Origin of the sequence: Methylocystis sp. IM3 (assembly GCF_038070105.1) — a bacterium.
Lineage (GTDB): Bacteria > Pseudomonadota > Alphaproteobacteria > Rhizobiales > Beijerinckiaceae > Methylocystis.
In genome coordinates this window covers 642,454-755,918 of the sequence record NZ_JBBPBZ010000002.1, presented here as the reverse complement: position 1 = coordinate 755,918, position 113,465 = coordinate 642,454, and the positions used below count along the sequence as shown (strand labels likewise).

Below are 113,465 nucleotides of genomic sequence, written 5' to 3'. Positions count from 1 at the left end.
TCTTCGTAAAATCTGCGGCGTTCTTGTCAAAGATCAAGCGAGGCGGACAGGGCCGGTTCACGCCCGCGCCTCGGCGCGGTAAATTGGGGCGAACGCCCGTTCCAAAGGAAAGCGCCATGCGCCTCTTGCTCGCCGCCCTGCTGCTGGCCGCCGCGCCCGCAGCCGCGGCCGACGTCAACGATTATCCCACTTCCGCCCGCGCCGATTATGTCTTCGGCTGCATGAAAGCCAATGGCGACACGCGGCTGTCGCTCGAGCAATGCTCCTGCTCCATCGACGTCATCGCGAGCATCGTGCCTTATGACAGCTATGTCTCGGCCGAAACGGTGGCGAGCGTCAACCAGCAGGCGGGACAGATCGGCTCCCTCATGCGCAACACCGGCGCCGCGCGCGACCTGCTCGAATCGCTCCGCCGCGCCCAGGCCGAGGCGCAGGTGCGCTGCTTCTAGCAGGCTCTCCGACGTCGCCAACGCCATGCCTGTGCTATAGGGCGAGGACGCTCAAGAGCGAGGCGATTCTATCGGCGGCGAGGCAGACATGCTCATTCTCATTCTTGGTATCGCGATTTTCGTCGGCGTTCATGTCTTTTCGACCCTGCGCGGCCCGCGCGCGGCGCTGGTCGAAAAATATGGCGCCAGCGCCTACAAGACCGCCTATTCCGCGGTCGCCGGACTCGGCCTCGCGCTCATCGTCTGGGGCTTCTCGCGCTATCGCGCCGAGGGCCTCATTCCCGTGTGGGATCCCCCGCACTGGATGCGGCATGTCGCCATGCCGCTCGTATGGGTCGCCTTCGTCGCCCTGGCGAGCCGACGGGCGCCGGCGTCGCGGATCAGGGGCTGGCTGCGTCATCCCACGCTCGTCGCGCTCAAGAGCTGGGCCTTGGGACATCTCCTCGTCAATGGCGATCTCGGCGGCATGCTGCTCTTCGGCTCGCTGCTGGGCTTTGGCGTCTATGACCGCATCGCCGTCAAGCGGCGGGGCGATCTCGGCGCGCCGCGCCTCGACGCTTTCACGAAAGGCGACGCCATCGCGCTCGGCGCCGGCACGGCGCTCTACGCGCTGATCCTCATCCTGCACCCCTATCTCTTTGGCGTGCCGGTCCTCGGCGGCTGATCAGATCAGCTTCAGCAGCAGGCCCGCGCCGACGCTCAGGGCGAGCGCGGGCGCGAGGCCGAAGCGTAGCAGGGCGCCGGCGGCGAGCGAGAGCGCCAGCGCCGCCGGATCGAGCGTGGCGGGGTCCGGCAGTTGCGCGGGCAGGAGGCCGAGCCGCCAATGGCCCCCAAACAGGAAATGCGTCGCGAACCAGAGCGCCAGATTGGCGATGACCCCGACAACCGCCGCGGCGATCGCCGAGAGCGCCCCGGCGAGGGCGGCGTTCCCGCGCAGCCGCTCGACGAAGGGCGCGCCGGCGAAAATCCACAGGAAGCAGGGGACGAAAGTCACATAGGTCGCGAGCAGGCCGCCGAGCGCGCCCGCAGCCAGGGGCGACAGCGCGCCAGGCGCGCGGAAGGCCGCCATGAAGCCCACGAATTGCAGCACCATGATGAGTGGACCCGGCGTCGTCTCCGCCATGCCGAGCCCGTCGAGCATTTCCGGCGGCGTCATCCAGTGGAAGCGCTCGACCGCCTGCTGGGCGACATAGGAGAGCGCCGCATAGGCGCCGCCGAAAGTGACCACGGCCATTTTGGAAAAGAAGACGGCGATCCGCGCATAAACGTCCTGCGGTCCGAAGGCGAGGACCAGCGCCGCGACAGGCAGGATCCAGAGCGCGCCGAGAACGGCGGCGGCGGCAAGCGCGCGCCGCGGGTCGGGCTGTTGATCCGGCGCCGTGAGCCCGTCCTCGTCGCTTCCCTCGGCCGCCGCACGGGTCACGGGAGGCAGGCCGAGGCGCTCGCCGAAAAAGCCGACGAGTCCCGCGCCAAGGACGACGAGCGGGAAGGGCGCGTCGAGAAGGAAGAGCGCAAGAAAGGCCGCTGCGGCGATGGCCTTCTGCGAGGATGTCCGCAGGGCTCTGGCGCCCAGCCGCCGGATTGCCGCGAAGACCAGCGCGAGAACGGCGGCCTTGAGGCCAAAGAAGGCGCCGTCGAGCGCCGGCGTCGCGCCATAGGCGGCGTAAACCAGACTCAGCGCCATGATGGCGGCGACGCCCGGCACAATAAAGAGGCCGCCCGCGATCAGCCCGCCGGGCACGCCATGCATCAGCCAGCCGATATAGGTCGCGAGCTGCTGCGCCTCGGGACCGGGAAGCAGCATGCAGAAATTGAGCGCGTGAAGGAATCGGCGCTCCGAGATCCATTTCTCCTCGTCCACCAGCACGCGATGCATGAGCGCGATCTGGCCCGCGGGGCCGCCGAAGCTCAAAAGCGCGATTCGCGCCCAGACTTTCGTCGCGGCGGCGAGGGTGATCCGCGTCGTTTCTCGGGCGATCGAGGGCATGGATAAAGGCGACATAAGGCGTCCCCGGCTGGCAAGGCTGGACGCGATGCTTGGGCGACCCCTGTTGGATGCCTAGCCTTACAGTTGCATTGGCATGTCGCATGAAGGGGAGACCGCGATCTCCCGCCTTCAATGAGCCATGCGAGGCGGCCCGCCGTCAATAGCGCCTAGCCCATGAGCCGAGACAGGGCTTTCGCGCGGCCGATCAGCGGCAGCAGCGCCGCCAGTTCCGGTCCGCTTTCATGGCCCGTCAGCGCGAGACGCAGCGGATGGAAGAGCGCCCTGCCCTTGCGTCCGGTCGCAGTCTTCACGTCGCTGGTCCAGGCGGCCCAGCTCGTTTCGTCCCACGGCTCGGCGGGGAGGAGCTCGGCGGCTTCTTTCAGGAAGGCCCAGTCCTCGCGGACCGGCTCGATCTCGCCCTCGACGACGCGCCACCATTCCAGAATATCGTCGAAGCGCGCGAGATTGCCCCGCGCCGCGCGCCACAGCGGCTCCGCCTTGTGGCCGACGACATCGAGCGCCGCGAGCCTGTCGCGCACGTCGGCGAACTCGAAAAGCGCCAGAGTGCGATGCGTCAGGGTTTCGAGGTCGTCCGGATCGAACCGCGCCGGATTGCGGGAGACATGCGCGATATCGAAGCTTTTGGCCAGCTCGGAGAGCGAGCGCACGGCGTGGACATTGTCGGAGGAGCCGGTGAGCGTCGCCAACGCCGCGACGGCCATGGCCTCATATCCGTCATCTCGCAAGGAGGCGATGGAGAGCGAGCCGGTGCGCTTGGAAAGACCCTCGCCGCCCGCGCCGATCAGCAGATTGTGATGCGCGAAGACGGGCGGCGTCGCCTGCGGGGCGAGCGCCGCATAGAGCTGCAATTGCACGGCCGTGTTGGTCACATGGTCCTCGCCGCGAATGACATGGGTGATCTTCATGTCGATGTCGTCGGCGACGGAGGGCAGTGTGTAGAGGAAAGTCCCATCCTCGCGGATCAGCACCGGATCGGAGAGCGCGGCGCAATCGATATGCGCCGGGCCGCGAATGAGGTCGTTCCATTCGATGGTCCCCGGCTCCAGTCTGAAACGCCAGTGCGGGCGCCGGCCCTCTGCCTCCAGCCTGGCGCGATCGGCTTCCGTGAGCCGCAGCGCGGAGCGGTCATAGACGGGCGGCATGCCGCGCGCCTGCTGCATCTTGCGGCGTTTTTCGAGTTCTTCGGACGACTCGTAACAGGGATAGAGGCGGCCCTCGTCGCGCAGCTTCGCCGCCGCCGCCTCATAGAGGGCCACGCGTCGGGACTGCCGGAAGGCTGCATCCGGCGCGACGCCGAGCCAGGCGAGATCCACCTCGATCGCGACCGCGAATTCCTCGCTCGAGCGGGCCGAATCGGTGTCATCGAACCGCAGTATGAATCGTCCATTGTGCGCTACGGCAAAGAGATAGTTGAAGAGCGCCACCCGCGCGTTGCCAATGTGGATGCGGCCCGTGGGCGATGGCGCGAAACGTACGATCGGAGAGGTCATGAGGAAGCTTCATCAGGAGTTTTCGCAAAGCGAACGTCGCGAAAAGATTCTCGCGCCGCAGCCCTTTTGCCAAGTGCCGGCGTCCTTGTCAGGTGGAATATCGAGCTGGCCGCGTCCCGGCCTCGCGCGCCGTCGCGACCGCCAGACCTGCGCCAGCCGCCGGCTGCGCCGCGACTCCCTTTCCCTCGGCGCCTGATTCGAGTTTCCATGATCCTTGCCTATATCTGCGCCGGCTGGTGCGCCTTCATCCTTGTCATGAACTTTGCGAGCATGTGGTTGATGGGGCGCAAATGTCGCGCCCGGCCGCGGAACATGCCGGCGCCCCCCCATGCGCCGCCTGTCAGCATCGTGCGTCCCCTGCGCGGCCTGGAGCCCTACTCCGAAGAAACCCTCGGCGCGACCTTCGATCTCGATTATCCATCCTATGAGATCATCTTCTGCGTCCAGTCGCCGAGCGATCCGATCATTCCGCTCGTGGAGCGACTGATCGCACAGCATCCGGAGCGCGAGGCGCGGCTACTGGTCGGGGACGATTATATCAGCGCCAACCCCAAGCTCAATAATTGCGTCAAGGGCTGGGACGCGGCGCAGTACGACTACATCATTCTGGCGGACTCGAACGCCCTTCCCCCGAGCGATTATGTGCAGACCATGCTTGCAGCCTTCGAGCCCGACACGGCGATGACCGTGTCGATGCCGATCGGCTCTCGCCCCCAGGGCTTCTGGGCCATGGTCGAATGCGCGATCCTGAATACGTTCCAGGCACGCTGGCAATATGGCGCGGAAGCGATCGGCGCCGGCTTCGCGCAGGGCAAGAACATGATGTGGCGGCGCGAGGTTCTCGATCGCGCGGGCGGCATTCGCGCGCTCGGCGCCGAGATCGCGGAGGACGCGGCCTCGACCAAGGTGATCCGCGCCCAGAACATGAAGGTCAGGCTCGTCGACATGCCCTTCGAGCAGCCGCTCGGCAAGCGCACCGCACAGGAGGTCTATTCGCGCCACGTCCGCTGGGCTCGGCTGCGGCGCGTGACCTTCCCCGCCCATTACGCGCCCGAATTCATGAACGGCAGCTTCGTCGCCATCGTTCTCGGCGCTTACGCCGCACTGCAATTCGGCGGCGACGCCGCCGCCGTCGCCCTGACGGCCGCCGCCATCATGGGTGCGCTGCATGGGGGCGAATTGTGGCTCGCGCGAGTCTGCGGCTTTCCGCTCGACTGGCGCAAGCCTTTCGCCCTCGTCATGCGCGATCTGCTGTTGCCGGTGATGTTCGTCGACGCGCTGCTCTTCGACGATTTCGTCTGGCATGGAAACGAGATGACAGTCCGGGAAGTTGAAGACACGGCGAGCTAGCTTGCGCGCGAGGAACCGGGATGGCATGAAGTCATATGCGTGACGGGACGGCGGCGGCGCGTCGCGAGGGCGCCTCGCCGTGCGGATTGAAATCGGAGCGGAGGCCCCAATGAAGCTCAGAGCGGCGTCTTTGGTCCTCCTCGGCAGCTGGCTTCCCCTCAGCTCGGCGCCGGCTTTGGCGGCGCCCCTGGCCGACATTCGGACAGCCGCCGTGTCGCCGGGAGTCGCAAAAAGCTATCTTCTCTGCGATTCCTGGGGGAATTGCTGGGAGACGGATCCCTACGATAACCCGCCGCATTACAATCACAAAGTCTGGGAGCGCGGTTTGAAGCGCGGCGAGGATTATTCCTTTGGCGAATTGACGACGCCCAACGCACTGCGGGACGCGCTCGCCGGCTCCGGCGGCGACACGCCTTATTGAGCATTGATCAGGCGGCAAACACGGTGGCCGCCCTCACCAGCCGTCACACTGTCGCATCGAGAAAGGTCCAGCGGGCAAAGGTCGCAGCCTGTCCAGCGGGCGCGCCCGCCGAATCCGAGACGTTCCAGATCGTGACGTTGGATATCCGAAAACGCCGGCCCGTCGCGCTTATCCGCACCCCTTCATAGCCGCTCACGAAGCCCCCGCGAGTCGTCTGCTCGAGGAGCCGCTCGCGAGCCTCGCGCAGCATGGGCTCCGCGGTCATTCGGGAGGGCGTGCGCATGAGTTGCGCCGCGCTCATCTCCCACAGCGCCAGCGCCGCTCTATTGCCGTAATTGAGAATCGGATCCGCCTCCGCGCCGTGCGAGACGACGACGAAAGGCGCAGCCAGGAGCCGTTCGGCCTCCGCCTCCGGACCGCCGCCGCGCGCGATCAGCTCGCCTCCTGTCCGCTCGCGGTACGAGGCCAGAAGGGCGGCGGAATGCGCGATCCAGCGGCGCCAGAGATCTTCAGGAAGTTCGGCGCTGAAATTCGACATGATCCCTCATGCGCGCCGCCTCAAGCATCGGGCGACGCCATATGCGCCTTTAGCACTTCATTGGTCGCCGCGTCGACCTCCTCGAGCACGACGTCATAGCCCCAGAGCGTCGTGAGGTGGCGCAGCGCCAGCGCAGCGTCGACAGCCTCGAGTATCTTGCCCGCAAAGACGCGATGATGGAGCACGAGCCGCCTGCTCCCCGAGAGATCGACATCCACCACCTGAATGTCCGGCGTGTGACGACCGACTTCATAATCGCTCGCGAGACTGCGTCGCAGATCATGATAGCCGCGCTCGTTGTGGATCGACTGAACTCTCAGCTTCGGCGCGTCTTCCTGATCGACAATATGGAAGAGCCGCCATTTGCGCATAAGGTGAGGACTCAGGAACTGCGCGATGAAACTATCGTCACGGTAGTTCTCCCACACATCCTTGAGCGCCGCCATCACATCGCCAGTTCCCGCGATCTGCGGAAACCATTGACGATCTTCCTCGGTCGGCTGCCCGACAATGCGCGCAATGTCGCACATCATGTCGAAGCCAAGCGCATAAGGGTTGATTCCACCGTAACTCGGATCATGCGCCGTCGGCTGACGTATGGCGTTGGTATGGGACTGCAGAAATTCCAGGAAGCTTCCGTCGCTGATCTGCCCTTTTTCGTGCAGCCTGCTCATGATCCGGTAATGACAATAGGTGGCGCAACCCTCGTTCATCACCTTTGTCTGCTGTTGCGGATAGAAATATTGCGCGATGAGCCGCACGATCCGCAAAATCTCGCGCTGCCAGGAATGAAGTTTCGGGGCCGCTTTTTCCAGAAAATAGAGCACATTCTCCTGGGGCAGGCGCAGCAGCGCACGCTGGTGATCGACTGTCTTTCGCGCGTTCCCGCCCGAACGCGGAACGGTCCGCCACAAATCGTCGTAGAGCCGTTCGCGTTCCGCCCTGCGCTCACGGTCTCTTCTTTCTTCCTCCGCAAGGCTCATCGGCCGCTTGCGCGGATAACGGTCGACGCCCTGCGCCGACAAAGCGTGCGCCGCATCGAGCAGGCGCTCCACCTCGGCGTCGCCGTATCGTTCTTCACAGGCGGCGATATAGTTTTTGGCGTAAGAAAGATAATCCAGGATTCCGGCGGGGTCGGTCCACTGGCGAAATTGATAGTTGTTCTTGAAAAAATGATTGTGCCCGAAAGCCGCGTGGGCGATCACCAGCGCCTGCATCGTGGCGCTGTTTTCCTCCATCACATAGCTGATGCAAGGATTGGAGTTGATGACGATTTCATAGGCCAGCCCCTGAAGGCCGGCGCGATAGATGCCTTCATATTGCGCAAAGCGCTTGCCAAAAGACCAGTGACGATAGAGCAGAGGCATGCCAGTCGAGGAATAGGCGTCGAGCATTTGCTCCGCCGTGATCACCTCGATCTGGTTGGGAAAGGTGTCGAGCCCGAGCTCCTGCCTGGCAACCACTTCAGCAGCGTCGTGGATTTTTTGTAAGGTCTCGAAGCTCCAGTCTTTTCCTTCGAAAAGCAGCTCTCCGCTCATTTGGCCGTCTCCGCGCTGACGCCCTCGCGGCGTTGGAACAATTCGCGGAAGACAGGATAGATATGATCCCGCCGCGAAACGCGGCGCATCTGGAAATTCCGCGCGCCCGCGGCAAGCGGCGCATAGGCGTTCCACAGCGAACTCCCGCCGATGTAGGAGATGGGCGAGGCCTCGTTCGAGTTGGCGACTTCAAGATAGGCGAAATACTGGCAGCGCGGCAGGAGTTTCTCCTGGAGCAGCATCCGGGTCCGGTCGTTGTCGCTCAGCATGTTGTCGCCGTCAGAGGCCTGCGCCCCGTAGATATTCCAGTTCGCCGGATCGTATCGGTCGGTGATGATGCGATCCATTTCAACGAGCGCCGAAGACACCGTCGTGCCGCCAGTCTCGGTCGAACGGAAAAAGGTCTCTTCGTCCACCTCCTGCGCCTCGTCGGTATGGCGGATGAAAACAATCTCGACCCGCTGATAGCGGCGAGTGAGAAAAACGTGCAGGAGCATGAAAAAGCGCTTGGCGAGATCCTTCATATGTTCGGTCATGGAGCCGGATACGTCCATCAGACAGAACATGACGGCCTGTGCGACGGGCTTTGGAAACCGCTCGAAACGCCGGTAACGCAGATCGACCGGGTCGAGAAAAGGAATGCGGAGGCGGCGCGCGCGCGCCGATTTCAATTCCTGTTCGAGCAAATCGGCGATGTCCTTCTCGGTCGCTCCGGCCGATTCCTGCTCGAGGCGTTCTACGATCTGTTGTTTTGGGCGTCCCATGGCGATGCGTCTAGCAAGCGACATGCGCATCGTCCGGCCCAGCGACAGATTGGCCGGCGTGCCGCTCATCGTATAGCCGGCGCGCCGCGATCCGAGTTTCTGGGCGTCGACGAGCCCGCGCTTCGCGAAATCGGGAAGCTCGAGATCGTCGAGAAAAATGCTCAGGAATTCTTCGCGTGTGAGTACGAAACGGAAGGCGTCTTCCTGCCCGTGGCCTTTGCCGGGCTCCGCTCCGCCGCCGCCGCCTTCGCCTGTTGGACGATCGATGAGATCGCCCTCAACATAGTTGCGGTTCCCAGGCAGGATGAAGTCGCGTCGCTCGCCGGCCATATGGCGAAAGACCGGCTCGCGCGCGCCGTCCGCCGGCACGGTGACTTCCTGCGCATTTTCGAGGTCCTCGATGGCGCGCTCGCGGCTCGCCTCGCGAACCGCGCGCTCCACCGTATCCTTCACGCGGCGCAGGAAGCGTTGCCGATTTGAGAAGCTCTTGCCTCCGGGATTGAGCCGGCGATCGACGATACGCATTTTCCCCTTCGCTATCCTTTTCGCGCGCGTCGCCGCCTCGAGCGTCAGCCTGCCTGCTTCACGCGCATGTACCATTCGACGAGACGGCGGACTTGCCGCTCCGTGTAGCCGCGTGCAACCATGCGGCTGACGAATTCCCCGTGCTTGCTTTCGGTTTCGGTGTCTTTCTTTGTGCCGAAGCTGATAACCGGCAGAAGATCCTCAACCTGCGAAAACATCCGCTTTTCGATCACGTCGCGGATTTTCTCGTAGCTTGCCCAGGAGGGGTTGCGTCCCTTGTTGGAAGCCCGCCAGCGCAGCGCAAACTTCACGACCTCATTGCGGAAGTCTTTCGGATTGGCGATCCCGGCAGGCTTCTCGATCTTGGTCAATTCCTGATTCAGCAGCTCGCGATCGAGCATCTGTCCCGTATCGGGGTCCTTGAAGTCCTGATCCTCGATCCATGCGTCCGCGTAATCGATGTAGCGGTCGAAGAGATTCTGGCCATAGTCCTGGTAGGATTCGAGATAGGCTTTCTGGATCTCTTTGCCGATGAATTCTGCATACCGCGGCGCGAGCTCCGCCTTGATGAACTCTATGTAGCGTTTCTCGGTCTCCGGCGGCAGTTGCTCGCGCCGCAGGGCCTGTTCCAGCACATACATGAGATGGACCGGATCAGCCGCGACTTCGACCGTGTCGTGATTGAATGTCGCAGCGAGCACCTTGAAGGCAAAGCGCGTCGAGAGTCCCGTCATTCCCTCGTCCACGCCCGCAGCCTCGCGATATTCGAGGATGCTTCGCGCACGCGGGTCGACTTCACGCAGACTCTCCCCGTCATAGACGCGCATCTTGGAAAACAAATTCGAGTTTTCATGCGGCGCCAGCCGCGACAGGACGATGAAACGCGCCAGCATCTCGAGTGTGTTTGGCGCGCAGCTCGCATTGGCAAGCTCGGACTCCCGCAAGAGCTTCTCGTAGATCCGCTGCTCTTCGGTTACCCTGAGGCAATAGGGAACCTTGATCACATAGATTCGATCGATGAAGGCTTCATTGTTGCGGTTCGATTTGAAGCTCTGCCACTCCGCTTCGTTGGAATGGGCGAGGACAATGCCCGAGAACGGGATCGCCCCGATGTTCTCGGTGCCGATGTAATTACCCTCCTGCGTCGCCGTCAGCAGGGGATGCAGCATCTTGATCGGAGCCTTGAACATCTCGACGAATTCCAGAAGGCCCTGATTGGCGCGATTGAGGCCGCCTGAATAATTGTAAGCGTCCGGATCGGCCTGCGCATGCGCCTCGAGCTTGCGTATGTCGACCTTGCCGACAAGCGAGGAAATGTCCTGATTGTTCTCGTCGCCTGGCTCCGTCTTGGCGATTGCGATCTGGCGCAGACGTGACGGCGATATCTTGGCGACCTTGAAGCGCGTAATGTCGCCGCCGAACTCGTCGAGGCGCTTGAGGCACCATGGACTCATGACGCTGGTCAGCCTGCGCCGGGGGACGCCGTATTTCTCTTCGAGAATGGGTCCGGCCTCCACGTGGTCGAAAAGGCACAAGGGGCTTTCAAAGACGGGACTGAGTTCATTGCCCGCTTTGAGCACATAAATCGGATTTGCCTCCATCAACGCCTTGAGTCTCTCGGCGAGAGACGATTTGCCGCCGCCGACAGGTCCGAGCAGGTAGAGGATTTGCTTGCGCTCCTCGAGACCCTGCGCCGCATGGCGAAAGAAACTGACAATCCGTTCGATCGTCTCTTCCATCCCGTAAAATTCCGCAAAGGCGGGATAGACCCGGATAGTCCGGTTCATGAAAATACGACCGAGACGCGGGTCTCTCGATGTGTCGACGAGTTCAGGCTCGCCAATGGCGGCGAGGATCCGCTCAGCTGCGCTCGCATAGGTCTTGGGGTCATCACGGCACAGTTCGAGGTAGGTCTCGAGCGACATCTCGCTCGCCTGCCGCTCGCGGTAAAACTGTACGAAGTCAGCGAAGACGTCGGTGTTCGCCATAGGTTAAGGCCTCTCCTCCGAACGCGGCGACGCGCGTCCTGATAAGAGGTACCTGAGCAAGCGCGAACTGATTTCAATATCAGCAGCGATAAGTCACAAGGCCGGCCCACTCTTTCGCCGAGGTCGGAACAAGATTCGAAGATGAGAAAAGGACGGTGGCGGCGCAGGGCGCCGGTCAAGCGCACGCGGCGGACGGCCTTGGCCTGAGCCTCAACCCCGGCCGAAAGCAGGTTCGGCGAGACGCCGAACCTGCGAGGCGAACTACCTCAATGGTGGCAAATGCCTCAATAGTAGTAGCGGCTGCGGCGATAATAGCGGGGCCGCGGGGCGGTGGCGGCGCCAACGAGCGCGCCGCCCGCCGCGCCAATGGCGGCGCCGGCCAGGGTCGGGCCAGCCAAGCCCCCTGACGCCAGCGCGCCGATGCCTGCGCCGCCGAGACCGCCAATGATGCCGCCGCCAAGGGCGCGTTCGCCAGGCGTATAGCACCCATAAAGCGGCAATGCTGCTGTGAGGAGGGCCGCGACGAGAAAAACCTTTTTAACGGGGCGGCAGAGGGCGATGCTTTGCATGGGAGACCTTTGTAACGTCAATGGGGCGCGTCCGGCGGGAGCGCCGCCTTACACGCAACTGCAATGCAAAACAGAGATTTAAGCCCTTAAAATGGCGCGCCCCGGTAAAACGTGTCAGTCCGCCCTCGCCTCCCGCTCCTTTAGAATCTGCAGGAGATAGGCTCCATAACCGCTCTTGGCGAGGCGCGCCGCCGCCTCGCGCATGGCGCCCGCGTCGATCCAGCCTTGCGCAAACGCGATCTCCTCGAGGCAGGCCACGCGCTGCCCCTGTCGTTGTTCGATCGCTTGCACATATTGCGCGGCCTCGAGCAGCGACGCAGGCGTGCCCGTATCGAGCCACGCGAACCCGCGGCCGAGACGTTCGACAGCAAGCGCGCCCGCCTCCAGGTAAATGCGATTGAGGTCGGTAATTTCGAGTTCGCCGCGCGCCGACGGCCTCAGCGACGCCGCATAGTCCGGCGCGCGCCGGTCATAGAAATAAAGCCCTGTCACCGCCCAGTTCGATCTGGGCGCCGCGGGCTTTTCTTCGAGCGAGACCGCCTTTCCGGCGCCGTCGAACTCGACCACGCCATAGCGCTCGGGATCTCGGACATGATAGGCGAAAACAGTCGCGCCCTTCTCCCTGCCCCGCGCCGCTCTCAGCGCGCCGGTAAGCCCGTGGCCATAGAAAATGTTGTCGCCGAGCACGAGCGCCGAATTGTGTCCTTCGACGAAGGGCGCGCCTATGATATAGGCCTGCGCCAGCCCGTCAGGACGCGGTTGTTCGGCGTATGAAAGCGAGATGCCCCATTGGGCGCCCGAGCCGAGCAGGCGTTTGAACGACGGCAGATCCTCTGGCGTCGAGATTACAAGGATCTCTCGCGCCCCGGCGAGCATCAAGGCCGAGAGCGGGTAATACACCATCGGCTTGTCGTAGACCGGCAACAGCTGTTTCGACGCGGCGAGGGTCATGGGATGCAGCCTGGTGCCGGAACCGCCGGCGAGAACAATTCCACGCATATTTTTCCCTCAGCAATGGCCAAACGGCCGCTTGACGTCGAGACTGAGCGACAGCACCCCGTCTTGCAAGCGTGTGGCTATAAGAACCAATGGACTTTCAGCTGTCGAGCCGTCCGGCTCGAGGCTGGGGTCCGGTCGCCGGCGGCGCTCGCGCTCAGGCAAAGGCATCCGCGAGGTCGCACAGTCTTGGCCAATGCTTGTCCTTCTCCGAAAGCACAGGGCCGCTGGGCGGCGTGGGCCAATTTATGGCGAGGGCGGGATCGTCGAAAGCCACCCCGCGATCATGCGGCGCCGAATAGAACGCCGTGACCTTGTAGAGCACTTCCGTATCCGGTTCGAGCGTGACGAAGCCATGAGCAAAGCCCGCGGGGATGAAAAGCTGCCGCCAGTTCGCCGCAGAGAGCTCGACCGCCACATGCTCGCCAAAGGTCGGCGACGACCGCCTGATATCTACGGCGACGTCGAGAATGCGGCCGCGCACCACACGCACCAGCTTGTCCTGGGCGAAGGGCGGCGTCTGGAAATGCAGGCCGCGCAGCGTGCCGACAGGCGCCGAGAGCGAATGATTATCCTGGACGAAAGTGTAATCCAGCCCAGCGGCGCGCCAGTCCGATTGCTTGTAAACCTCGGAAAAGAAGCCTCGGGCGTCGCCATGCTTCCGTGGCGTGACGATCTTGACCGCAGGGATTCCGGTATCTTCGAACTGCATGAGAATATCTCACGTGATGGAGGCGGCTAGCCGATGCGGCCAAGCCTTTCGCCGCGGTATTTGCCCGATCGAATTGCTTGCCACCACGCCGGGTTGTCGAGATACCATTCCACGGTCCGCCGCAGGCCTGTTTCAAACGTCTCTTGAGGACGCCAACCCAACTCACGTTCTATTTTCGTGCAGTCGATCGCGTAGCGAAGGTCGTGGCCTGGGCGATCCTCGACGAAATTGATCAGCTGACGATAGGAGCCGTTCGCGCCGGGACGCAGGTCATCGAGAATATCGCAAATCGTGTGAACGACGTCGATGTTGCGCTTCTCGTTCCGCCCGCCGACATTGTAGGATTCTCCAACGACGCCCTTGCGCGCGACAAGCATCAGGGCGGCCGCGTGATCCTCGACAAAAAGCCAATCGCGCACATTTTCGCCGCGCCCGTAAACGGGAAGCGGCTTGCCTTCGATGGCATTGAGAATCATCAGCGGAATGAGCTTTTCGGGGAAGTGATAGGGACCGTAGTTATTCGAACAGTTTGTGACGATGGTCGGCAGCCCGTAGGTCTCCCGCCAGGCGCGAACAAGATGATCAGATCCGGCTTTCGACGCCGAATAGGGCGAATTCGGGGCGTAGGGCGTATCTTCGTGGAATAGTCCGTCCTCGCCCAGGGAGCCGAAAACCTCATCGGTCGAGATATGCATGAAACGGAACAGGGCGGCCTCGTTTTTCGGAAGCGCTCGCCAATATTCCAACGCGGCGTCGAGCATGGTGAATGTGCCGACGACATTTGTCCGGATGAAGTCCGCCGGTCCGTCGATCGAGCGGTCGACATGGCTTTCCGCCGCAAGATGCATGACGACGCTGGGCTTGAACTCGGCCAAGGCGCGCGCGACTGCGGCCCGGTCGCAGATATCCCCGCGCCGGAATGCGTAGCGGGGATCCTGCGCGATGGGCGCAAGGGAGTCGAGATTGCCGGCGTAGGTCAGCTTATCGAAAACAAGAATATTATCGTCTGACTCCAGTATGAAGCGCCGGGCGACCGCCGATCCGATAAATCCGGCGCCGCCCGTAATCAATATATTCATGCTCTACTTCTCCCGAGGCGCCCCCAAAAGACGAAAAGCCCAAGCTGCGCGCCTGCTACTAGCATTCGCCCCAGAAACAAACAAGCAGGCGGATATTGAGCTTCGCCATTCCCGGCCGGACCGCTTGCTGCGACTTGGGAGCATTCATGCGCAATCGGGAAAGAGGCGGGCGCATTGTTGACGCCTTGCTGGCGCGACGCTAGCTTCTGACGATGCGTCTATTCGGCAGAAGAAACCAAGCTCGCGACCCTGAGACTTGAAAACGCCAACCGACCGCGACGAGGCGCCGACAACCGAGCGCCTCACGCCACGCCACGTGACCGTCGGGAATGTCGTCTTCGGCAATGATCTGCCGCTGGCGCTCATCGCGGGCCCCTGTCAACTCGAGTCGCGGGATCACGCCTTCGAGTGCGCCGCGGCGCTCGTCGAAATGGCTACGGCTGCGGGCGTCAGGCTCGTCTACAAGACATCCTTCGACAAGGCGAACAGGACGTCATTGGCGGGCCAGCGCGGGCTCGGACTGGAGAAGGCGCTCACCATCCTCGCTGATCTCAAGACGCGTTTCAACATTCCGCTTCTGACCGATGTTCACACAGAGGCGCAATGTGCGCCGGCCGCCGAGGTCGTAGATATTCTGCAGGTTCCCGCCTTCCTTTCCCGGCAGACGGATTTGCTGTTGGCTGCCGGCGCGACGGGCGCCGCGGTCAATATCAAGAAGGGCCAGTTCATGGCTCCTTGGGATATTGCAAACGCGGCGGAGAAGGTCGCGAGCGTCGGCAACGATCGCATTCTCCTGACCGAGCGCGGGGTGAGTTTTGGATACAATACGCTCGTCGTCGACATGCGCGGCCTGCCGATCATGGCGCAGACGGGGTGGCCCGTGATTTTCGACGCCACTCATTCCGTGCAGCAGCCCGGCGGCAAGGGAGTCTCGTCGGGTGGCGACAGACGCATGGCGCCGGTTCTCGCCAGAGCGGCGACGGCCGTCGGCGTGGCCGGGATCTATGCCGAAACGCATCCCGACCCGGACCATGCGCCATCAGACGGACCGACGATGTTGCCGCTGCGCGCCATCCCTGAATTCATCGCGACGTTGCTCGCCTTCGACGCGGTGGCCAAGAAGCGCCCCTTGTCGTTTTAAGCGAAGCTGCTGGTCGTCAGCGTCGTTTTGTCAGATGCGTGACGAACCAGTCGCCCGCTTTCGACACCACATCCTCCAACGCGCCGGGCTCTTCGAAGAGATGCGTCGCGCCGGGCACAATCTCCAGGCGCGCCTCGCATGACATGAGAGAAAGCGCCTCACGATTGAGTTCGAGCACGTCGCGGTCGTCGCCGCCGACAAGCAGCAGCGTCGGCGCCCGTACGCGAGCCAAGGCCATGCCGGCGAGGTCGGGACGCCCGCCGCGAGAAACGACGGCCCCTATTTCAGGCTCTTGCGCCGCCGCCGACAAAGCGGCGGCCGCGCCGGTGCTCGCACCGAACAGACCCACTGGAAGGTCCCCGATTTCCGTCTGCGCCGCGCTCCAGCCGATCGCCTCGCGCACGCGCGCGGTGAGGAGGGGAATATCGAAGACATTGCTACGGTCCTGCGCCTCCGCCGGCCGAAGCAGATCGAACAGAAGGCAGGCGAACCCCCGTCCGGCAAGCTCTTCGGCGACGAAAATATTGCGTGGGCTCGAGCGTGACGAGCCGCTTCCATGGGCGAAAATGACCAGGGCCAGAGGATTTCGCGGCAAATAGAGAGCGCCAGGCAGACCATGCGGCCCGACGCGGACGTATCTGTGTTCGACGTCAAAAGACATGTTCGGGCTCCCCCGGACGCACGCTCGGATGAGCCCGCATGTAGGTCGCCGCTCAGGCGCGCCGAGCCGGGACTCGCGCAATTACAGACAGACGCCGAATGCCGCTCAATCCTTCGGCGGATCAAAACGCGTGCAATTCACGGCGTTGATCCGCTCACGGGCGCGCGCCTGATCGCCCGGGCGCTTTGCGAAAGCCCTGATGAGCACAAAGCCGCGCTTGGTCGGCGAGGTGAGGCGCACTTCCTGCGGCGGCGCTTCGTCGCTCATGCCTTGCAAGGCGTCGATCTGCCTTTCGTCGCCCACGACGATATCGATCTTTCCCTTGATGGCGGCGCGGTCCGTAATGGCGTGATAGAGCCGGCCGCCGCCGGAGTGAAAGGAGAAGGCCAGAAAATCATCGCCTTCCGCCGCCGTGGAGACGCGCAGAAGCCCCTTGGACAAATCGTAGACGCAAACGCCCTCCGCAAAGGCCGGGTCCTCGAAGGGCAGCCGCTCTGCGCCCGGCGCCGCAGGCGGAAGCGCGACGAGTTTTTCGGAAGGCGCTTCGGCCACGACTCTCAAGACTCGCGCATAGGCGGTGTTTGGCGCGACCGCGGGCATCAGCAACACCGAGACGAGGTGGACGATGCCGGCGATGAGCAGCGTCGCCGCCGCCCAGGGGAGATAATCGAAAAAGCGATCGGGGAGCGTCAGTCGCACGTGAGTTTCGCAATCTTTGGGAAGCTGCCTGGGTCGGGACGGGCGGCCGTGTCGAGCGGCGTGTCGTAGAGACGCAACAACAGCACGAATTTGCGCGCGTCGCCAGGCGAGAGCCAATTCCCGGCGCGCGCATTGCGGGCGATCGAGATGGCGAAAGAGCCCCCCTCGCGCCTCAATATTTCGGCAGAAGAAAAGCCGTAGCGGCGAGTTGGATTATCGACGAGAGCGCCATTCGGCGTCGCAAGCGACAATGTCCAGAAACGCGCCGCCGGAACCGGATCGGAGACAGAATATTCGCAGGCCCCGTCCAGCGGCGCGCCGTCCGAATCTTCCTCCGCCGTGAACACGAGCCCTTGATCGCGCGCCAGAGGCGCCTCACCCGAGCGCGCCACGACAGCACGCGCGTAAGGATCGACATCGGCGCCGCCGATGCTCGGCCAAGCCGTCCAGGGTCCCGCACGCAGGGCGCCAAAGCCATAACCCGAGTTCAGCGAGATCAGCGTCGCGAGAAGGCCGATGGCGAGCCCGCCGATCATGACGCCTCCCGCGCGGAAATACTTGGCATAAGGGCGGTTCAAGAGAGGAAACCCTTTATTTCGCTGCGCCTATGGTGGGAAAGCCGACGCCATTGCTTTCGGCGATCGTCGCCGGCGCCAGCATGCTCTGCTTGCCGGCGCCATTGGCCCTGGCTTTCTTCTCGATCGATTCCAGCGCCTGCACGGCCCCCTTGGTGAGCGTGGCAGGGCGCTGCGGGCCGCCGAGTTCGAGCGGCTTCACCGCGCCGCCATCGGCGGACGCGACGGCCGGCTTGGCTTCCGGCTTCAGTCCGACGATGGGCTTCAGCGGAATGCCCTGATGCGCGTAAGCCATCACATCGTGCCAGGTCCCCGCCGGCAGCGTGCCGCCCGTCATATTGTTCATCGGCTCGTTGTCGTCGTTTCCGTACCAGACGCAGCCCCCCATGGTTCCCGTATAGCCGCAGAACCAGGCGTCCTTGTAGCCGTTCGTCGTGCCCGTCTTGCCGATCACGTCGATCCCCTCGCCCAGAATGGCGCGCTTGCCGGTTCCCTCCTCGACGACCTTCTTCATCATGGTCGCAAGGTCGACGACCTTCTCGAGCGGCAGAACCTGCTTTTGCGGGGGCGCGTCGCGGTCGTGGCGATAGAGGAGATCGCCCTGCCGGTTGCGGATTTCGACGGCCGCATAGGGAACCGTCCGCTTGCCGCCATTCACGAAGGCGGCATAGGCGGCGGAATGTTCGAGAAGGATCACGTCGCTCTGGCCGACGGGCAGCGAGGGCGTGTCTTCGAGAGGCGTGCTGATGCCGAGCTTGCGGCATGTCTCGATGATCTTGGCGCGGCCCTCGCGCGCATTGCCGTTGCCGATCGCGATGGACAATTGGATCGCGACGGTGTTGAGCGAACGCGCCAGCGCCATGGCGAGCGGCATGGAGCCAGCATAGCCGCCGCTGTAGTTGTGAACGCAATAGTTGCCGATGCAGGTCGGCCTGTCGGTGACGGTTGTCGTCGGCTTGAATTTCCCCGACATCAGCGCGGTGAGATAGACATAGGGCTTGAAGGAAGAGCCGGGCTGGCGGGAGCCGTCGGTCGCGCGGTTGAACTGGCTCGCGCCATAGTCCCGCCCGCCGATGATGGCGCGGAGCGCGCCGTCGGGCTCCATCACGACCATCGCCGACTGCTTGACGTGGAACGAACGGCCCTGCTCGCGCAGGTTCTTCTCGATCACTTCCTCGGCGCGCTTCTGCACATTCGAGTCGAGCGAGGTCCGCACCGTCAGGACGCGGTTGTCGCCCAGCTTGCCCGCCGCCGATAGCTTGCGGATTTCGCCATAGGCGTAATCGAGGAACCAGTCGGGACTGTCCTCGCGCTGGCGGTCCACGGGCGTCGCCGGGCTTCTCTGCGCAGCGAGAATCTGGCTTTCGCTCATGAAGCCCGCATCGACGAGATTGTTCAAAACGTCATTGGCGCGGGCGCGCGCCGCGGGCAGATTGTTGTGCGGGGCGTATTTCGTCGGCGCCTTGAACAGGCCCGCGAGCATGGCCGCCTCGGCGAGCGTGACGTCCTTGACGGATTTCCCGAAGTAGAACTCAGCCGCCGCCTGAATGCCGAAGGCGCCGCCGCCCATGTAGACGCGGTCGAGGTAGAGCTGGAGGATCTCGCGCTTGGTGAGATGATGCTCGAGCCAAAGCGCCAGAAAGGCCTCGTTGATCTTGCGGGTGATCGTGCGCTCGTTCGACAGGAACAGATTTTTGGCAAGCTGCTGCGTGATCGAGGAGCCGCCCTGCACGACGCCCGACGAACGGGCGTTGACCGTCAGCGCGCGCAGCGTGCCAATGACGTCGATGCCGAAATGCTCGTAGAACCGACGATCCTCGGTGGCGAGCACGGCCTTGATGAGATAATCTGGATATTCTTCGAGCGGCACGGCGTCGTCGTGCTTGATGCCGCGCTGGCCGACCTCGTTCCCATAGCGGTCGAGAAAGGTCACCGCGAGATCGGTCCGCTTCAGCCAGTCGCCCTCGGTCGTCATCTGGAAGGCCGAGCCGGCCAGCGCGACCAGGACAATAAGGCCGCCGAGGCCGAGCGTCAGGCCCTCGCAGGCGAGCTCCACCGCCACGCGGGCGAAGCCCGAGACGTGGAACCGCTCCATGAAGGCCGAGTAATTTTCATAAAGCTCGCGCGTGCGGCGGCCGCTGTCGAACATGCTGGAGTCGATGAGCGCATCGGCCGACAGCAGGATGCGCCTGATGCGCTTGATGAAAGGCGATGACCAGAAACGCTCGAACAAGGCTCGTGAACTCCCCGGTCGCCGGGCTCATGGCCCGGACGCACAAGTTTAGCACCTTTTAAACCATCTTGACGACGCCCGGCGACCCGCGCATTGCGGTTATGGTTTCCGTCGGGCGGCGGGACAGCCGTGATGGAAGAAAAATGGCGGAAAAAAAAGGCGAAAGCGGCGCAGCGGCTCCCTTCTGGGAAAAGCCTCTCTCGGAATTGACCCGATCGCAATGGGAAAAGCTCTGCGACGGCTGCGGACGCTGCTGTCTGGTCAAGCTCGAGGACGAGGACACGGGCGCGATCCACCACACGAGCATCGCCTGCAAGATGCTCGACCACGACAGCTGCCTGTGCAGCGACTATGCGAACCGCCGCGACCATGTGCCGGACTGCATCCGCCTTACGCTGAAGAAGCTGCAGGACATCGCCTGGCTGCCGCCCACCTGCGCCTATGTGCTGCGCAATGAAGGAAAGCCCCTGCCCCCCTGGCACCCGCTGATTTCCGGCGATCCCGAAAGCGTCCACCGGGCCGGCGTGTCGGTCCGCGGCAAGGTCGAGGCGAGCGAGGAGGAGGTCGAGGACGAGGACACGCCCGACTTCATCCGCCTCTGGCCGAAACGCTGGCCAAAGAAGGCCCGCTATTAGCCAGCAGGCTGAATTTTTTCCTTATGATGGATTTTATTCCTTGACAGCGCCCCGCTGCCAAGCTAGAGATAAGACATGCTCCACAATTGCGCTTGGGCGGCGGGGCAAGTTCGCCACTGACGAGGCGCGGGCTTCGCGCTCGCCGGCAGTAAGCGCCTCGCCGCACATGAAGCGCCCTCCCCCGGATGGGCGCTCCCACAGAAAAGGCGCGGCTCGCGCCATGGCTCGCCATGCAGAAAAAGACCTCCCCCGCCGCTCGCGCGAAGATCGCGCAGGCGCGACTGCTCTATGACGCAGCCGCGCCGATCTCGGAGATCCTCGATCTCCTCGGCATGAGCGTTGCGCAGTTTCGGCGCTTCAGGGACGAAAACGGCTGGCCGCTGCGCGCCTCCCCCTGTGCGCGGAAGGCCGGGCCGCCCGCCACGCCGGCGCCCGGCCCAGCGGCCGATCCGGGCCGTCTCATCCTGCGGCTCGAGGAAGCGGTCGAGCGCGAATTCGCCCGCGCCGAGACCGCTCTCGAAAAACAGGCGCCGAAAACCCTCGAAGCGAGCGCCCGCACGATCGCGACGCTCGTGAAGGCCCTCGCCGAACTGAAACGCATGCGGCGCGACGCCGATGCGCAAAGGGGCAATGCAACGAGCGACGATGACGACAGAGACGACAGCGCCGATCCGCCCCGAGAATTGGCCGAACTCCGCGCGGAGCTTGCTCGACGCCTTGAGCGCCTGCGCGGCGAAGGGCCGCCTGGATGAGGCGCTCGGGGATTTCAGCCGCCGCGAACTGGCCGCGCTTCTGCGCGACTGGGAATTCGTCGCCCGCAAGGACCAGTGGCCGCCGGACCTCGCGCCGGACGGCGACCCCTGGCGGGTCTGGCTCATTCTCGGGGGGCGCGGAGCCGGCAAGACGCGCGCCGGCGCGGAATGGGTGAAGGCGCTGGCGCTCGGACGCGCGCAATTCGCCGTCCGCCCGGCGGCGCGCATCGCGCTCATCGGCGAAACCGCCGCCGACGTGCGCGACGTGATGATCGAGGGCGTGTCCGGCCTTCTTGCCGTGCACGACAAGCGCGACCGGCCCCGGTGGGAAAGCTCGCGCCGCCGGCTTCTGTGGGACACAGGCGCCGTCGCCCAGGCTTTTTCGGCCGAAGACCCGGAAAGCCTGCGCGGCCCGCAGTTCCACGCCGCCTGGTGCGACGAACTCGCCAAATGGCGCTATGCGAGGGAGACATGGGACATGCTGCAATTCGGCCTGCGTCTCGGCGACTGGCCGCGCCAGCTCGTGACGACGACGCCGCGCCCGACGCCCATTCTCAAGGAATTGCTCGCGCATCCGAAGACCGCCGTGACGCGGGCCCTGACGCGCGAGAACGCCGCCAATCTCGCGCCCTCCTTTCTCGAAAGCGTCGTCGCGCAATATGCCGGCACGCGGCTCGGGCGCCAGGAGCTCGACGGCGAGATCATCGAGGAGCGCCGGGACGCGCTCTGGACCCGCGACATGATGGAGGCCACGCGCGTCGCCGCCGCGCCGGCGTTGTCGCGCATCGTCGTCGCCGTCGATCCGCCGGCGAGCTCGGGCAAGCGCGCCGATAACTGCGGCATCGTCGCCGCTGGCGAGGATGCGGCGGGGCTCGTCTATGTGCTCGGCGATCAGACCCTCGCGGCCGCCCGGCCGGCGCAATGGGCGCAAGCGGCGATCGCGCTCTATCACAGGCTTTCCGCCGACGCGCTCATCGCCGAAGTGAACCAGGGCGGTGAAATGGTGCGCGCCGTACTGAACGAAGCGGACCCCGCCGCGCCCGTGACCATGGTGCGCGCCACGCGCGGCAAATATCTGCGCGCCGCGCCGGTGGCGCAGCTCTATGAGCAGGGCCGGGTCCGACATGTCGGCGCCTTTCCCGCGCTCGAAGACGAAATGTGCGACTTCGGCCTCGACGGCCTCTCTTCCGGCCGCTCGCCCGACCGCCTCGACGCGCTGGTCTGGGCGGTGAGCGCCCTTGCCCTGACGCCCAAGGCGCCCGAGCCGCGCATGCGGCGCATGTAACCCCTTTAGTTTATCGCCGCCCCCCGCCTCTTCCTTTCAGGGCCCATCTCATGACCTCTCTTCTGACGCGCCTCTTCGGCGCGGCGGCGCCTGCGCGCGACGTCAAATCCTCGCGCGCCGCGAAACTCCTCGCCATGCATTCGATCGGCGCCCCGCACTGGACCGCGCGCAACAGCGCGGCTATGACGCGCGAAGGCTATGAACGCAACGCCGTCTGCCATCGCTGCGTGCGCATGGTGGCGGAAGCCGCGGCCTCCGTTCCCTGGCTCATGTATGAGGGCCGAGAGGAGCTCGTCGATCATCCGCTGCTGGCGTTGATCGAACGGCCAAACCCCGCCGACACCAGCGTCTCCTTCATCGAGGCGATCTGCGCCAATCTGCTGCTCTATGGCAACGCCTATATCGAGTCGATCATGCTCGACGGGCAGTTGCGCGAGCTTTACGCGCTGCGTCCCGATCGCATGAGCGTCGAGCCCGGTCGAAACGGCTGGCCCGCCGCCTTTGTCTATCGGGCGCAGGGCGCCGACGCGCGCTACGAGATGCAGGGCGAGGGCGTCGAGCCCATCCTGCATATCAAGCTGTTCAACCCGCTCGACGACTATTACGGCTTCGCGCCGCTCGCCGCCGCGCAGGTCGCTCTCGATACGCACAACGCCGCGAGCTTCTGGAACAAGGCGCTGCTCGACAATTCCGCGCGGCCCTCCGGCGCGCTGGTCTACGCCGGACCCGACAACGCCCATCTGACGGACGAACAGTTCACCCGGCTCAAGCAGGAACTCGAAGAAAATTTCTCCGGCGCCGACAACGCCGGACGCCCGCTGCTGCTCGAAGGGGGCCTCGACTGGAAAGCCTTGTCGCTCTCGCCCAAGGACATGGATTTCGCCGAATCCAAAGCCAGCGCCGCGCGCGAGATCGCCCTCGCCTTCGGCGTGCCGCCGCTGCTCCTGGGACTGCCCGGCGACAACACCTTTGCAAATTACAGCGAGGCCAATCGCGCCTTCTGGCGCCAGACGGTGCTGCCGCTCGTCTCACGTGTGCAGAAGAGTTTTCAGGGCTGGCTGCAACCGGGGTTCGCGCCGTTCCGCTTCGATTACAACGCCGACCGGCTGGAGGCGCTCGCCGCCGAACGCGCCAGCGAATGGGAGCGCGTCGGCGGGGCTGCTTTCCTTACGCTCGACGAGCAGCGCGAGGCCCTGGGCTACGGGCCGGCGCCAAAGGACGCATTTTTCGCAAAAAGGGGCAACGGCTTCGAGGCCCGCTACGCGCCGAGCCAGCCGCGCGCGCCGGCGGGCTCGCCCGAGGGTGGGCAGTGGACGAGTGGCGGGGGTGGAGGCGGGAGTAACAGCGATAAAGAGAGCCCTAGCAGCAGTGATCTGTTACGGCTTGCGGGCGGATTCAAGCCAGAGCAGCTTGATATGACGGTGCAGGATTTTGTTTCGAATTACTGCGTCGGTTCGATAAACAGCGAGCTGCCCGGACAGCTTTTGAGCTCCATGGTCCGAGAAGTCCTTGAACAGGCCAAAAGCGGTGACGCGGTCGCCAAGAAATGCAAAAAGCTTTTAAACGAAGATCGATTCAGGAAGTAACTGGAGGCCGTCATGAAGGGCTTGGAAGGCATGCTTGAATTCCTCTCGTTTTTGAGGGACAAACGAATCAAATACAGAATACAACAGCAGGTAGATGACGGGTTGGAGGTCTCATTCGATTTGGTCGGTTGCAGAGTCGAAGTAACGTTTTTTGTCGACCACTTCGAATTCAGCTATTTCGTCGGCAAAGAAGATGTGGAAACGGACGAAAAGTTGTTGTACGATTTGATCAGCACTCACTGGGACTAGTCGCGGAAGCCTCAAAACGTCCTTCTCCGCCTCCACAGACCCAGATTTTGAATCTAAGCCAGCCCCGCGCGCGAGATCGCTTTCACCTTCAGCTCGCTGCTGCTGGGGCTACCGGGCGACAACGCCTTCGCAAATTACAGCGAGGCCAATCGCGCCTTCTGGCACCAGACGGTGCTGCCGCTCGTCACTCGCGTGCAGAAGAGCTTTCAGGGCTGGCTGCAACCGGGCTTCGAACCCTTCCGCTTCGATTCAACGCCGACCGGCTCGAGGCCCTCGCCGCCGAACGCGCCAGCGAATGGGAGCGCGTCGGACGGGCGGCTTTCCTTTCCCTCGCTTGCCGCGGCAAATAAGCTTGTAAATTCCGTTTTGGCTGAAAACGCCTCTATGGTCGCAGAAGTTGTGGAGGGAAGGGTGCGCAAGGCGAGGCTCAACAAATGGTTCACGTCGCCAACTGGCTCCGAAGCGTTCACCGATCGCCCATGGGATCCAGGTGCGTCCATAGGATTTCGCGAGACCTTTGGAGCCGCCGTCGTGGTTTTTAGGAACCCTAACGTCACAAAAGGGTACTCGATCATCACAGCATTCCCTTTCTTTGACATTGAGGAATAAAGCCATGAGAAAAACGCCTCCGGAACAGTTCGAGGGATTTTGCGTTGGTCTTGAGGTCGCGCTCTGCCGGGATATTCCACGGAAATCCCACAGCGATTTCGAGGTATTTCTCGACGGCGCCATCAATTACGGCCTTGAAGGTTATGATCGAAATGATTTAGTGATCTTGAAAGTTTTCTTGAAGGATGTGCTGCAGAGTCCTAACGCCGCCGGCGAGCTACAAAAACTTTGGAAAGACATGCGTCCCCGATATGAGTTCTTTTCCAGGCCTGGCGCGCCTGATAAACAACCGCCTATGGTTCAAGTCTTCACTCGGGTGTTGCAGACGATTGAAAAGAAGCTCACCTGATAGTGGCTGAAGCCGCGGCATTGGGCGCCGACAATGCGGGGTCCGCTGCTGCTGGAACGACCGGGCGCGCCTTCAAGGCCTCGATAGCTCGGACCTGACCGTGCTGAGAGATTTTCTGATTTCCATACTTCAGGGGCCGGATGCTGCGGAAAAATTGCAAGAGCTATGGCGGAATACTAATCCTCGTATTCAATTCTCACCTTATTCCAAATCTCCGTCAAAGGAGCCCAGCATCTTATTCGTTTTCAGGGCGGTCTTGCGGGTAATTGAAAAGAAAAGCGCATGATGCCAGCGCAAGCGATGGGCAGAGACCAGCTCTGGACGATGAATCGAAATTGAAGCAAGACCGCTCCTCAAGCTCGGGAGAGATGGTTCAGCGATTGTATCGTGAGCGAGCGCAGCCCCCAGCCGGGGACGCCTTAGGCACCCACAACGCCGCGTGCTTCTTAAACAGGGCGCTCCTCGACAATTAAATGCGGCCTTCAGCCGCGCGCCTCAAGCAGGAACTCGAAGAAAACTTCTCCGGCGCCGACAACGCCGGACGCCCCCTTCTGCTCGAAGGCGGGCTCGACTGGAAGGCCTTGTCGCTCTCGCCGAAGGACATGGATTTCGCCGAATCCAAAGCCAGCGCCGCGCGCGAGATCGCGCTCGCCTTCGGCGTGCCGCCGCTGCTCCTGGGACTGCCCGGCGACAACACGTTCTCAAATTACAGCGAGGCCAATCGCGCCTTCTGGCGCCAGACAGTTCTCCCCCTCGTGACCCGCGTGCAGAAGAGTTTTCAGGGCTGGCTGCAACCGGGGTTCGCGCCGTTCCGCTTCGATTACAACGCCGACCGGCTGGAGGCGCTCGCCGCCGAACGCGCCAGCGAATGGGAGCGCGTCGGCGGGGCGGCTTTCCTCACGCTCGACGAGCAGCGCGAGGCCCTGGGCTACGGGCCGGCGCCGAAGGATGCGTTTTTCACGAAATGGGGCAACGGCTTCGAGGCTCGCTACTCGCCGAGCCAGCCGCGCGTCCCGGCGGGGTCGGCCGAGGGTGGGCAGTGGACGAGTGGCGGGGGTGGCGGAGGTGGGGGCGGCGTTACCGGAAGCGTCTCGTTGCTCGATCCGGGCGCAGATCAAACGGCGCTGAATGTCGATCCGAATGTCATAAGTGACGCTCTCGGGAATCTAACTCATGAGGTTGCAGATTTTCTTGTCAACTTGCTTGACGAGGAAGGAGGAGTACATAACGGACACGCGATACGGGACCACGTCGGCAGGACCGATGAACAGCTCCGCGATCGAATCAGGGACTCCTATAAGGAAAAATGGTGGGGCGTTGCCGAAATGGATACGAGAGCGGGCTCTTTCGCGTCGTTAGAGAGTGCGAACAAGCTAATAAACGCGGTCATTTCAGCGAATCGGGAAACCGTCGAGGACATTGCGAGGGGGTGGATTTGGGGGCCCAAGCGAATAAATCGTCGTTTCGCGTCTCCTACTGGACGGGAAGCCTACACTTTGGCTCCCAGACGACGCGCAGCCCCAATTTTTTACCGAACGACATACGGCGCAGCAGTTGTCATCGTGCAAGACAAAAACTCGAAAAAGGGCTATTCGATAACAACGGCGTTCCCCTATTATTGAACTCGGAAAATCTTCATGCAAACGAAAATGCCGCCGGAGCTTGAAGGCTTATGTACTGGCCTGGATGTGTGGCTGACATATCAAGCCAAACACACCGCTACTCCGGACACGCCCGAAGGTCAGCTTGAATGGGCGGTCAAGGCAGCCCTGTCGTCTTATGACAAGACCAGCCTCCAGGCTGTAGAGCAATACCTCGGTGCGATTTTGGCCAGCCCCGAAGCAGGGAGGACCCTCGAAGAACTCTGGATGAGCCTTGAACCAACGCGTGTATTTTTTTCGACCCGACGCAATACAAGTGGAGAACACCCCTATTTCATTATCTTCAACCGCGTTTTCGCCATAATTCAAGACATGGTTCGTGCGGCGGCGCAATGAAGTGACTGCCGCGAATGCCCGCGAAAACTTTGACCGTAAGGAGGGGAGTCCGGATCCCTTCCATTGTAGGAAGGCGCCGACGCGCGCTACGAGATGCAGGGCGAAGGCGTCGAGCCCATCCTGCATATCAAGCTGTTCGCGCTCGCCTTTGGCGTGCCGCCGCTGCTGCTGGGGCTACCGGGCGACAACACGTTCTCAAATTACAGCGAGGCCAATCGCGCCTTCTGGGGCCAGACGGTGCTGCCGCTCATCACCCGCGTGCAGAAGAGTTTTCAGGGCTGGCTGCAACCGGGCTTCGAAGCCTTCCGCTTCGATTACAACGCCGACCGGCTGGAGGCGCTCGCCGCCGAACGCGCCAGCGAATGGGAGCGCGTCGGGCGGGCGGCTTTCCTCACGCTCGACGAGCAGCGCGAGGCCCTGGGCTACGGGCCGGCGCCAAAGGACGCATTTTTCGCGAAGAGGGGCAACGGCTTCGAGGCCCGCTACGCGCCGCCAGCCGCGCGCGCCGGCGGGCTCGCCCGAGGGTGGGCAGTGGACGAATGGCGGGGGTGGAGGCGGGGGCGGCGTTACTGGAAGCGTCTCGTTGCTCGATCCGGGGGCGGGTCAAACGGCGCTGAATGTCGATCCGAATATTGCGAGCGACGTCGGGATCGGAAGCTTTATCCAACGTATCGGCGACTTCATTGTTGACCTGCTGGATGAAGAGGATGGCGCACGTAAGGGCCATGCAATCAAAGACCATGTTAATCGGACTGATGATTGGCTGCGAGCCAGAATCCGTGATTCCTATGAAGACCGTCTGGGAATATTTTTCGAAACCGATACTCGCGCAGGAACTTTTCCTTCAGTCGAAGCCGCGAACAAGCTAATTAACTCTATCCTCTCTCGCAATCTTGACGTTTTGACCGAAGTCGCGGCGCCGCGGCTGCGGCGCGTGGCGCTGAAGGCATTTTTTGGCTCGCCTACAGGTAGAGAAGCCTACACTGTTGACTCTTGGAAACGGAACGCTCCGATATTCTTCAGAACGACCTATGGCGCCGCAGTGGTCATCATACATGACAAGCGGCGAGCAAAGGGTTATTCGGTTCTGACGGCTTTCCCGATCTTTGATTGATGGAGTCCCAACCATGGCTCGATGCTCAAGCGACTTCGAAGGGTTCTGCATAGGTCTTGATATTGCGCTGACAAACGACCGGTCAAAGCCAAAGTCAATGGAAGGAGACGAACGACGGCTCAAAGACGCCATACGCGAAGCTCTTTCAGTCTTCGATTTGGAGCATCTAAAAGGACTACGCGTCTATATCTCGAAAATTATAAACAGCGAAAATCCAGCTGCCGAATTGGAAACGCTTTGGCTAAGCCTTAAACCCAACAAGGCGTTCTTCGACCGCCCCGAGCCGAACGAACAAAACACGGCCTATCTCTTCATTTTCAGAAAAGCCGTAGAAATCCTCGATCAGGAGATTGCCGCGCGAGGACCGTGAGGGCGACAGATACGATATATCAGGTCCGTCATGCTCGACGGGCAGTTGCGCGAGCTTTACGCGCTGCGTCCCGGTCGCATGAGCGTCGAGCCCGGTCGAAACGGATGGCCGGCCGCCTTCGTCTACCGGGCACAGGGCGCCGACGCGCGCTACGAGATGCAGGGCGAGGTCGTCGAGCCCATCTTGCATATCAAGCTGTTCAACCCGCTCGACGACTATTACGGCTTCGCGCCGCTCCCCGCCGCGCAAGTCGCACTCGACACGCACAATGCCGCGAGCTTCTGGAACAAGGCGCTGCTCGATAATTCCGCGCGGCCATACGGCGCGCTCGTCTACGCAGGACCCGACAACGCCCATCAGGCGGTTCTCCCCCCGTCACCCGCGTGCAGAAGAGCTTTCAGGGCTGGCTGCAACCGGGATTCGACCCTTTAGGCTTCGATCATAACGCCGACCGGCTCGGCGCCCTTGCCGCCGGACGCGCGGACGGGAGCGCGTGCGCCGCAGACCCCACTGCCCCCTCCAAACCTCTCTTCCCCTTCATCAGGAAGGAGCAACTTTCGCTGTCCGACATTCTCAACGCCATTCTCGAGCGCGGCGATCTTGCGCATCTCGCGCTCTTTCTTTGGGCCAGCGTCGCGACGGCGCAAGCCCATCTGGCCATGCGCGAGGTGAGCGAGGCGACGCGTCGCCTCGACGCCTTCGTACGAGAGCTTGCCCGATTCAACAGACGTTGCAGGAGCGACCCATGACGCACTTGAAATTACGGCTGCCCTTCTCGCTGCGCACGCGGCGTCGAGCGCAGCGACCGCATGACGATCCTGGCGATGTGTTTCGAACCTTCGTGAATCTTCTCTCGCAAATGCAGGCGCATGCACGAAGCCCCTCGCCTGCAGGCGCCGAACCGGAGCGCGGATGACGGAATCGCACGAAACGAAACGCGCAAGCCTGGCGCTCGCGCAGGCGACGACCGCCGGCCGCATCGAGGGCTACGCCTCGCTCTTCGGCGTCGCCGACTCGGGCGGCGACATCGTCATGCCGGGCGCCTTCTCACGGTCGCTCACCAAGCGCGGCGCCGAAGGGGTTAAGTTGCTCTGGCAGCACAACGCCACGGAGCCGATTGGCGTGTGGTCAACGATCATCGAAGATTCGAAAGGCCTGAAAGTCACAGGCCGCCTCGATCTCTCGGTGTCGCGGGCGCGCGAGGCGCTCTCGCTCATTCGCAGCGGCGCAGTCGACGGGCTGTCCATCGGCTTTCGCGCGGTGCGCGTAGCGACCGACAAGTCGAGCGGGCTGCGTCGCTTGGCCGAGATCGATCTTTTGGAGATCTCTGTTGTGACCTTCCCCATGCAGACGCTGGCTCGGATCAATTCGATCAAACGCGCGCCCGAGCGGACAGGCGCAGCGCAGCGCGCCGCCCTGGTCCGGCTCAAGGCTCAGGAGGCCGCGCTGCGATTCGAACATCGGCTGCGGCGCCTCGATCTTCGGCGCTGAACTCTGCTTTGCTCCGCGTCGCGCCGTCGGACGCAGAGCAAAAACGAAAGACGGATTCCTCCCTCGCGCAAGAACGTTGAGTCGTTGGCGGGCGCCGACGGCTTATGCGTTCGCGCGCCCTCAATTCGAGGCAATGAATGACATCTATCGAAATCAAATCCGCGAGCGACGATATTGTCGGCGATCTCAACCGCGCCTTCTCGGCCTTCAAGGAAGTCAATGATGAGCGTCTGGTTCAGATTGAAACGCGCATGAGCGCGGACGTCGTCACCGAAGAAAAGCTCACTCGCATCGATCAGGCGCTCGACGAGACCAAATCGCGGCTCGATCGCCTCGCGCTCGATTTGTCGCGTCCGCGCCTTGGCGGCCCCATCGCTGACGATCATGGCGCGCGCGAGCACAAATCCGCCTTCAACCATTACATGCGCTCGGGCGAAGCTGGCGGCCTGAAGGCGCTGGAAGCCAAGGCCATGTCACGGACCTCGGGGGCGGATGGCGGCTATCTCGTGCCCGTACCTGCCGAGCGGGAGATTATACGTCGTCTCGCGAGGTTCTCGCCAATCCGCGCGATCGCCAGCGCGCGTGAGATTTCGACGCAATCGCTGCGTCGCGCCTTTTCCACGTCCGGGCCTGCGGCGGGTTGGGTGGCCGAAGCCGATCCGCGCCCGCAGACGGCCAATCAGCAACTCGCTGACATGAACTTCCCGGCAATGGAGCTTTACGCAATGCCGGCCGCGACCCAGGCGCTGCTCGACGACGCCGTTGTCGACATCGAACAGTGGATCGCCGACGAAGTGCAGGTCGCCTTCGCCGAACAGGAAGGGACCGCCTTCGTTTCTGGCGACGGCGTCAACAAGCCGAGAGGGTTTCTTTCCTACACGAATGTCGCCGACTCCAGCTGGAGCTGGGGCAACATCGGCTATGTGGCGACCGGCGTGGCGGGCGCCTTTCCCGCAACTTATCCGTCGGACGCCCTCTTCAATCTGGCCTATGCGTTGCGCGCCGGCTATCGGCAGAACGCCAGATTCCTGATGGGACGGCGCGCGCAATCTCTGGTCCGTCAATTCAAGACGACGACCGGCGAATACATATGGGCCCCGCCCGCGACCGCCGATGCAACCGCGAGCCTGATGAATTTCCCGGTCGTCGAGGTAGAAGACATGCCTGACCCCGCCGCCAACGCCATGGCCATCGCCTTTGGCGATTTCGAGCGGGGCTATCTCATCGTGGACCGCATCGGCATTCGCGTGCTGCGCGACCCCTACTCCGCCAAGCCCTATGTGCTTTTTTACACCACGAAGCGCGTCGGCGGCGGCGTGCAGAACTTCGAGGCGATCAAGCTTCTGAAGTTCGGCGTTTCCTGACCTTTCACGACGCCCGCGGCGGACGCCGCGGGCTTCCCCCTGCACTGAACAGGAGACGGCATGAGACCCGTGCTGATCGGCGCGCCCGCGACCGAACCCGTATCGCTGACAGAAATGAAGGCCTGGCTGCGCGAGGATGGAAGCGAAGAGGATCAACTCATTCAGGCGCTCGTCGTGTCGGCGCGCATGACGCTCGAAGCCTATACCCGCCGCTTTTTCGTGACCCAGAGCTGGCGGGTCATGTTGGATACATGGCCCCGCGGATCGTTGCTGCGCCTTCCCTTCTCGCCGTTCCAGGCGGTCTCAGCCATACGCGTTTATGATCCTGGCGGATTCGCCCAGACGCTGTCGCCCGACTCCTACCTCGCTCCACCGGCCAGCGACGGCGGATGTCTCGTATTCACATCGGCGCCTCCCCCACCCTGTCGAATCGCTGACGGCATAGAGATCGACTTTTCTGTCGGCTATGGCGCAAGCCCAAACGAAACGCCCGAGCCTCTACGGCGGGCGATCATGGTTCTCGCGACGCATTGGCGGGAAAATCGCGGTGACGACGGCGATGACGCCTTGCCGAAAAGCGTGCTTCAGCTCGCATCCCCCTTCCGGCGAACGAGGCTCGCATGAGCCCTCCGACCGTCGCAGCCATGCGCCATCGCGTGACCATAGAAGCGCCGATCGACGTCCCGGACGACCTCGGAGGATTTATGCGGACCTTTGCGCCGCGGGCGAGGGTCTGGGCGCAGATCGACGCGCTCGGCGCGAGCGAACAGTTTGTGGAACAGCGGCCGGAACAGCTTCGGCGCTACGCCGTGACGGTCCGATGGCGCGCAGACCTGAAAAGCGACATGCGATTTGATTTTCGCGGCCGCAAGCTCGTGATCAGAAGCCTGGAAGACAAAGGCGAAAGGCGCAGATTTCTGCAATGCCTGTGCGAGGAATTTTCTTGAGAGCGACGCCATGACTGCCTCCCCCATCATCGCCCTGCGCAGAGCGGCGCGCGCCCGATTGCTCGAAGACGTCGCACTCGTCGACGCTCTCGGCGGCCCACGCATCTACGAGGAAGCGCCACGCGGCGCGGAGACGCCGTACGCGCTTTTCACCGACGCGGAGATGCGAGACTGGTCGTCAGCTTCATCGCGCGGCGCCGAGCAGTTTTTCGCGCTCGCCGTTGTTTCGACCGATCGCGGACTTGGGCCCGCGCTCTGCGTCGCCCAGCAGATCGTCGATCATCTCGATGGCGCGCCCTTGGCGCTCGAGGATCATGCGCTCGTCGATCTTGGCTTTGTCTCCATGAGCACGAAGCGCGACGCAAGTGGGCGCTTTGCGCGCGTCGTCATGCTGTTTCGCGCGACAACGGAATATCTCTAACGAACTGGAAAACCACATGGCCGCACAGAAAGGCAAGGATCTGCTTCTCAAGATCGGCGACGGCCTCGGCGCATTCGTGACGGTCGCAGGCCTGCGCACCCGTCGCATTGCACTGAACGCGGATACGATCGACGTGACGGACGCCGAGTCCGCCGGAAGGTGGCGAGAGTTGCTCGGCGGCGCGGGCGTACGGCGCGCGAGCGTTTCGGGAACCGGCATTTTCAAGGATCAGGCCTCCGATGCGCTCTTACGGGAAGCATTCTTCGACGGGCTGCTGCGCGACTGGCAGATCATCATTCCCGGTCTCGGCATGCTTGCGGGGCCGTTTCAGATTTCAAATCTCGATTATCGCGGAGAACATTCAGCCGAAGTCACCTTCGATATTTCGCTCGACTCAGCGGGCGCGCTGACGTTCACCGCAATTTGAAAGGAATTGCCTCATGGCCAATCGGAAACGCGGAGAAACAGAGGCGCTGCTCGACGGCGCGCCTTACACGCTCTGCCTGACGCTCGGCGCGCTCGCGGAGCTCGAGAGCGGCATGGGGACGAGCGATCTCATCGCGCTCGCCGAACGCTTCGAGGCGAATCGGCTGTCGGCGCGCGACATTCTGCGCATCATTGGCTGCGGGCTGCGCGGAGCAGGCCATGCGCTCAGCGACGAAGAGGTTTCACGGATGAAAGCATCGGGGGGATTTGCAGGCTATGTGCAAATTGCGGCCGACCTCCTGGCCGCGACATTCGGCGACGAGCCGGAGCCGCACGCTGCAAACCCTCGATCGCCGCAGGACGCCTGATCGCGAAAGGAAGCGAGTCGGCGCGCGTGTCCTCCCCGCGCGCGCCCTTTCCCTTTTCGCGCGCGATGGCCTTTGGCCTCGGCGTCCTGCGGCTTGGACCGCAGGAATTCTGGTCCATGACGCCGCGGGAAGTGTTCCACGCGGCGGAAGGCGTTTACGGGCGCGGAACGGCTGCGATGACTCGCGCCGCGCTCGACGCCCTGATGAAAGACTTTCCCGACCAAGGAGGAAGATAAGATGAACAACAGCGCAAACCTTCCCGACCTCGGCCAATCCTCGCTGGCGTTCGCGACGCAGGATCTGACCTCGGCGAAGAATCTCCTCGATCAGATCGGCGCCTCCGGGGAGAAAGCCAGCAAGATTCTCGCAAATGGTTTCGGCGCGGCCGCGGCAAGCGGCAAGGGCCTCAATGAAACGCTTTTGACGATCGGACAGTCTCTCGCCAAGCTTGCCCTGCAGGAGGGCGCGAAGTCGCTTTCGAGCGGCCTTGCAAATTCGTTGAAGGGCCTCTTCGGCAACGCATTCAGTGGCAGTCCGCAGATCACGCCTTTCGCGGAAGGGGGCGTCGTCGCGAGCCCCGCCTATTTCGCCAATGGCGGCTCGACCGGTTTGATGGGGGAACGGGGCGCGGAGGCGATCATGCCGCTCGCACGCGGACCGGACGGCAGGCTGGGAGTAGTATCGCAGGGGGGACAGGGGCGGCCCGTCTCGGTGACGGTCAACATCGCCGCGCAGGACGTCGACAGCTTCCATCGCTCCGAGGCGCAAATCACGGGTGCGCTGGCGCGAGCGGTGGCGCGCGGCCAGCGGCAGCTTTGACAAGGCGCGCCAATGAGCGACTTCCACGAAATTCGCTTTCCGCTCGACGTGTCTCTGCATGGGCGCGGCGGACCGGAACGGCGCACCGAGATCGTGACGCTCGGCTCGAACCGGGAATCACGCAATGCGCGCTGGGCGCATTCACGCCGGCGGTACGAAGCTGGTTATGGCGTGAAGACGCTTGCGCAGCTTTCGCAGGTGATCGGCTTTTTCGAAGAGCGGCGCGGGCGCCTCTATGGCTTCCGCTGGCGCGATCGCGCCGATTTCGCCTCCTGCGCGCCGGGCGCCGCGACGGCGCCGACGGACCAGGCTCTCGGGCGCGGCGACGGCGCGCAACGAACGTTCCAGCTGACGAAGACCTATGGCGGGGCCTTCGCGCCCTATGCGCGGAGCATTGCCAAACCGGTCGCAGGCAGCGTGCGCGTCGCCGTCGATGGCGTTGAGAAAAATGCGTCGCAGTTCTCCGCGGACGCAACGACCGGCGCCGTCACTTTTGCGGCCGGCGCGGCGCCGCCATCGGGCGCTCTTGTCACGGCGGGCTTTCTATTCGACGTGCCGGCGCGGTTCGATACGGATTTTCTCGAAATCGATCTCGAAGCCTTCGAGGCCGGCGCCATTCCCAAAATCCCGATCATTGAAATCGCCCCCTGAAGAGGCTCTCTACATGCTCGACCTCAACGCCTCCCTTCAGCAGAAGCTCGATGCGCGCGCGACGACATTTTGCCATTGCTGGCGCCTGTCGCGGCGTGACGGAGCCATCATGGGGTTCACCGATCACGACCGCGACCTTTCGTTCGACGGCGTTATCTTTCGCGCGAGCGCCGGCTTTTCGGCTTCTGAAACCGAAAGCGGGCTGGGCCTTTCGGTCTCCGCCTCGGAAACCGCCGGCGCACTCTCCGATGACAGCCTGTCGGAACGCGACCTCCTCAATGGACTCTACGACAACGCCTCGATCGAGACCTGGCTCGTCGATTGGATGGATGCGAACGACCGCACCTTGCTCGATGTGGCCACGATCGGCGAAGTGCGCCGCGGCGAGCACACGTTCAGCGCGGAACTACGCTCGAACGCGCATTTCTTCGACCAGACGCAAGGCCGCACCTTTCAGAGAGGGTGCGACGCCGATTTTGGGGACCGGCGCTGCAAGATCGATCTGGGCGCCTTCATGACGACAGGGGTCGTGACGCAATTCGCCGGCGGCGTGCTGACGCTCGATCTCTCCGGGGCCTTCGTTTCGGGCTTCTTCGCCGGCGGCAGGCTGAATTTTACGAGCGGCGCCAATCGAGGGGCCGGCGCGACGATCAAATCGCATCGACAGGAAAGCGGTCTGCGGGCCGTCATCGCACTGTGGACGCCGCCCGGCGCCGCCATCGCGAACGGCGACGCCGTATCGCTGACGGCGGGATGCGACAAATCAGCAACGGCCTGCCGGGACAAGTTCGGCAACATCGTCAACTTCCGCGGCTTTCTGCATATGCCCGGCAATGACCGGGTGATCGCCTATCCCAATTCTCGATCGCAGGCGATGGATGGCGGGAGCTTCTACCGATGAGCGTCACACGCACGGCAATCGTCGCCGCCGCGCGCCGATGGATCGGCACACCTTATCTGCACCAAGCGTCGCTCATGCATGTCGGCTGCGACTGCCTCGGCCTCGTCCGTGGGGTCTGGCGCGCGGTCATCGGCGACGAGCCAGAAGAGGCGCCGCCCTATACGCCGGATTGGGCCGAGGCGCTCGGCTGCGAGACCTTGCTCGACGCCGCCGGCCGGCATTTCGAGCCGGCTGCGCCTGGCGGGTTTTGCGCCGGCGACATTCTCGTCTTTCGCTTTCGCGACGATCTGCCGGCGAAGCACCTCGGGATCGCGACCTCCTCCACGCATATGGTTCACGCCCATAGCGGCGCCTGCGTGGCGGAAGTCGCCATCGGCGCCCATTGGCGCAAGCGCATTACGGCCGTCTTCGCCTTTCCGGGCGTCGCCGACTGACGCCTCCCCCCAAGTTCGAGAGAGACATATGGCGACGCTGGTTCTCCAGACCATCGGCTCCGCCGTCGGCGGCGCAATCGGCGGCCCGGCTGGCGCCGCGGCAGGCCGTCTCGCGGGCGCCCTCGGCGGCTCCCTTCTGGAACAGGGGCCGCAGACCCATGCGGCGCCGCGCTACAGCGTCGGGCCGCGCCTGAAGGCCATGGACGGCGTCGCCTCGACAGAAGGGGCCGGCATTCCGCGCGTCTACGGCCGGGCGCGGATCGGCGGTCAGATGATCTGGGCCACGCGCTTTCTCGAGCAGGCCAATGTCTCCATCCAGGCCGGCGCGCCGAGCAGCGGCGGCAAAGGGACCGGAGGCGGGGGCGGAGGCGCATACAGTGCGCCGCAGGTGAGCGTCACTTACGCCTATTTTGCGAGTTTCGCGGTGGGTCTCTGCGAAGGCCCAATCGCCTTTGTGCGCCGCATCTGGGCAGATGGCGCCGAACTCGATCTGACGGCGACGCCGGTCCGCATCCATCGGGGAGCGGAAGACCAGGAGCCCGATCCGCTGATCTCCGCGAAGGAGGGCGCGGAAAATGCTCCAGCCTATCGGGGGCTCGCTTACGTGGTCTTCGATAATCTTCCCCTCGCCTCGTTCGGCAACCGGATCCCGCAATTCACTTTCGAGGTCGTAAAGCCCGTCTCCGGTCTCGGCGAGATGATCCGCGCCATCGACCTCATCCCCGGCGCGACGGAGGGAGGCTATCTCCCCACGCTGAAGCTCAATTTCTGGTCGCCCGGTGCGACGAACGCCGAAAACCGGCACCAGTTGACGGCCCAAAGCGACTGGCAGGCGTCGATCGACGCCCTTCAGGCGCTCTGCCCCAATCTCGAAAGCGTGGCGCTCGTCGTCGCCTGGTTCGGCGATGATCTGCGGGCGCAATACTGCGACATCGCACCGCGTGTCGACGCGCGCTTCAAGACGATCGGCCAGTTCAACTATCTGCTTGGCGCGTCCTGGCCGCCCGATTGGAGCGTAGCCGCTCGTACGCGGGCGGCGGCGCGGCTGGTGTCACAGATTGACGGGCGCTCCGCTTTCGGCGGCACCCCCAGCGACGCCTCCGTGCTCGCCGCCGTCGCGGATCTCAAAGCGCGCGGTCTCTCCGTTACCTTCTATCCGTTTCTGATGATGGATATTCCGGCGGGGAACGGCTTGCCGGACCCTTATGGCGAGGCCTGCGATCAACCGGCCTTCCCCTGGCGGGGCCGCATCACCTGCGACCCCGCGCCTGGCCGCGCCGGCTCGCCGGATGGAACCAGCGTCGCGGCGACGCAGATCAATTCTCTGGCGGGGCGTTACCGCAGCTTCATCCTCCACTACGCCAATCTTCTGAGGTCGGCGGGCCTCGACGCCTTTCTCATCGGCTCCGAACTGATCGGCCTCACGCGCGTGCGCACGGGGGCGGGAGCCTATCCGTTCGTCACGGCTCTGGCGGCCCTGGCCGTGGAAACGAAAGCCATTCTCGGCTCGGGAACGAAAGTGGGCTACGCCGCGGACTGGACGGAATATGGCGCGCATGTTCCTCGGGAAGGAGAACTGCGGTTTCCGCTCGATCCTTTGTGGGCGTCGCCCGCCGTCGACTTCATCGGCGTCGACGTTTACTGGCCGCTCTCCGACTGGCGCGACGGAGAGGCGCATCTCGACGCGGCCGAGGCGACGAGCGTTCACGATCTCGACTATCTCATGTCGGGCGTCTGCTCAGGCGAAGGGTATGATTGGCACTACGCCGACGCCCGTGCGCGGCAGACCCAGATGCGCACGCCGATTACGGACGGACTCGGAAAGCCATGGGTCTATCGGCCAAAGGACCTCGTCTCGTTCTGGTCGAACCCGCATTACGAGCGGGTCGCCGGCGCCGAACTCCCGCAGCCGACGGCATGGGTCCCGCAATCCAAACCTATCTGGATCGTCGAGACCGGCTGCCCCGCCGTGGATCGCGGCTCGAATGCGCCGAATGTCTTTCCCGATCCGCGTTCGAGCGAAAGCGGCCTGCCGTATTTTTCGCGCGACGGCAGGGACGACCTGATGCAAGCGCGCTTCATCGAGGCGATGCTCGCCTATTTCGATCCGTCGCGACCGGGCGGCGCCGCGGCGAATCCCCGGTCGGCGGTCTATGGCGGCCCGATGGTCGATCCGTCGCGCATTCATGTCTGGTGCTGGGACGCACGGCCTTTTCCCGCCTTTCCGATGCAAAGCGCCGCCTGGAGCGACGGCCCCAACTGGGAAACGGGCCATTGGCTGAATGGAAGGCTCGAAGGCGTCCCGCTCGATCGTCTTCTCATGGCGCTGGCGCAAGGCGTAGAGGCGCCCGGCCTCACCGTCGCGCGCCCGAAAGTCGGCGGCTTTCTGGACGGCTATGTGCTGGACAGGCCGATGTCGCCGCGCGAGGCCATCGACCCGCTCGCCGCGCTTTACGGATTCGACGCCGTTATCGGCGCCGGCCGGTTCGATTTCGTCGATCGCCGCCGCAAGCCCGTGCGCGACATTGGCGCCGACGATCTCGTCGCCGGCAAGAGCATGTCGCTCGTCACGCTCACGCGGGCGCAGGAAAGCGAACTGCCGGGCGAAATCGCGCTCACCTACTCCGACTCCGAGAGCGATTACCAGATGGCGCGGATTCTTTCGCGCCGTCTGGAGGGCCGCTCCGAGCGCCGGAGCGACGCACAGGCGGCGGTGATCACGCATCGGGCGGAGGCGCAGAAGCTTGCAGATATCTGGCTGCAGGATCTCTGGATCGGACGTGAAACAGCGGAATTCACGCTGCGGCCCGGCCTGATCGGCCTGCAACCGGGCGATGTTCTGCGCCTGGATGCGGGGCTGTTCCAGATCCAACGCATCGCCGACGGCGCCGCCCGGCGCGTCAGCGCCCGCGCGATCGACGCCTCCGTCTATGACGCGCCGGCGCCCAGGACCAAGCGCACTCCCACGCCGGCGCCGGATATCTTCGGCCCGCCGCGCGTCGTCGTGCTCGATCTGGCGATGGCGCGCGGCGGGGAGGCGCTTTCTCATGTCGCGGCTTTCGCCGATCCCTGGCCCGGAGCCCTCGCCATTGTGAAAACCGTGGGAGGATCCGCCGAGACGATCGGGATGATCGAGAAGCGGGCGACAATCGGCGATACGCTGGACAGTCTGCCGCCGGGACCCGTCGGCCGCTTCGACCGCGGATCGAGCGTGACCGTTCGCTTCGGCGCGGGCCAGCTCGCCTCTGTCGATGATTTGACGGCGCTTGCGGGCAAGACCGCAATGGCCATTCAGGGCGCAGACGGCGAATGGGAAATTTTCGCTTTCGCACGGGCGGAGCTCGTCGGCGACAGAACCTATCGCCTCTCGCGGCTCCTCCGTGGCCTCGGCGGCGCAAACCATCTCGCGCGAAGAGCCGCGCCCGCCGGCTCCACGGTCGTGCTGCTCGACGACGCGCTCGCGCCCCTAGCGCGCAAGGCGGACGAAATGGGCGCGCCGATCGTCTATGCCATCGGACCCGCCCATAGGAACTTCGCCGATCCGCTCTATGTGCGCGCGACGGCCACGGCGAGCCGCAAGACGCTCATGCCTTATGCGCCAACCCGCGTCCGCGCAAGGCGGACGGAGGCAGGCGTCCTGATCGGTTTCCTGCGCCGCGGTCGCATCGAGTCCGACAGTTGGGAGACCCTCGACATTCCACTCGGAGAGATGAGCGAGGCCTATGAGGCAGAGATCGTCTTGCCCGCGGGCAAGCGCGTTCTCCTGACGCAGACAACGTCAATTCTCTATCCGGCGGCGCAGGAGCTCGCAGACTTCGGCGCGCCGCAGAGCGCCCTCACACTCTCGCTCTATCAGATGAGCGCCAGTGTGGGGCGCGGTTTTCCGTTCACTGGAACTGTGACCATCCAATAGGCGACCCATCCATGACTGAAACGACCCATCTGGCGCTGCCGCTCATCGAGCCGGCGCAGGCGCAGAAACACGTCACCCACAATGAAGCGATGGCGATGCTCGACGCCAGCGTGCATCTCACGGTCAACGCGCGCAATGTCGTGACGCCGCCGAATGCGCCCGGCGAAGGCGACCGCCTCCTGATCGGCGCGGAATCGACAGGCGCCTTCGCCGGCAAGGAAAAGCAGGTCGCCGCCTTTCTTGCGGGCGACTGGACATTCCTGCGGCCAGCCGCTGGCTGGCGCCTCTATGTCGCGGCGGAATCTCTGCTGCTGCTTTTCAACGGCGTCGATTGGATAGACCTCGGCTGGGGCCTGCGCGAATTGCAGAACCTGTCGCGGCTGGGCGTGGGAACGACCGCCGACGCCGGCAATCCGCTCTCGGCGAAGCTGAACGCTGCGCTGTTCGCCGCAAGAACCGGGGGAGAGGGCGGCAGCGGCGATCTGCGGCTTTCCCTGAACAAGGAAGCGCCCGCCAGAACGGTTTCACAAGTCTACCAGTCCAACTATTCGGGACGCGCGGAGACGGGCCTGGCGGGAGACGACAATTTCCGCATCAAGGTCTCCGCCGACGGCGCATCCTGGCGGGAGAGCCTCGTCATAGACAGCGCGACCGGCGCTCTTTCCTTTCCCAGCGGAGGTCCGACCCGGATTTCCACCTTCAGGACGAGCGGCCTCTACTCGCCCTCGCCGGGCCTTCGCTTCGCCGATGTCATTCTCTTCGGCGGCGGCGGCGGCGGCGGGTCGGGAGGCCGGCAGGCGCAAAACGCGGCTGCGTCCGGCGGCGGTGGCGGAGGCGGAGGCGCATGGATCAAGGGCTCCTTTCCCGCGGCCGCGATTGGAAGCGGACAGATGGTTGTGATCGGCGCGGGCGGCGCGGGCGGCGGCGCCCAGACGGCAAATTCGAGTCCGGGGCTCAGTGGCGCGGCGGGCGGCGATAGCGCTTTCGGCTCGTTGATGAAGGCCTGGGGCGGCGGCGGCGGGGCTGGCGGCGGCCTGGCGGCGGCGTCAGCCGGCGGCGGCGGATCCGGTCTCACAAAAGGGGCCAACGCATCAGGCGTCGCAGGCGGCGCCGGCTCGGCGGGACAGGGCGCCGGCGGCTCTGGCGCAAGCGGCGGGGTTTCCCAATCTCCCGGCTTTGGCGGCGGCGGAGGAGGCGCGCCCGCGGACGGCTCGGCTGGCGCGAGCGGCGGCGCGGCCTATTTCGGCGCGTCTGGCGGGGGCGCAGGCGGCGGCCTGACAGCTGCAAACGTCGCAGCAAACGGCGGCGCGGGCGGCGCATTCTATCCAAGCGGCGTCGATCTGCGCGCAGGCTGCGGCGCTGCGAGCGGCGCGATCGGGGGCGGCGCAGGCCCCGGCAATTTCGCCGCAGCGACAGGCGCGCTCGCTCAGCCGGGTGGCGGCGGCGGCGGCGGCGCATCGGGCGCGACGGCGAGCGGGGCGGGAGGCGGCGGCGGATTTCCGTCCGGCGGCGGCGGCGGCGGCGGCGCGGCCCGCAATGGCGGATCGGGCGGCGCCGGCGGATCCGGCGCGGCGGGCTTCGCGATCATCATCGAGTATTTCTAGAGGAGCCTCACATGCGCCTTGCACTCGTGCAGGACCGAACGGTCGTCAATGTCATCGAAGCGAACGCCGACTTTGCCCCGGAAACGGGATTGCGCGCCATCCCCTCGACCCGGGCCGGCCCCGGATGGAGGTATGACGGCGAGACCTTCTCGCCTCCGCCTGAGGCGATAGGCGCCCCTCAGATCGTTTCGATGTTTCAGGCGCGCGAAGCCATGCGGCGGCGTCCGGCGGGCGAGGAGCAATCCCTACTCGACGCCGTCGATTCCTACATCGACGGGCAGAAGCTCAGCGAGCCCACCCTCGCCCTCGCCTGGGAATATGCGACCGAAGTGGATCGCGCGGGCGCTCTTGTCCAGGCGCTGGCCGGAGTCTTTGAAATCGACGAAGCGGCGCTGGACGACCTTTTTCGGATCGCCGCAACGATCCGCGCCTGAGTCTGCCTTTCCCGAACAAAAAAGGATTTCAGCCATGCATTGGCCCAACGAGCGAAAGGTCGAGGAGTTGATCGCTTTTTATGGCGACCCCGTGCTGCACAGCTCGGTCGATCCGGGGTGGGAGCGAGAAAACATCGTCGACCTCGCGCCACCCTATGCGATGCGATACTCATGGGGGCCGCCCGTAACCAGATTGCGTTTCCACCGAAAATGCAGAGACGCCTTCGGCGAGGCGCTGCTTGCGATAAAGCGGCTCTATGGATCGCAAAAGAACATAGAAGCCCATCGCCTGCATCTCACGGGCGGCTCGCTCATGGTGCGGCTCATGCGCGGGTCGACGAAACGCTGGTCGATCCACAGCTACGGCGCCGCGCTGGACATCGACCCCGAACACAACCCTTTCCCCTCCAAGTGGCGCCCGGGCTTCATCCCGCTCGAAGCCGCGCGCGCCTTTCAGGATTGCGGCCTCATCTGGCGCGGTGCCGAGGGCGACTGCGATCCCATGCATTTCCAGGCGGCCACTTGGTGATCCGCGCCGTCACAACCTGAGGAGTAGAAACATGCCAGCTCTCGATCATCTGACCGCGGCCGTCGAGGACATTTGCGCGCTGATGGCTACGGCCGCGGATCGCATCCAAAATCTGTCCCACAGCCTCGCCTATGCCCATGCCCAAGCGGCGGATGCAGCCGCCATCGAGCAAATCTCGGTCGCGCTCCAGGCGAGCGCCGAGCAGTTGCGCGGCGCGCTCGCCGCCGCTGACCAAACCCTGACGCAGCCCTGAAAAGGAGACGAAATGACCGGATACCGCACTTATCTCGCCGCCGCGCTCGTCGCCATCTTTGGCGCTCTCGCATCGACGGACTGGATCGCCGTGCTGAATGATCCCAAGGCGGGCGCCGTCGCCGTCGGCTCGGCGATCCTCATGGCCGTCATGCGCACCTTGACCACGACGCCGCCCGGCCAGCTCAGCGCGCCACGCACAAGACGCTAGATTTGCGCAGGCCGCTCAGGGCCGCCATGATAGCAAACCATGCTGCGGCCCTGATGCAGCGTTCAGCCGCCATTCATGGGCGAGCGCGAAAACTGACGGGGAAAGGGATCGACGACCATGTTCACGTTTCGCAGCGCTCTGGCCGCCGCGACGATCGCGGCGACGCTAGCTTGCGCCGATGCGGAGGAACAGGTGGAGCGCGCCGCCGAAAGGGCGAGCCCGAGGAGCCAGTGTTTCTCGACCGCCCAAACCCGCGAGAAAATCGAAGCGCACAAGCTCGTCGATCCCTTCGCCTGCATGCGGGCGGCCGCGCGCGACCAGAATGGCGAGGCTCTGGGCGCCCGGCTTTGCCGGCGCGAAGAGGCGTTCATCTACGAAATCAGCGTGCTTCGGCCGGACGGCCGGCTCGTGAAGGCGGTCTATGACGCCTCGACCGGCAAGCCGCATTCTGGCCACAAGGATCATTGACTCGAACTGCGGGTTTCGCCGGGAGGGAAGAAGTGCGGCTGCTCGTCGTCGAGGACGATAGGGACCTCAACCGCCAGATCGCGCAAGCGCTGGAACAATCGGGCTATGCGGTCGACCGCGCCTTCGACGGCGAGGAGGGCCAATACCTCGGCGAGACGGAAGCCTATGACGCGGTCGTGCTCGACATCGGCCTGCCGGTAAAGGACGGCATTACGGTGCTCGAGGCCTGGCGCGCGGCGGGCCGCGCCATGCCCGTCCTGATTCTGACCGCCCGCGATCGCTGGAGCGAAAAGGTTCAGGGTTTCGACGCCGGCGCCGACGATTATGTCGCCAAGCCTTTTCACATGGAGGAGGTCCTGGCGCGCATCCGCGCGCTGCTCCGCCGCGCCGCGGGCCATGCGACAAATGAAATCGTCTGCGGCCCGGTCCGTCTCGACACCAAAGCAGGCCGCGTCGTCGTGGATGGCGCGCCCGTCAAGCTCACTTCGCACGAATATCGTCTGCTCGCCTATCTGATGCATCACAGCGGTAGAGTGGTCTCTCGCAGCGAGATCATCGAACACATCTACGACCAGGATTTCGACCGGGACTCGAACACGATCGAAGTCTTCGTCGGCCGTCTGCGCAAGAAGCTCGGAGTCGATGTGATCCAGACGATCCGCGGCCTCGGCTATATGGCGGCGGCCCCGGCGGAGAGCGCCGGCGTAAAACGCTAGCCGGCGATGCGGCTGCGACGCGTCATCTCCCGCTCGATCGCGACGCGCCTCTTTCTGACCGCGGCGGCGCTGAGCGCCGTCGTGCTGCTGGTGGCGAGCCTATTTTTCACTGCTTACTACCGGCAGGAGGCCGAGGAAATCTTCGAGCGGCGGCTCGAGGTTTATCTGCGCGCCATTGTCGCCGACGTGTCCGAATCGGGCCAGGAAGGCAGAACCGGGCCGGGGCAGCTCGGCGATCCACAATTCGAACTGCCCGGCTCGGGCTGGTATTGGCAGGTCACGCGGCTGGATGACGCCACGCACGAGATCAAGGCCTCCCGTTCGCTCTTTGCCGAGAAGCTGCCGAAACTCGCCGATCTCGGCGTGCCCGCCGGCGTCGGCGGCTCGCGGCGCGGCGACGCGCGGGGGCCGGACGGCCGTCGGCTGCGGATCGTCGAAAGGGTGATCGACGCGGGAGACATGGGGATTTACCTCGTTCAGGTCGCCGCCACCACCGAAGACATGGAAGAGCACATCGCGCGCTTTCAGTTCGAATTGACGATTGCGTTCGCGGCGCTGGCGATCGCGCTCGCCGGGGTCGCCGCCTTTCAGGTGCGCTTTGGCCTGCGTCCCCTGCGGCTGCTTCAACGGGAGCTCGCCTCGATTCGGCGCGGCGAGCGCGAGCGGATCAGCGGCGCTTATCCCAATGAGATCGCGCCGCTTGCCGACGAACTCAATCTCCTGATCGGCGCCAACAGGGACATTCTCGATCGCGCCCGCACGCAGGTCGGGAATCTGGCCCATGCCCTGAAGACGCCGCTCAGCGTCATGGTCAACGAGGCTGACGCCGCGCCATCGCCGCTTGCCGAAAAGGTCAATGAACAGGCGCGCGTCATGCGCGACCAGATTTCTTTCTACCTCGACCGGGCGCGTGCGGCGGCGCGCGGCGGCGCTCTCGGCGCCGCGACCCCAGTCGCGCCTTGCGTCGAAGCGCTGCTGCGAACGTTCACGAAAATTTACAGCGACCGGGGCGTGACGTTCAACGGCGAGGCCGGCGCAGAGCTGAGATTCCTGGGAGAGCGGCAGGATCTCGAGGAAATGATCGGCAATCTCCTGGACAACGCCGGGAAATGGGCGGAAAGATCGGTCGATCTCTCCATATCTGTGCAGCCTTCCGGCCAGGCCAATCGAACCAATCTCGTTTTCGTCATCGACGATGACGGTCCAGGTCTCGAGCCGTCATTGCGCGCGCAGGCCACCGAGCGGGGGCGACGGCTCGACGAAACCAAGCCCGGCTCCGGACTTGGATTGTCCATCGTGGTCGATCTCGCCGCCGCCTATGGCGGCGCGCTCGAACTCGATGACAGCCCGAGCGGCGGGCTGCAGGCCCGGCTGAGACTGCCAGGTTTTTGACAGCCCTTCCGCCGCAGGGCATGAGAAGGACGGCGATCTCGTGCAGGAAAATACGCGTGAAAACGGCTTTGGCGGCGAGCCTCTTTTCCAGCATCTCGGTCTTGCGGCGCGCAATTGGGCGTCATCGGCGCCGGCGACCCGAGGGCGCAGTTCACACAGCCCCTTCCTCGCCGCGAAAATGGCGAGTTGCGGGACGTGAGCTGATTTTCCAGTGAGGCTCGCCTTTATCTTTTTCATGACGGCAGCCGTGATCGGCATGGGCGCCGGGCTGCTGCTTCTCGCACAAGACAGCGCGCCGGACACGCTGGTCCACGCCAAGGTCGGCGGCGTAAGTCTCGCCTATGCCCGCGCCTATGCGCGTGATGACGCGACGGCCGCAGGCGGCCTCACCGATCGCCTGGGCTTCGTCGTATCCTTCCCTGACTTCAGCCCCCTGCCGATGGACCGGCGGAGCCAGCCCCGCTCCTCCATCACAATGGTCCTGACGACGAAAGAGGACGGTCCCGAGCCGCAAGATCGCCTTACGAAAGTTTATACCCACTTCCTGACGCCCGATACGCTTGTCGGTCCCGGCGGGCTAGTGCGCCGGCGTTTCGAAGCGGGTTCGCCTTATGATCTGGAGGAGCTGTTCGTTGCGGCGCCGGACGGGCGCAACTTCTTTGCGCGGTGCCTGAAGCGTGAGACCCGCACGCCAGGCGAGGACTGTTTTTCCGTATTTCGAGACGGGGCGCTCGATGTGGAACTGCGATATCCGGCGTCCCTTCTCGAACAATGGGACGCGCTCTACGATGGCTCCCGGGCGCTCGTGAGGCGCATGCGCGCGAGGGCGCGCTAGAGCCCCTATTCTTCCTCTAGATCGAAATCGAGAATAGCGATCTGAAGCGTGAAGCTCGAGAGCTTGGCGTCGTCGGCGGAAATAACGCCGAGAAACTCGCCGTCGCTATTGAGTTCCACCGAGTCCGTTTTCCGCCCGCGCGCAACGATGCTCAGCCGGTCGTTTTCGAAAAGCTTTCGCAGATAGGATTGCAGCACTTCCCGTCCAACGGGAATCTTCATCTCGAAGGCGAACGAGCGATCTCCATCTTCATCGTCCACCGAGATGGTCGCAATCTGGCGCTCCCCGAGAGCGACCGCGGCGTTCTCCGTGTTCTTCGGATCAAGGGCCACGCGGATATCGTCATTGCCGAAGGAGCGGCGCAGGAACGCCTGCAGCTTTCGCAATTCGCCTTTGTCCACGCCGAGCCTCCCAACTGTGCATTCCGGCCAGTGCTGTGGCATGAACCCGCGCGAGGAGCAAGACAACTTTGTCCAAAAAGGAAAGCCCGGCGAGGAACCCGCCGGGCTCTGGGACTTAGGGGCGCGGCGTTATTCGCCGGCCTCCTTCAGGCGCTTGTTGCATGAGCTCCAGAACTTCGGCCAAGTCAGCTTCTTGTCGCTCTTGAGCAGTTCCGCTTTCTGCGCCTTCCACTCGGCGGCGCATTTCTTCTGGCGGGCCTGGGTCGCCGCCTTGGTGTCGGCGGCCGGCTTCGCGGCTTCAGGCTTGGCCGGTTCAGCAGGCTTGGCCGTCTCGGTGGGCTTGGCCGGTTCAGCAGGCTTCGCAGCCTCGGCAGGCTTCGCGGCTTCGGCGGGCTTGGCGGCCTCTGCGGGCGCAGCGGTTTCCGCAGGCTTGGTTTCGGCGGGCTTGGCTTCCGCGGGCGCGGCCTCGGCGAGGCTCGCGCGGCACTCCTTCAGAAACTCCTGCCAGGTCTGTCCGCCGAGTTCGTTCGCAGCCTTCTTGGCCTGATAACGAGATCCGCATTCCTTCAGCACATTGGCCTGGGCGAAAGCTTCGCCCGAAACGGCCACGCCGAGGCCCATGGCGACGAGGCCCACCGCAGCGCGGGAAACAACGAGACGGATCACCATATAAATCTCCCCTTATGGAAGCCGCTTGTGATATCGGCAGCGACTTGCGACGGCGCAATCAAGCACGCCGCGCGCCACCTCGAAGCGCGGCGTGTCAGCGGCGGCGCAACGATAGTCCCAACGTGGTTGTGAACGCAATCTGAACGCGCCATAAAGCGTTCGAATCAACATCCAGGGAGAGCAAGGTCTTGCCGTCCGCCCGCGAACAACCAGCGAGTTGGGGGGATCAAGTCATTGTCCATCCGGATGGATTGGCGCGCTGCCCGTGGGCCGGACGCGATCAGGCTTATGTCGCCTACCACGATGGGGAATGGGGGAGGCCGGAAAGGGACAGCCGTGCGCTTTTTGAAAAACTGATCCTGGATGGTTTTCAGGCTGGCCTGTCCTGGATCACCATCCTGCGCAAGAGAGACGCCTTCAGAAAGGCGTTCGACGGCTTCGATCCGTCGCGCATCGCCCGCTTCGACGACAGGCGCGTGCACGAACTGATGCAAAACGACGGGATCGTGCGCAACCGCGCCAAAATCGAGGGCGCCATTCAGTCTGCCCGCGCCTGGCTGGAAATCGAATCGGCGCAGGGCTTCTCGACCTATGTCTGGGACTTCGTCGACGGGGAGCCGATCGTGAATCTTCCTCGAAGGATGAGCGACATTCCGACGCAGAGCCCCGTCTCGGCGCGCTTTGCGAGGGATCTGAAAGCCAGAGGCTTCAAATTCTGCGGCCCGACCATTGTTTACGCTTTCATGCAGGCTGTCGGGATGGTCGACGACCATCTGGCGGACTGCCATGTCCGCCAAGCGACGGGGCCTGCATGTCCATCGCGCCGGTGAGAAAACGGCCCGTGAAGGAGACGGCTCCGCGCGCCTGGCAGCGCATGCTCTCCGGCCGGCGGCTCGACCTCCTCGATCCTTCGCCTCTCGACATCGAGCTAGAGGACATCGCCCATGGTCTTGCCCGCGTCGCCCGCTGGAACGGCCAGACGATTGGCCCGCACATCTTTTCGGTCGCGCAGCACAGCCTGCTGGTCGAGAAGGTCGCGGCCGAGCTGGACCCCTCGATCGGGCGCGCCGAGCGATTGTTCATGCTGCTGCACGACGCCCCCGAATATGTGATCGGGGACATGATTTCGCCTTTCAAGGCGGTGATCGGCGACGCTTACAAGTCTATTGAAAACAGAATACTAGGCGCCATCCTGCTGCGCTTTTCCCTTCCTGCGACGCCCTCTCCCGAGACTCTCAAGCTCGCGAAGCAGGCGGATCGCGCCGCGGCTTTTTTCGAGGCCGTGTCGCTTGCAGGCTTTACACGGCGCGAGGCGGAGCGCATCTTCGGCCGCCCTGCGATCTCGCCGCAGGCCCTGACGGACGAGCTCGCGCCTGCCGCCGTGGAGGCGACGCAGGAGCGCTTCCTCGCCCGTTTTCGTGCGATCGACCGCAGCTAGCGGAAGATTAAGAGGATTTCGATGTCGAACGGGCGACTTTACGTCTGTTCCATGACCAAGGTGGTCGACACGGTGCGCAGCAGCGGCGCGCGCTCACTGGTGACGATCCTGACGGCTGGCGCCTCATTGGTGCGCCCTTGCGAGATCGCCAGGGAGCGCCACCTGCGCATCGCCGTGTCGGACATTGACGCGCATGTCGACGGCCACGTCCTGCCCGGAGAGGAGCATATCGACCGGCTGCTCGCCTTCATCGAGGCGTGGGACCAGGCCGACCCGCTCGTGATCCATTGCTATGCGGGCGTGAGCCGGTCTCCGGCTGCGGCCTACATTGCGGCCTGCGCCCTTGCGCCCCACCGCTGCGAATTCGATCTCGCGCGCGACTTGCGCCGCATGTCCCCGACGGCGACCCCCAATCGGCGGCTCGTCGCGCTCGCCGACCGCCGGCTCGGCCGTGAGGGCCGCATGGCCGCCGCCATCGCCGCGATCGGCCGTGGCGCGGACTGTTTCGAGGGAGCGCCCTTCGCGCTCGAACTGGCCTGATCGAGACGCGAGAGAACAAAGCCGCCAGTCCGACGCTGTCTCCGCCGGTCGCCATCGGTTTGACGGCGGCGATTGTCGCCGTTCGCGGCGAGGAGCCGCTCATCCTGACGACCCGCGCGGATGAGCGAAGCGGCGAAGCCGCCCTGCCCTCGGGTCCCTTCGATCCCATTCGCCACAGGACCTTCGAGATCGGTCTGCGCGCCTGGGTTGCGGAGCAGACGGGCGCGCCGCTCGGCTATGTCGAGCAGCTCTACACATTCGGCGACCGCGGTCGCCACGCACGGGCCGGCGACCGCGATCCGCACGTGGTTTCCGTCGGATATCTCGCCCTGACGCGCATCGGCGACGACAGCCAGCGCCCGGCGATCGGCGCCTGGCGCAGCTGGCATGACTTCTTTCCCTGGGAGGACTGGCGGAACGGACGGCCCGAACTCATCGAAACGACGATTGCGCCGGGCCTGCGTCAATGGGTCGAAGAATCGCCGGACGCCATTTCCTCCTCGGGGCTTTCGCGCCATCAGCGGGTCGAGCTGCTTTTCGGCGCGCGCGGTTTCAACGAGGAAAACGTTCTCGAACGCTACGAACTGCTTTACGAGGCCGGAATGGTGGAGGAGGCGCTGCGGGACGGGCGCGAGGCGGCCGCCCGGCGCGGCGCGCTCCAACCCCTTGGAGATCCGATGCGGCACGATCACCGCCGCATCCTTGCTACGGCGATGAGCCGGCTGCGCGCCAAAATGAAGTATCGGCCCGTGATTTTCGAGCTGATGCCGCCGGCTTTTACTCTGACCGAGCTGCAACGGACAGTCGAAGCAATCGCGGGGCGTCATCTCCACAAGCAGAATTTCCGAAGACTGGTTGAAACTTCTGCAATTGTCGAACCAACCGGAGAGATGTCCCTGCGGACCGGCGGACGGCCGGCGGCCCTCTTCCATTTTCGCCGCAATGTTCTGCAAGAACGACCTTCGCCGGGCTTGCGCGTGGGCTTAAGAAGCTGAGTTTGCTCCTTAAGAAGCTGTTCACCCTATCATGGTGAATAATTTACCGAGCGTCCCGTCCGTGAAGCGTAGAGGTGCGTCTTGGGGTATCTTTCGCCGCCGCCGTCGCCGGCGCCTGTCATCGTCTACAAGGACGTGGGCGGGCTCGTCACCGATTATGAGGCGCAGACCGAACAATATCGCCGCGAAAACCGGGAGGTTCGTCTGCATGAATGCCGCTCGGCGTGCACGCTTGCGCTCAGCCTGCCCAATGTCTGCGTCTATCCCGACGCGCAGGTGAAATTCCATCAAGCCTATAATGCGATCTCCAAAGAAGTGGATCTCGGCGTCTCCGCCAAGCTTTTCGCAGCCTATCCCGCCGCAGTCCAGGCGCGGCTCGGGTATCTGACGCGTGAGTACAGGGTGTTGCGCGGAAGCGAGCTCATCGCGCTCGGCATGCGCAATTGCAATGGCGACAATCCGGTGCTGATCGCGAGCCGAAGCCAGCGCCAGGCCGTTTCCGCTAGCGTCCGGCCCGAGGCGGCGGTTCCTGTCGCCGCGAATCCCTTCGGCGATCTCGCCCGCAAGGTTCAAACGGCCGTCGCAGGCGCCTTCTCCTCGCCCGAGGCCTCGCCCAGAGGCTCGATCCGTATCGCGGTGGCGGATCGGGAGCGCGTCCCAGAGGGGCGTCTGTCCTCGGATGCAGTCGCGCGCTCGGAAGCCTCGACGGCGATCCCCCGCACGCCCTCGACGCTCGCCGACCCGCCGCCGCTGCCGCCGCGCCGTCCGCCGTCTGAAGCTTTCACGGCCCGGGACGCCGCCGCGCCTTTCGCCATGATACCTGGCTCACAACCGATCCTGAGCGCAAAATTTCTCCCCGTCGCGACGCGCTGAGAGAGCAGCTAGCCTGCGACCCGCTCCGCTGATTGGCTATTTTTCGCCACGATGCTACCCTAACGCTGACGGCGTTCAGGGAAATTCGTCCGGCTGGATCCATTTCCCACACGGGCGCTGGGCGATGACGCGCCCGTGCGATTGCGCCGAAGCGGACGGTTACAAATACAAGCCCCCGCCCAGGTTGGGGGCGCCCAGAGGCTGGCGCCGCGCCGGTCCGACGGGCAAGGGATGGAAAACGATCTTGGGCCGGCGCCTTGAAGGGCCAGCCTCAAACGAGACGGGGAAGAAATCCTTTTGACGACGCGTCGCGCCAAAGCCAGACACAGGTCAAGCTCGCCGCTCTCCCTTGCGCTCGGCTGTCTCGGCGCCTTCGTCTCGATCTTGGCGCCGAGCATGACGGAGACCGCCGTCGCGAACGGCGACACACGCACAATCTATCTGCACCACGCCCATACCGGCGAGGACATTGCCGCCACCTATCTCGTCAACGGCCAGTATGACAGCCGGGTCCTGGAGCAGCTCAACTGGTTCCTGCGCGACTGGCGGCGGGACGAGCCCACCAATATGGATCCCCGTCTGTTCGACGTGGTGTGGGAGGCGTATCGTACGGCGGGCGCCGGCAACCAGGTCATCAATGTCGTTTCGGCCTATCGCTCGCCCGAAACCAACGCCATGTTGCGCGCCCGCTCGCGCGCCGTCGCCAAATATTCACAGCATATGCTCGGCAAGGCGATGGATACGACCATGCCCGGTATGCCGATGTCCGAGATACGCGAAATAGGCATGCGGATGCAGCGCGGCGGCGTCGGTTATTACCCCAACGCCAACACGCCCTTTGTCCATCTTGATGTGGGCAATGTGCGGTCCTGGCCGCGCATGACCTATGAGCAGCTTGTCCGCCTCTTCCCGGACGGCAAGACGGTTCATCTTCCGACGAACGGTCAGCCGCTTCCTGCCTATGAAGAAGCGAAAGCGGAGATCGAAGCCCGTGGCAACGGCGCCTATGTCGCGGCCGCGCCGCGCCGGACCTTCGGCGGCTTCCTCGCCGCGCTCTTTGGCGGCGGCGGCGGAGAAGACGAAGACGCCGAGATTGCGGCGCCGCCGCCAAGCACTCGCAAGCAATGGGCCGCCCTGGCCCCGCGTGGACGCGGATCACAGGCTGATTATGAAGCCGGCGGCGAAGAGGGCGCTGTCGCCGCAGCGCCTCCCGGTCGCCGAGGCCGCAGCCAGTTTGCCCGCGCGGAAGCCGACCTTCCCCGTGGCGAGACGGTCATGAGCGCGACAGGCGCTGTGGCGATCGCGCCGGACCCGGTCCGTGCGCCCCAATCGGCTGCGCCCATCCCGCCAGAGAATTTGACTGAGGCGCCGGCTGAAGAAGAGAGGCGGCGCCACTTCGCCAATGTGCCGCTCCCCCCGCGAGGCCGCCCGGCTTCTCTCGACGAGACCGCGCCGGAAGAAGCGTCAGCGACCAGCAGCCTCCAGGATGGCGAAAATTCGGAAAGCGTCTCGGCGCGCCATTATGCAAAGGCCCCCCTGCCGCCCCGTCGCCCAGCAAGCCTGACGGCTTCGGCGGAGCCTGAGCTGCAGTCGGCCGGCCGGCACGGCGAGAGAGAGCGCGCCGCCGCCCTCCCCCCCGAAACGGCCGAAGCCCAGCCAGTCAAGGACGACCCTGCCCTTGCCTATGCGCCGGCCGCCGCCGACGAAGCGGCGCAGGAGCTGGATGCTGGGAAGCCATTGCGCCGGGCGGCAGCCCAGAAGGGCGACCTCGTTCCCGCACGTCTCGACAGATCCAATTTCAACACGCTGACGGCCGCGACGCCAGCGTCGCGCGCCTCCGCCCGTTCGGTTCTTGGCGCGCCCATTACGGCTGTACGCTCGGCGGCGCGCGCCGCAGAAGCCGGCAGCGTGTTGCTGCCCCCCGCGCGCCCCGCACGTCTTGTCGGCTTCGCGACTCCCGACGCGCCCCCCGCGGACAAATTTGCGCCGGGCGCAGCGCGCAGCCATCCTGCCAGCCAGAAAAACGAGACCCCCAAAAAGTAGCGGCCGTTTCGCCGCCATTCGGTCTGCCCAGACAAGTCACGTTTCGGTCATGCGAGATGGCTATGCTTTTCCTCGTCGGCGGAAACGCTGGCGGCAGAACGCCCCGACGCCGGAGGTAAGCGCGGGGCGTTTTTGATTCCCCCGCTTTTGCACATGGTTTGAAGGGAGCGCAATTAATCCCCACCACCTCGCCTCGAGGGCGAGATGCGCACATCTCTGTTCATTACAGATTCAACAGAAATCATTAATAGCGGAGGCGTGCTACCGCCATGCGCAAACTCGTCGCCCGCCGCGCCACCAGCAAACGCGACGCACGGGCCGACGGGAACAGACACGCCGGCCCCTGTGCCACCAGCAAGTCGTACGAACGGCCGCCTCCTCGATGGGAGAGTTGAGCATAGACGAGGGATCAGCGTCGACTGGGAAGGGAGCGGCGATGACAGCCGTCGGCGTCAGGGAGACCCCGGCCGCCGCAAGCGTGGCTCCGCCCAGAAACCCAAGGAATGCACGACGGGGGATCGTGGTCATTGCTGCCTCCTGTTCGCTGACCTCATCAGGGCGGTTTAGGGATTGCGTCTCGGACGTGAGCGACTTTCCGATTTTCGCCAATGCAAAAAAGATAGCTGCAAAATAGAGTGTCACCGATCGGGGCCAGAGGCAACCGCACTGTTGACCGCCTCCCGAAATTGCTGAAGCCGATCCGCATAAGCGCGACGAAAATCAGGATCGACAATCGCGATCGGAGCGTTGACGGCGATGCCGGCCACGCCCCCTACGCCTTGCGCGACGCCCGTCGAAAGTTCTCCCATGCGCTCTCCGAAACCCGTTGGCGGCGCGCGGGAGGCTCCATTGATCAATTCCTCCCCAAGAAAACGGACCACATCCGGGTTTTGAGCGAACTTGCTGTGGCGCAGCGGATCGGCCCCCGCTGTGTCGCTCAAATCGACCACCTCCACGCCTTTTTCGCCGATCCATGGCTGCTCGGACGGGTCGATGGCCCCAAGCCGCTCGACATTCCCGCCAATGCCGCGCGACAGCTGAAGCGCGCGATCCTGCCGAGACAAAAATACGACAATGCTCGGGCGCTTCTCTCCAAAGCTCCTGAATTGCGCGCGAAACACATCGACGTCCAAATCCGGCGAGGCGAGGATGACGTTCTGGACTTTACCGGGCAGGCGGCCGTCACGTATCGCCATCTGGCGCAGCGATTCCATGGTGAGCCAGGCGCCCATTGAATGCGCCAGCACGGTTATTTCTCTAACGTCCGGGCTCGCCGCGAGCCGTCGCAGCAATTTCTCCAACGCGTCCCGCGAGAAGGCGGCGCTCTCGCGATCGTAAACGTAGTTGAAAACGCCGCCACGAGACGGCCAACTGAATAATATCGGAGCCGCTTGCGCCCCCGAGTCGTGGAATATCTGCGCAAAGCTAAAAAGGGCGGTTTCGAACCTCGTGTTGAATCCATGCACGAACACCAGGACACGACGATTTTTGTCGGCATGCCGCCCCAGCCAGCTCTCGAACTGCCGGGATCCAGAAAGCCGCTTTATGTCGAGCGTAGCGAATTCGGTGTTGGGGTCGGGCGGCAGCGTCCGCGGCCACTGAACCTGACCGATCTGCCGGCGTTCATCTGACGGGATCGACACGACGAAACTTGCAAGCGACGCTTCGCCTCGTTCTCCCGAAAAAAGAACGCCGGCGTCCGTCGACGCAGCGCGCGTCGTAGCGACCAGAATGTCGAGATGCGTCGCGTCGGGCGCCGGAACCGGCGCCGGCTCAAGCATGCCAATGGGCGCAGCGCAGCCGCCCAACGCAACGCCGACCAGCACGGCGACGCCCGGCGCCAACCAAGCGCAGCGCCTTCGCCTGCATTTCCAGGGCATCAATCGCCGTTCGGTCGCTGGGGACGGAAGGCCACGGCGAAGCCGCCGATGACAAGCCCGATCAGCACCAACATCAGCGCAGACTGTTTGAGCCACGCCAACGCTGGGACCGTCAGCGCAAGCACAATGCCCAGCACGGCAATTTCTGCGGCGACATGGACGCCCGCGACGAATGTTCCGAGCGCGAGCAGCAACATGAGCGCGAGGCCCGTCGCCGGCCCATTGAGAAACGTATTCACCGATGGCAGCAGCAGAATGCTCATTGCGATCAGGAAGGCCAGCCAATGCAGGGACTGCGTAATCAGGAGTTGCCTGCGCGCGGCCTTGTCAGCCGTCCTGCGCCAACCGATGGCGACACAGGCCACACCGATCGCGATCGCCAGGAACTCCCAATATCCGTAAAGGGGCCTGCCGGACATGCTGGTGTAAGCCACGCCCAGCAGCGCCATGATCAGGACGACAAGATAAGGCAAGCGCGCGCCGAGCCAGGGCATAATCCCCCGCGGACGATTTGCAGGTCTCGGGTCAGAGGAGTCGATCTCGGTCATGCGTCAACATACCTTTTCAGCTTGTGGCGAATTTCACCAGCCCTGCAAGTCTTTAACTTCTGAAAAGCTTCTCTACGGGGCGGCAGAACTGTCGGGCAGCGAATCTCCCTTGCTTTCGTGCGGAGAGTCCGGTGCGATTGAGAAAGCCGCCGGCGGTTTGCCAGGCTCGACCGTCGCACCCACGCTCCCGACTGACGAGATCGTGCCGGGGATGGGCGCAACAATGTCGACTTGCGCGAGGGACCTTTCCGCCGTCGCCAAAGCAGCCCTCGCCTGTTCGACCGCAGCTTTGTCGGTCTCTGCTCGCGCTGTGGCTCGCTCCAAGACGGCCCGCGCTTTCTCTGGCGCCGGTCGCGCGGGAACTCGACCTTGCGCACGTCGTTTGCGCTCGACGTCCGCTGTAGCCGCAGCGACGACCGCCGCGCTCGCCTGTTGTCGTTGCAAAGCCTTCGCAAGCGCGTCTTTCTCGCGCACGATGGCTTCCCTAAAGGAGGCGGGATCGAGCTTGGCGCATATTTCACCGGCCTTCACCGCGGCGCCCTCCTCACAAAGAATGGCGATGATCGTGCCCGACGTCGACGCAAAGACGTCGACGGGCGCGCGGGTATCCGTGGGCCGCGCGGCGGAGAGGACCGCCTGTGACGACAAGTGGCTGGGGGCCGCGACGGATGAAAGCGGCTGATCTGGCGCAGCGCGGAAGAAAACGAAGATCTCGCCGCCAATCAGCGCGGCGACCGCAAGAGCGCCGGCCCACGCCTGCCACGCCCCCGACCCAGACGCCACGGCGTGAGCAGGGGCCGAAGGCGCCCGCGTCACCGAAACGGTCCCGGCCTGTTGCTTACCGCCTCGCACGCCGACAAGACCAAAGGCGCGGACAAGGAACTTCTCCGCTTCGACGGTAAGGAAGAAGACGAGACCGCCAAGAAACAGCCAAGGCCAGACATTCATGGGCACCGATTGCGTGCCGAAGAGACGCTGCAACGGGGGCGCGTAGGTGAAAAGAAGTTGTAGAATCACGACCGCGGCGATTCCGAGCGGCAGATAACGATTTCCGAGATGCGCCGAGAGAGACAGGGAGGATTCCGTCTTGAACCGGCTGTTGAGCAAATAGAAAATCTGACCGACGACCAATGTATTGACGGCGACCGTGCGCGCCAGTTCATCCGATGCGTGGAGGGATTTCATCCAGAAGAACGCCGCAAGCGTGAGAACTAGGAGCGCAACGCCGATAAAGATCACCCGCCATACTGCAAAGCCGTCCAGTATCGGCCGCGAGACGGCGCGCGGCGCCCGCCGCATGACGTCGCATTCGTGAGGTTCGAAGGAGATCACAAGCCCGAGCGCGACCGACGTCACCATATTGACCCACAGGATCTGGGGCGCGGTGATCGGCAACATGAAGCCGGCGACGATCGCGACAAGGATCACAAGCGCCTGCGCGACGTTGGTCGGCAGCATGAATAAGAGCGCTTTCTCGATATTGTTGTATACTGTCCTTCCTTCGCGCACGGCTGCCGTTATCGACGCGAAATTGTCGTCGGCCAGCACCATCGCAGCCGCCTCTTTCGTCACTTCCGTGCCCTTGATCCCCATGGCGACGCCAATATCGGCGCGCTTGAGCGCCGGAGCGTCATTGACGCCATCTCCCGTCATCGCCACCACCTGACCATTGGCCTGAATGGCCTTGACCAGACGCAGTTTATGTTCGGGACTGGCGCGCGCGAAAACATCGACGTCTTTGACGGCCTCCTGTAGTGCACCGTCGTTCATCGCTTCGATTTCGGTCCCCGCGACTGCGGTCCTGCCGTCGCCAATGCCGAGCAGTTTGGCGATTGCCGCGGCGGTAATCTTGTGGTCGCCCGTGATCATGGTGACGCGAATGCCGCCGTTGTGACATTCGGCAACCGCTTCCACGGCCTCCTTGCGGGGCGGATCCATGAGACCCACAATGCCATACAGCACCAGGGTCTTCGGCAGATCTCCTGGGCCAAGGCCTGCTTTTTCAAAGGATGGATCGCGCAAACCGGCAAGAGCGAGGACGCGTTCGCCCTGCGCGGCCAGTCGATCGGCGGCAGCCTCCCAGTAGTCGCGCCGCAGGGGCTCGAAGCCTTTTTCTGTCTCTTGGCGATCGCAATGGGCGAGAATGACTTCCGGCGCGCCCTTGACGAAGAGGAGGCGGTCACCGTCCCCTCCTTCGTGCAGGGTCGCCATGAATTTGTGCTCCGACTCGAAGGGAATCGCGTCGATGCGAGGAAGCTTTTGTCGTTCGGCGCCGCGGTCCAACCCGAGTTTTATTGCGAAGGGATAAAGCGCCGCCTCGGTCGGGTCGCCTTCCGCCTTCCATACTCCGTCGACCTCGCGCAACTCGGAATCGTTGCACAGCGCCGAGACCATTCCCATCTGGCGCAGCGCGGCGGCGCTGGCGGCGGGTTCGCCGTCGACGAGAATTTGACCATCGCTCGCATAGCCATCGCCCGTCACACGGTAATTCGCGTCGGCCGTGACTGCCGAGGCGACCATCATCTCCATCAAGGTCAGGGTGCCGGTTTTGTCGGAACAGATGCGCGACACTGATCCCAGCGTTTCGACCGCGGGCAACCGACGGATGATCGCGTGGCGCTGCGCCATGCGCTGCACGCCAATCGCCAGCGTGATCGTGATCAGCGCGGGGAGGCCTTCCGGAATGACAGAGACCGCAATGCCGACAACCGCCTGGAAAGCTTCGACGAAAGGAAGATCGCGAACCCAGCGCCCATAGGCGAAAACCGCGACGCTGACGAATCCGATCACTTTCGCGATTGTATGGCCGAAATCCTTGATCTGCCGGAGCAACGGCGTTTCGAGCGCATCCACGGCGGCGAGCATCTGGTTGATCCGGCCGAGTTCGGTTTGCGCCCCCGTCGCAACGACCACGCCGATGGCGCGGCCTGATACGACCAGGGTCCCGGAAAACGCCATGTCGTCGCGGTCGCCGACCGTCGCATTTTCGGCAACAGCCTCCGTCGTCTTGTCGGCCGGCACGGATTCGCCGGTGAGAGCCGCTTCGTCGGCCCGGAGATTCTTGACGTCGACCAACCTCAAATCCGCAGGGATACGATCGCCAGACTCCAGCAGCACGATGTCGCCTGGAACGAGTTCGTCAGCCGCAACCACGCGAGGCTCGCCGTCGCGGAGCGCACGTGCATCGGAGGAGAGCATGTTGCGGATCGACTCGAGCGCCTTCTCGGCCTTTCCTTCCTGGAGAAAACCGAGCGCCGCGTTGATGATCACGACGCCGGTGATGATCGAGGCGTCGAGCCAAAGACCGAGCATCAGCTTTACGAAGCCGGCCGCGAGGAGGATATAAACCAGAATATTATCAAATTGATGGAAAAACCGCATCCACGGCCCGCGCTTGGCGCCTTCGGGCAAGCGGTTGCGCCCGTACTCCCCGAGCCGCCGGGCCGCCTCGCTGGAGGAGAGGCCGCGCGAGGGGTCGCTGTCCAGACGGCGAAGCGCTTCTTGAAACTGGAGCGCGTGCCAATTCTCCGGCGAGTAAAGCTGTTGGTCGCTCACTGATCAAGCCTCCGTTCGAGCGTGAACTTGTCAGAGTTGGCGAAACTAGTAAAGTGAACAAAACCCCTTGATTTGTTGCTTGATGAACCCGAGCCGCCGAAATGGATACTTCCTCCTTCATGACTATCCTGGGCGGGCTCGGCTTGTTCCTGCTGGGGATTCACCATCTTACCGAAGGCCTGAAGGGACTTGCCGGCGACTCGCTCAGGCGCGCCCTCCAAACCCTTGTTCGCGGTCGTTTGAGCGCGGTCATCTTTGGAGCGGTGTTTACGGCGCTCATTCAATCTTCGAGCGCGACGGTCCTCACCGTCATCGGCTTTGTCAGCGCCGGCCTGGTCAGCTTTCCCCAAGCGATCGGCGTGCTTATCGGCGCGACATTCGGCACCACAACGACGCCCTGGATGGTGGCGTTCTTCGGTTTCCGGGTGCAAATATCCGCCTTTGCAATGCCCATCATCGGCATCGGCGCCTTTCTCTGGTTGGTCGCCAAGGGCCGGTGGCGCGCGGGCGGCGCCATCCTTGCCGGCTTTGGGCTCATCTTCGTCGGGCTGGATTATCTACAGAACGGAATGGGAAACGTCGCCTGGAACATCGATTCCTTTGTCGGCGACGGATGGGCCGCCAAATGGCTTCTCGCCGGTCTCGGGCTCGTCATGACGGTCGTCATGCAGAGCTCCAGCGCCGCAGCGGCGGCGACCCTGGTCGCTCTGCATGCGGGAAGCCTCGATTTTCACCAAGCCTGCGCCATGGTGGTGGGGCAAAGCATCGGCACCGCGGCGACCAGCGCGGCGCTCGGGGCAATGAGCGGCGGCCTCGCGGTGCGGCGCTCGGCCTTGGCGCATATTATTTTCAGCGTCGTGGTCGGCGTCCTGGGGATGTTGCTCCTGTCTCCGCTCGCCAAAGCCGCCACCTGGGTCGTCTCCGGCTTGGACGACTATGACGGCGTTCTCGCCGTCGCCGCTTTCAGCAGCCTGTTCAAATTAATGGGCGTCGCCGTCTTCTTCCCCTGGCTCGACGCCTATTCGAGGTTCATCATCGAGCTGTCCGGTAAGGGAGAAGAGTCGGCCGTGAGCCGCCTGGAGCCGGCGCTTGCGGAAGCCGGCGGGCCTGTTGCGCTGGAAGCGGTCTGGCGGGCGCTGCTCGAGGTTTCCAGGGGCGCAGTGGACGCCGTGCGTCGGCGGCTCGCCGGCGAACAGACCGCCTACCAACCGCCTGAGGACTCGGTGCGCAAGATCGACCATTTCCTCGAGTCGCTGTCTCTGGAAACACTCGATATCGCCGACATGGAGCCGCGCCTGGTTCGTCTTTGCCACGCGATCGACCACCTCAAGCGGTTGCATCACGACCTCAGCGAAAGAGCGATCGTTCTGGCGACGCCGGCTTCAGCCACTGCCGCGGGCGCCCAGGCCCTGAGTGCATGGCTCGAGGCGCAGAAAACGCCTGCGGATGTCGTCAGCGGCCCGGTTTTGCAGGCCGTCGACGCCGCGGCGCGGCAACTGGCGGAGGAGCGAATGGCGCTCAGAGAAAGAATTCTCGAGTCAGTCGCTCGCCAGCAGACCGCCGCTGCGGCCGCAAACGAGGCGTTGCTGGCCCTCCAATGGGCCGATAAGGCGCTCCACCACGCGTGGCGAATAATCGATTCTCTGGATGCGGCGGCGGGCAAAGAGCGGAGCGCCGGATTCCGGCGGCGTGCAACGACAATGTTAGAGACCTCCGAGAGATCGGTGTGACGCGGAGGACGCGCGCAAATGAAGCGCAAGGACTACGAGACAGAACTGCGGAAACTGCAAATCGAGCTTTGCGCCCTTCAGGATTGGGTCCGGCACAAAGGCTCGCGTGATTGTGGTCTTCGAGGGTCGCGACGCCGCTGGGAAAGGCGGCGTCATCAAGGCGATCACGGAAAGGGTGAGCCCGCGTGTTTTCCAGGTCGTCGCTCTGCCGGCTCCTTCAGATCGCGAAAAGACACAGCTTTACTTCCAGCGTTATATCGCGCGATTCCCCGCGGCTGGCGAAATCGTGATCTTCGACCGCAGTTGGTATAATCGCGCTGGCGTTGAATATGTCATGGGGTTCTGCACGGAAAGCCAGCACCGTCGTTTTTTGGAAGTCTGTCCCGAGTTCGAACTCTTTATCGTCGACGAGGGTGTCGTCTTGATCAAATTCTGGCTGGAGGTGAGCGAGGCGGAACAGAAGCGGCGGTTCGAGGCGCGCATCGACGACCCGCTGCGACAGTGGAAGCTGAGCCCGACGGACCTGTGTTCGCGCGGCCGCTGGTATGAATATTCCCGGGCGAGAGACATGATGCTGGAGGCGACCGACAAGAAATATGCGCCCTGGACCATCGTTCGATCGGACGATAAGCGACGCGCCCGATTGAACTGCATTCGCCATCTTCTCGACGCCATTCCCTACGAGAAAATCGAGCGCGAAAAAGCCTTTCTGCCAGAGCGTTCGACTGAGTTCGAATATGATGACCTCGCTAGTCTCAAGGACTTCCGATTCGTCTCTGAGCTTTACTAAAAGTCACACGCCACGGCGTTTTGGTCAGGCTGGCTCTCGGATCCCAAACCACAGGACGTAGAGCGCCGGCGTGACAATCAGGGTGAGAACCGTGGCGACGAGCAGGCCGCCCATGACGGCGAAGGCCATCGGCCCCCAGAATACCGTTGGCGCAATGGGGATGAGGCCGAGCACCGTGGAGACCGCCGTGAGCACGATCGGCCTGAACCGCGAAATCGTTGCGTCAACGACGGCCTTCCACTGATCCGGCTGTTCGCGCCGTTCGATCTCGATCTGCTCCACGAGGATTACGGCGTTGCGCGCGATCATGCCGAGCAACGACAGGATGCCTAGGATCGCCACGAAACCGAGCGGCTTTCCGAAAATGAGCAGCGCGGCGATGATGCCGATCAATCCCATGGGCACGATCGACAGGACGAGGAACATCCGGCTGAAGCTCTGGAGCTGGATCATCAGAAACGTCGTCATCAGGAATAGCATCAGCGGCACGCGCGCAAAGACCGACCCTTGCGATTTCGCGCTTTCCTCGACCGTTCCGCCCGTGTCGATCCGGTAGCCGGCCGGCAGGCTGGCGTTCAACTCGGCGACCGAGGTCGCCAGCGATGAGACGGCGGTTTCCGCGGTCAGGCCCGTTGCAGGGTCTGCCTGCACGGTCAGCGTCGGCGTGCGGTTACGACGCCAGATGAGCGGGCTTTCCTGCCTGAATTCCAAGGTCGCAAGCTGGCTCAGGGGCGCGACGCCGCCGTTCGGCAGCGGCAGCTGCAGGGATTGCAGCGCATCGAGCGACATTCTCTGCTCTTCGGCCGCGCGCGCGACGATGTCGACGAGATAGATGTCGTCGCGAACTTGCGTGATTGTCTGGCCGGTCGCAACGCCTTGCAGAGCGCTGGCCACGGCTTGCGAACTCAATCCGAGTAGCCGCGCCTGATCCTGATCGACTTTCACATGAACCGCTCGGGTTGGCTCGATCCAGTCGAAATTGATCCGCGTCACCGTCGGGTTCTCGCCCATCTTCGTGGCGAGTCTGAGCGCGATATCCCGCACCTTTTCGACGTCTGGCCCGCTCACGCGATATTGAACCGGCCACCCCACGGGAGGACCAAGTTCGAGCGGCGCAATTCGCGTCACGAGCCCGGGGAAGCCCTCGGCGAGCGCGGTCTCCAATTTTCTGTGCAAGCGCTCGCGCGCATCGACGTCTTTCGCAATGATCACGAACTGCGAGAAAAAATCATGCGCCAGCTGGACGTTGAGTGGGAGGTAGAAGCGAATCGCGCCGCGGCCGACATAGGCGCTCCAGCTCGCCACGTCGGGGTCGCCCTTTAAAATTTTATCCAGTCGCTCCGAGACCTCCTGGCTTGCATATATCGACGCGTTCTGACGGAGGGAGAGATCGACGACGAGTTCCGGCCGGTCCGAGGCAGGAAAGAATTGCCGTGGAACCAGCGGCGAGACCAAAAGGGCGACAACAAAACAGGCGAGCGTCGCGCCGATCGTGACCCAGCGCGCCCGCATGGCGGAGACCAGCAGCCTGCGAAAGGCCTGCAACACGCGCCCCTCCTGCTCGGTGACGGGCTTGTCCGGCTTGGCGAGCAGAAAAACGCCGACGAGAGGGGTAAAGAGGACCGCGACGAACCAGGAAACGATCAGCGCGATCGACACGACAGCGAAGATCGAAAATGTATATTCGCCGGCAGAGCTCTTGGCGAGGCCGATCGGCACGAAGCCGGCGGCGGAGACGAAAGAACCCGTCAGCATTGCCATGGCGACGCTGTTATAGGCGTAACTCGCCGCTGTCTCCTTGTCGTCGCCGAGCGCCAGCCGCGAGGTCATCACGTCCACGGTCGTCATGGCGTCATCGACCAGCAGTCCCAGCGCGATGATCAGCGCGCCGAGCGAAATCCGTTGCAGATCGATCCCCGCCATCGTCATGATCGGAAAAACGATGGCGAGCGTCAGCGGGATGGAGATGGCGACAACAGCGCCGGCGCGAACGCCAAGGCTCACGAAACTGACCGCCATGATGATGGCGATCGCCTGCCATAGCGAGGTCATGAAGTCGCCGATTGCATGTTCCACGATCTGTGGCTGATTGGCGACGAGGATTGGCTCGATCCCGACCGGCAGATCCGTGGTCGCCTCCTTCATAGCCTGGGCGATGTTCTTGCCCAGCGAGAGCACGTCGCCGCCGGGTCGCATGGCGACGGCGAGCCCGATCGCCGGACGCCCGTTTACGCGGAACATCGATTGCGGCGGATCAGCGAAGCCGCGCCGTATTTCTACGATGTCTCGCAGCCTCACGAGGCGGCCATTGGCGGAGATATTGATGTCGAGAATGTCTTTTTCGGAATCGAAACCGCCGGAAACGCGCAAGGAAAGTTTTTCGTCTTCGGTCTGAACGACGCCGGAAGGACTGACCGCGTTCTGTTCCTGCAGCGTCCTGATCAATTGCGCGCGGTCGATCCCGAGCCCCGCCAGATGCCTGGTGGAAAATTCAATGAAGATTTTTTCTTCCTGCGCGCCCAGCACCTCGACTTTCGACACGTCAGGGACCGCGAGGAGACGCGAGCGGACTTTCTCGACGTAGTCACGCAATTCGCGCTGCGAAAAACCGTCGGCCGTGAACCCATAGATAATGCCGAACGTGTCGCCGAAGTCGTCGTTGAAACCAGGGCCGACGACGCCGGCGGGCAGCGTGTGGCGGATGTCCCCGATGTTCTTGCGCACCTGATACCAGATGTCGGGGACTTCCGAGGGAGGCGTGGCGCCTTTCAGATTGACGAAAATGGTGGTCGATCCGGCTGTCGTATAACTGCGCACGAAATCGAGGCTCTTCGTCTCCTGCAGTTTGCGCTCTATGCGCTCCGTCACCTGTTTGAGCGTGTCGTCGATTGTCGCGCCCGGCCAAAACGCCTGGACCACCATCGTGCGAAATGTGAAATTGGGATCTTCGTCACGCCCCAGGCTGAAATAGGAATTCAGTCCGGCTATGACGACCGCGATCATGCAATAGACCATGAAGGAGCGGTGTCTGAGCGCCCAGGCGGAGAGATTGAGGCTGCTCACGGTCCCGCCTCCAGCAACCGGACCTTCTGGCCGGGGTGGAGCGCCTGAACGCCAGCCGTGACAATGGTGTCTTCCGGCTTCAATCCCTCCGTGACGACGGCCGCGTCTCTGGTGAACCGCGCGACTTTCACATTGCGGAGCGCAACGGTCATTGTCCCGGGATCGACGATCCAGACGCTCGGCCGCCCGTCGCTCTCGGTCAGAGCGGCCGCCGGTATCGCGATCGCCGCCGTCGCATCCAACCGGACGCGCCCCGAGACGGTGGCGCCAAGGCGCATTTCAGGAGGCGGCGACTGAATCGTCACCCGGACGCGGAAGGTGCGCGTCGTCGGGTCCGCCTGTGGGTCCACCTGACGAACCCGGCCGACGGCGGTCACGCGGCGGTCATCGGTCAGCGCCAGATCGACCCGCGCGTCGCGCTGCGCGTCGCGCAAAATACGCGCTGGCGCGTCGAAGACGGCGTCCCATCCGCCCGTGCGGGCGAGGCGGAAGATCACCTGGCCCGGCTGAACCACTTCGCCAGCCTCCGCCGCGCGCCCAACGATCGTTCCCGGAAAATCCGACCTCAGCTCGGTAAAACTCACAATGTCCTGAGCTATCTTGAGTTGCGCCGTCGCGTCCTCTATGTCCGACTTCGCGGTTTCGACCGCTGTCAGCGCCTGGTCGTATCGGGTCTTCGTCGTGTAGCGGCGCTCGAGAAGCGATTGCTCGCGCGCGAAAACATTGCGCGCCTCGCGCAAGCGCCCCTGCGCTGCGGTCAACCGCGCCTGGGCCGAACGGAGCGCGTTCTGCTCATTCTGGGGATCGAGCCGCGCGAGCAACTGACCGGCCTTGACAGTGTCGCCGGCGCCCACGAAGCGCTCGACCATCCGTCCGCCAATTCGAAAAGAAAGAGCGGCCTCGGTTTCAGGCTGAATGCTGCCGGTTAGCTCCACGGTCTCGCCGAGTTTGCTTTTCTCGATGACGACGGCGCGCACAGGTCGGGGCTCCCCCGCCTCCTGTCCCTGGTCACGGCCGCATCCTGAAAGGGACATGAACAGCGCCGGCGCTGTCCAAAGCGCCCGGCGCCAGGGAAAAGTCGCCGTCAGTCGCCTTACGAGAGCCAATGTTTCATCCCACTGCACGACTCTTGCCCTGCAAGCCCGTAGAGCAAAAAAACACATCGTCTCCCGTAAACAACCTGAAACGGGACGATTTCCTGTGGATAACGCCACAGCAAGCGCACCCCAACCGTCACCTTCCTATCAAGAGCCATTAAATACCGAGGGACGACCTGACGGCGTTAGCCGGCGGGAAAAGCGCGCGCAGGGAAGAAAGTGCGAACCACGGCGTCGAATTGGCTTGGCGCGCTCGCCCCCGCGACCTTCCTCGGGGCGCTCGCCCTTTCCAGCTGCAGTCTGGATTGGGAAAAGCCGGACATAAGCGTCGTTCCGCCGGAGCGTTTTCTCGAAGTCAAACCAAAATCGGCGCGGCCCATTCCGCGCGGACCCGATTTCGCCGTCAAATTCGGCTCCAGGGAGCTGGCCGAACTGACTACGCGGGCGTTGGAAGACAATCTTGCCATCGCCGCCGCCATGGCGCGCATCGACCAGGCCGACGCCAACGCGCGCATCGCCAGCGCCGCTCTCTGGCCGTCGGTCAATTTGGGCGCGGGCGCACAGCGAGTGCAAATCCCAGGGACGCGAACCAGCGACACGCCAAATTTCAATCCTGCGCAGGAGGTTTTCCGAGGCGCCGGCCAGCGCGACGCGGCGACGCTCGCCGACAATCTTTCGACATTCAGCGCAACCCGCACCAATCTTTTTACGCTGGGCTTGAATGCAAGCTACGAGATCGACTTCTGGGGCAAGAACCAGAATGCGTCCAATGCGGCGCGGCTCCTTGCGAACGCCTCGCGCTTCGATCGGGACGTTGTCGAGATCGCCACCCTCGCGGCAGTAATGAACGCGTATTTTCAGGTTCTGGCGGCGCAGGATCAACTGCGGATCGCGCATGAAAACGTGCGGATCGCCGAGCGCGTGCTCGGCGCCATCACAGCCCGGCTGGAAAAGGGTGCGGCCACCATGCTGGATTACGGCCAGCAGGCGGCCGTTCTCGCCGGCCAGAAGGCCACAATTCCGCCGCTCGAACAGACCCTGCGGCAAACCAAGGTCACTCTGGCCGTCCTGCTGGGCCAAACGCCGGAAACGCTCGAAGTCAGAGGCGGCTCGCTGAATGCTCTGAAGTATCCGCGGCTTGACCCGGGCTTGCCTTCGGAAGTTCTCCTGCGACGGCCCGACGTGGCGGAAGCCGAGGCCATTCTCGCCTCGCGAGAATTTTCCGTGCTGCGCGCGCGGGCAGCGTTCTTTCCCTCGATCACGCTCAATGGGCGATATGGGGTGCAGAGCATTGTACTGCGCAATCTCCTGCGACCTGAAGCGATCGCTTGGGAGATCGGCTCGAATCTCGCTCAACCTCTGTTCGACGGCTTCAACTTGCAGGGCCAGTACCAATTCGAGCAGGGACGCTACGCAGAAGCCGCGGCGTTCTATCGACAGCGAATCCTGGCGGCGCTGGGCGATACGGAAAGCGCCCTCATCGCCATGAATGAAACCGCCAAGAGCGTGAAAATCGGCGTCGAAGCGGTCGCCATGTCAAGAATCGCCCTCGACGCCGCACAGGCGCAACTTCTCGAAGGAACGATCGACGTGATCACGCTATCGACCGTTCAAACAACCTTCTTTCAGTATGAATTCAATCTCACGCTGGCGCGCCTGGCTTATTTTCAATCCGCCGTCAGCCTCTATCAGGCGCTCGGCGGCGGCTGGTCGCCGACGACGCGCAATGCCGAGATCGCGCGCGCCAACGACGCGTATGAATCCGATAAGGGTCCTTGGCCATAAACCGCTTTTTTCTCGGGGCGATCGGGATTTTCCTCTGCGCAGCATGAGAAACGCTGGCAGCCCGCTTTTAACGCGCGGGTTGCCGCGCTTGATGCGAGACGTTCTGAGAGAGGACTTTACAAGGTCGATGACGCCGAGCATTAGAATGAGCCGACCGTCGATCCCAGTGCGATGACGGCGACGAGCGCGAGAATGGCTCCCACAATGGCGACAACCACAATATCAAGGTAACTTTCCTTGTGCGTGCAGCCGCAGACGGCCAGCAATGTCACAACGGCGCCGTTATGCGGGAGACTGTCGAGCGTTCCGGCGCCAATGACTGCGACGCGATGCAAAAGCGCCGGGTCTATGCCCTTTTGTTCGGCAAGACGCAGGTACGTCTCGCCCAGCGTATCCAGAGCGATGGTGAGACCGCCCGACGCCGACCCGGTCAGCGACGCCAGCACATTGGTCGCAATGGCGAGCGAGACAAGCGGACCGCCCTCGATCGAAAGGACCCAGCTGCGTACGGCTGCAAAGGCCGGCAAGGCTGCGACCACAGCGCCGAATCCAACCAGACTGGCGACGCTCATCAGGGGCAACACCGACGCCGTGACGCCGGCGTCGACGCTTTCGCGTATTTGGGTCAGGCGCCGCCGATTCAATACAATCAGCGTGACGATGGCGGCCGCGAGCGCCACGATGACCGACCAGACGCCGCCGACGGCGGCAAGCGTCGTCGGTCCCCAACGCTCCTCTGAAAGAAACGAGTCGTCGAGGCCCGGAATGACGCGGAGCGACATCACGAGATTGACGCCTACGACGACCAGAAGAGGAATTGCGGCGATGAAAATAGTGGGGTTCCCCTGCCGATGGCCGTGCGGAATCTCCGCGAGGTCAAATTCGCGGGCAACCGCCGCGCGCTCGCGGATGATCTGATCTTCCGCCGCGTCGACGACGACGCTGGGCTCGTCGCCATACCCTTCGCCGCGGCGGCGCGCCGCGCGTTCCGCGCGCGCCAGCCACCACATGCCAAAACCGAACATGATGAGAGCCGCCATCACGCCCAGGCCTGGCGCGGCGAAGGCTGTCGTGCCGAAAAACGGCATCGGAATTGCGTTTTGAATGGCTGGCGTTCCGGGCAAGGCCGACATCGTAAAAGTGGATGTGCCGAGCGCAATCGCTGCGGGCGCAAGGCGACGTGGCGTGCCCGCCTTACGGAACAGCTCCTGCGCCATTGGCGCCAGCACGAAGAAGGCGACAAAGAGACTAACTCCGCCATAGGTGACGAACGCGCCGGCGAGCACGACCGAAAGGATCGCCCGGCGGGGCCCCAGCCTTTCGGCCATGAAATTCGCTATTGCCGTGACTGACCCGCTGTCGTCCATCAGCTTTCCAAATAGCGCACCCAGGAGAAAGATCGGGAAGAATTGCGCCACGAAGCGCGCTGCGCCATTCATGAAGGTGATGGTCCAATTCGCGAGCAGCGGCTCGCGCGCGAAGCCGACGGCGACAAGCGCCGCCACGGGAGCGAGCAACAAGACGCTCCACCCGCGGTAAGCGAGCCAGATGAGAGCGCCGAGGCCAAGGAGAATTCCGAGGAGACCCATTGCGCTACATCCCTTCCAGAAAAGCGTCGAAGTCGAGCGTCGAATGCTTGCCCAGGCTTTCGCCGTGAAGATCGAGAAAGGCGTCGGCGGCGCGGCGTCCCTCGTCACGCAGCATACATAGGAACTTCCACTCGGCGAGGAGTTTGGAGGAGGCGCTGAGCGACGCCATCATCTCGGTTGAAATGCGATGCATGCGCATACCCGCCCATTGGGCGCCTTCCCGGTCGCCGGGGTCCGCGGCCTGGCGCAGGAGCGCAATCATTCGAAGCTCTTTGAGAAGAACAGCGTTGAACGAGACTTCATTGAGGCGATTGGCGATCTCGGTCGCCGAGCGCGGTCTCTCCCTGCGCTCGATCGGATTGATCTGGACCAGAATCGTGTCTCGCGACCGGCATTCACGCACGAGCGGCGTAATCGTCGGATTGCCGGAGTACCCGCCATCCCAGTAAAGTTCGCCCTCGATCTCGACCGCCTGGAAGATGGTCGGAAGGCAGGCCGAAGCAAGTAGCGCGTCGGGCGTGACGTCGGCGTTTCGGAACACGCGGGGGCGCCCGGTGGCGACGCAGGTCGCGGTGACGAAAATCTTGATAGGGGCGTCCGCGACCCTCTCGAAATCGACCACGTCGGCGAGAACGCGGCGCAATGGATTGAGGTCACTGGGATTGAGGTCATAAGGCGAAAACAGCCGGGACATCAGATCCGTTGCGACAAAAAGTGGAGACGTGTCCAGCGTCCAGCGGCCGAGCAGCACGTCCATCGGATTGCGCTGCATAGGGCTCAGACGCGCGGCGTCGGAGACGCGCCCCCAGAAAAGCTCGAGCGCCGCACGGGCGGTTTGGGGACCTCCCTCCGCATAGCCGCTAATGAGCGCCGCCGCGTTCATCGCGCCCGCTGAAGTACCCGAAATCCCTTCGATTTTGAGCCAGTCTTCCTCGAGCAACCGATCGAGAACGCCCCAGGTGAACGCGCCATGCGCGCCGCCCCCCTGCAGAGCGAGGTCGATCGAAACCGGATCGCGCGTCATTGTCGTCCCTTCATATTGCAGGCCGTCACATCGTTGAAGGCTCATAGGGACACTCGCCCGGCAGGTTTCATGAGGCAAGACTGCTACCCTTGACTTCCCCGCCTTATACATCACTATTGTCACGCTTCTTGAATTAGCTTTCAACCGAATACGCAAACGATCTGGGAGGAAAAAATGGTCTGGAACCCGAAACTCGCCGTGTTTGGCGCGGTCTGTGGCGCGCTGTTGCTTGCCTCCACCCCGTCGATTTCGGCGGTTCTTTCAAACGCGGCGGATCTCGGCGGCGAAAAGCTCGCGCTAACGAGCGTGCAGCAATCGGCCTTTGAAGCGCCGGCAGGGAAAAAATGCGTCAAATGGACCCGCCGCTGGAACACGCGTCATGGGTTCGGGCGCCGCCGTTGCGTGCAGTGGCGGTAAGGCGAGTGGGGGCCTGGCCGGTTGGAATAACCAGCGGCCAGGCGCCCTCGCGTCTTTGAGACGAAATGAATCTTGAGAGATTAAGAGTTTAGGAAGCAAAGGGACAGCAGCGCGCTTTGCCGCCGGCGCAAGATGGACGGCTTTGAGCAGCAGCCCTTGTGTAGAAGAAGGCGCCCCGAGCGCCGGACTGCACATTTTCAGCGGAGGCTTTTAGCGTTATCTTTCGAGGCGCGGCCGGTTGGTTTTTTTCTTGATCGCGACACTGCTGCAAGGCAAGGTTTCCCGCGCGCAACCATTCGGAAGCGAAAAAGTCATGCCTCTTGCCTGGCGCCTTCGCCCGACATGCTTTTTCTCCAGGCTGATCGCCTTCCTTTGCCTCTGGATGATCGTCTCGGGGCTTTCCCTCGGCGATCTCATCATCGGAACGATTACCGCCGCCGGGTCCGCATGGGCGAGCATAACTCTCCTGCCCTGCGCAGACAGGCCGCCGCGTTTTTGCGCCTGGCTTCGATTGGCGCTTCGCATCCCATTGCAGGCTCTCGGCGCCGGCGCCGATGTGGCGCGGCGGGCGCTCGACCCGGCGCTTCCCCTTCGCCCTGGATTCGTCGCCTATTCCACAAGCCTGCCTGAAGGAACGGCGCAAGACGCCTTTGCGGCGCTCGGCGCGATGCAGCCTGGGTCCGTGCCGGTCCGCGCCGACCGTCATGGTGGTTTCGACATTCACTGCCTGGATACGCGCCTTCCCGTTGTTCCAACGCTCGCGCGGGAGGAAACGGCGCTCCGAGAGGCCCTTGGGTTGGAGCCGCCTTGTGGATAGCTTCTTTCTTGCGGCCGCCGCAGTCATCGTCGCGACCACCGCGATCGGCTTGTTGCGCGTTCTCAGCGGACCTACCAAGGCGGACCGCATGATGGCGTCGCAACTTCTCGGCACAGGCGGCGTCGCCGCGCTGCTTCTTGCCGAGACGAGGGGCGCGCGCGGCGCAGTTGACGTCGCGCTGGTTCTCGCACTGCTCGCGGCCTTCTCCGGGATCGCCTTCGTCAAGGCGGCCGCCGTTGCGCAGCGTGGCGACGCGCCTGTAAAGGAGTCTGGCGATGAAACCGATGATTGATGTATTTTCTGTTGTCTGCGTGAGCGGCGGCGTCTTCTTCTTTCTGGCCGGCGCCGTCGCTTTGCTGCGCTTTCCCGACACATTGACGCGACTGCATGCCCTCACAAAGGCAGACAATCTCGGACTCGGCCTCGTCGTGCTCGGCCTCGCGCCGCAGGCCGAAAGTTTTTTCGCTGCCCTGAAGCTTTGCCTCGTTTGGGTCGTCGCGCAACTGGCGGGGACGACGCTCAGTCAATTGATCGGGCGCCTCGCGAAAGAGAAGACGTCGCAGATATGAGCGCCCCATTCCTTCTCGACGCCTGCCTCGCCGCACTCACTCTGGCTGTCGCCGCCTATGCGGTTTTCGCGCGCGAGGCGTTTACGGCGGTCGTGGCGTTCATCTCTTACGGACTGCTGCTGGCGCTCGTCTGGGTTCGGCTTTCAGCCGTAGACGTGGCCCTTACCGAGGCGGCGATCGGCAGCGGGGTTACGGGCGCTCTGCTGATTGGCGCGGCGGCGCGGCTCGGGGACGGCGACGCCGCGGCGCGCTCCGGCCCCGGAATTTTATCCAAAACCCTTTATGCGCTGCTTTGCATGTTAGCGACGGGCGGAATCGCCGCGGCCGTTTTGTCGCTGCCGCCTGTGGCGCCGACCTTGGCGCCGCTTGCCCTTCAGGAACTGCGGGCGACAGGGCTCGGCAATCCGGTGACCGGCGTTCTTCTCGCCTATCGCGCGATCGACACGCTCCTCGAGGCGGTCGTGCTGGTTCTGGCGCTGATCGGCGTCTGGTCCTTCGCCCGCGACGCCGCCTGGGGCGGCAAGCCGGAATCCCCGGGCGCCCCCGATCCCGACGCCGCCCTCGTCTTCCTGGGCCGGCTCCTGCCGCCGCTGGGGATCATCATCGGGGTGCATCTCGTCTGGGCGGGCGCAACGCAGCCGGGAGGCGCCTTCCAGGGCGGAACGATCCTCGCGGCGATCTGGATCCTCGTCATGGTCGCCGGATTGGTCGATGCACCCCCGATCAACCGCCCCTGGCTGCGCGTCGCGCTCGTTGGCGGGCCGGCGCTGTTTCTTGCGATCGGCATTGCCGGTTTCGCGCTTGCCGGGGCCTTTCTTGCTTATCCGGAAGGCTACGCCAAGCCTCTCATTATCATCATCGAGGCGGCGCTGACCCTTTCGATCGCCCTCGCGCTGGGATTGCTGGCGCTCGGCGCGCCAACGAGGAACCCACAGCAATGAACGCCATCACGCTCGCCGGCCTGGGCGGCGCCGCGCTCGTCGGATTGGGCCTCTACGGGCTCGTAACGCACCCCCATCTCTTACGCAAAATCATCGCCTTCAATGTCATGGGCGGCGGCGTGTTTCTTCTCTTCGGCGCCATCGCGCGCCGGGGCGCCGTCGCAGGGACCGGGGCGGATCCCGTGCCGCATGCCTTGGTGATTACCGGAATCGTCGTGGCCTTTTCCGCCACGGCGCTCGCGGTCGCGCTTCTTCTGCGCGTTTTCAGGGATACGCAAAGCCCATTTTTCCCTGCCGATCCACCCCGCGACCCTTCTGACCGGAGCGGCGCGATTTGACGCTCATCGCCCTCAATCCGATTTCCGTCAGCGCGAGCGTCCTGTTGCCGGCGATCCTTGTCTTGCCGGTTGCAGGGGTGCTGCTGGGCTTTGTTCTCGGCGGCCGCAGGACCGTGCTGACGGCCCTCATTGTGGCCCCGATCGGCGTCGCGCTGGCGGCCGCGATCGTCTTTGCCGTCTGGCGGGACAATCAAGCGCTGGTCTATGTCATCGGCGGGTGGAGTCCACCGCTCGGCGTCGCGCTGCGCGCCGATGGGTTCTCTGCCGCGATGCTGGCGACGACGGCGGCGGTCATTTCGGCCACGGGATGGTTCGCTCTGGGATCCTTCGGGCAAGCCGTGGGAGCCTCCGAGACACGCGTGACTTTCGCCTTCTGGACGCTGCTGCTCGCCGTTTGGGCGGCGCTCAACGGCGTCTTCCTCGGTTGGGACTTGTTCAATCTCTACGTCTCTTTGGAGATGCTCACCTTCGCCGCCGTTCCGCTGGTTTGCCTGGACGGACGGGCGACGACCCTCATCGCGGCCTTGCGCTATCTGCTGTTCGCGCTTTTTGGATCGGCGCTTTATCTGTTGGGCGCGACGCTTCTCTACGGCGCCTATGGCGCGCTCGATATCGGCCTCCTTTCGTCGCGCATTCGCCCCGAACCGGCGGCATGGATCGCGCTCGCCGCGATGACCGCAGGCCTGCTCGCAAAGACGGCGCTTTTTCCCTTGCACCTCTGGCTCCCACCCGCGCATGCCGGCGCTCCCCCGCCCGCGAGCGCCATGCTCTCCGCCCTCGTCGTCAAGGCGTCGTTTTTTCTGATCGTTCGTCTGTGGCTCAATCTCGCGCCTGCGCAAATGACCGCCGAAATCGCGCCAATTCTCGGGGCGATGGGCGCGGGAGCAATCATTGTCGGCAGCGCGCTCGCGCTGCGCCAAGCGCGGCTGAAACTGCTGGTCGCCTATTCGACCGTCGCGCAGATTGGCTATTTGTTCATGATTTTTCCGCTCGTTGCGGGCGGACGCGCCGAGGCGAACTCCGCCTGGGTTGGCGGCGCCTTGCAGGCTGTGTCGCATGCTTTCGCCAAGGCGGCGATGTTTTTGTCGGCAGGTCTTATCGCACAGGCGCTCGGACATGATCGCATCGCGGAGTTTCGTGGGTTGGGGCGGATCGCCGCCCCGGCGGTTCTCGCCTTCGGCCTTGGCGGCGTTTCCCTGATGGGATTGCCGCCGAGTGGAGGTTTCGTCGCCAAATGGCTGCTGCTGACGGCTGCGATCCAGAGCGGCCAGTGGGCCTGGGCGATAATCATGGTCGTCGGCGGCCTGCTTGCCGCAGGCTATGTCTATCGCGTGATCGCGCCGGCGCTGACGCCCGCGCGAGAAATGCCGCATGCCGCTTCCGCCTCCGTCTCGAGTGGCGCGGCGCTTGCGTTGGCGCTGGCGCTCCTCGCCGTTCTGCTGGGTTTCGCCCCCCCGGACCTCGCGAGGCTTCTGCTCGTTGGCGCGCCAGCAGCGAAAATGGAGGCGCCCAGATGATTGCCTCCTTCTTTTCCCTGCTCGCCACTTTCGCCTATGGGCCAGAGATCATTGCAATCGCCTTGGCGACTCCGCTCGTGTTTCTGACCGGCTGCGCAGCGCAGCGCCTGCGGGCAGCGAGACCGGCGCTCCTGGCGCTGGCCCCGGTTCCTGCGCTCGCCGCGGCGATAGTTGCCGCCGATTCCGGCCCGCTGGTGCTGGACCAGACGCTGTTTCCGGCTGTCTTCGTCCTCGATCCGCCGGGCGCGCTGCTCTTGGGCGCGAGCGCCTTGCTCTGGATCGCAGCAGGCGCCTTTGCGATCGCCGTCATGCGAGAGGAAATGGAGAACGGCTGGTTCGCCGCCTGCTGGCTGCTGACCCTTCTCGGCAATATCGGCGTCTTTCTCTCGGCTGACCTCGTGAGTTTCTATCTCGCTTTCGCCTTGGTCAGCCTGCCGGCCTTGGGACTGATTGCCGGATCCCGAGGCATGGAGGACGTGGGGCGCCTGTATTTTTTCGTGGCGCTGCTGGGGGAAGCGTTTCTGATTGTCGCCTTCGTGGCGCTCGCGCTTGGCGCGCCCGAACACAGTCTTCTCATTTCGGATGGCGTCGACGCGCTCGCCGCCTCACCCTGGCGGAACGTGGCGCTCGCTCTGCTGATCGCCGGCTTCGCGACGAAAATAGGTCTTGTCCCGTTTCACGTCTGGATGCCTTCCAGCTATCGAGCAGCGTCGATCCCGGCGGCCGCGGTTTTGAGCGGTGCGGCCGTCAACGCGGGCGTCATCGGGCTTATCCACTTTCTTCCCTGGGGGCTCCACCTCGCCTTTTGGGGCGACGCCCTCGTCGCGTTCGGCATGATTGGAGCGTTTTACGGCGTGGCGATCGGCCTGACGCAGCGTGACGCCAAGGCGATTTTAGCCTATTCCAGCGTCAGTCAGATGGGCCTCGTCGCCGCCACGCTCGGCAAGGGCCTCGTCGCCGGAAACGCCGCCGCGGCGGGCGCCGCCGCCCTCTACGCCGCGCACCATGGACTTGCGAAAGGCGGCCTGTTTCTGGCGGTGGGGGTCGTCCTGTCGCGAGTTCCAGGACGCAGCGCCTGGATCGAAGCGCTTGTCGCTTTGCTGGCCCTCAGTCTTGCAGGTTTGCCTCTGACCGGCGGCGCGATTGCAAAATTGGCGATCAAAGAGCCGCTCGGGGACGGCGTCGTCGGCGCTCTTTCGATTTTATCCGCGGCTGCCACCACCTTGCTTATGCTGCATTTCCTGGCGCGTCTCCTCAAGACGCCAAGGCGTCGAGCAGAACCATTTGCGCCAAGTCCGATATCTCCATGGCTTGTCGTGGCCACGGCGTCGGTCGGCGTTCCGGCCGTCTGTTTATTCGCCGGAACGCCGGCGGGCTTGGCGACGCTGCTCGACTATCGTCTGGTCTGGGAGTTCCTTTGGCCCGTCCTGGCCGGAGCCGCGCTGGGGGCTGCTTGCGGGCGCCGGCTCGATCAGGCGCCAAACGTGCCCGAAGGCGACGTCGCAGCTTTGCTGCAGCGGGCCGGAGAACCTTCGGAAGGGCTCGGCGTCACCCTCGAATGTGCGGACAACAGCTTGAGGAAGTGGCCCGTCGCGGCGGCGATGCTGCTCGCGGTCGCGACGGTGATTGCGGGGACGGGAATTTTCGCGCGCTGACCGAGTTTGAAAACCCGGGGAGAAGCTTTGCTCAACGCCCCCGGTAGGTGAGCCTCAGACCGGCGACGCCCGCCGCGACATTGAGACCGGTCTGGGCTTGCACGCTCAAGGGCTGAAGCACGATGGAGTTTTGCGAGCCGCCCACGAGCACATTGGCGCCGCCTCCCACGCCGACCGAAGCATTCGCCGAGACGCCAGCAAATGTTCCCTCCAGGGCGCCGCGCGCGAGTCCGTTCGTTGGGCCGAGCACTGTCCAGATCATACGGCTCGGACCCTTGATTCCGACATCGAGACCCAGCCGTGTGATCCGCGCCGAATAAGACTGGCGAGGCGAGGCGCCCACCGGATCAAACACGCAGGAGAGCCGCTGCCGCGATCCGATGATAGCGCCGATGCTGCCGCGCCCGTTGCATGTCAACGTTCCCGCGACGATTCCAGCCTCCTGCGCAGACACCGGATTTGGACTCGCGATCCCCAGGGTCGATATTGCGACCAGAAGCCCTACTGCTTTGCCGGCTCTCTGCATGACGCCCCATCTTTTCAACTGAATGAAGATTGCCATTCTTACTATGGAACTTCGCGCCCGACAATATTGTTCAGCTTAAGTCTTTGAAGACGGCGCAGACGCCCGCCCATTAGGTTTCGCGATCACATCATAGGCGACGCTCAGCGCGACGGTCGCCGGCACCGCCAGCACCACGCCCATGGCCCCGAAAAGCGCGCCGAACGCCAGCATGCAGAAGAGCAGCACCACGGCCGGCACGCTCAAGGAGCGGCTTTGAAGAAACGGCGTAATCAAATAACCCTCTATGAAGCTCGCGCCGCCGATTGATAGTGCGGCAGCTGCGGCGCTATCGATCCCATGCGGCAGGGCGACCAGCGCCCCGACCACAAGTGCGATCATCGAGCCAAAATAAGGGATGAAGGCCAACGCGCCGCTGATCGTCGCAAGGGCGAGCGGCGCCGGCGCGCCGAACGCCCATAGGGCGGCTCCAGCGAAGACCGTATTCATCGCGACGACATAAAATTGCAACACCATCCATTGTCGCAGCGCGGCTCCGGAGCGGTGGAGAAACGCCGCCATTTTTTCCCGGTGTTGCTCCGGGGTCAGGACCAAGACTCCTTCGAGATGACCCTTCGGATCCGAAGAAAGATAAGCCGCGCCGATGATCGCGATCAGCGTCATGGCGAGGGCGTTGCCTACCGATCCGAGCGCGGCTCCGATATGCTGGGCGATCGGAGCCGCCGCCTTCGAGTAATCCATCTCCAGGATGAATTTTTCTACGAAGCGGCCCCAGGGATGCTCTTCGACGAGTCGCTGGATGAGCGCCATCGCGGCCGGCACGTCTAGCGCCACTTCGTCATATTGCCGGAGAAGCTGACCCCCGAACGCCATCAGCGTCACCGCGACTCCCCCGGCGATCGCCAGAGCGACCGCGAGAAGCGAAAGACCCGGCGCAATCCCTAAGCGCCGTCCAACGTTTTCCGCGGCGCCCCGCCAGGCGACTGCAATGACAATCGTCGCGAAGACAAGCGGCAGGAAGACCGAAAGCCTCCAGAAAAGAAGGCCGAGCGCCACAGCGACCGCGCCGATCGCCGTGACGGCGACCGCGCGCGCGATGAAGTCGGGCTGGTCGAGATTCTTCGTCAGGAAATTAAGCTTCATGGCGCGCCTCGAGTGTTTCGGCGGGGAGTGTTTGGAGCGCCCCGCAAGAGACGCCGCCCTTATCGCGAGGTCATGTCGGTTCCAAGACTTCGTCCAGCAACAACCGGCGACCGGCCTAATCTTGACATTGCGGTAGGGCTGCCGTCAATAAACGCGCTCGAGCGCCGTCGCGCAAAAGAGAGAAGTTTGTCATGTCCAATGGACGCGTTATCGAAACGACATCCATCATTGTGACAATCCTCCTTGCGCTGACCGCGTTCAAATTCGCCCAGGCCGTTGTGGAGCCTGTGATTTTCGCGTTTTTCATCATCGAGATCGTCTGGCCGATGCAGACGGCGCTGCGCTCCAAATTGGGTAAGGGCGCGGCGATGGCGGTGACGGTCCTCCTGACCGTGACGGCGGCTCTGGCGCTCTTCTCGATAATCGTCTGGAGCGGTCGTCAAATCGCCGAGTGGATCAGCCAAAACGCCGATCGAATTCAGGATTCGCTGATCGCGTCGACCGCCTGGCTTGAGAAATACGATATTTTCATATTTGCGCTCCTCGCGGATCATTTCAATCCAGCGGCGGTGGTCCGCCTCGTTCCCGTGGTGGCGATGCGGGTAAACACGATCCTCGCCTTCGCCCTCATCGTGCTCATTTACGTGATCTTGGGCCTGGGAGAGACGGATATTATGACACAGCGCATCGCCGCGCTGAAAAATCGCGACGCCAGCCAACGGCTCATCGCCGCCGGCCGAAGGATCGGAACGAAGTTTCGCACTTATGTGCTCGTTCGGACCATTGCGAGTCTGGCGACCGGCGTCGCCGTATGGGGCTTCGCGCGCTTCATAGGTCTCGAACTCGCGGGAGCCTGCGGCGTGCTCGCCTTTGCGCTCAATTACTTGCCTTACATTGGCTCGTTCATTGTCAGCGCGCTTCTGCCATTATTCGCCTGGGTGCAATTCGGGTCAGGCGAGACGGTCTTCGTGGTGATCCTTGGCGTCCTGTTCATTCAGGCGATCATTGGCAGCTACCTGGAGCCTCTATTTTCCGGCTCGGCTCTATCGATTTCGCCGCCGCTTGTTCTCTTTTCGATTATCTTGTGGACATATCTGTGGGGAGCATTGGGCGCCTTTCTCGGCGTGCCGCTTGCAATCGCTGCGTTGACATTGTTCGAGGAATTCCCCTCGACGGCCTGGATTGCCGACATCTTGTCCGGCGGCCGAACAGCGAAAGTCTGAAAGGCCGCCGAAAGCGCGGCCTCGGCGGCGCTTCTCTTCGATGCTGATCAGCGGACGATACGGAAGAATGGTCTCGCGGCACTGATCGTGCCCGATCACGAACTGAATCTTCGCATATGCAGCCGCGCGAGCCACAACGCGCTTGCGCATCCGCCTGTTAATCCCATCTCAAGGCTCAGGCAATCAGGGACGCGCCCCCTTGCCGGCGCGCGTCAGCGAGTACATCTCGCTTGCATACCCGTGACGCCGACGAACTCCGCCACACACTCCAAAGCCTTTTAAGTCACATAACCATCGGCGGCGCCGTTGTAATCGGAAGCGGAGCAGAGTGCATGGCCAACCTTACTGCAAAACTCGCGAATTTGGCGCAGGCGGCCGTAGTCGCTTTCTCGGTCCCGGTCGTTTCACCAGCATCTGCCCAGCTGTTCCGGGGTCCCCGGCTGGCGCAACAAGCAACGCCCGACCAGTTCGTCACCAGTGTCCGTTACCGCCCCGCACGCCACTTCGTGCGGCGCGTTCTCCCCGCCGAACAGAGTTCGGAGGCACCCGAACCCGGCGGCGCGACAGGCGAGGCGCTCGCCGCTTGCGAGAAAGGAATCGGAAAATCCGAGGACCTCAGTCTGCCCGGGACCAAAGGGGAGATCAAACTTGATCGGTGCTATCGCGGGCGCGAGCAGCTTGTCTGCAGCCTCGCGGCGCTTTCGTTACAGGCAAAGGCGCTTGTTCAGGATTTCTCCAAGATCATTGAAGCCAACTATCCAGACGTCGCCAATGTGGACTCCATTTGCCGCATGGCGCCCGAGAATCTCGCCGCCCATATGCAGAAAGCCTCCACTTTCTCGACGCGTTTCAGGGACCTGAAAAACGAATATGACCGGCGCCTCGCCTGTGTGGAGAAAGTCGAGCAATCTCTGCAACAGGTAAGCTTGGCCGATATGCCTCGCTCAGATGAAATATTGAAATCGGTGAATGAAACGCTGCAGGGAGACATCAAAGACGTCGCCGCGACACGGCAGGTCCTTCTGGACCTCGCCGAAAGAATGGATTCGTCCCAAAAGGCAATCGCCGTCATCCAGAAGCTTTATCGAACGATGTGCTTTGCTCAAACTCCGGAGCAGCCGATCAGCGCCGCCGTGCAGGAAAAACCTCCAATAATGCAACCGGCGGCGCCGGCGCCGCAGTTCACACCTACAAAGAAGGAAGAAGTAGAGCAGCCGCCGCTCAACAGGGGTCTCCCCGATGGCCATATCAAGACAAATCCGTAGCGCCGCCGTGTGGCTGGCCTGGATTGCGGCCTTTTGTAGTTTCCCCGCGTCGGGGCAGGAGCGCATCGTCAATGTGCTCGGATGGAATGACTACATCGATCCTGGCGTCATACTCGATTTTACCGATGAAACCGGAATCAAGGTTACCTACGACTCTTACGACTCAGACGCATCTCTGGAAAAAAGGCTGAGATCAGGAACGGAAACCTTCGACATCGTCATCGTCTCGGCGCCTACGCTGTCGAAAGATATCGCCAAGGGCGCCTATTTGAAGCTCGATGAAAATAATCTTCCCAACAAGAAATATCTCTGGCCCGAAATAATGGACCTTCTTTCAAATTATGACATAGGGAACCGCTTCGCTGTGAACTACATGTGGTTTACCGTTGGAATTTCTTACAATGTCGAGAAAATAAGAAGCACATTGGAAGCTGTGGCGGGCCATCGCGCATCGGCGCGGGCCGACGCTTCGCCGCCATTCGATTCCTGGGCTGTGCTGTTCAAACCTGAATATCTGCGTAAATTCTCGAACTGCAGCATAGGCGTAGTCGACAGCCCTGAGTATCTGCTAGCCATCGCGCGGCGATATTTATGGTCTGATTGGAAGTCCGCCGTCGGCCTGTCGCATGACACGGATCTCAAACGCGCAGCTGACATGTTGAGCGTCGTGCTGCGAGACGTAAAAAAACTGACGGGGTCGAATTACGCCGCCGCGCTGTCGAATGGCGAAGTCTGCATGGCCGTCGGCTATTCATTGGACAGTTTGCGCGCGCGCGATCAGGCGCGGGAAGCCAATAACGGCGTCGATATCGCTTACGTGCTCCCCCGTGAAGGCGCGCCCGTCTTGATGGATAATCTTGCCATCTTGAAAGGCGCCCCGCATGTCGCGGAAGCCTATCAGTTCATCAATTTTCTGTTACGTCCGGATATTGCCGCCAGGAACACCAACTTCACACATGCCGCAAACGGAGTTTCGGCATCGACGCCCTTCGTGGATAAAACAATTGCCGGGAACAAGTCCGTTTATCCCGACGCCGCCGTCGTCGAGCGGCTTTTCGTGCCCGAAAAAACCTATGCGCCTATGCAGGACGCGTTGTTGCGTGAATGGGCGCGCATTAAATAGGGCAAAGATCAAGCTGTAGCGCCGCGCCAACCGACCCTGAGGCTCTACACGGGCGCCCGTCACGGGGCGACGCCGCCCGTCTCGGCCCCAGCACGCCAGCAACGGCGCACTTTTCACCAAGACCCAAAAGCCGGCTACGCGCTGCCGGACACCATTCCGATCTCGCCGCCGCCGTGACCGGTCCTCTCCGCCTCGCTGATCGACGGGAGTCCTTTGTGGCGAAGCTGCGCAAGAGGTAGCGGCTGGTTCGGAAAAAATGCCAAGAGGCAGGCGGGTCCCGGGAGCGGCCACGGCCTGCGCAAAATACGCTGCTGAGGCCGGAGCGACGATTCCAGATTGAAAGTGGTTACCGCTCCGGACGCGCGCAAGGCAAAGGGCTCGCTGTGCACGCTGGATGCTGATCGCCGGGGTCTGGCGTGGGACGCTGCGGCAAGGCTCTTGGCGAACGTAGGGTGAACTTCCATGCCCTCACCCCCTCTCTCGGCGTTTCGACCTAGAGAAGAAGATGCGCAGCAACAACAAGTTAGATGCTGGGAAAGGTCAATGGTGGGGGAAGTAGGACTCGAACCTACGAAGGCTTAGCCAGCGGATTTACAGTCCGCCCCCTTTGCCGCTCGGGACATTCCCCCATCTTGCTCTCTGCCTAGCTTGGAAGCCAGACCGGAGCATGCACGTGACGGCGTTGACCGGGTTTGAGCGCCCGCCGCCGTCTCGTCCGCGACGCTGTGTAGAGGAAAGCGCCAGCTCAGTCAAACCCCCGCGGCTCTATCCAGCGGAAAGATTTTTCGAAGCCCGAGAGATAGACGAAAGCCCGCGCCTTTCGCCGATACAGGCGCGCCCTCATCGGTCAAAGAGGAACGCGAGCGGGCGCACTGCGAAGCTGGAACATCCGCCTGAAGGCAGGCGTTTCCCCAGAAAATGGGCTCGCCTCGGGGATCGGGAAAAATGACGGCGCAGATGAGGGTTTCGGCCGTTGGGCCGCACGACGCTTTTCCCCTCCGCCAGCCGCAGCCCACCTTTCGCAATCTCGAGGCGCCGCGCCTCTATGAAGAAGCGATCAAGCGCGGGGAAGGCGCGATTGCGGATGGCGGCGCGCTCGTCGTCGAGACGACGCCGCATACCGGCCGCTCTCCGGGCGACAAATTCATTGTACGCGACGCGCTGACCGACCGCGCTGTTTGGTGGGAAAATAATCAGCCTCTTGCGCCAGAGCAGTTCGACAGACTCCATGAAGACATGCTGGCGCATGCGCGGGGCGTCGCGCTCTTCGCTCAGGACCTCCAGGTCTGCGCTCATCCGCGCCACAGCCAGCGCGTGCGCGTCTTCAGCGAACTCGCCTGGCATTCTCTTTTCATCCGCAATCTTCTCATCAGGCCGCCGCAACTCGACGACGATCCAGCTGACATCACGATCATCGACCTCCCGTCGTTCCGGGCGAATCCCGCGCGCCATGGCTGCGGTTCGCAAACGGTGATCGCCCTCGATTTCACACGGCGCGTGGCGCTGATCGGCGGCACGCGTTACGCCGGCGAGATAAAGAAATCCGTATTCACTCTCCTCAACTTCCATATGCCCGCCCAGGGCGTGTTGCCCATGCATTGCGCGGCGAACGACCACGAAAGCGGCGCGGCGGTCTTTTTCGGCCTCTCGGGCACAGGCAAGACGACGCTTTCCGCCGATCCCGAGCGCGCCCTGATCGGCGACGACGAGCACGGCTGGGGCGACGCCGGCCTCTTCAATTTCGAAGGCGGTTGCTACGCCAAGGGGATAAGGCTGTCCCGCGAGTTCGAGCCGGAAATATACGCCGCGGCGGAACGCTTCGGCGTCGTTCTGGAAAACGTGAGAATGAATCCCGAGACGCGGCAGATCGACTTCGCCGACGACTCGATCACTGAAAACACGCGCATCGCCTATCCGATGGACTTCATTCCAAACGCGGCGCGCGAAGGCTGTGCGGGACACCCCAGAAATGTCGTGCTGCTCACCTGCGACGCCTTCGGCGTGCTGCCGCCGATCGCCAGGCTCGACCCGGCGCAAGCCATGTATCATTTTCTTTCCGGCTATACGGCACGGGTTGCGGGCACGGAGACAGGCGTTCGCGAACCGCAGGCCGTGTTCTCCACCTGTTTCGGCGCCCCCTTCATGCCGCGCCATCCTTCGGAATATGGAGCCTTGCTGCGCGAACGCATTCTCGAGCATCAGGCGAATTGCTGGCTCATCAATACCGGCTGGACAGGCGGCGGCTATGGCGATGGCGAACGCATGCCGATCGCCTTGACGCGAACGCTGCTGAGAACCGCGCTGCAAGGCGGGCTGAGAGACGCGCCATACCGACCCGACCCCTATTTCGGCCTGTTGACGCCGCTCGCGGCGCCTGGCGTCGACGCTTCTCTTTTAGACCCGGCCGCCACGTGGCGCTCACGCGAGGCCTTCGACGAGGCCGCGGGAAAAGTGGCGGCGATGTTTTCAGCCAACTTCCAGAGCTTCGAGCCATTCGTCGGCCGGGACGTGCGCGACGCTGGTCCGCGCCCGCCGATCTGAGTCCTACGCCGACTCGAAGCCCGCCGGCTGAAGCGCCGGCGCCGCGCTCTTGTTCAGAGCGGCCGTCGCCAATGCGTCGAAAAGCGCGGTCGCCGTTGGATCGGCTCCCGGAGCGTCGCGCAGCAGGCGGAAGGTCGAGATCACAATATGGCCTTCGCCATAATTGCGCTCCACGGCGAGACCGACAGGCTTGTGAATCCAGCCGACAGCCAGCGCCGCATGAACGCGCGCATGGAAGTCGAGCAAATTGCAGCCCGAAATGACGTGAGTCGGGATCACGCGGTCGAAAGTGTGATCGATCAGCGGCCCGCCGGGCAATCCGCGGAAGGCGCCCCGCCGCCGCAGCCACGCAAAAGACGACGCCCAGTCGCCACGCCACAGCGTTCCGTCACGGGCGACGATCTTGACATTCTGCCAGTGCGGGAAGAACGGCGTCAGCGTTCCCTCCTCATCGGGCAGCAGAAGCGCGCGTCCGCCGCCGCGTACATAGGCGGCAAGCTCGGGCGTGCTTTGCAGCGCGATGACGACGTCGGCGTCGCTCATATTCGCGGACAGGCGATACCCCAACGCCTGAGCGCGGACCCGCACCTCGGGCTCCGGAGACCAGATCGACAGCATGGCGCCGCCCGGACGGCGAGGATGCAGCGCGAGCTCGATCTCGTTGCGTGCGATGATGCGCTCCCCTGCGCGCAGATGGAAGGAGATGCGTCGCATGGAGGGCTTCTCGACCTCCGGCAGCGGGATCGCGATCTCGCCGAGGTCCAGCACGCTCGCCGCATCGACCCGCGCGACGGCGATCGTCTGCGGCCAATCGGAAAGAACCTCGAGCGTCGCGCCTCGAATAGTTTCGGGGCCGCCATGCGCGATGCGCAGGGGAAGACGCAGAGTCTCGCCCGACCAGAAGCTGCCGCGATCGAGGCGCGGCACGATCGCCGTATCGCTGTTGATGGTGTGGAAAACATCATGGAAGGCGCGCGGATTCGAACGCATGTCGAGGAGACCGTTCGACTCCCAGTGGCAGTCCGTAAGCTCGGTGATGACATAACCCGCAATCTCCGGCCGCCGCCGCATCGCCTCGATCTCATATTTGAGCGCGCGAAACTGCTGCCATTGCGCCGCCTCGATGAAGGCCTCGAAGCTGCCGAACACGCGATCGAGACTCCAGTCATGAAATCGGTTTTGGACGCCATGCGGATACATGACGCCCTCGCCCCAGTCGTGACCGGTTTCGAACCACCATGGTTCGCGCCCGTCCGCATCATTGAGCTTCCCGGGATGCGGCAGGCCCCAGTTGCCGAACTCCGAGCAGAGCAGTGGCTCCTCACCGGTCGTCACGGCGTCGCCCTCGGGACTGAACAGCCAGTCGCCGCGATCGGCGAGCGCATCGACGAAACGGTCCCAATCGTGACGGCTGTCCGGAATCGCCGCGTAAAAGTGGTAGTCCGCCAGATCGCTCTGCACGTGGAAGCTCGGCGCGAGCGGCGAATTATCGACGACAAGGCGCGTCGGATCGTAAGCCTTCAGCCAGAGATACAGACGCCGCAGCCAGGCGCGATGCTTGGCGTCGTGCACCAGGTCCACGCCCCAGTTTTCGTTTATCAAAGTCCAGCAAAAAATCGACGGATGATTGCCGTCGCGGTCGATGATGCCCTTGAGCGTCGTTTCCTTGCGCTCGCGCGAACGCTCCGTCGAATAGCCGCCATTCGGCAGTTCCGCCCAGACGAGAAGTCCCAGGCGGTCCGCCGCCTCGTAATAGCGTGGATCTGGCGCCTTGATGTGGCAGCGCAGCGCATTGAGGCCCAGCTCTTTCGCCTTGCGGAATCTGTCCTCGATGAATTCGAGTGAGGGCGGCGTGCAGATCGTGTCCGGATAATAGTCCTGATCGAGCGCGGCGCGCAGATAGAATGGCTTGCCGTTGAGATAGAGCTTGCCCGACCGCGTTTCAATCTTGCGAAATCCGAACGTCGACTCCTTCTCGTCGACAACCACGCCCTCGCGCATCATGCGCAGGCGTAAACGATAGAGGTTCGGCTCATCGGGCGACCAGGGACGAGGATCTGCGACGCGGGCTCGCAAAGTGGCGTGCTCGGCGCCGACGGCGAGTTCGGCCCGCGCCGTCGCAACGCAGTCGCCTTCCGGTCCGAGCGTCTCGAGCACGGCTTCCGTCCGGGCGCAGAGCGCGCGCTCGAACCTCAACTGAGCCGAAACGTCGCCGGCGTCGAGGTCGGCGCCAATGCGAAGGCACGTCGTACGGTCGGGGATATTGAGCTCCAGAAAGACCGACTGCCACACGCCGGAAAGCGGCCCGTACCAGCTCTGCTTGCCGAAAGGCATCTCGGCGAAGGGCGTCTGCGGGAATTCGGCAGGATCGTCCGTCGGGCTCTCAACCCGCACCTCGATTTCCGCGCGCCCGACGGTGAGCCGGTCGGTAATGTCGAAGTAGAAAGGCAGAAAGCCGCCGACATGGCTGCCAATCAAGGCTCCATTCACGAACACATGCGCTATATGAAACACCGCGCCGAAGTGGAGGAACACGCGCTGCTCGAGCCAGTCCGACTGCACGTCGATGCTGCGCCGATAGACCGCGACGCCGCCGCGCATGCTCAAATCGGGAAACTGAGCCTGCCAGGGACTTGGGACCAGGATGCTCCTCTTCCCGGCGAGCGCGGACGCGCTCGCGCCGAGATATTGGAACTCCCACATGCCATCCAGGCTGATACGCGCTTTCTTCACTGACGCCGTCCCCGGCCAGCAACCTGGCCCGCTAGATAGGGTCGAATGGAAGATGATGTTCGAGTTCAAATATTACGATCTGCGCGATGCGAAAACTCCTACGCGAAACTACTTAAAAGCGCCAGCCTTTTTCATCCCCAGCCTTGGGCGAGGCGCGAGATTTCGATAAGGAAGCTCAGCCTTTCGCCCTCAAAAGGACCGACATGCGCATGCAAGACGCCCACGAGCTGCCGCAGCTGTTCAAGAGCCGTTTCGGCGTCGCGCCGCAGTTGTTCCGCGCGCCCGGGCGCGTCAATCTGATCGGCGAACACACGGATTACAACGACGGCTTCGTTCTTCCGGCGGCGCTCGACCTCGCGACCTATGTCGCGATCGCGCCCCGTTCCGACCGCGTGATCAACGCCCATTCGGTCAATTTGAACGCCGATCTCGTTTTCGACCTGGACGACGTCCAGCAGCCAGCCCATGACTGGACCGACTATGTCCGTGGCGTCGCCGTCGAACTCTCGAACTCCGGCTATTTGCTCAGAGGCGCCGATATCGCGATATTCAGCACGCTGCCAATGGGCTCGGGCCTCTCTGCTTCGGCGGCGCTCGAGGTCGCGTTCGGCTACGCCTTGCTGAGCGTCTCTGGCGCGCTGATCGATCGCCTCGGCCTTGCGATGATCTGTCAGCGCGCCGAAAACGAATTCGTCGGGATGCGCTGCGGCGTCATGGATCAGTTCATTTCCTGCCACGGCGTCGAAGGCGCGGCTTTGCTGCTGGATTGCCGTAGTCTCGAGGCGCGGGCGATCCCGATCGATCCGGCTGTGCGCATCGTCGTCTGCAACACAATGGTGCACCATGAGCTTGCGAGCAGCGAATTCAATTTGCGGCGCAGAGACTGCGAGGAGGCTGTGAGGCTGCTTGCTACGAGGCTCGACGGCGTCGTCGCGCTTCGCGACGTCACACTCGCTCAGCTCGAGGAACACGCTGCGGTTCTGCCGGAGCTCATCGCCAGGCGCTCCCGGCATGTCGTTGGAGAAAACCAACGCGTCATCGAGGCCGTCGCGGCGCTCGAGCGTGGGGATTTCGCCGAAGCCGGCGGGCTTATGAATGCGTCTCACGAAAGCCTGCGCGACGATTACAACGTCAGTTGCGCGGAACTCGATCTCATGGTCGAACTCGCCCGTAAGGCTCCCGGAGTCTATGGCGCGCGCATGACGGGCGGCGGCTTTGGCGGGTGCACTGTCAGCCTGGTGGAGGCGGGCGCGGCCGCAGCCTTTCCCGAGGTCGTCGGTCCAGCCTATCAGAAGGCGACCGGCCTGACGCCAATGATCTTCTCTTGCACCCCTGGCGCGGGCGCTGGCCCGGCGCACTTCTGAACGGATGACTGACATGCTGCGCCTGCAACAGGATTCCCATCGTCGGCTCAACGCCCTGACTGGCGAGTGGGTGCTGGTCTCGCCGCATCGCACGAGTCGCCCCTGGCAAGGCCAGACGGAATCAAAGGCGGAAGCGGCGATCCCCGCCTACGACCCTGGCTGCTATCTCTGTCCGGGGAATCTGCGGGCGAACGGCGAACGCAACCCGCCTTACAAAGACGTCTTCGCCTTCACCAATGATTTTGCCGCCTTGCTCCCCGAGTCGCCTCAGGAGGAAATCGACAATAACGGCCTGCTCGTCGCACGCGGCGAACCGGGCATCTGCCGGGTGGTCTGCTTTTCTCCACGCCACGATCTCACCCTTTCGCGGATGAGCGTCGATGAAATTGAGCAGGTCATCGTCCTGTGGCGGGATGAATTCCGACGCCTCGACGCCGATCCGATGGTTGGCGCGGTGCAAATCTTCGAGAACCGCGGAGCCATGATGGGCGCAAGCAACCCCCATCCCCACTGCCAAATCTGGGCGACGCACAGCGAACCCGATGAACTCGTCAAGGAGTCGGCGCGCCAGCGAGGCTATCTGGCCGCACGGGCAAACTGCCTCCTGTGCGATTATCTCGCCCTCGAGCTGGAGCAGGAGGAGCGCATCGTCTGCGCCAATGACGCCTTTGTCGCGCTGGTTCCCTTCTGGGCGACATGGCCGTTCGAAACCATGTTGCTGCCCCGCCGCCACTTGGACGCGCTCGATGCGTTCGGCGCCGCAGACATGCGCGCGCTCGCGGATATTCTGAGCCAGCTCACGCGCTGTTACGATGCGCTCTTTGATGCGCCCTTCCCCTATTCCATGGGATTTCACCAGCGCCCCAGCGACGGGGGCGAACATCCGCACTGGCATTTCCATGGGCATTTCTATCCGCCGCTGCTGCGCTCGGCGACCATCCGCAAATTCATGGTGGGCTTCGAACTGCTGGGCTCTCCGCAGCGCGACATCACGCCCGAGAGCGCGGCCGAGCGGCTGCGCGCCGCCTTGCGGGCCTGATCGCCCTATTGAAGAGCCTGAATCTCCCGGCTCAGCGCCTCGACGACCTGGCCGACGGCGGCCGATACCGCTGTCGAAAGCGGCGCTCCCACCTCGAAGCCCTGGCCCTCGATCGCATAGAGGACACAGCGCGGCGGCAAAGCGCCGAGGGCGACGCCGAGCGCAATCGCCTCGGCAAGGCCGAAGCCGTGGGAAGAGACGCCATATCGCGCGTCGGGCAGCGGGGATTGCGCGAGATCGACGCGGCGCACGCTACCCGCCGGCGCGCCGGAGACGCAGGCGTCGATCAGAAAGACGCTGGACGCCTTCTCCATCAAGGCGAGCAAGGCCGTCGCTTCGCCGTCTGCCTCCACGATCCGCGCCCCTTTGAAGCCGAGCGCGCCGAGGCGCCGGGCCACCTCACGGCCGGCGCCGTCGTCGCCGCGCTCGGGATTGCCCACTCCGATCACCGTGATCGTTGTCAAGCCTTCTCAGCCCCGGTCCATATCGAGTCGCAGGAAATGCGTCGCGCAGGAGATGCAGGGATCGTAATTGCGCACCGTCTGCTCGCAGCGATGCCGCAACTCATCGTCGGGAAGGTCGAGGAAACCGCCGACGAAATCTAAAAGATCCTCTTCGAGACAGGCCTGGTTCTGCGACGTCGGCGGCACGATCTGCGCGTCTTCGATCATCCCCTGCGCATCGATCCGGTAACGGTGATAGAGCAACCCGCGCGGCGCCTCGGTCGCGGCGTAGCCGACGCCCGCACGGGGCTCCACCGGCGTGAAGGGCCGGTCTGGCTCCTCGTAAGTCTCGATGACGCGCAGCGCCTCGTCGCAGGCGTAAATGGTCTCGACGGCGCGGACCATGATGCTGCGGTAGGGGTTGCGGCATGTGGCGCCGAGACCGATCTCCCGGGCGATGTCCTGAGCAAGCGGCGACAAGAGGTCGAAATTCAGATTGTAGCGCGCAAGGGGGCCGGTGAGATAAGAGCCGCCGCCCTGGCGAAAGTAAGAATGCAGCGCCGTGGAATGCTGAACCTGCGCCTCTGCGAAATGCGCATCATATTCGGAGGCGGAAATGTCGAGACCGCGATTTGAAACGATGCGACCTGCGTTGAAGGGATATTCGGTCGCGTGTCGAAGGGCCACGAAAACATAATCCCGCTCGCGTTCAGGGAAGTCGAAGGTCGCGACCCAGCGTGCGGTTTCGACCGCCGCGTCGCGCGCCCATTTCAGCCTTTCGGCGAGCGGGCGTAATTCGCGCTTGCGCGGCGCGCGGTGGAAGCCGCCGACGCGGACATTGACCGGATGGATTTCCCGGCCCCCGAGCAGTTGCAGAATTTCGTTGCCGACCTTCTTGAGCTGCAAGCCGCGCGTCACGGCGGCGCCATGGTCGCGCGCCATTTGCACGCCGCCGTCGTAGCCGAGAAAATCCGGCGCATGCAGCATATAGATATGCAGCACATGCGACTCGATCCATTCGCCGCAATAGAGGAGCCGGCGCAAGGCGCGCACGGGCCCGGAAACATCGACGCCGAGGAGATTTTCGAGCGCATGCACGCCGCTCATCTGATAGGCGACCGGGCAGATTCCGCAGATGCGCGCGACAATGTCGGGCGTCTCGGCGAAGTGCCGGCCGCGCAGAAAGGCCTCGAAAAAGCGGGGCGGCTCGAAGATGCTGAACTGCGCGCTCTGCACCTTTCCGTCGCGCACGACGACCTTCAACGCCCCCTCGCCCTCGACGCGCGCGAGGAGATCAACCTTGATGGTCTTGCGCGTCATGGCGTTCGCTCTCCTGGCGGAAGGGTTCGGCGTCGGCGTTGAACGTGCGATAGATGCGTTGCAACCCCTTCTCATCGACGCCCAGGCGCTTGAACCAACCGCTCAGGGACGGCGCATTCGGCGTCTCTTTCGGCCCGAAGCACCCATAGCACCCCCTGTCATAGGAAGGACACAAGGCGCCGCAGCCTGCATGCGTAACGGGGCCGAGGCAGGGGATCGCCCGCGCGACCATGACGCAGACATTGCCCTTGAGCTTGCATTGCACGCAGACGCTTTCCGCCGGCGTATTGGGGCGACGGCCCGTGAGGAACGCCGAGATCACATCGACCAGTTGACCCTTGTTGATCGGGCAGCCGCGCAACTCGAAATCGACGGGGACGTGCTGCGAGATGGCGGTCGATGTCGCGAGCGTCTGGATATATTCAGGATGGGCGTAGACGATTGCGGCATAATCCCGCACATCGGCGAAGTTGCGCAAAGCCTGAATGCCGCCGGCGGTGGCGCAGGCGCCGATGGTCACGAGCTTTTTCGAGCGACGGCGAATGTCCTGGATGCGCTCGGCGTCATGCGGCGTCGTCACCGACCCCTCGACGAGCGAGAGATCATAGACGCCCCGCGCCTCGCCGCGCGTCGCCTCGGGAAAATAGGAAATCTCGAGCGCGCCGGCGATGGCGAGAAGCTCGTCCTCGCAATCGAGCAGACTGAGCTGGCAGCCGTCGCAGGAGGCGAATTTCCAGACGGCGAGACGCGGCTTGCGGTGCGCCATCTCAAAGCTCCTTGACTGAAAGGAGAGGCTTCAGCCGCGCGAAGGTGAAGACAGGCCCGTCGCGGCAGATGAAGGTCGGCCCCAGCTGACAGTGGCCGCAATGGCCGATCGCGCATTTCATGTTGCGTTCCATGGAAAGATACATGGCGTCTTCGGCAAGGCCCTTGTCGACGAGCGCCATGGCCACGAAACGCATCATCACTTCCGGCCCGCAAACCATGGCGACCGTCGCGGCCGGGTCGATCTCATGCCTCGATATGAGCCCAGTGACGACGCCCACATGCCCCCGCCAGTCGGCGCCGGCGTGATCGACCGTCACCTCGACATCGATGTCGAAACGTCCCCGCCAGCTCTCGACCTCATGACGAAAGATGATGTCCTCCGGACGCCGCGCGCCGAAGAGCAGCGTCACCTTGCCGAAGCGCGCCCGCTCGCCGAGCAGTCGATAAATGGCGGGACGCAGCGGCGCGAGACCCAGGCCGCCTGCGACCAGGAGCACGTCCTTGCCCGCGGCCTGCGCCATCGGCCAGCCGACGCCGAACGGCCCGCGCACCCCGACGAGTTGGCCCGCCCCAAGTCTTGTCAGCGCATGGGAGACGGGCCCCACCGCGCGAATCGTATGGACGAGCGGGCCGCTGGCGGGGTCGCCGCTCATGCTGATCGCAACCTCGCCGACGCCAAAGGCCGTCAGCATGTTGAACTGGCCGGGCGCATAGCGCAGCGGCGCGCCGTCGGACATTTCGAGTTCGAGCGTCCAGGCGTCGGGCGCGTCATGGCGCCGGCGACGCACATGCGCGATGCGCGGAACCATGGGCGGCGCGGCCCGCCCGGATGGATCGGCGGCCTCAGACATGAGCGCCGTAGAGATCGAGAAACTGAAGGCGCGTCGCATGCAGGCGCTCGATCAGGATCGGCATGAGCCGCTTCATGATGTCATAGCCGAGGTCATGGTCGGCCTCGCATTTGTTGCGCAGGCAATGCGCATCCATGGCGATCACGCGCGCGCTCTCGAGCGTCCGCGCGTCATAGCTCCAGCGATAGGGCGGCACGAGCCAGTTGACCCCGAAAACCTCGCCCGGCTCGAGCGTGAGAAATGTATTGGCGCCGCGGCCGGGCGCAGAAATCTGCAAGGCCACCCGCCCTTGCCGAAGGAGGTAGAAATTGTCGGCAGCGCCGCCCTCGTGAAAAATGAACCGGCCGCCCTCGAAATGCGCATTCCTGGCGCAGCCGCAGGCGAGCGAAAGAAAGCTCTTGTCGAGGTCGGCGAAAAAAGGATGCTCCGAGAGGATGCGCTCAAGATTTTCCAAGGCCGCGCTCTCCTGTTCCCTCGCTCGCGCCGATGGCGTGCGTTTCTTCCGTGATGTCGATGCCCACAGGGCACCAGGTGATGCAGCGGCCGCAGCCGACGCAGCCATATGTCCCGAACTGCTCATGCCAGGTGGCGAGCTTGTGCGTCATCCATTGACGATAACGGGACGAGACGCTCGGCCGCACAGCGCCGCCGTGAATGTAAGAATAATCCATGGTGAAACAGGAATCCCAGCGCCGGTCTCGCGACGAGTCGACGCCGAGAAGATCGTTGTGGTCCTCCACCGTGGTGCAGAAGCAGGTCGGGCAGACCATCGTGCAATTGGCGCAGGAGAGACAGCGCTGCGCAACCTCCTCCCAGCGCGGATGCTGCAGGTTGCGCATGAGGAGCTCTGGCGCGTCCCGAGGCATGTCGCGCCCCATTGTGGCGGCCGTATGCGCCACGACCGCCGCGGCGGCGTCGAGGTCTTGCCGCATCGCCTCGCGCCCCGGAAGTTGCGCGAGGGCCTCCGCTCCCGCCTGCGATCCGGCCTCGATCAGGAAAAGATGGGCGTCGTGTGAGATCAACTCGGTAAGCGCGAGATCGAAGCCTCTGGTCGCCTTCGGTCCCGCCTCCATCGAGACGCAAAAGCAGGTCCCCCCCGCCTTGCCGCAATTCAGGGCGATGAGAAAGGCAGCCTCGCGCCGCGCCGCGTAATGCGGATCGACATAGGCGCCGCCCATCAGCACGCGGTCCTGAATCGCGATGGCCGCAAGCTCGCAGGCGCGAACGCCGAGGAAGGCGAAATTCTGCGACGCCGGCTCCTCGGCCTCGATCGCTACATCGCTTCCCTTGCGGACGGCGCGCCAGAGGCGCAGGACGGGAACGTGGAGAAGCTTCTTCCAGGAATGCGGTCCGACCGCATAGCCGAACAGCGCTTCGTCGTCCCGCGGCGCGAGGGCGTAACGCCCCGGCTCCTGCTCGTCCGTGTAACCCTTGGGAAGGTCGGCGACGCCGTCGATGTCGTCATAAACGATCGCTCCGTCGGCGACTGTCGGGCCGATGACCCGGCGGCCCTCCTGGCGCAGGACGTCGATGAGCGCCTGTAGCCCATCGGCATCGATGACGCGCGGCTGCGGAAGCGAATGTTCCATCGGGAAGGATTCTCGACGATCGGGCGCCGGTCGGCAAGTCGAGATCGGCGCGGCCGTGTTTTCAGCGACGAGCTTGCCTGCCCATTGTTACACAAGCTTGACGGGCAGGAAGGCGCGAGCGTCGCGAAGCAATGCTGAAAAGCGCGCCATGAGACGACGAAGTCATGGGCGGCAAAAAAACGTCGCCGGCGGGCGCAGCCAGCCGGCGAAAAAAAATCTCGTTACTTCGACGCCGCCGACTTGAGCTTCGAGAGCGCGCGGATCTTCACGCGCACGCTCGCAGGCTTGGCGGCGGCCTTCACCATCTCGCCGGTCGCCGGATTGCGCACCAGCGTGCCGGCCTTGCGCGCCGGCACCTTGCGCAGCGTCACTTTCAGCAGGCCGGGCAGAGTGAATTCGCCCACGCCCTTGGGATGGACCGAGCCCATGAAAACGCCTTCGAGCGTCGCATAGACGGCTGCGGCCGTCTTGCGCGGCAGGTCGTTTTGTTCGGCGATGTAATTGATCAACGCCGATTTCGTCATGGTTTCCTTCACCGGACGAATGGCGGGCGCCTCGGCCTTGCTGACCTTCGTGGTCGCGGCAGCCTTGGTGGTTTTTGCCTTGGCCATCAGAATTCTCTCCTCGTCGCGATCGGCCGCCACATGCTGCGAGCCTGAGCCAACACGAAATTGCTAACGATTTGCAGGGTGATTCGCAATCGAGGCGACACAATCGCTGTAATTTTGCCCTTCTTTTTGCGGAGACGCTCGGGCTATGCCTCGCAGGGCAGCCCGAAAACAGGCGCGGCGAGAGGGTCCGCGCCTTGGCCGGGCCCTTCGTGTTTGATAGCATCCCGAGGGGATGACGGGCGGTCGGGGAGGCGGCGAATGACAGTCCTGGTTGTCAATGGAAAATCGGTCCAGGCGGATGTCGAGGACGACACGCCGCTGCTCTGGGCGATTCGCGAGAGCCTGGGGCTGACCGGCGCGAAATATGGCTGCGGCGTCGGCGCCTGCGGCGCCTGCACGGTCCATATCGACGGCGCCGCCGTCCGCTCCTGCGTGGTCACTGTCGGCGACGCCGTCGGCCGCAAGATCACGACGATCGAGGGCCTCGCCCAGAACGGCGTCCTGCATCGCGTGCAGCAGGCGTGGATCGACGCGGACGTTCCGCAATGCGGCTATTGCCAGACCGGCATGATCATGGCGGTTGCGGCCCTCCTGACGGAAAAGCCGCAGCCGACCGACGCCGAGATCGACGCCGCCATCACCAACATCTGCCGTTGCGGAACCTTCCAGCAGGTGCGCGAGGCCATTCACGCCGCCGCCCGGGCCTGAGAGGAGCACCCGAATGAGCAACGCCCTTCACATCAGCCGGCGCGCCCTCGTCGTGGGCGGCGCCGCGCTCGGCGGCGGCCTGTCGCTCGGCCTCGGCCTTCCGTTCTCAGCAGACGCCTCGGAAGCGCCGGAGGTCAACGCCTGGATCGTCGTCAAGCCCGACGACGCGGTGGTGATCCGAATTGCGCGCGCCGAAATGGGCCAGGGCACGCTGACCGGCCTCGCTCAGCTCGTCGCCGAGGAGCTCGACTGCGATTGGTCGAAGGTCACGACGGAATTGCCGACGCCCGGCCAGAGCGCGGCGCGCGGCCGCATCTGGGGCGACTTCGCCACGGGCGGCAGCATGGGCGTGCGCGCGTCGCAGGATTACATGCGCAAGGGCGGCGCGCTGGCCCGTCACATGCTCGTTCAGGCGGCGGCGAATGGCTGGGGCGTCCCCGCCGCGGACTGCAGCGTCGACAAGGGCGTGATCTCCCACGCCGCTTCGGGCCGCTCGACAAGCTTCGGAAAAGTCGCCGACGCGGCGGCGAAACTCACGCCGCCCAGCGACGTTCCGCTCAAGGATCCGCGCGACTGGAAGATCGCCGGCAAGGCGCTGAAGCGCCTCGACACCTCGGACAAGACGACCGGCAAGACGATCTATGGGATCGACGTCAAACTGCCGGGGATGCTGAATGCGGCGATCAAGGCCTGCCCCGTCTTCGGCGGAACGCTGAAGAGCTTCGACGAAAGCAAGATCGCCGGCCGCAAGGGCGTGAAGAAAGTTCTGCGCGTCGGGGACAACGCCGTCGCCGTCGTCGCGGATACCTGGTGGCGGGCGAAAACCGCCCTCGATGCGCTGCCCATCGTCTGGGACGAGGGCCCCAACGCCAGAACCTCCAGCGCCGACACGGCCAAATGGCTCGCCGAAGGGCTCGATCCCGCGCAGCCCGCCGTCACGGGCCATGAGAGGGGCGACGCGCGCACGGCGCTGGCCGGCGCGTCAAAAACCGTCGAGGCAGTCTACAGTTATCCGCACCAGAACCACGCGGCGATGGAGCCGCTCAACGCCACGGTGCTCTATACGCCGGAGAAATGCGAGATCTGGACCGGCACGCAAAACGCCGAAGCCGCCCGCGAAGCCGTGGCCGACGCCGCAGGACTTCCGATCGAAAAATGCGACGTGCATCGCGTGATGTTGGGCGGCGGCTTCGGCCGGCGTCTGTTCATGGACAATGTGCGCCAGGCGACGCTGATCGCGAAAGAGTTCCCCGGGACGCCGGTGAAGCTTCTGTGGTCGCGCGAGGAAGATATGACCCATGGGGCCTATCATCCTGTGACGCAGTGCCGGCTCGTCGGGGCGTTCGACGCCGAAAAGAAGCTCACCGGCCTCCATATGCGCATTTCGGGCCAGTCAATTTCGGCGAGCGTGCGGCCCCAGTGGATCAAGGACGGGCTCGATCCGGCCGTCTTCCAGGGGCTCGCGGCGACGGGCGAGGCGCAATTCGGCTACGACATTCCCCATCTGCTGATCCAACACGCCATGCGTAATCCGTCCGTTCCGCCCGGATGGTGGCGCGGCGTGAACATCAATCAGAACGCCATTTATCTCGAATGCTTCATCGACGAGCTGGCGCATGCCGCAGGCGAGGACCCCGTCGCCTTCCGCCTGAAGCTCTTGGCCAAACAGCCAAAGCAGCGCGCCGTGCTCGAAGCGGTCGCCGCGCGGGCGGGCTGGGAAAAGCGCGCGCCCGAGGGGCTCCATCGCGGCGTCGCCTGTTTCATGGCCTTCAACAGCTTCGTCGCCGCGGTCGCAGAGATCTCGGTCTCTCCGGACAACAAGGTGAAGATCAGCCGCATCGTCGCCTCGACCGATCCCGGCCATATCGTCAATCCCGCGCAGGTCGAGCGACAGATCGCCGGCTCTTTCGTCTTCGGACTCTCCGCGCTCTTTTATGGCGGAATCACCGTCAAGAACGGGCGGGTCGAGCAGGAGAATTTCGACAGCTATGATTCCATGCGGCTGAAGGATATGCCGAAAGTCGACTGCGTTCTGGCGCCGAGCGGCGGTTTCTGGGGCGGGGTCGGAGAGCCGACGATCTGCGTCGCGGCCCCGGCCGTGCTCAACGCCTATTTCGCGGCGACCGGCAAGCGCGTCCGCTCCGTGCCGCTGAAGGATCAGAAGATCAGCTTCGTCTGATCGTCTCTCGCAGGCGCGCGAGGTCGGCTGGCGTATCGACATCGGCCAGAACGGCGTCGTCCTCGACAGGAAGCTCGACGACGCCGTCGGTTTCTCGCAGGAGCCGCCGCGCGCCCTCGTCGCCCTCGAGCGCCGCGAGCGCAGGAAAAAGGCGCCTCGCGAGCAGCGCCGGATTGCCGCGTCGTCCACCCCGGACCGGAACAACGGCCGCGGCTCCCGGCGCCTTTTCGAAGGCCGAGATCAACGCATCGATGAGGCGCGGCGAGACGGCCGGCATGTCGCCGAGGAGCACGATCACGCCCTCCGCGTCGCCCGCCGCCGTGAGCCCCCGGCGCAGCGACGAGGCGAGACCGCGCGAAAAGTCGGGATTGGGCGCAAAGGACAGCGGGAGCCCTGCAAGCGCCGCCTCGATCTCCACCCGCTGATGGCCGGTAACGACGATGACGCGACGAAGCCGCGACGCGAGCGCCGCCTCGGCCGCGCGCCGAATCAAGGGCCGCCCGTCGAAATCGGCGAGGAGCTTGTTGGCGGAGGCGCCGAACCGCGCGCCCCGCCCCGCCGCGAGCAGGAGGGCGGCGATCAGGGGCGCGCCACTCATGCGCCGCAGCTTGCGAACGGGCGCCCCGCGAGATCCTGCGCCTTCAGGCTGCGGAGCGGTTTTCGCCCGCGCGCGAGGATGAGTTCCGCGAGAATGGAGACGGCGATCTCGGCCGGGCTCACGGCGGCGATGTCGAGGCCGATGGGCGCACGCAGCCGGTCGAGCGCCGCGGGGCCGGCGCCGCTCGCGCTCAGCCTTTCGAGACGCCGCGCATGCGTCGCCCGCGAGCCGAGGGCGCCGACGTAGAAACAATCCGACGCGAGCGCGAGCCGCAGGGCGGGATCGTCGATCCTGGCGTCATGCGTCAGCGTCGCGACCGCTGTGTAAACGTCGAGCCCGATCTCGGGCAGCGCTTCCTCGGGCCAGCGCGGGTCGAGCCGCGCATGAGGGAAGCGCTCCGGCGCCGCATAGGCGCCGCGCGGGTCGAGGATGGTGACGGCAAAGCCCGCGATCTGCGCCATGGGCGCGAGCGCCTGCGCGACATGCACGGCGCCGACCAGGACGAGCCGGGGGGCTGGACGAAAGAACCGGACGAAGAGCCGCGCGCCCGCCGATTCGACGAGGCCGCTGGCGCCGGCCCGCAGCATCCCGCCGAGCGGGTCGTCCGGTGAGGCGCTGGCGAGTTCCGCCGCCTTCAGGAGCCGGGCGGGACCGCCATCGAGCGGCATGAGCAGCGCGCAGGGACGCCGCGCGGCAGTTTCCGCGCCGATCTGCGCGAAGAGCGCGCGCCGCGCCTCGTCGAGGCGCTCGACATGAACAGCGATTCGGCCGCCGCAAGAAAGACCGGCGCGCCAGGCCGTCTCATCGGCGACGCCGAACTCCAAAAAACGGGGCGCGCCATCCGCGATGCAATCAAGCGCCGCGGCGATGACGTCCCCCTCCACGCATCCGGCCGAGACGGACCCGCAAAAGAGGCCGCCCTCCTCCACGACGAGGAGCGACCCGGCCGGGCGCGGGGCCGAGCCGAAAGTCTCGACCACAGTCGCCACGGCGACGCCCAGCCCCGTCCGCCGCCAGCTCTCAGCCTGGCGCAGAAGTTCGCTGTCGTCGACGGGCGCGGAAAGAAGTGTGGGCGTCAAGAGCTGGCCTCGGCGGGGTTTCGTCCTCGGCGCGCATTATAGCAAGGACGCGCCGGTCTTACCCCTGAAGCGACACGCCCGTGATCATGCCGTCCTCGAACCAGCTCGCCAGAAACTGGGCCAGCCGCTCCGGCTCGATTTCGCCCGCGTGCTGAAACGCGGCCATCTGGCAGATGTCGCCGAAAGCGCGCCCGACCCGCGCCTCGTTCAGCGCCAGATATTCATCCGGCTCGAGCTCTCGGAAGACCGACTCCTCGTTGCAGCGCCAGACGGCCACGGCCTCGAACCCCTCCTCCCCGGCGCGCTCTGCCTCGGGGTCTTCCACGCCATCTCCCGATTCACCACCGCCGTTCATCGCCTGATAGGCGGCGAAGACGCCGGGCGCGAGACGCAGCACGATCAGGCTCGGGTGAAAGTCGAAGACGAGGCGGGGCGACTCCTCCGGCGCAAATCCGGCGAGCGCCTGAACGGCCAGGGGCTCGGCGTCCGGCGCATCGAAGGCGTCGACGATGGCGCGCTCGAAGAGCGCCATGGACGAGGCCGCGGCGTCCTCTTTCCATTCGGGATGGTCCCGCAGAAAATCCGGCAGGCCGGTCGTGTACCAGCGGGCGTTACGGTCCCTGGGAGGCTGGGCCGTGACATAGGCGCCGATCAGAGCTTCGAAACGCTCTTCGCCCAGGAGGGCGCGCAGGCCCGGATAATCCTCGTGAAGGAAGCTCTCCAGCCGGACGCGATAGCCGGACTGATAGACGTGCAGCAACTCGTCGCGCCCGGCGCCGCGCCCCGACTCCCGCAGCGCGGCGATGAGCGGCGCATCCTCTGCGCCGGGCCCGGCGAGGAGCCGCGACTGGAACAGCGCCTGAAAATCCGACAGCTTCATGCGGCGCTCGAGACGCGCTCGGCGGCCAGGCGGGCGTCGATGTCGCGCATGCGCTGCAACTCGTCGAGCAACTCGGAAAATGGGGGAAAATTATCGTCCCGCTCGATCATCGCCGAGACGTCGCCGAAGCGGCGGCGCGCCCTTTCGTAAAGGGTCCAGACCTCCTCGCAGACCGGCTGATCATGCGTGTCGACGCGATGCGTGCCCTTGTTCGTATGGCCCGCCATGTGAAACTGCACGACGCGCTCGGCGGGAACGGCGTCGATGAAGGCGTTGGCGTCGAAGCCGTGATTGAAGCTCGACACGAAGACATTATTGACGTCGAGCAGCAGCAGGCAATCGGCGCGCTCGGCCATCTCCCGCACGAATTCCGCCTCGCTCATCTCGGACGCGACGAAGGAGACATAGGTCGAGGCGTTCTCCACCACGAGCGGGCGTTTCAGATAGTCCTGCACGCGGCAGATGCGCTCGACGATATGGTCGAGCGATTCGCGCGTGTAGGGAATCGGCAGTAGGTCGTGGAGATTGAGGCCATGCACGCCGGTCCAGGCGACATGGTCGGAGACCCAGGCGGGCTCGACGCGCTCGATCAGCGCCGCAAGCCGGGCCAGATAGTCGAAGTCCAACGAGTCGGTCGAGGCGAGCGACATGGAGACGCCGTGCATGACGACCGGATAATCGGCGCGAATGCGGTCGAGCATGGCGAGCGGCCGACCGCCCGCCACCATGTAATTTTCGGAAATGATTTCAAACCAGTCGACCGGCGGACGCGTCGACATGATTTCATCGAAATAGACGGGCCTCAGGCCGAGACCATAGCCCAGCGGCGCAGGCTTTTGCATGCGAACTCCCGCCTGAAAGAAATTCGGCTGACCGCACCCGAGAGCGGGCGAATTGCGCCGAACCCATTGGGGTCCGGCGCGCGTCCATCACTTCGTATGGCACATGCTCTTCATGTTGCAATGGCCCTTGTGGTGATGGCACTGGGCCTTGTGGTGGCAGCGGGCCTTGTGATGGCACGTGCCCTTGGCGCCGCAATGGGCCTTGGCGTGGGCGGCGGACGCATGAGCATGAGCCGGAGCGACCGCAGCGCCGTTGAGGGCGAGCGCGATGGCGGCGGCGGCGAGCGCGGAACCGGAAACGACCTTCGTCTTCATATGTTTCTCCTCTGCAAAACACCCTCCGAGAGGGCGGAAACGGCGCCCTTTCCGGACATCCGGAAAGCGTGGCGCCGAAAGGGGGTCACTTGCCGTCAGCCGGCTTCGCCTCCGCAGGCTTGGCGTCAGCGGGCTTGGCGTCCGAAGGCTTGGCGTCCGAAGGCTTGGCGTCCGAAGGCTTGGCGTCCGAAGGCGTCTCGGCGGCCGGCGCGGCGGCCTTCTCCTCGCCCTTGCCCTTCTCGCCGCTCTTGCCCTTCTCGTCGCTCATGGCGGGGCAGCCATTCTTGCCGCCGCATTTATGCTTTTCGGCCTCGGCCTTGGGGGCGCGGTGCGCCTTGTGCTTCGCCTCGGCGGGCGCCGCCCCGGCGAGCGCGACGGCGATCGTCGCAAGGGCGAGCGCCGCGCCGCCGAAAATTCTTGCCTTCATCGAGTTCTCCAGAAAACGCGGCTCGCGTGGGAGTTTTTCTGACGCCGCAGGAGAAGATTAGCACCGGGCGCCGCTTTCGCTAGTGGATTTTGGCCAAATGGCGAACAAAGCAAAAATCCTGGTGAACGCCGAAGCGCCTCCATCTGAAATGGGTGCGCCCGCAGCTCCCGCACCGCAATAGTCGATTTTCCGCATCGCAGCAACAAAGACGCGGCGGCGCCGCTTGCCGCAGGTCGAAGGCGCTGTTAGATAGCAGCCTCGCGGAAGGGGTTTTCCCTGCCGCGCAGACCACCTGGTTTTCGTCCTTTGGGCCGCGCCGGCCAGTTCGCCGAACGAACGACACGTTCGCCAGTCGAATTCTACGTCTCTCCCGCCAAGGCTGCGAGACGTTCCGATCGCCGAAAACCGACCGCAACGCCAACCTTTCGCCGGCGCCGCCCCGACCGGGGCCTCCAGGAGAAAAAATGTCCGCCACGACCGATCGCGCCCCCACGCGCGAAGATTTTGCCGCCCTGCTCGAGCAGAGCTACGGCGATAACGAGGCTTTCGAGGGTTCCGTCATCAAGGGGCGCGTCGTCGCCATCGAGAAGGACGTCGCCGTCATCGATATCGGCCTGAAGACCGAAGGCCGCGTCCCTCTCAAGGAATTCACCGGCTACGGCCGCGACCCCGCCCCCCAGGTCGGCGAAGAGGTCGAGGTCTATCTGGAGCGCGTCGAGAACGCGCTCGGCGAGGCCGTCATCTCGCGCGACAAGGCGCGCCGCGAGGAGAGCTGGGTCAAGCTCGAAAAGGCCTTCGAGACCAATGAGAAGGTCGAGGGCGTCATCTTCAATCAGGTCAAGGGCGGCTTCACCGTCGACCTCGACGGCGCCGTGGCCTTCCTGCCGCGCTCTCAGGTCGACATCCGTCCGATCCGCGACGTCGGCCCGCTGATGAACGTGCCGCAGCCGTTCCATATCCTCAAGATGGACCGCCGCCGCGGCAACATCGTCGTCTCGCGCCGCACGGTGCTCGAGGAGAGCCGCGCCGAGCAGCGTCACGAGATCGTCGCCAACCTCGAAGAGGGGCAGGTGATCGACGGCGTGGTGAAGAACATCACCGACTACGGCGCCTTCGTGGATCTCGGCGGCATCGACGGCCTGCTGCATGTCACGGACATCGCCTGGCGGCGCGTCAATCATCCGTCCGAGGTGCTGACCATCGGTCAGACCGTCAAGGTGAAGATCATCAAGATCAATCACGAGACGCACCGCATCTCGCTCGGCATGAAGCAGCTGCTCGAGGATCCGTGGCAGGGCATCGAGGCCAAATATCCGATCGGCGCGAAGTTCCACGGCCGTGTGACCAACATCACCGACTACGGCGCCTTCGTCGAGCTGGAGCCGGGCATCGAGGGTCTCGTGCACGTCTCCGAGATGAGCTGGACCAAGAAGAACGTCCATCCCGGCAAGATCGTCTCGACGAGCCAGGAAGTCGACGTTCAGGTGCTCGAGGTCGATCCGGTCAAGCGCCGCATTTCGCTCGGCCTCAAGCAGACGCTGCAGAACCCGTGGGAAGCCTTCGCCGAGAAGCATCCGGTGGGCTCGACCGTCTCGGGCGAGGTCAAGAACAAGACCGAGTTCGGCCTCTTCATCGGCCTCGACGGGGACGTGGACGGCATGGTCCATCTCTCCGACCTCGACTGGAACCGCCCGGGCGAGCAGGTCATCGAGGAGTACAAGAAGGGCGACGTGATCGAGGCGCAGGTTCTCGACGTCGACGTCGACAAGGAGCGCATCTCGCTTGGCGTGAAGCAGCTCGCGGGCGATCCCTTCGCCTCCGTGGCCGCGGGCGAGGAAGGCGAGGTGAAGAAGGGCGCCGTCGTCACTTGCGAGGTGACCGAGGTCAAGGACTCGGGCATCGACGTCAAGATCGCAGGCACCGATCTCACCACCTTCATCAAGCGCAGCGAACTCGCCCGCGACCGGGCTGACCAGCGTCCCGAGCGTTTCGCTGTCGGCGAGAAGGTCGACGCCCGCGTCACCCTCTTCGATCGGAAGGCGCGCAAGATCGCCGTCTCGATCAAGGCGCTTGAAGTCGCCGAGGAGAAAGAGGCGATCGCCCAGTATGGCTCCGCCGATTCTGGCGCATCGCTCGGCGACATTCTCGGCGCGGCGCTGAAAGCCCGCGAAGAGGCCCCGAAGAAAGGCAAGAAGGGCGAGGAATAATCCTCGACCGGATCGCCAAAGAGAAAGAGCCTGCGCGACCCACGCGCAGGCTTTTTTGTTTGTCCCAAAGGCGCCCGATTCACCGGACGTTAACCATGGGGCGAGGAGGCGCCCGCCGTTAACCTTAGTTTTCTGAAAAACACGCAACATACGGTTGTTGTACATATGCGTTTGAACGCGCGACGCCGGAGGTAGCGTGATGAGTGCGAGTATTTTCGACCGGGACGACGCCGCGGCAACCTCCTGGGGGCCGATCCACGCCCGGCCCACGGGCATTCGCGCCGCACTGGGCATGGGCGTCGGCGCCTCGCTCATTCTTGCCTTCGCGGCGCTTTTTGCGCGCCATCCCGCCCCGCCGGCGACGGTAGCGGACGCTGGCGGGCCCGCGGCGGCGCAAGGGCCCGCCAAAATCTCCGCCAAGGCAAGCATGGAGCCCGATGCGGCCGCGGCCCGCGCCGTCGCCGCGCTCGACCTCGAGGCGCCCGAATTCGAACGCGAGAAAAAAACCGTGGCGGTCGGCGACGCCAAGGATGGGGCGCCGCGGATCGACCGGCTGACGGTCGGCCAATTCGCCATGGGCGCGCCCTTCCTGCGCGTCGATATTCACCCTGAACTCGATCAGGGGGCGACACACACGGATTTCTTCCTCGACATGACCCGCCACGCCCGCGACGCCGGCCTGAATGTCGCGAAAATCGGCCAGCGCTCGACGCTCCAGACGCGGTTCGGCGCCTTCGAGACGGCTGACATCCGTCTCTCGCAGCCCGGCGGCGAGGGCGTCGAGGCGAGCGAACGCGCCTGTCTTGCGGGCCGCCTCGTCGACGCCAAGGTTCCACTCGAGATCGCCGGCATCGCTTGCGGCGCTGCGGTCAAGCCGATCGACCGCGTCGCATTCTCCTGCATCCTCGACGGCCTCAACTATTCCTCGGGGAGCGACAACAAGGCGCTGAACGATTTCTTCCTCAATGCGGAAATCGCACGCGGGAAAGGCTGCGCAAACGTCTCTCGCGACGATGTGACCGCCTCGATTCCGCGCAAGGCCGCCGCAAGCCGCGTGAAGCCGGCCAAGCCCACTGCGCAGGCAAAAAAGGCGCGCCCCGTGGCGCAGGCCGGGACGCTGCAGACGGAAACGGCGAAAAATTGAGCCGGACCGAAGGCCGTATCGCTTTTGGCGCCTGATCCTATATGATGCGTCCAAAGCGTTGAGCTCGAGAGGATGGAGATGCGCAAGGGACTTATGCTTTCGGTGGGCCTCGCCTGCCTGGTCGCGATGGCCGCGGGCGGAGACGCGCTCGCCAAATCGCGCAATCGCCAGCCGGCCTATACGGTCGCCGCCGATGCGCTCGCCTCCAACGGCCGCACAATCGACGTCGAACGCCGTAGCTGGCTCGATCCGGGCACCAAGGTGCCGGTCGGCAGCACGAATCGCTACATGCTGCAGCAGACCTATTACAATAAGGATCCGATCCAGGCGTCGCAGCGTAGCTGGTACATGCAGGAGACGCTGCCGCAGCGGCCGCCCTACAACGCCGACATGATCGTGCCATATAACGACGGCTGGCCGATCGACCTGTTCTGAATCTGGTCTTTCGACTTGACTCGGGGAGCGTCTTCCATTAGCTCCCCCTCAGCCTGACGCGTAAAAACGCGCCGGGCAAGCACCCGTGGCGTTCGACACAGAACGCCTGTCGGCCGGAATCCCGGCAGAGGAGGGCGCGTTCCCAACCCCGGCGCCGCCGGGAGCCTGCGGGAGACGCGATCGATGAAGCGCCGGGGCGCAAGTTCCTCGGGCGCGCTTTCGTCTTTTCGCCTCTCGCCGCCGGACGCGACCATGAGAGGAAAAGAGTAACGTGACGAAGCGCGCAGAAGCCAAATACAAGCTCGATCGCCGCCTGGGCCAGAACATCTGGGGCCGTCCGAAGAGCCCGGTCAATCGCCGCGAATATGGCCCCGGCCAGCATGGCCAGCGCCGCAAGGGCAAGCTCTCCGACTACGGCACGCAGCTGAAGGCGAAGCAGAAGCTCAAGGGCTACTACGGCAATATCTCCGAGAAGCAGTTCCGCAAATATTACGCCGAGGCCATTCGCATGAAGGGCGACTCGGGCGACAATCTGATCGGCTTGCTGGAGCGCCGCCTCGACGCGATCGTGTATCGCGCCAAATTCGTGCCGACCGTCTTCGCGGCGCGTCAGTTCGTCAACCACGGCCACATCCGCGTCAACGGCCGTCGCGTCAACATTCCGTCCTATCTGGTGAAGGTCGGCGATGTGATCGAGGTGAAGGAATCCTCGAAGCAGGCCGTGACGGTCCTCGAGTCAGTCGCGCTTGCCGAGCGCGACGTGCCCGAATATTACGACGTCGATCACTCCAAGATGACCGCGAGGCTCTCCCGCGTCCCCCATGCGACCGAGGTGCCCTACCCCGTTCAGATGGAGCCCAATCTCGTGATCGAGTTCTATTCGCGCTAATCAAAATTAGCGTCGAATACATAAGATATAGCAAAAATATCAAAGATTTAGGCGTCAGCATACTAGATGTTGACGCCTATTTTTTTACACACGCTCTACACAGAACAAAGCATGAACTAAATTGGATTGAGGGAATTTAAGCGTAGATTGAGCGTGAGCGTGTGTGGGAGTTTACACAGACGGTACACAGATGCTCGGATGACGGTGAGCTGATTGTTGGGCGGGATGGTGGGGTGGTGGGTGGGGTGCGAGCGGTGGATAAGAGATCTATACAACGCACACTCGCTAGCCAAAGCTTACCCATGAGCTAGAATTGAGAAACCACAGAGCGGAAATCATTGAACCCATAGGATAACGCGTTGAACAAACTTCTGATCAAAGTTTTTTTTGGATTGCATTTCGTCAGCCTACCGCTGTGCCCTTTAGCGAAGGCCGAAGATTATCTCGTGGCGAAAAATAAGTATGGCGGCCCCTCCGCGGATGAGCTTTTTGCACGCGATACCAGCAAAGGCAAACTGACATTAAGATTTAAGAAATCAGAAGGTGATTTGCTAAGCAACTATGCTCTTTTTATTGATAAAAAGCGAATATCAACCGACAATTTTTCATCAATAGGCGACGTATGGGAAACAAATGGAGACGTTACTGTTTTACTGCATGGACATGCAGGCACTGCCGCCGCCTGGTGCAACTTGTTCCATATATCGTCGAGCAAAGTTTCTGAGATTGGCGAGCTCTCAGCCTGTGATGACCTAATCGCAAAAGTCGACCATAAAACTAAAACCATCACGATAACGACAGCAAATCAGGACGAAAAGGCAGATACAGAAGTAGTAACTGTAAGAAGAGGTGTAGTTGAAAAGACCATCAAACATGCAAAATGGATCAGTCCTGACGCAAGAAAAGCCGGCCCGGACGGAGAGGTGACGCGGTGGAATGGTGGAAGTTTGGCAAAACTCCTCCATGAAGACGGAGAGATCGTTCGGCTGATGAGCATAATGCCTGAAGAAGACGTAAAACAACTCCACCAAATGCTCATGGTTGAAAGCTGTACAATAAAAGGTGGTTTTCTATTTTGCCATAGCTACGGCAAGGGTGTGAAGGATGACTTTGCTCTAACTATTTCGGTTCGAGATGGAGATCCTTTCGTTGCTATACTGGGGGACGTTAACGGAACTCCGACTGTAACGAGATTTTCAGGAGGAGTAGCTCTGCCGGCCGTAGTTCAAGATGGAAAGACGATGCTTTATGGCACGTCGTTACAAAGTACGCCCGCGCCCATCTCACAATGGCTCCGAGAAGAACACGGAATAATCTCGACCGCCCTGAAGCCACTAGCGGATCAGGTTATCGGCTTATCAAAGGAAGCCGGATCAAAGGTTGCTGCAATTGAAGCAATGACGACAAAGCAGCTATTTGAGGCCGCAACCGCGACTTTGAGTCGCAGCAAGATTATGGAAAAGGACGAGTTTGAAACCACGGCTGAATTTTCGCAACGAAAACGATCTGCTACCGCATGCGACGGCATTCTTGATAAGGACATACCGATAAGGCTCGATGGATTTTTGTCCGGCAAATATGATGCAGATAACGAGGAGTACACTTTCAGAGAGCTTCCTTATCTCAAATCCGAAAGGGAAGCACGTGTTGAAGGTCCTGTCGAAGTGACAGAGCGAAAATCATATGTGGCAGAGAACGCCTTTGGAAAGGCTGCAGTTGTCGAGCTGAAAAAAGGGGAAAAATACAACCTAGCCTTACGAGGTCCGATAATAGAGATACCCAGACTAAAGCTTCCCCATCTTCAGGCAAGGGAAATCATCAAAGATATCCGAGTCATTTTATACGTGCGGTTAGCAGATCCCTTCGTTCGAACTGTACTTTTCCACCAAAAGCCGACCTTGGACCACCCGGTTGAATTTTTCTACAACAATCATGATGTGATAGCGAAACCCGTCAAACTGGTTTTCTATCGCGAATCTGATGGTAACGTTCTATTTGAGCTATCAGATACTCCGCCTAGCAGGTTGCCGTCGGCTACGGAGGCTATTTGTGCTAAACCGGCATTAACGCCGTAAAATAGCTCCTGCAGATGTAGGGCGGTGAAGATATCGGGGCTTGGTTGGGAGCGCGGTTACCCTGATTTAATCCGAGTTGAATTTTCTCACAGCTGACGTCTCAAGCATCTGGGTCGCATAAAGGAGATTGACCTGGATAGAGGGAGACTTGTCCGTTTTTGCGATTTCGAGCAGTTCCTTGAGTTCTTTTGACCAAGCAGAGACAACTAGTGCTCTGTCAGCATTGTCGGCATATTTTTTCAGTGAGCCTCCAGCTTTATCCACTGCGGCTTGGGCTTGCGCGACACAGCGCCGATCGCCGCCTTCTTTACCGACCGTTTTCACACACCGCCAAATTGTCTCGGAAATACTTCGGTGCAGTTTTTTTAGCGTGCTAGCCCCCTCTGTCAGAGGGACCTTAGCGAGCGGATCACAGTCATAGGAGATTCTCTTGTAAAACTCATCGAAAGACCGGACATCAAACTCGTAGTCAGTCGATTCCAAATCAAAATTCTTAAGCCTAATTTTGAATTTGCTCGCGGCACTCAAGCTACTCAAAAAGGGAAACACATCAGGGGCCGATTTTTTTGATGAAGGGAGAAGGCCGGTAGCTTTATCAGAAATGTAATTCTTCTGAGCCGAGTCCTTTGAGTAGTCCCACTCGTCGTAAATTGGTTCTTGCTCGTCAAATATGTATTTCACTTCTCTCAAACGGTTAAGCTCCGTTTCACCGAGATACTTCGATGCCGTTACACCGACCCAGAAATTTCTGTAGTCTCTCGGATCGACTGCCTTTGGCCATGGCTCGCAGACGACATATAACTCAGCCTTATCCGGCCCCGTCGACTTCACAGACGCACTGAAAGTCGCTCGCTTTTCAAAATCATCTTTAGATTTTTCGTAAACCCAATTACCGAGATACGCAGGTTTTGCCTGCCTCTTGCTCTCTTCCTTGGAGCAACCGTTCAGAGCAGCCAAAAGAGATAGCGCTGCAAACGTTTTCAAAAAGCATCTCATTCAACCTTGCTCCCGTCGACCAGCGGTTCACTTAAGCTTGTCTATTAAACGGTTTCAATAACAGGGCTGCCAGCCATTTGCATTCCCGGCTACTTGCTGCATCAAGACCAGCCTTGCCGCAACGGGCCATTGCACCTCGATAAACCTTTGGAAATGTCCTCAGGTGTCATGGGCCAAGCCACGACGGAAAATTGGACACCTCAAGCTTCGCACACAGAGGCTTTCGTGCCAAACGCCAATTTTGCTGCCGCCCCCTCGGATGTATCGATCACGCACTTCTATGCATCGCAGGGCACCCTGTTTACGCCGCCCAGACCGCCGCAACATCACAGAATCAACATTTCATGATGTTGGCGCATAACCCACTGAAATCGCTGCATTCATTTCGGCAGTATCTTTGGTTGCTCTCCTGAACATCAGAAAACATGCTTGTTCCGAGCAATTTGTTAGCCAGGAGGAACAAGCATTGAAACAGGCCCCCGTCCTCACCGAACGCGATATGAAGCGTGTGCTACAGCATACAGCCAAGGCCCGCTTCCCTGCCCGCAACCGCTGCTTGCTCATGCTGAGCTGGCTGGCTGGGATGCGGGTCGCAGAAATAGCTGCGTTAAAGCTAAACGATGTGCTCGCTCCCGACGGCACCATCCGGCCGGAAATCCAACTCGCGCCCGAACAGACCAAGGGCAGCTCGGCCCGCACAGTGCTCATCAGCTCGCAGCTCAAATCCGAGCTGGAAGCCTACATCAATTCCCTGCCCGCCAACCCTGCCCCAGACCGGCCCCTGATCGCTTCAAAAACCGGAAAGCGATTCTCAGCCAACGGCCTCTGCCAAGTGATGCTGCATATCTACGACGCCGCCGGTCTTGATAGGGCTACATCACATTCAGGAAGGCGCACATTCATCACCACGCTCGCCCATAAGGGCGTGAATGTCCGCGTCCTTGCTGCTCTCGCAGGTCACAAGCACATTGGCACGACCCAGCGATATATCGACCTAAACGAGAACGTGCTCCGGGCGGCCGTCGAGATGATTTAGCTACCCATTGTCGCTGTGCCCACCTGTCACATTCCCGAGCTGTGTACGAGAAGCAAACTGCCAAGCTCATTGCAGGAAACGAATCAGAGCTCGCCTTTATGGCCCATGCACAGAACCAGCAGACGATCGCCAACGGCCAAATCACTCTCTACCAACGCGACGATGTCAAAGACGCACTGTGGCAATGCCGGATCAAGATCAAGGGTCACTCCGGCTACGTGCGCAGGTCCACAGGCGAGCTGGAATTCGAGCGGGCCAAAGAGGCAGCGCTGCTCATCCTCGGGGAGCTGAAGCAGCGAGTCACTCAATCCCTGCCACTGAAGCGGAAAACCTTCTCGGATGTAGCATCATCATTTTTGCGAGACGCCGAGACGAGATGGAAGGAAGGCCGGAATAGCGAGGGTCGCTACGTCCTCATCAAAGGTACGGTCCATCGCTATCTCATGCCCTATTTCGGCAAACGGGACATCACACTGATCCAGAAAAAAGACCTGATGGCCTACCGGGCATGGCGACAGGATTATTGGGTCACTGGTCCCGGCTTCGAAGAGACCGGCAGGAAGAAGAAGCCGCCGACACAGGCTACGCTGAAGCAGGAATGGACGGTCCTGCGAGGTGTCTTCCTCCATGGCGTCGATCTCGGCGTAGTACCGCAGAACATGCTGCCTTTCCTCAAACACGAGAAGAGCAGCGTCAACAAGCGCCCGGCATTTACGCAGGACGAATACGAGAAACTGCGCCTATTCCTCATGCACTGGCCTTTCAAGACCAACAACCCAAGGGTGAGACAAGACCGAACGCTTCTCCGCTTCTACGTGATGATCATGGTCAATTCCGGAATGCGTGTGGGCGAGGCTCGCCCTCTAAAATGGCGAGATGTCGGCAGCTACAGCAATGATCACGGCACGTGGGTCACCTGTACTGTCAAAGGTAAGACCGGGGAGCGCCTTGTCGTCTGTCAGCCCGGCGCCGAGCGATATTTCGAAATTCTGCAAAGGCGCGACTACAAGACCGCGCCTGACGATCTCGTATTCTGTCACGAGGACGGAGAGCCCATCGAGAACTGGACCGGCTTCTACACCATGCTTCGAGCCGCTGGCATTGAGCATGACACCAACGGGAACCGGCATACGCTCTACAGCCTTCGCCATACCTACGCGACCTTCAGGCTTCAGAACGGTACTAATGTCTATTGGCTGAAGAAGAACATGGGAACGTCGGTAGCCATGATCGAGCGCCACTATGGCCAGACCAATGTGCTAGTGGGCATTGAGCATGAAACCGCTAAACGAGCGCCGGGACAGAAGACATCGAAGACCCGACGCCTCCAATCTCCCAACGCACTGCGAGACGACTTGAAGCTCGTCAAGAAGCCAAACGATCTGGTCCCTGTCGGTGCAGTCGATATGACACCGGCTCGCGACGATTCTGAAACTTCAGAATAAATTTACATCTGAAGCTAGCGAATCACGCCCTCCCGATTCGATCATCATTCGTTCGAAACAGGTTCCGCTGTTCCCGAATTGGAGCAGCGGAATTAAAGCTTGAGTTAATGATTTCCTCAAATCCCCCTGTGGATGGCTCTTCAGCCTTAACTTCTCGCTCACCTTTCCGCCTCTAGCCTTCCGCCACTCAAGGGAGATGGCACATGACAGATACAGTCGGAATCGGGGGCGAACGCATTCTGTCCTTGATTGAGCGGATCGAGCACATCGAAGAGGAAATCAAAGCTCTCACTGAGGGTAAGAAGGAAATTTTCGCTGAAGCCAAGGGCGAAGGTCTCGATGTGAAAATCCTGAAAGAGATTCTGAAGCTTCGCAAGCAAGACAAAGACAAGCGTGACGAGCACGAGTCTCTGTTGGATCTTTATCTACACGCCATAGAGATTGCAGAGACGCAGGAAGCCAAGGCTGCGTAGCCGCACAAAAGGAGAGCTGGCCTTATCGCCGCTCTCCTGTGCCCTGCATCACAAGCCAATTCCATTGAT

112 protein-coding genes, 1 tRNA gene and 4 pseudogenes are annotated in these 113,465 nt (G+C 63.2%); 75 read left to right on the top strand and 42 right to left on the bottom strand.

From position 1 onward, the window contains the following. The first annotated feature begins 116 nt into the window (after nt 1-116). Together WOC76_RS05455 and WOC76_RS05450 are read left to right on the top strand one after the other, a co-directional pair. Nucleotides 117-449 (top strand): hypothetical protein, encoded by a 333-nt coding sequence (locus WOC76_RS05455; RefSeq protein ID WP_341108411.1) that lies wholly within the window; start codon nt 117-119, stop codon nt 447-449. A gap of 88 nt (nt 450-537) precedes the next feature. Beyond that, on the top strand, nt 538-1,113 hold the full coding sequence (locus tag WOC76_RS05450; RefSeq protein WP_341108413.1) for an NnrU family protein: 576 nt from the start codon (nt 538-540) through the stop codon (nt 1,111-1,113). On the opposite strand, the gene chrA is transcribed toward WOC76_RS05450, so the two are convergent. Then, nucleotides 1,114-2,451, bottom strand: coding sequence for a chromate efflux transporter (gene chrA / locus WOC76_RS05445; RefSeq protein WP_445928462.1), 1,338 nt, complete (start codon nt 2,449-2,451; stop codon nt 1,114-1,116). A gap of 152 nt (nt 2,452-2,603) precedes the next feature. After that, the gene (gene gltX / locus WOC76_RS05440; RefSeq protein WP_341108415.1) at nt 2,604-3,947 is read right to left on the bottom strand and encodes a glutamate--tRNA ligase; all 1,344 of its coding nucleotides are present in this window, start codon (nt 3,945-3,947) and stop codon (nt 2,604-2,606) included. Between gltX and WOC76_RS05435 the strand changes: the two genes are divergently transcribed. The 3 genes from WOC76_RS05435 to WOC76_RS05425 all read left to right on the top strand — a co-directional run bounded on the left by WOC76_RS05435 (nt 3,946) and on the right by WOC76_RS05425 (nt 5,718). After that, nucleotides 3,946-4,143, top strand: a complete 198-nt coding sequence (locus tag WOC76_RS05435; protein ID WP_341387570.1) for a hypothetical protein — start codon at nt 3,946-3,948, stop codon at nt 4,141-4,143. The genes gltX and WOC76_RS05435 overlap by 2 nt on opposite strands. Nucleotides 4,144-4,154: 11 nt before the next feature. Further along, nucleotides 4,155-5,297 (top strand): ceramide glucosyltransferase, encoded by a 1,143-nt coding sequence (locus WOC76_RS05430; RefSeq protein ID WP_341431315.1) that lies wholly within the window; start codon nt 4,155-4,157, stop codon nt 5,295-5,297. A 109-nt stretch (nt 5,298-5,406) separates the two neighbouring features. Further along, nucleotides 5,407-5,718 carry a hypothetical protein gene (locus tag WOC76_RS05425; protein WP_341108419.1) on the top strand — a complete coding sequence of 104 codons (312 nt, stop codon included), beginning with the start codon at nt 5,407-5,409 and terminating at the stop codon, nt 5,716-5,718. Nucleotides 5,719-5,761: 43 nt separating this feature from the next. Here WOC76_RS05425 and WOC76_RS05420 read toward each other — a convergent pair whose 3' ends face one another. The 8 genes from WOC76_RS05420 to rfbB form a co-directional block, all read right to left on the bottom strand. Next, the gene (locus WOC76_RS05420) at nt 5,762-6,256 is read right to left on the bottom strand and encodes an MEKHLA domain-containing protein (RefSeq protein ID WP_341108422.1); all 495 of its coding nucleotides are present in this window, start codon (nt 6,254-6,256) and stop codon (nt 5,762-5,764) included. Between the two features lie 20 nt (nt 6,257-6,276). After that, nucleotides 6,277-7,794, bottom strand: coding sequence for a SpoVR family protein (locus WOC76_RS05415; RefSeq protein WP_341108423.1), 1,518 nt, complete (start codon nt 7,792-7,794; stop codon nt 6,277-6,279). Further along, the gene (locus tag WOC76_RS05410) at nt 7,791-9,083 is read right to left on the bottom strand and encodes a YeaH/YhbH family protein (protein WP_341108425.1); all 1,293 of its coding nucleotides are present in this window, start codon (nt 9,081-9,083) and stop codon (nt 7,791-7,793) included. Before WOC76_RS05410 ends, WOC76_RS05415 begins: the two co-directional genes overlap by 4 nt. A gap of 44 nt (nt 9,084-9,127) precedes the next feature. Beyond that, entirely contained in the window at nt 9,128-11,071 is a 1,944-nt protein-coding gene (locus WOC76_RS05405; RefSeq protein ID WP_341387569.1) for a PrkA family serine protein kinase, read from the bottom strand. Nucleotides 11,072-11,355: 284 nt separating this feature from the next. Next, nucleotides 11,356-11,640, bottom strand: coding sequence for a hypothetical protein (locus WOC76_RS05400; RefSeq protein WP_341108428.1), 285 nt, complete (start codon nt 11,638-11,640; stop codon nt 11,356-11,358). Between the two features lie 114 nt (nt 11,641-11,754). Next, nucleotides 11,755-12,639, bottom strand: a complete 885-nt coding sequence (rfbA, locus tag WOC76_RS05395; protein ID WP_341108430.1) for a glucose-1-phosphate thymidylyltransferase RfbA — start codon at nt 12,637-12,639, stop codon at nt 11,755-11,757. Between the two features lie 154 nt (nt 12,640-12,793). Further along, nucleotides 12,794-13,348: a dTDP-4-dehydrorhamnose 3,5-epimerase gene (rfbC, locus tag WOC76_RS05390; RefSeq protein WP_341108432.1), complete on the bottom strand. Its 555-nt coding sequence runs from the start codon at nt 13,346-13,348 to the stop codon at nt 12,794-12,796. Between the two features lie 26 nt (nt 13,349-13,374). Continuing rightward, nucleotides 13,375-14,427 (bottom strand): dTDP-glucose 4,6-dehydratase, encoded by a 1,053-nt coding sequence (gene rfbB, locus WOC76_RS05385; protein WP_341108435.1) that lies wholly within the window; start codon nt 14,425-14,427, stop codon nt 13,375-13,377. 316 nt (nt 14,428-14,743) lie between these two features. Between rfbB and kdsA the strand changes: the two genes are divergently transcribed. Beyond that, nucleotides 14,744-15,568, top strand: a complete 825-nt coding sequence (gene kdsA / locus WOC76_RS05380; RefSeq protein WP_341108846.1) for a 3-deoxy-8-phosphooctulonate synthase — start codon at nt 14,744-14,746, stop codon at nt 15,566-15,568. Nucleotides 15,569-15,584: 16 nt separating this feature from the next. Here the strand turns inward: kdsA and WOC76_RS05375 are convergent, their stop codons facing one another. From WOC76_RS05375 to WOC76_RS05360, 4 genes are all read right to left on the bottom strand, one after another. Next, the gene (locus WOC76_RS05375) at nt 15,585-16,229 is read right to left on the bottom strand and encodes a dienelactone hydrolase family protein (protein WP_341108437.1); all 645 of its coding nucleotides are present in this window, start codon (nt 16,227-16,229) and stop codon (nt 15,585-15,587) included. A 105-nt stretch (nt 16,230-16,334) separates the two neighbouring features. After that, nucleotides 16,335-16,928 (bottom strand): DUF1254 domain-containing protein, encoded by a 594-nt coding sequence (locus WOC76_RS05370; protein WP_341108439.1) that lies wholly within the window; start codon nt 16,926-16,928, stop codon nt 16,335-16,337. Continuing rightward, the gene (locus tag WOC76_RS05365) at nt 16,919-17,464 is read right to left on the bottom strand and encodes a DUF1214 domain-containing protein (protein WP_341431314.1); all 546 of its coding nucleotides are present in this window, start codon (nt 17,462-17,464) and stop codon (nt 16,919-16,921) included. The genes WOC76_RS05370 and WOC76_RS05365 overlap by 10 nt, the downstream gene beginning before the upstream one ends. Nucleotides 17,465-17,519: 55 nt before the next feature. Further along, the gene (locus WOC76_RS05360; RefSeq protein ID WP_341108441.1) at nt 17,520-19,736 is read right to left on the bottom strand and encodes a transglycosylase domain-containing protein; all 2,217 of its coding nucleotides are present in this window, start codon (nt 19,734-19,736) and stop codon (nt 17,520-17,522) included. Between the two features lie 143 nt (nt 19,737-19,879). On the opposite strand from WOC76_RS05360, the gene WOC76_RS05355 reads away from it, so the two are divergent. The 13 genes and pseudogenes from WOC76_RS05355 to WOC76_RS05295 all read left to right on the top strand — a co-directional run bounded on the left by WOC76_RS05355 (nt 19,880) and on the right by WOC76_RS05295 (nt 29,114). Further along, nucleotides 19,880-20,371 carry a YcgN family cysteine cluster protein gene (locus tag WOC76_RS05355; protein ID WP_341387567.1) on the top strand — a complete coding sequence of 164 codons (492 nt, stop codon included), beginning with the start codon at nt 19,880-19,882 and terminating at the stop codon, nt 20,369-20,371. 185 nt (nt 20,372-20,556) lie between these two features. Then, nucleotides 20,557-21,123, top strand: a complete 567-nt coding sequence (locus tag WOC76_RS05350; protein ID WP_341108444.1) for a hypothetical protein — start codon at nt 20,557-20,559, stop codon at nt 21,121-21,123. After that, entirely contained in the window at nt 21,017-22,408 is a 1,392-nt protein-coding gene (locus WOC76_RS05345) for a DNA-packaging protein (RefSeq protein WP_445730652.1), read from the top strand. The genes WOC76_RS05350 and WOC76_RS05345 overlap by 107 nt, the downstream gene beginning before the upstream one ends. 50 nt (nt 22,409-22,458) lie before the next feature. Beyond that, a pseudogene (locus WOC76_RS05340) lies at nt 22,459-23,616 on the top strand (phage portal protein); the annotation flags it as partial. A 390-nt stretch (nt 23,617-24,006) separates the two neighbouring features. After that, a complete protein-coding gene (locus tag WOC76_RS05335; protein ID WP_341108446.1) occupies nt 24,007-24,243 on the top strand; it encodes a hypothetical protein in 237 nt (78 codons plus the stop codon). A 171-nt stretch (nt 24,244-24,414) separates the two neighbouring features. After that, nucleotides 24,415-24,852 (top strand): hypothetical protein, encoded by a 438-nt coding sequence (locus WOC76_RS05330; protein WP_341108448.1) that lies wholly within the window; start codon nt 24,415-24,417, stop codon nt 24,850-24,852. A 4-nt stretch (nt 24,853-24,856) separates the two neighbouring features. Beyond that, nucleotides 24,857-25,201, top strand: a complete 345-nt coding sequence (locus WOC76_RS05325; RefSeq protein ID WP_341108450.1) for a hypothetical protein — start codon at nt 24,857-24,859, stop codon at nt 25,199-25,201. A 473-nt stretch (nt 25,202-25,674) separates the two neighbouring features. After that, the gene (locus WOC76_RS05320; RefSeq protein WP_341387564.1) at nt 25,675-26,823 is read left to right on the top strand and encodes a phage portal protein; all 1,149 of its coding nucleotides are present in this window, start codon (nt 25,675-25,677) and stop codon (nt 26,821-26,823) included. A 15-nt stretch (nt 26,824-26,838) separates the two neighbouring features. Beyond that, nucleotides 26,839-27,198, top strand: a complete 360-nt coding sequence (locus tag WOC76_RS05315; RefSeq protein WP_341108454.1) for a hypothetical protein — start codon at nt 26,839-26,841, stop codon at nt 27,196-27,198. A gap of 138 nt (nt 27,199-27,336) precedes the next feature. Further along, nucleotides 27,337-27,630: pseudogene (locus tag WOC76_RS05310) on the top strand (phage portal protein); the annotation flags it as partial. Nucleotides 27,631-27,781: 151 nt separating this feature from the next. Next, nucleotides 27,782-28,312 (top strand): RNase A-like domain-containing protein, encoded by a 531-nt coding sequence (locus tag WOC76_RS05305; protein WP_341108455.1) that lies wholly within the window; start codon nt 27,782-27,784, stop codon nt 28,310-28,312. Between the two features lie 97 nt (nt 28,313-28,409). Beyond that, nucleotides 28,410-28,682, top strand: coding sequence for a hypothetical protein (locus WOC76_RS05300; RefSeq protein ID WP_341387563.1), 273 nt, complete (start codon nt 28,410-28,412; stop codon nt 28,680-28,682). Nucleotides 28,683-28,712: 30 nt separating this feature from the next. Next, nucleotides 28,713-29,114: a phage portal protein gene (locus tag WOC76_RS05295; RefSeq protein ID WP_341431313.1), complete on the top strand. Its 402-nt coding sequence runs from the start codon at nt 28,713-28,715 to the stop codon at nt 29,112-29,114. On the opposite strand, the gene WOC76_RS05290 is transcribed toward WOC76_RS05295, so the two are convergent. Next, nucleotides 29,111-29,290: a hypothetical protein gene (locus tag WOC76_RS05290; RefSeq protein ID WP_341108869.1), complete on the bottom strand. Its 180-nt coding sequence runs from the start codon at nt 29,288-29,290 to the stop codon at nt 29,111-29,113. The genes WOC76_RS05295 and WOC76_RS05290 overlap by 4 nt on opposite strands. On the opposite strand from WOC76_RS05290, the gene WOC76_RS05285 reads away from it, so the two are divergent. The 23 genes from WOC76_RS05285 (at nt 29,243) to WOC76_RS05175 (ending at nt 46,858) form a co-directional block, all read left to right on the top strand. Further along, nucleotides 29,243-29,431, top strand: coding sequence for a hypothetical protein (locus WOC76_RS05285; protein ID WP_341108849.1), 189 nt, complete (start codon nt 29,243-29,245; stop codon nt 29,429-29,431). The two genes, WOC76_RS05290 and WOC76_RS05285, sit on opposite strands and share 48 nt — an antisense overlap. A gap of 163 nt (nt 29,432-29,594) precedes the next feature. Next, nucleotides 29,595-30,173 (top strand): HK97 family phage prohead protease, encoded by a 579-nt coding sequence (locus WOC76_RS05280; protein WP_341108461.1) that lies wholly within the window; start codon nt 29,595-29,597, stop codon nt 30,171-30,173. 137 nt (nt 30,174-30,310) lie between these two features. Beyond that, the gene (locus tag WOC76_RS05275; RefSeq protein ID WP_341108463.1) at nt 30,311-31,537 is read left to right on the top strand and encodes a phage major capsid protein; all 1,227 of its coding nucleotides are present in this window, start codon (nt 30,311-30,313) and stop codon (nt 31,535-31,537) included. 60 nt (nt 31,538-31,597) lie between these two features. Further along, nucleotides 31,598-32,161 (top strand): head-tail connector protein, encoded by a 564-nt coding sequence (locus WOC76_RS05270; protein WP_341108465.1) that lies wholly within the window; start codon nt 31,598-31,600, stop codon nt 32,159-32,161. After that, nucleotides 32,158-32,484 (top strand): phage head closure protein, encoded by a 327-nt coding sequence (locus tag WOC76_RS05265; protein WP_341108467.1) that lies wholly within the window; start codon nt 32,158-32,160, stop codon nt 32,482-32,484. Before WOC76_RS05270 ends, WOC76_RS05265 begins: the two co-directional genes overlap by 4 nt. 10 nt (nt 32,485-32,494) lie before the next feature. Further along, nucleotides 32,495-32,905: a DUF3168 domain-containing protein gene (locus WOC76_RS05260; RefSeq protein WP_341108468.1), complete on the top strand. Its 411-nt coding sequence runs from the start codon at nt 32,495-32,497 to the stop codon at nt 32,903-32,905. Between the two features lie 16 nt (nt 32,906-32,921). Further along, nucleotides 32,922-33,332 (top strand): phage major tail protein, TP901-1 family, encoded by a 411-nt coding sequence (locus tag WOC76_RS05255; RefSeq protein WP_341108470.1) that lies wholly within the window; start codon nt 32,922-32,924, stop codon nt 33,330-33,332. 13 nt (nt 33,333-33,345) lie between these two features. Beyond that, a complete protein-coding gene (locus tag WOC76_RS05250) occupies nt 33,346-33,699 on the top strand; it encodes a gene transfer agent family protein (protein ID WP_341108472.1) in 354 nt (117 codons plus the stop codon). Between the two features lie 26 nt (nt 33,700-33,725). Further along, the gene (locus WOC76_RS05245; RefSeq protein ID WP_341108474.1) at nt 33,726-33,935 is read left to right on the top strand and encodes a rcc01693 family protein; all 210 of its coding nucleotides are present in this window, start codon (nt 33,726-33,728) and stop codon (nt 33,933-33,935) included. Between the two features lies 1 nt (nt 33,936). After that, nucleotides 33,937-34,518, top strand: a complete 582-nt coding sequence (locus tag WOC76_RS05240; protein ID WP_341108476.1) for a phage tail tape measure protein — start codon at nt 33,937-33,939, stop codon at nt 34,516-34,518. Between the two features lie 12 nt (nt 34,519-34,530). Beyond that, a complete protein-coding gene (locus tag WOC76_RS05235) occupies nt 34,531-35,169 on the top strand; it encodes a DUF2460 domain-containing protein (protein WP_341108478.1) in 639 nt (212 codons plus the stop codon). A 13-nt stretch (nt 35,170-35,182) separates the two neighbouring features. Continuing rightward, nucleotides 35,183-36,070 (top strand): DUF2163 domain-containing protein, encoded by an 888-nt coding sequence (locus WOC76_RS05230; protein WP_341108480.1) that lies wholly within the window; start codon nt 35,183-35,185, stop codon nt 36,068-36,070. Then, nucleotides 36,067-36,504: an NlpC/P60 family protein gene (locus tag WOC76_RS05225; protein WP_341108481.1), complete on the top strand. Its 438-nt coding sequence runs from the start codon at nt 36,067-36,069 to the stop codon at nt 36,502-36,504. Before WOC76_RS05230 ends, WOC76_RS05225 begins: the two co-directional genes overlap by 4 nt. A 28-nt stretch (nt 36,505-36,532) precedes the next feature. Continuing rightward, a complete protein-coding gene (locus tag WOC76_RS05220; RefSeq protein ID WP_341108483.1) occupies nt 36,533-40,417 on the top strand; it encodes a baseplate multidomain protein megatron in 3,885 nt (1,294 codons plus the stop codon). An 11-nt stretch (nt 40,418-40,428) separates the two neighbouring features. Beyond that, on the top strand, nt 40,429-42,021 hold the full coding sequence (locus WOC76_RS05215; RefSeq protein WP_341108484.1) for a DUF2793 domain-containing protein: 1,593 nt from the start codon (nt 40,429-40,431) through the stop codon (nt 42,019-42,021). Between the two features lie 11 nt (nt 42,022-42,032). Further along, the gene (locus tag WOC76_RS05210; RefSeq protein ID WP_341108486.1) at nt 42,033-42,455 is read left to right on the top strand and encodes a hypothetical protein; all 423 of its coding nucleotides are present in this window, start codon (nt 42,033-42,035) and stop codon (nt 42,453-42,455) included. A gap of 34 nt (nt 42,456-42,489) precedes the next feature. Next, the gene (locus tag WOC76_RS05205) at nt 42,490-42,984 is read left to right on the top strand and encodes a M15 family metallopeptidase (RefSeq protein WP_341108488.1); all 495 of its coding nucleotides are present in this window, start codon (nt 42,490-42,492) and stop codon (nt 42,982-42,984) included. Nucleotides 42,985-43,015: 31 nt separating this feature from the next. Continuing rightward, nucleotides 43,016-43,237 (top strand): hypothetical protein, encoded by a 222-nt coding sequence (locus tag WOC76_RS05200; RefSeq protein ID WP_341108490.1) that lies wholly within the window; start codon nt 43,016-43,018, stop codon nt 43,235-43,237. 12 nt (nt 43,238-43,249) lie between these two features. Then, nucleotides 43,250-43,447 carry a hypothetical protein gene (locus WOC76_RS05195; protein WP_341108492.1) on the top strand — a complete coding sequence of 66 codons (198 nt, stop codon included), beginning with the start codon at nt 43,250-43,252 and terminating at the stop codon, nt 43,445-43,447. A 117-nt stretch (nt 43,448-43,564) separates the two neighbouring features. Further along, nucleotides 43,565-43,915: a PepSY domain-containing protein gene (locus WOC76_RS05190; protein ID WP_341108494.1), complete on the top strand. Its 351-nt coding sequence runs from the start codon at nt 43,565-43,567 to the stop codon at nt 43,913-43,915. Nucleotides 43,916-43,947: 32 nt separating this feature from the next. Beyond that, nucleotides 43,948-44,631: a response regulator transcription factor gene (locus WOC76_RS05185; RefSeq protein ID WP_341108496.1), complete on the top strand. Its 684-nt coding sequence runs from the start codon at nt 43,948-43,950 to the stop codon at nt 44,629-44,631. A gap of 6 nt (nt 44,632-44,637) precedes the next feature. Further along, nucleotides 44,638-46,023 carry an ATP-binding protein gene (locus WOC76_RS05180; RefSeq protein WP_341108498.1) on the top strand — a complete coding sequence of 462 codons (1,386 nt, stop codon included), beginning with the start codon at nt 44,638-44,640 and terminating at the stop codon, nt 46,021-46,023. 211 nt (nt 46,024-46,234) lie between these two features. Then, on the top strand, nt 46,235-46,858 hold the full coding sequence (locus WOC76_RS05175; protein ID WP_341108500.1) for a hypothetical protein: 624 nt from the start codon (nt 46,235-46,237) through the stop codon (nt 46,856-46,858). A 5-nt stretch (nt 46,859-46,863) separates the two neighbouring features. Here the strand turns inward: WOC76_RS05175 and WOC76_RS05170 are convergent, their stop codons facing one another. Both WOC76_RS05170 and WOC76_RS05165 read right to left on the bottom strand, forming a co-directional pair. Continuing rightward, complete coding sequence (locus tag WOC76_RS05170) at nt 46,864-47,259, bottom strand: DUF3126 family protein (protein ID WP_341108502.1); 396 nt, start codon at nt 47,257-47,259, stop codon at nt 46,864-46,866. Between the two features lie 129 nt (nt 47,260-47,388). Next, nucleotides 47,389-47,928 (bottom strand): hypothetical protein, encoded by a 540-nt coding sequence (locus tag WOC76_RS05165; protein WP_341108504.1) that lies wholly within the window; start codon nt 47,926-47,928, stop codon nt 47,389-47,391. Nucleotides 47,929-48,116: 188 nt separating this feature from the next. On the opposite strand from WOC76_RS05165, the gene WOC76_RS05160 reads away from it, so the two are divergent. From WOC76_RS05160 to WOC76_RS05135, 6 genes are all read left to right on the top strand, one after another. Continuing rightward, nucleotides 48,117-48,758, top strand: coding sequence for a DNA-3-methyladenine glycosylase I (locus WOC76_RS05160; RefSeq protein ID WP_341108506.1), 642 nt, complete (start codon nt 48,117-48,119; stop codon nt 48,756-48,758). Continuing rightward, nucleotides 48,740-49,366, top strand: coding sequence for an HD family hydrolase (locus tag WOC76_RS05155; protein WP_341108508.1), 627 nt, complete (start codon nt 48,740-48,742; stop codon nt 49,364-49,366). Before WOC76_RS05160 ends, WOC76_RS05155 begins: the two co-directional genes overlap by 19 nt. Nucleotides 49,367-49,387: 21 nt before the next feature. Further along, nucleotides 49,388-49,906, top strand: coding sequence for a tyrosine phosphatase family protein (locus WOC76_RS05150; protein ID WP_341108510.1), 519 nt, complete (start codon nt 49,388-49,390; stop codon nt 49,904-49,906). Between the two features lie 59 nt (nt 49,907-49,965). Then, nucleotides 49,966-50,901, top strand: coding sequence for an NUDIX hydrolase (locus WOC76_RS05145; RefSeq protein ID WP_341108512.1), 936 nt, complete (start codon nt 49,966-49,968; stop codon nt 50,899-50,901). 81 nt (nt 50,902-50,982) lie between these two features. Beyond that, nucleotides 50,983-51,774, top strand: coding sequence for a hypothetical protein (locus WOC76_RS05140; protein ID WP_341108514.1), 792 nt, complete (start codon nt 50,983-50,985; stop codon nt 51,772-51,774). A 297-nt stretch (nt 51,775-52,071) separates the two neighbouring features. Next, the gene (locus tag WOC76_RS05135; RefSeq protein WP_341431312.1) at nt 52,072-53,817 is read left to right on the top strand and encodes a DUF882 domain-containing protein; all 1,746 of its coding nucleotides are present in this window, start codon (nt 52,072-52,074) and stop codon (nt 53,815-53,817) included. A gap of 638 nt (nt 53,818-54,455) precedes the next feature. On the opposite strand, the gene WOC76_RS05130 is transcribed toward WOC76_RS05135, so the two are convergent. The 3 genes from WOC76_RS05130 to WOC76_RS05120 form a co-directional block, all read right to left on the bottom strand. Next, nucleotides 54,456-55,661 (bottom strand): alpha/beta hydrolase, encoded by a 1,206-nt coding sequence (locus WOC76_RS05130; protein WP_341387545.1) that lies wholly within the window; start codon nt 55,659-55,661, stop codon nt 54,456-54,458. A 35-nt stretch (nt 55,662-55,696) separates the two neighbouring features. Beyond that, the gene (locus tag WOC76_RS05125; protein ID WP_341108517.1) at nt 55,697-56,245 is read right to left on the bottom strand and encodes a hypothetical protein; all 549 of its coding nucleotides are present in this window, start codon (nt 56,243-56,245) and stop codon (nt 55,697-55,699) included. Between the two features lie 72 nt (nt 56,246-56,317). Next, the gene (locus tag WOC76_RS05120) at nt 56,318-59,800 is read right to left on the bottom strand and encodes an HAD-IC family P-type ATPase (protein ID WP_341387544.1); all 3,483 of its coding nucleotides are present in this window, start codon (nt 59,798-59,800) and stop codon (nt 56,318-56,320) included. 119 nt (nt 59,801-59,919) lie between these two features. Between WOC76_RS05120 and WOC76_RS05115 the strand changes: the two genes are divergently transcribed. Both WOC76_RS05115 and ppk2 read left to right on the top strand, forming a co-directional pair. Then, nucleotides 59,920-61,530 carry a Na/Pi cotransporter family protein gene (locus WOC76_RS05115; protein ID WP_341108521.1) on the top strand — a complete coding sequence of 537 codons (1,611 nt, stop codon included), beginning with the start codon at nt 59,920-59,922 and terminating at the stop codon, nt 61,528-61,530. 18 nt (nt 61,531-61,548) lie between these two features. Beyond that, nucleotides 61,549-62,320 (top strand): annotated as a pseudogene (gene ppk2, locus WOC76_RS05110) (polyphosphate kinase 2). A gap of 24 nt (nt 62,321-62,344) precedes the next feature. On the opposite strand, the gene WOC76_RS05105 reads toward ppk2, so the two are convergent. Together WOC76_RS05105 and WOC76_RS05100 are read right to left on the bottom strand one after the other, a co-directional pair. Next, nucleotides 62,345-65,383: an efflux RND transporter permease subunit gene (locus WOC76_RS05105; protein WP_341387541.1), complete on the bottom strand. Its 3,039-nt coding sequence runs from the start codon at nt 65,381-65,383 to the stop codon at nt 62,345-62,347. Further along, nucleotides 65,380-66,507, bottom strand: a complete 1,128-nt coding sequence (locus WOC76_RS05100; protein WP_341108523.1) for an efflux RND transporter periplasmic adaptor subunit — start codon at nt 66,505-66,507, stop codon at nt 65,380-65,382. The genes WOC76_RS05105 and WOC76_RS05100 overlap by 4 nt, the downstream gene beginning before the upstream one ends. Before the next feature lie 192 nt (nt 66,508-66,699). On the opposite strand from WOC76_RS05100, the gene WOC76_RS05095 reads away from it, so the two are divergent. Next, a complete protein-coding gene (locus tag WOC76_RS05095; RefSeq protein WP_341108526.1) occupies nt 66,700-68,265 on the top strand; it encodes an efflux transporter outer membrane subunit in 1,566 nt (521 codons plus the stop codon). Nucleotides 68,266-68,405: 140 nt separating this feature from the next. Here the strand turns inward: WOC76_RS05095 and WOC76_RS05090 are convergent, their stop codons facing one another. Then, complete coding sequence (locus WOC76_RS05090; protein WP_341108528.1) at nt 68,406-69,854, bottom strand: GntP family permease; 1,449 nt, start codon at nt 69,852-69,854, stop codon at nt 68,406-68,408. Between the two features lie 4 nt (nt 69,855-69,858). Beyond that, nucleotides 69,859-70,923, bottom strand: a complete 1,065-nt coding sequence (locus WOC76_RS05085) for a patatin-like phospholipase family protein (protein WP_445928461.1) — start codon at nt 70,921-70,923, stop codon at nt 69,859-69,861. 129 nt (nt 70,924-71,052) lie between these two features. Between WOC76_RS05085 and WOC76_RS05080 the strand changes: the two genes are divergently transcribed. From WOC76_RS05080 to WOC76_RS05045, 8 genes are all read left to right on the top strand, one after another. Next, a complete protein-coding gene (locus tag WOC76_RS05080) occupies nt 71,053-71,295 on the top strand; it encodes a hypothetical protein (RefSeq protein WP_341108530.1) in 243 nt (80 codons plus the stop codon). A gap of 313 nt (nt 71,296-71,608) precedes the next feature. Next, nucleotides 71,609-72,112: a Na+/H+ antiporter subunit E gene (locus WOC76_RS05075; protein WP_341108532.1), complete on the top strand. Its 504-nt coding sequence runs from the start codon at nt 71,609-71,611 to the stop codon at nt 72,110-72,112. Further along, a complete protein-coding gene (locus WOC76_RS05070) occupies nt 72,105-72,404 on the top strand; it encodes a monovalent cation/H+ antiporter complex subunit F (RefSeq protein ID WP_341108534.1) in 300 nt (99 codons plus the stop codon). Before WOC76_RS05075 ends, WOC76_RS05070 begins: the two co-directional genes overlap by 8 nt. Beyond that, on the top strand, nt 72,388-72,681 hold the full coding sequence (locus WOC76_RS05065; protein ID WP_341108535.1) for a cation:proton antiporter: 294 nt from the start codon (nt 72,388-72,390) through the stop codon (nt 72,679-72,681). Before WOC76_RS05070 ends, WOC76_RS05065 begins: the two co-directional genes overlap by 17 nt. After that, complete coding sequence (locus tag WOC76_RS05060) at nt 72,678-73,622, top strand: hydrogenase subunit MbhD domain-containing protein (protein ID WP_341108537.1); 945 nt, start codon at nt 72,678-72,680, stop codon at nt 73,620-73,622. Before WOC76_RS05065 ends, WOC76_RS05060 begins: the two co-directional genes overlap by 4 nt. Further along, nucleotides 73,619-73,960, top strand: coding sequence for an NADH-quinone oxidoreductase subunit K (locus WOC76_RS05055; RefSeq protein WP_341108539.1), 342 nt, complete (start codon nt 73,619-73,621; stop codon nt 73,958-73,960). The genes WOC76_RS05060 and WOC76_RS05055 overlap by 4 nt, the downstream gene beginning before the upstream one ends. Further along, nucleotides 73,957-75,477, top strand: coding sequence for a complex I subunit 5 family protein (locus tag WOC76_RS05050; protein ID WP_341431311.1), 1,521 nt, complete (start codon nt 73,957-73,959; stop codon nt 75,475-75,477). The genes WOC76_RS05055 and WOC76_RS05050 overlap by 4 nt, the downstream gene beginning before the upstream one ends. After that, the gene (locus WOC76_RS05045) at nt 75,474-77,132 is read left to right on the top strand and encodes a complex I subunit 5 family protein (protein WP_341431310.1); all 1,659 of its coding nucleotides are present in this window, start codon (nt 75,474-75,476) and stop codon (nt 77,130-77,132) included. Before WOC76_RS05050 ends, WOC76_RS05045 begins: the two co-directional genes overlap by 4 nt. A gap of 31 nt (nt 77,133-77,163) precedes the next feature. Here WOC76_RS05045 and WOC76_RS05040 read toward each other — a convergent pair whose 3' ends face one another. Together WOC76_RS05040 and WOC76_RS05035 are read right to left on the bottom strand one after the other, a co-directional pair. Next, complete coding sequence (locus WOC76_RS05040; protein WP_341108545.1) at nt 77,164-77,658, bottom strand: DUF992 domain-containing protein; 495 nt, start codon at nt 77,656-77,658, stop codon at nt 77,164-77,166. Nucleotides 77,659-77,733: 75 nt separating this feature from the next. After that, a complete protein-coding gene (locus WOC76_RS05035) occupies nt 77,734-78,798 on the bottom strand; it encodes an AI-2E family transporter (protein ID WP_341108547.1) in 1,065 nt (354 codons plus the stop codon). Between the two features lie 191 nt (nt 78,799-78,989). Here WOC76_RS05035 and WOC76_RS05030 point away from each other — a divergent pair, with 191 nt between their 5' ends. The 3 genes from WOC76_RS05030 (at nt 78,990) to WOC76_RS05020 (ending at nt 82,409) form a co-directional block, all read left to right on the top strand. Further along, complete coding sequence (locus tag WOC76_RS05030) at nt 78,990-80,021, top strand: AI-2E family transporter (RefSeq protein WP_341108549.1); 1,032 nt, start codon at nt 78,990-78,992, stop codon at nt 80,019-80,021. Between the two features lie 230 nt (nt 80,022-80,251). Continuing rightward, nucleotides 80,252-81,286 carry a hypothetical protein gene (locus WOC76_RS05025; RefSeq protein WP_341431309.1) on the top strand — a complete coding sequence of 345 codons (1,035 nt, stop codon included), beginning with the start codon at nt 80,252-80,254 and terminating at the stop codon, nt 81,284-81,286. Further along, complete coding sequence (locus WOC76_RS05020; protein ID WP_341431308.1) at nt 81,261-82,409, top strand: extracellular solute-binding protein; 1,149 nt, start codon at nt 81,261-81,263, stop codon at nt 82,407-82,409. The genes WOC76_RS05025 and WOC76_RS05020 overlap by 26 nt, the downstream gene beginning before the upstream one ends. 544 nt (nt 82,410-82,953) lie before the next feature. Here WOC76_RS05020 and WOC76_RS05015 read toward each other — a convergent pair. Beyond that, nucleotides 82,954-83,038, bottom strand: a tRNA-Tyr gene (locus WOC76_RS05015). Between the two features lie 316 nt (nt 83,039-83,354). On the opposite strand from WOC76_RS05015, the gene WOC76_RS05010 reads away from it, so the two are divergent. Further along, the gene (locus tag WOC76_RS05010) at nt 83,355-84,950 is read left to right on the top strand and encodes a phosphoenolpyruvate carboxykinase (RefSeq protein WP_445730655.1); all 1,596 of its coding nucleotides are present in this window, start codon (nt 83,355-83,357) and stop codon (nt 84,948-84,950) included. A 1,320-nt stretch (nt 84,951-86,270) separates the two neighbouring features. Here the strand turns inward: WOC76_RS05010 and WOC76_RS24245 are convergent. Then, nucleotides 86,271-87,653, bottom strand: a pseudogene (locus WOC76_RS24245) (glycoside hydrolase family 2 protein); the annotation flags it as partial. A 233-nt stretch (nt 87,654-87,886) separates the two neighbouring features. On the opposite strand from WOC76_RS24245, the gene galK reads away from it, so the two are divergent. Next, a complete protein-coding gene (gene galK, locus WOC76_RS05000; RefSeq protein ID WP_341108557.1) occupies nt 87,887-89,047 on the top strand; it encodes a galactokinase in 1,161 nt (386 codons plus the stop codon). A gap of 13 nt (nt 89,048-89,060) precedes the next feature. After that, nucleotides 89,061-90,086 carry a UDP-glucose--hexose-1-phosphate uridylyltransferase gene (locus tag WOC76_RS04995; RefSeq protein ID WP_341108559.1) on the top strand — a complete coding sequence of 342 codons (1,026 nt, stop codon included), beginning with the start codon at nt 89,061-89,063 and terminating at the stop codon, nt 90,084-90,086. A 5-nt stretch (nt 90,087-90,091) separates the two neighbouring features. Here the strand turns inward: WOC76_RS04995 and WOC76_RS04990 are convergent, their stop codons facing one another. The 7 genes from WOC76_RS04990 to WOC76_RS04960 form a co-directional block, all read right to left on the bottom strand. Continuing rightward, a complete protein-coding gene (locus WOC76_RS04990) occupies nt 90,092-90,550 on the bottom strand; it encodes a hydrogenase maturation protease (protein ID WP_341108561.1) in 459 nt (152 codons plus the stop codon). Nucleotides 90,551-90,556: 6 nt separating this feature from the next. After that, entirely contained in the window at nt 90,557-91,849 is a 1,293-nt protein-coding gene (locus tag WOC76_RS04985; protein ID WP_341108564.1) for a Ni/Fe hydrogenase subunit alpha, read from the bottom strand. Beyond that, the gene (locus tag WOC76_RS04980; protein WP_341108567.1) at nt 91,824-92,615 is read right to left on the bottom strand and encodes an NADH-quinone oxidoreductase subunit B family protein; all 792 of its coding nucleotides are present in this window, start codon (nt 92,613-92,615) and stop codon (nt 91,824-91,826) included. The genes WOC76_RS04985 and WOC76_RS04980 overlap by 26 nt, the downstream gene beginning before the upstream one ends. A gap of 1 nt (nt 92,616) precedes the next feature. After that, nucleotides 92,617-93,507, bottom strand: a complete 891-nt coding sequence (locus tag WOC76_RS04975; RefSeq protein WP_341108568.1) for an FAD/NAD(P)-binding protein — start codon at nt 93,505-93,507, stop codon at nt 92,617-92,619. Next, nucleotides 93,461-93,922 (bottom strand): cyclic nucleotide-binding domain-containing protein, encoded by a 462-nt coding sequence (locus WOC76_RS04970; protein ID WP_341108570.1) that lies wholly within the window; start codon nt 93,920-93,922, stop codon nt 93,461-93,463. The genes WOC76_RS04975 and WOC76_RS04970 overlap by 47 nt, the downstream gene beginning before the upstream one ends. Further along, complete coding sequence (locus WOC76_RS04965) at nt 93,909-95,057, bottom strand: 4Fe-4S dicluster domain-containing protein (protein ID WP_341431307.1); 1,149 nt, start codon at nt 95,055-95,057, stop codon at nt 93,909-93,911. The genes WOC76_RS04970 and WOC76_RS04965 overlap by 14 nt, the downstream gene beginning before the upstream one ends. A gap of 221 nt (nt 95,058-95,278) precedes the next feature. Continuing rightward, entirely contained in the window at nt 95,279-95,668 is a 390-nt protein-coding gene (locus tag WOC76_RS04960; protein ID WP_341108573.1) for an HU family DNA-binding protein, read from the bottom strand. 258 nt (nt 95,669-95,926) lie between these two features. Here WOC76_RS04960 and WOC76_RS04955 point away from each other — a divergent pair, with 258 nt between their 5' ends. After that, nucleotides 95,927-96,376 (top strand): (2Fe-2S)-binding protein, encoded by a 450-nt coding sequence (locus WOC76_RS04955; RefSeq protein WP_341108574.1) that lies wholly within the window; start codon nt 95,927-95,929, stop codon nt 96,374-96,376. Nucleotides 96,377-96,389: 13 nt separating this feature from the next. Continuing rightward, nucleotides 96,390-98,555, top strand: a complete 2,166-nt coding sequence (locus tag WOC76_RS04950) for a xanthine dehydrogenase family protein molybdopterin-binding subunit (RefSeq protein WP_341108575.1) — start codon at nt 96,390-96,392, stop codon at nt 98,553-98,555. On the opposite strand, the gene WOC76_RS04945 is transcribed toward WOC76_RS04950, so the two are convergent. The 6 genes from WOC76_RS04945 to WOC76_RS04920 all read right to left on the bottom strand — a co-directional run bounded on the left by WOC76_RS04945 (nt 98,542) and on the right by WOC76_RS04920 (nt 102,696). Then, nucleotides 98,542-99,153, bottom strand: coding sequence for a nucleotidyltransferase family protein (locus tag WOC76_RS04945; protein WP_341108576.1), 612 nt, complete (start codon nt 99,151-99,153; stop codon nt 98,542-98,544). The genes WOC76_RS04950 and WOC76_RS04945 overlap by 14 nt on opposite strands. After that, a complete protein-coding gene (locus WOC76_RS04940; RefSeq protein ID WP_341431306.1) occupies nt 99,150-100,232 on the bottom strand; it encodes an XdhC family protein in 1,083 nt (360 codons plus the stop codon). Before WOC76_RS04940 ends, WOC76_RS04945 begins: the two co-directional genes overlap by 4 nt. Nucleotides 100,233-100,290: 58 nt before the next feature. Next, entirely contained in the window at nt 100,291-101,112 is an 822-nt protein-coding gene (locus WOC76_RS04935; protein WP_341108577.1) for a DNA-binding domain-containing protein, read from the bottom strand. Beyond that, nucleotides 101,109-101,954 (bottom strand): MNIO family bufferin maturase, encoded by an 846-nt coding sequence (bufB, locus tag WOC76_RS04930; RefSeq protein ID WP_341108578.1) that lies wholly within the window; start codon nt 101,952-101,954, stop codon nt 101,109-101,111. The genes WOC76_RS04935 and bufB overlap by 4 nt, the downstream gene beginning before the upstream one ends. An 87-nt stretch (nt 101,955-102,041) precedes the next feature. Then, entirely contained in the window at nt 102,042-102,269 is a 228-nt protein-coding gene (locus WOC76_RS04925) for a hypothetical protein (RefSeq protein ID WP_341108579.1), read from the bottom strand. A gap of 85 nt (nt 102,270-102,354) precedes the next feature. After that, the gene (locus WOC76_RS04920; RefSeq protein ID WP_341108580.1) at nt 102,355-102,696 is read right to left on the bottom strand and encodes a hypothetical protein; all 342 of its coding nucleotides are present in this window, start codon (nt 102,694-102,696) and stop codon (nt 102,355-102,357) included. A 464-nt stretch (nt 102,697-103,160) separates the two neighbouring features. On the opposite strand from WOC76_RS04920, the gene rpsA reads away from it, so the two are divergent. From rpsA to WOC76_RS04895, 5 genes are all read left to right on the top strand, one after another. Further along, nucleotides 103,161-104,903 (top strand): 30S ribosomal protein S1, encoded by a 1,743-nt coding sequence (rpsA, locus tag WOC76_RS04915; RefSeq protein WP_341108581.1) that lies wholly within the window; start codon nt 103,161-103,163, stop codon nt 104,901-104,903. Nucleotides 104,904-105,102: 199 nt separating this feature from the next. Further along, the gene (locus WOC76_RS04910) at nt 105,103-106,047 is read left to right on the top strand and encodes a hypothetical protein (RefSeq protein ID WP_341108582.1); all 945 of its coding nucleotides are present in this window, start codon (nt 105,103-105,105) and stop codon (nt 106,045-106,047) included. A 78-nt stretch (nt 106,048-106,125) separates the two neighbouring features. After that, nucleotides 106,126-106,482: a hypothetical protein gene (locus WOC76_RS04905; RefSeq protein ID WP_341108583.1), complete on the top strand. Its 357-nt coding sequence runs from the start codon at nt 106,126-106,128 to the stop codon at nt 106,480-106,482. A 271-nt stretch (nt 106,483-106,753) separates the two neighbouring features. After that, nucleotides 106,754-107,371 (top strand): 30S ribosomal protein S4, encoded by a 618-nt coding sequence (gene rpsD, locus WOC76_RS04900; RefSeq protein ID WP_341108584.1) that lies wholly within the window; start codon nt 106,754-106,756, stop codon nt 107,369-107,371. A gap of 359 nt (nt 107,372-107,730) precedes the next feature. Next, entirely contained in the window at nt 107,731-109,446 is a 1,716-nt protein-coding gene (locus WOC76_RS04895) for a hypothetical protein (protein WP_341108585.1), read from the top strand. Between the two features lie 66 nt (nt 109,447-109,512). Here WOC76_RS04895 and WOC76_RS04890 read toward each other — a convergent pair whose 3' ends face one another. Beyond that, the gene (locus WOC76_RS04890; protein WP_341108586.1) at nt 109,513-110,430 is read right to left on the bottom strand and encodes a hypothetical protein; all 918 of its coding nucleotides are present in this window, start codon (nt 110,428-110,430) and stop codon (nt 109,513-109,515) included. A gap of 478 nt (nt 110,431-110,908) precedes the next feature. Here WOC76_RS04890 and WOC76_RS04885 point away from each other — a divergent pair, with 478 nt between their 5' ends. The 3 genes from WOC76_RS04885 to WOC76_RS04875 all read left to right on the top strand — a co-directional run bounded on the left by WOC76_RS04885 (nt 110,909) and on the right by WOC76_RS04875 (nt 113,396). Then, nucleotides 110,909-111,478, top strand: a complete 570-nt coding sequence (locus WOC76_RS04885) for a tyrosine-type recombinase/integrase (RefSeq protein WP_341108587.1) — start codon at nt 110,909-110,911, stop codon at nt 111,476-111,478. A 41-nt stretch (nt 111,479-111,519) separates the two neighbouring features. Continuing rightward, complete coding sequence (locus tag WOC76_RS04880; protein ID WP_341108588.1) at nt 111,520-112,923, top strand: tyrosine-type recombinase/integrase; 1,404 nt, start codon at nt 111,520-111,522, stop codon at nt 112,921-112,923. Between the two features lie 203 nt (nt 112,924-113,126). Continuing rightward, on the top strand, nt 113,127-113,396 hold the full coding sequence (locus WOC76_RS04875; protein ID WP_341108589.1) for a DUF2312 domain-containing protein: 270 nt from the start codon (nt 113,127-113,129) through the stop codon (nt 113,394-113,396). Nucleotides 113,397-113,465 lie beyond the last annotated feature (69 nt).

Bases quoted from the DNA above. Each gene is read 5' to 3' on its own strand.
- WOC76_RS05455 (WP_341108411.1), top strand. From the start codon at position 117: ATGCGCCTCTTGCTCGCCGCCCTGCTGCTGGCCGCCGCGCCCGCAGCC.
- WOC76_RS05450 (WP_341108413.1), top strand. From the start codon at position 538: ATGCTCATTCTCATTCTTGGTATCGCGATTTTCGTCGGCGTTCATGTC.
- chrA (WP_445928462.1), bottom strand. From the start codon at position 2,451: ATGTCGCCTTTATCCATGCCCTCGATCGCCCGAGAAACGACGCGGATC.
- WOC76_RS05435 (WP_341387570.1), top strand. From the start codon at position 3,946: ATGAGGAAGCTTCATCAGGAGTTTTCGCAAAGCGAACGTCGCGAAAAG.
- gltX (WP_341108415.1), bottom strand. From the start codon at position 3,947: ATGACCTCTCCGATCGTACGTTTCGCGCCATCGCCCACGGGCCGCATC.
- WOC76_RS05430 (WP_341431315.1), top strand. From the start codon at position 4,155: ATGATCCTTGCCTATATCTGCGCCGGCTGGTGCGCCTTCATCCTTGTC.
- WOC76_RS05425 (WP_341108419.1), top strand. From the start codon at position 5,407: ATGAAGCTCAGAGCGGCGTCTTTGGTCCTCCTCGGCAGCTGGCTTCCC.
- WOC76_RS05420 (WP_341108422.1), bottom strand. From the start codon at position 6,256: ATGTCGAATTTCAGCGCCGAACTTCCTGAAGATCTCTGGCGCCGCTGG.
- WOC76_RS05415 (WP_341108423.1), bottom strand. From the start codon at position 7,794: ATGAGCGGAGAGCTGCTTTTCGAAGGAAAAGACTGGAGCTTCGAGACC.
- WOC76_RS05410 (WP_341108425.1), bottom strand. From the start codon at position 9,083: ATGCGTATCGTCGATCGCCGGCTCAATCCCGGAGGCAAGAGCTTCTCA.
- WOC76_RS05405 (WP_341387569.1), bottom strand. From the start codon at position 11,071: ATGGCGAACACCGACGTCTTCGCTGACTTCGTACAGTTTTACCGCGAG.
- WOC76_RS05400 (WP_341108428.1), bottom strand. From the start codon at position 11,640: ATGCAAAGCATCGCCCTCTGCCGCCCCGTTAAAAAGGTTTTTCTCGTC.
- rfbA (WP_341108430.1), bottom strand. From the start codon at position 12,639: ATGCGTGGAATTGTTCTCGCCGGCGGTTCCGGCACCAGGCTGCATCCC.
- rfbC (WP_341108432.1), bottom strand. From the start codon at position 13,348: ATGCAGTTCGAAGATACCGGAATCCCTGCGGTCAAGATCGTCACGCCA.
- rfbB (WP_341108435.1), bottom strand. From the start codon at position 14,427: ATGAATATATTGATTACGGGCGGCGCCGGATTTATCGGATCGGCGGTC.
- WOC76_RS05375 (WP_341108437.1), bottom strand. From the start codon at position 16,229: ATGTCTTTTGACGTCGAACACAGATACGTCCGCGTCGGGCCGCATGGT.
- WOC76_RS05365 (WP_341431314.1), bottom strand. From the start codon at position 17,464: ATGATCGGCGGGCTCGCCATCGGCCTTCTCGCGACGCTGATCTCGCTG.
- WOC76_RS05355 (WP_341387567.1), top strand. From the start codon at position 19,880: ATGGCGGAAAAAAAAGGCGAAAGCGGCGCAGCGGCTCCCTTCTGGGAA.
- WOC76_RS05350 (WP_341108444.1), top strand. From the start codon at position 20,557: ATGGGCGCTCCCACAGAAAAGGCGCGGCTCGCGCCATGGCTCGCCATG.
- WOC76_RS05345 (WP_445730652.1), top strand. From the start codon at position 21,017: ATGACGACAGAGACGACAGCGCCGATCCGCCCCGAGAATTGGCCGAAC.
- WOC76_RS05335 (WP_341108446.1), top strand. From the start codon at position 24,007: ATGAAGGGCTTGGAAGGCATGCTTGAATTCCTCTCGTTTTTGAGGGAC.
- WOC76_RS05325 (WP_341108450.1), top strand. From the start codon at position 24,857: ATGAGAAAAACGCCTCCGGAACAGTTCGAGGGATTTTGCGTTGGTCTT.
- WOC76_RS05320 (WP_341387564.1), top strand. From the start codon at position 25,675: ATGCGGCCTTCAGCCGCGCGCCTCAAGCAGGAACTCGAAGAAAACTTC.
- WOC76_RS05315 (WP_341108454.1), top strand. From the start codon at position 26,839: ATGCAAACGAAAATGCCGCCGGAGCTTGAAGGCTTATGTACTGGCCTG.
- WOC76_RS05300 (WP_341387563.1), top strand. From the start codon at position 28,410: ATGGAAGGAGACGAACGACGGCTCAAAGACGCCATACGCGAAGCTCTT.
- WOC76_RS05295 (WP_341431313.1), top strand. From the start codon at position 28,713: ATGCTCGACGGGCAGTTGCGCGAGCTTTACGCGCTGCGTCCCGGTCGC.
- WOC76_RS05290 (WP_341108869.1), bottom strand. From the start codon at position 29,290: ATGCGCAAGATCGCCGCGCTCGAGAATGGCGTTGAGAATGTCGGACAG.
- WOC76_RS05280 (WP_341108461.1), top strand. From the start codon at position 29,595: ATGACGGAATCGCACGAAACGAAACGCGCAAGCCTGGCGCTCGCGCAG.
- WOC76_RS05275 (WP_341108463.1), top strand. From the start codon at position 30,311: ATGACATCTATCGAAATCAAATCCGCGAGCGACGATATTGTCGGCGAT.
- WOC76_RS05270 (WP_341108465.1), top strand. From the start codon at position 31,598: ATGAGACCCGTGCTGATCGGCGCGCCCGCGACCGAACCCGTATCGCTG.
- WOC76_RS05265 (WP_341108467.1), top strand. From the start codon at position 32,158: ATGAGCCCTCCGACCGTCGCAGCCATGCGCCATCGCGTGACCATAGAA.
- WOC76_RS05260 (WP_341108468.1), top strand. From the start codon at position 32,495: ATGACTGCCTCCCCCATCATCGCCCTGCGCAGAGCGGCGCGCGCCCGA.
- WOC76_RS05255 (WP_341108470.1), top strand. From the start codon at position 32,922: ATGGCCGCACAGAAAGGCAAGGATCTGCTTCTCAAGATCGGCGACGGC.
- WOC76_RS05250 (WP_341108472.1), top strand. From the start codon at position 33,346: ATGGCCAATCGGAAACGCGGAGAAACAGAGGCGCTGCTCGACGGCGCG.
- WOC76_RS05240 (WP_341108476.1), top strand. From the start codon at position 33,937: ATGAACAACAGCGCAAACCTTCCCGACCTCGGCCAATCCTCGCTGGCG.
- WOC76_RS05235 (WP_341108478.1), top strand. From the start codon at position 34,531: ATGAGCGACTTCCACGAAATTCGCTTTCCGCTCGACGTGTCTCTGCAT.
- WOC76_RS05230 (WP_341108480.1), top strand. From the start codon at position 35,183: ATGCTCGACCTCAACGCCTCCCTTCAGCAGAAGCTCGATGCGCGCGCG.
- WOC76_RS05225 (WP_341108481.1), top strand. From the start codon at position 36,067: ATGAGCGTCACACGCACGGCAATCGTCGCCGCCGCGCGCCGATGGATC.
- WOC76_RS05220 (WP_341108483.1), top strand. From the start codon at position 36,533: ATGGCGACGCTGGTTCTCCAGACCATCGGCTCCGCCGTCGGCGGCGCA.
- WOC76_RS05215 (WP_341108484.1), top strand. From the start codon at position 40,429: ATGACTGAAACGACCCATCTGGCGCTGCCGCTCATCGAGCCGGCGCAG.
- WOC76_RS05210 (WP_341108486.1), top strand. From the start codon at position 42,033: ATGCGCCTTGCACTCGTGCAGGACCGAACGGTCGTCAATGTCATCGAA.
- WOC76_RS05205 (WP_341108488.1), top strand. From the start codon at position 42,490: ATGCATTGGCCCAACGAGCGAAAGGTCGAGGAGTTGATCGCTTTTTAT.
- WOC76_RS05200 (WP_341108490.1), top strand. From the start codon at position 43,016: ATGCCAGCTCTCGATCATCTGACCGCGGCCGTCGAGGACATTTGCGCG.
- WOC76_RS05195 (WP_341108492.1), top strand. From the start codon at position 43,250: ATGACCGGATACCGCACTTATCTCGCCGCCGCGCTCGTCGCCATCTTT.
- WOC76_RS05190 (WP_341108494.1), top strand. From the start codon at position 43,565: ATGTTCACGTTTCGCAGCGCTCTGGCCGCCGCGACGATCGCGGCGACG.
- WOC76_RS05180 (WP_341108498.1), top strand. From the start codon at position 44,638: ATGCGGCTGCGACGCGTCATCTCCCGCTCGATCGCGACGCGCCTCTTT.
- WOC76_RS05165 (WP_341108504.1), bottom strand. From the start codon at position 47,928: ATGGTGATCCGTCTCGTTGTTTCCCGCGCTGCGGTGGGCCTCGTCGCC.
- WOC76_RS05155 (WP_341108508.1), top strand. From the start codon at position 48,740: ATGTCCATCGCGCCGGTGAGAAAACGGCCCGTGAAGGAGACGGCTCCG.
- WOC76_RS05150 (WP_341108510.1), top strand. From the start codon at position 49,388: ATGTCGAACGGGCGACTTTACGTCTGTTCCATGACCAAGGTGGTCGAC.
- WOC76_RS05125 (WP_341108517.1), bottom strand. From the start codon at position 56,245: ATGACCGAGATCGACTCCTCTGACCCGAGACCTGCAAATCGTCCGCGG.
- WOC76_RS05115 (WP_341108521.1), top strand. From the start codon at position 59,920: ATGACTATCCTGGGCGGGCTCGGCTTGTTCCTGCTGGGGATTCACCAT.
- WOC76_RS05090 (WP_341108528.1), bottom strand. From the start codon at position 69,854: ATGGGTCTCCTCGGAATTCTCCTTGGCCTCGGCGCTCTCATCTGGCTC.
- WOC76_RS05085 (WP_445928461.1), bottom strand. From the start codon at position 70,923: ATGAGCCTTCAACGATGTGACGGCCTGCAATATGAAGGGACGACAATG.
- WOC76_RS05080 (WP_341108530.1), top strand. From the start codon at position 71,053: ATGGTCTGGAACCCGAAACTCGCCGTGTTTGGCGCGGTCTGTGGCGCG.
- WOC76_RS05075 (WP_341108532.1), top strand. From the start codon at position 71,609: ATGCCTCTTGCCTGGCGCCTTCGCCCGACATGCTTTTTCTCCAGGCTG.
- WOC76_RS05065 (WP_341108535.1), top strand. From the start codon at position 72,388: ATGAAACCGATGATTGATGTATTTTCTGTTGTCTGCGTGAGCGGCGGC.
- WOC76_RS05060 (WP_341108537.1), top strand. From the start codon at position 72,678: ATGAGCGCCCCATTCCTTCTCGACGCCTGCCTCGCCGCACTCACTCTG.
- WOC76_RS05055 (WP_341108539.1), top strand. From the start codon at position 73,619: ATGAACGCCATCACGCTCGCCGGCCTGGGCGGCGCCGCGCTCGTCGGA.
- WOC76_RS05045 (WP_341431310.1), top strand. From the start codon at position 75,474: ATGATTGCCTCCTTCTTTTCCCTGCTCGCCACTTTCGCCTATGGGCCA.
- WOC76_RS05040 (WP_341108545.1), bottom strand. From the start codon at position 77,658: ATGCAGAGAGCCGGCAAAGCAGTAGGGCTTCTGGTCGCAATATCGACC.
- WOC76_RS05035 (WP_341108547.1), bottom strand. From the start codon at position 78,798: ATGAAGCTTAATTTCCTGACGAAGAATCTCGACCAGCCCGACTTCATC.
- WOC76_RS05030 (WP_341108549.1), top strand. From the start codon at position 78,990: ATGTCCAATGGACGCGTTATCGAAACGACATCCATCATTGTGACAATC.
- WOC76_RS05020 (WP_341431308.1), top strand. From the start codon at position 81,261: ATGGCCATATCAAGACAAATCCGTAGCGCCGCCGTGTGGCTGGCCTGG.
- WOC76_RS05010 (WP_445730655.1), top strand. From the start codon at position 83,355: ATGACGGCGCAGATGAGGGTTTCGGCCGTTGGGCCGCACGACGCTTTT.
- galK (WP_341108557.1), top strand. From the start codon at position 87,887: ATGCGCATGCAAGACGCCCACGAGCTGCCGCAGCTGTTCAAGAGCCGT.
- WOC76_RS04995 (WP_341108559.1), top strand. From the start codon at position 89,061: ATGCTGCGCCTGCAACAGGATTCCCATCGTCGGCTCAACGCCCTGACT.
- WOC76_RS04985 (WP_341108564.1), bottom strand. From the start codon at position 91,849: ATGACGCGCAAGACCATCAAGGTTGATCTCCTCGCGCGCGTCGAGGGC.
- WOC76_RS04980 (WP_341108567.1), bottom strand. From the start codon at position 92,615: ATGGCGCACCGCAAGCCGCGTCTCGCCGTCTGGAAATTCGCCTCCTGC.
- WOC76_RS04975 (WP_341108568.1), bottom strand. From the start codon at position 93,507: ATGCGACGCGCCTTCAGTTTCTCGATCTCTACGGCGCTCATGTCTGAG.
- WOC76_RS04965 (WP_341431307.1), bottom strand. From the start codon at position 95,057: ATGGAACATTCGCTTCCGCAGCCGCGCGTCATCGATGCCGATGGGCTA.
- WOC76_RS04960 (WP_341108573.1), bottom strand. From the start codon at position 95,668: ATGGCCAAGGCAAAAACCACCAAGGCTGCCGCGACCACGAAGGTCAGC.
- WOC76_RS04955 (WP_341108574.1), top strand. From the start codon at position 95,927: ATGACAGTCCTGGTTGTCAATGGAAAATCGGTCCAGGCGGATGTCGAG.
- WOC76_RS04950 (WP_341108575.1), top strand. From the start codon at position 96,390: ATGAGCAACGCCCTTCACATCAGCCGGCGCGCCCTCGTCGTGGGCGGC.
- WOC76_RS04945 (WP_341108576.1), bottom strand. From the start codon at position 99,153: ATGAGTGGCGCGCCCCTGATCGCCGCCCTCCTGCTCGCGGCGGGGCGG.
- WOC76_RS04935 (WP_341108577.1), bottom strand. From the start codon at position 101,112: ATGAAGCTGTCGGATTTTCAGGCGCTGTTCCAGTCGCGGCTCCTCGCC.
- bufB (WP_341108578.1), bottom strand. From the start codon at position 101,954: ATGCAAAAGCCTGCGCCGCTGGGCTATGGTCTCGGCCTGAGGCCCGTC.
- WOC76_RS04925 (WP_341108579.1), bottom strand. From the start codon at position 102,269: ATGAAGACGAAGGTCGTTTCCGGTTCCGCGCTCGCCGCCGCCGCCATC.
- WOC76_RS04920 (WP_341108580.1), bottom strand. From the start codon at position 102,696: ATGAAGGCAAGAATTTTCGGCGGCGCGGCGCTCGCCCTTGCGACGATC.
- rpsA (WP_341108581.1), top strand. From the start codon at position 103,161: ATGTCCGCCACGACCGATCGCGCCCCCACGCGCGAAGATTTTGCCGCC.
- WOC76_RS04910 (WP_341108582.1), top strand. From the start codon at position 105,103: ATGAGTGCGAGTATTTTCGACCGGGACGACGCCGCGGCAACCTCCTGG.
- WOC76_RS04905 (WP_341108583.1), top strand. From the start codon at position 106,126: ATGCGCAAGGGACTTATGCTTTCGGTGGGCCTCGCCTGCCTGGTCGCG.
- WOC76_RS04875 (WP_341108589.1), top strand. From the start codon at position 113,127: ATGACAGATACAGTCGGAATCGGGGGCGAACGCATTCTGTCCTTGATT.